Annotated in this window: 111 protein-coding genes and 2 tRNA genes (2 of these 113 cut by a window edge); 69 read left to right on the top strand and 44 right to left on the bottom strand. The window is 69.9% G+C overall.

Annotated elements, in window-relative coordinates:
- The 6 genes from murJ to trxA form a co-directional block, all read left to right on the top strand.
- On the top strand, positions 1-1,187 hold the 3' portion of the coding sequence (murJ, locus tag NYZ98_RS02605; RefSeq protein WP_262840805.1) for a murein biosynthesis integral membrane protein MurJ. 436 nt of this gene lie to the left of the window's left edge; the window shows 1,187 of its 1,623 coding nt (coding positions 437-1,623); its start codon lies off the left edge, out of view; the stop codon is at positions 1,185-1,187.
- A 181-nt stretch (positions 1,188-1,368) separates the two neighbouring features.
- The gene (locus NYZ98_RS02600) at positions 1,369-2,880 is read left to right on the top strand and encodes a protein kinase family protein (protein WP_262840804.1); all 1,512 of its coding nucleotides are present in this window, start codon (positions 1,369-1,371) and stop codon (positions 2,878-2,880) included.
- A gap of 23 nt (positions 2,881-2,903) precedes the next feature.
- Positions 2,904-3,548 carry an RNA polymerase sigma factor SigM gene (gene sigM, locus NYZ98_RS02595; RefSeq protein WP_262840803.1) on the top strand — a complete coding sequence of 215 codons (645 nt, stop codon included), beginning with the start codon at positions 2,904-2,906 and terminating at the stop codon, positions 3,546-3,548.
- Positions 3,538-4,551, top strand: a complete 1,014-nt coding sequence (locus NYZ98_RS02590; protein ID WP_262840802.1) for a zf-HC2 domain-containing protein — start codon at positions 3,538-3,540, stop codon at positions 4,549-4,551. The genes sigM and NYZ98_RS02590 overlap by 11 nt, the downstream gene beginning before the upstream one ends.
- Positions 4,552-4,774: 223 nt before the next feature.
- On the top strand, positions 4,775-5,716 hold the full coding sequence (gene trxB, locus NYZ98_RS02585) for a thioredoxin-disulfide reductase (RefSeq protein ID WP_262840801.1): 942 nt from the start codon (positions 4,775-4,777) through the stop codon (positions 5,714-5,716).
- 12 nt (positions 5,717-5,728) lie between these two features.
- A complete protein-coding gene (gene trxA / locus NYZ98_RS02580; protein WP_316249523.1) occupies positions 5,729-6,052 on the top strand; it encodes a thioredoxin in 324 nt (107 codons plus the stop codon).
- 143 nt (positions 6,053-6,195) lie between these two features.
- On the opposite strand, the gene NYZ98_RS02575 is transcribed toward trxA, so the two are convergent.
- The gene (locus NYZ98_RS02575; RefSeq protein ID WP_262840800.1) at positions 6,196-6,798 is read right to left on the bottom strand and encodes a GNAT family N-acetyltransferase; all 603 of its coding nucleotides are present in this window, start codon (positions 6,796-6,798) and stop codon (positions 6,196-6,198) included.
- A 419-nt stretch (positions 6,799-7,217) separates the two neighbouring features.
- Here NYZ98_RS02575 and NYZ98_RS02570 point away from each other — a divergent pair, with 419 nt between their 5' ends.
- The 3 genes from NYZ98_RS02570 (at position 7,218) to NYZ98_RS02560 (ending at position 10,654) form a co-directional block, all read left to right on the top strand.
- A complete protein-coding gene (locus NYZ98_RS02570; RefSeq protein ID WP_262840883.1) occupies positions 7,218-8,450 on the top strand; it encodes an aminotransferase-like domain-containing protein in 1,233 nt (410 codons plus the stop codon).
- A 74-nt stretch (positions 8,451-8,524) separates the two neighbouring features.
- A complete protein-coding gene (locus NYZ98_RS02565; RefSeq protein ID WP_262840799.1) occupies positions 8,525-9,475 on the top strand; it encodes a D-alanine--D-alanine ligase family protein in 951 nt (316 codons plus the stop codon).
- 132 nt (positions 9,476-9,607) lie between these two features.
- Complete coding sequence (locus NYZ98_RS02560) at positions 9,608-10,654, top strand: threonine aldolase family protein (RefSeq protein ID WP_262840798.1); 1,047 nt, start codon at positions 9,608-9,610, stop codon at positions 10,652-10,654.
- Between the two features lie 119 nt (positions 10,655-10,773).
- On the opposite strand, the gene NYZ98_RS02555 is transcribed toward NYZ98_RS02560, so the two are convergent.
- The 8 genes from NYZ98_RS02555 to rpmH all read right to left on the bottom strand — a co-directional run bounded on the left by NYZ98_RS02555 (position 10,774) and on the right by rpmH (position 16,503).
- Positions 10,774-11,733 carry a ParB/RepB/Spo0J family partition protein gene (locus NYZ98_RS02555; RefSeq protein WP_262840797.1) on the bottom strand — a complete coding sequence of 320 codons (960 nt, stop codon included), beginning with the start codon at positions 11,731-11,733 and terminating at the stop codon, positions 10,774-10,776.
- A gap of 147 nt (positions 11,734-11,880) precedes the next feature.
- A complete protein-coding gene (locus tag NYZ98_RS02550; RefSeq protein WP_380706975.1) occupies positions 11,881-12,762 on the bottom strand; it encodes a ParA family protein in 882 nt (293 codons plus the stop codon).
- A gap of 191 nt (positions 12,763-12,953) precedes the next feature.
- Positions 12,954-13,643 (bottom strand): 16S rRNA (guanine(527)-N(7))-methyltransferase RsmG, encoded by a 690-nt coding sequence (gene rsmG, locus NYZ98_RS02545; RefSeq protein WP_262840796.1) that lies wholly within the window; start codon positions 13,641-13,643, stop codon positions 12,954-12,956.
- A 376-nt stretch (positions 13,644-14,019) separates the two neighbouring features.
- A complete protein-coding gene (locus NYZ98_RS02540) occupies positions 14,020-14,520 on the bottom strand; it encodes a Jag family protein (RefSeq protein WP_262840795.1) in 501 nt (166 codons plus the stop codon).
- 26 nt (positions 14,521-14,546) lie between these two features.
- Positions 14,547-15,515 (bottom strand): membrane protein insertase YidC, encoded by a 969-nt coding sequence (gene yidC / locus NYZ98_RS02535; protein WP_262840794.1) that lies wholly within the window; start codon positions 15,513-15,515, stop codon positions 14,547-14,549.
- A 4-nt stretch (positions 15,516-15,519) separates the two neighbouring features.
- On the bottom strand, positions 15,520-15,753 hold the full coding sequence (gene yidD, locus NYZ98_RS02530; RefSeq protein ID WP_262840881.1) for a membrane protein insertion efficiency factor YidD: 234 nt from the start codon (positions 15,751-15,753) through the stop codon (positions 15,520-15,522).
- Between the two features lie 119 nt (positions 15,754-15,872).
- Positions 15,873-16,265 carry a ribonuclease P protein component gene (gene rnpA / locus NYZ98_RS02525; protein ID WP_262840793.1) on the bottom strand — a complete coding sequence of 131 codons (393 nt, stop codon included), beginning with the start codon at positions 16,263-16,265 and terminating at the stop codon, positions 15,873-15,875.
- A 100-nt stretch (positions 16,266-16,365) separates the two neighbouring features.
- Complete coding sequence (rpmH, locus tag NYZ98_RS02520) at positions 16,366-16,503, bottom strand: 50S ribosomal protein L34 (RefSeq protein WP_012895733.1); 138 nt, start codon at positions 16,501-16,503, stop codon at positions 16,366-16,368.
- A gap of 545 nt (positions 16,504-17,048) precedes the next feature.
- Here rpmH and dnaA point away from each other — a divergent pair.
- The 7 genes from dnaA to gyrA all read left to right on the top strand — a co-directional run bounded on the left by dnaA (position 17,049) and on the right by gyrA (position 28,552).
- Positions 17,049-19,001, top strand: a complete 1,953-nt coding sequence (dnaA, locus tag NYZ98_RS02515) for a chromosomal replication initiator protein DnaA (RefSeq protein WP_262840792.1) — start codon at positions 17,049-17,051, stop codon at positions 18,999-19,001.
- A gap of 589 nt (positions 19,002-19,590) precedes the next feature.
- A complete protein-coding gene (dnaN, locus tag NYZ98_RS02510) occupies positions 19,591-20,727 on the top strand; it encodes a DNA polymerase III subunit beta (protein ID WP_262840791.1) in 1,137 nt (378 codons plus the stop codon).
- A gap of 86 nt (positions 20,728-20,813) precedes the next feature.
- The gene (gene gnd, locus NYZ98_RS02505; protein ID WP_262840790.1) at positions 20,814-21,767 is read left to right on the top strand and encodes a phosphogluconate dehydrogenase (NAD(+)-dependent, decarboxylating); all 954 of its coding nucleotides are present in this window, start codon (positions 20,814-20,816) and stop codon (positions 21,765-21,767) included.
- Positions 21,768-22,004: 237 nt separating this feature from the next.
- Positions 22,005-23,204 (top strand): DNA replication/repair protein RecF, encoded by a 1,200-nt coding sequence (gene recF, locus NYZ98_RS02500; protein ID WP_262840789.1) that lies wholly within the window; start codon positions 22,005-22,007, stop codon positions 23,202-23,204.
- Complete coding sequence (locus NYZ98_RS02495) at positions 23,194-23,712, top strand: DUF721 domain-containing protein (protein ID WP_262840788.1); 519 nt, start codon at positions 23,194-23,196, stop codon at positions 23,710-23,712. Before recF ends, NYZ98_RS02495 begins: the two co-directional genes overlap by 11 nt.
- A 349-nt stretch (positions 23,713-24,061) precedes the next feature.
- Complete coding sequence (gyrB, locus tag NYZ98_RS02490) at positions 24,062-26,005, top strand: DNA topoisomerase (ATP-hydrolyzing) subunit B (RefSeq protein ID WP_262840787.1); 1,944 nt, start codon at positions 24,062-24,064, stop codon at positions 26,003-26,005.
- Positions 26,006-26,047: 42 nt separating this feature from the next.
- Positions 26,048-28,552 carry a DNA gyrase subunit A gene (gyrA, locus tag NYZ98_RS02485; protein ID WP_262840786.1) on the top strand — a complete coding sequence of 835 codons (2,505 nt, stop codon included), beginning with the start codon at positions 26,048-26,050 and terminating at the stop codon, positions 28,550-28,552.
- 4 nt (positions 28,553-28,556) lie between these two features.
- Here gyrA and NYZ98_RS02480 read toward each other — a convergent pair whose 3' ends face one another.
- The gene (locus tag NYZ98_RS02480; protein ID WP_262840785.1) at positions 28,557-28,829 is read right to left on the bottom strand and encodes a hypothetical protein; all 273 of its coding nucleotides are present in this window, start codon (positions 28,827-28,829) and stop codon (positions 28,557-28,559) included.
- Between the two features lie 457 nt (positions 28,830-29,286).
- Between NYZ98_RS02480 and NYZ98_RS02475 the strand changes: the two genes are divergently transcribed.
- From NYZ98_RS02475 to NYZ98_RS02450, 6 genes are all read left to right on the top strand, one after another.
- Positions 29,287-29,889 (top strand): DUF3566 domain-containing protein, encoded by a 603-nt coding sequence (locus tag NYZ98_RS02475; RefSeq protein WP_262840784.1) that lies wholly within the window; start codon positions 29,287-29,289, stop codon positions 29,887-29,889.
- Between the two features lie 195 nt (positions 29,890-30,084).
- Positions 30,085-30,158 (top strand) — tRNA-Ile (locus NYZ98_RS02470).
- 473 nt (positions 30,159-30,631) lie between these two features.
- The gene (locus NYZ98_RS02465) at positions 30,632-31,006 is read left to right on the top strand and encodes a hypothetical protein (protein ID WP_262840783.1); all 375 of its coding nucleotides are present in this window, start codon (positions 30,632-30,634) and stop codon (positions 31,004-31,006) included.
- A gap of 379 nt (positions 31,007-31,385) precedes the next feature.
- A complete protein-coding gene (locus tag NYZ98_RS02460) occupies positions 31,386-32,219 on the top strand; it encodes a CPBP family intramembrane glutamic endopeptidase (RefSeq protein WP_262840782.1) in 834 nt (277 codons plus the stop codon).
- A 148-nt stretch (positions 32,220-32,367) separates the two neighbouring features.
- Entirely contained in the window at positions 32,368-33,210 is an 843-nt protein-coding gene (locus NYZ98_RS02455; protein ID WP_262840781.1) for a helix-turn-helix domain-containing protein, read from the top strand.
- Between the two features lie 75 nt (positions 33,211-33,285).
- Entirely contained in the window at positions 33,286-33,897 is a 612-nt protein-coding gene (locus tag NYZ98_RS02450) for a dihydrofolate reductase family protein (protein ID WP_262840780.1), read from the top strand.
- Positions 33,898-34,030: 133 nt separating this feature from the next.
- On the opposite strand, the gene NYZ98_RS02445 is transcribed toward NYZ98_RS02450, so the two are convergent.
- Together NYZ98_RS02445 and NYZ98_RS02440 are read right to left on the bottom strand one after the other, a co-directional pair.
- Entirely contained in the window at positions 34,031-34,531 is a 501-nt protein-coding gene (locus NYZ98_RS02445) for a hypothetical protein (protein ID WP_262840779.1), read from the bottom strand.
- Positions 34,532-34,673: 142 nt separating this feature from the next.
- Positions 34,674-35,249 (bottom strand): helix-turn-helix domain-containing protein, encoded by a 576-nt coding sequence (locus NYZ98_RS02440; RefSeq protein WP_262840778.1) that lies wholly within the window; start codon positions 35,247-35,249, stop codon positions 34,674-34,676.
- Between the two features lie 96 nt (positions 35,250-35,345).
- Here NYZ98_RS02440 and NYZ98_RS02435 point away from each other — a divergent pair, with 96 nt between their 5' ends.
- The 3 genes from NYZ98_RS02435 (at position 35,346) to NYZ98_RS02425 (ending at position 37,689) form a co-directional block, all read left to right on the top strand.
- Positions 35,346-36,314 carry an alpha/beta hydrolase gene (locus tag NYZ98_RS02435; RefSeq protein WP_262840777.1) on the top strand — a complete coding sequence of 323 codons (969 nt, stop codon included), beginning with the start codon at positions 35,346-35,348 and terminating at the stop codon, positions 36,312-36,314.
- A gap of 151 nt (positions 36,315-36,465) precedes the next feature.
- On the top strand, positions 36,466-37,341 hold the full coding sequence (locus NYZ98_RS02430) for a CPBP family intramembrane glutamic endopeptidase (protein WP_262840776.1): 876 nt from the start codon (positions 36,466-36,468) through the stop codon (positions 37,339-37,341).
- A 78-nt stretch (positions 37,342-37,419) separates the two neighbouring features.
- Entirely contained in the window at positions 37,420-37,689 is a 270-nt protein-coding gene (locus NYZ98_RS02425; RefSeq protein ID WP_262840775.1) for a hypothetical protein, read from the top strand.
- A gap of 144 nt (positions 37,690-37,833) precedes the next feature.
- Here the strand turns inward: NYZ98_RS02425 and NYZ98_RS02420 are convergent, their stop codons facing one another.
- The 6 genes from NYZ98_RS02420 to NYZ98_RS02395 form a co-directional block, all read right to left on the bottom strand.
- Positions 37,834-39,477 carry a GMC oxidoreductase gene (locus NYZ98_RS02420; protein ID WP_262840774.1) on the bottom strand — a complete coding sequence of 548 codons (1,644 nt, stop codon included), beginning with the start codon at positions 39,475-39,477 and terminating at the stop codon, positions 37,834-37,836.
- A 102-nt stretch (positions 39,478-39,579) separates the two neighbouring features.
- Positions 39,580-40,092, bottom strand: a complete 513-nt coding sequence (locus tag NYZ98_RS02415) for a carboxymuconolactone decarboxylase family protein (RefSeq protein ID WP_262840773.1) — start codon at positions 40,090-40,092, stop codon at positions 39,580-39,582.
- A 2-nt stretch (positions 40,093-40,094) separates the two neighbouring features.
- On the bottom strand, positions 40,095-41,168 hold the full coding sequence (locus NYZ98_RS02410; protein WP_262840772.1) for an NAD(P)H-dependent amine dehydrogenase family protein: 1,074 nt from the start codon (positions 41,166-41,168) through the stop codon (positions 40,095-40,097).
- 122 nt (positions 41,169-41,290) lie between these two features.
- Positions 41,291-42,904: a pectate lyase family protein gene (locus NYZ98_RS02405; RefSeq protein ID WP_262840771.1), complete on the bottom strand. Its 1,614-nt coding sequence runs from the start codon at positions 42,902-42,904 to the stop codon at positions 41,291-41,293.
- A 461-nt stretch (positions 42,905-43,365) separates the two neighbouring features.
- Positions 43,366-44,709, bottom strand: coding sequence for a PQQ-like beta-propeller repeat protein (locus tag NYZ98_RS02400; protein WP_262840770.1), 1,344 nt, complete (start codon positions 44,707-44,709; stop codon positions 43,366-43,368).
- A gap of 211 nt (positions 44,710-44,920) precedes the next feature.
- Positions 44,921-45,208 (bottom strand): antibiotic biosynthesis monooxygenase family protein, encoded by a 288-nt coding sequence (locus NYZ98_RS02395; protein ID WP_262840769.1) that lies wholly within the window; start codon positions 45,206-45,208, stop codon positions 44,921-44,923.
- Positions 45,209-45,316: 108 nt separating this feature from the next.
- Between NYZ98_RS02395 and rfbB the strand changes: the two genes are divergently transcribed.
- Positions 45,317-46,291 (top strand): dTDP-glucose 4,6-dehydratase, encoded by a 975-nt coding sequence (gene rfbB / locus NYZ98_RS02390; RefSeq protein WP_262840768.1) that lies wholly within the window; start codon positions 45,317-45,319, stop codon positions 46,289-46,291.
- Between the two features lie 119 nt (positions 46,292-46,410).
- Here the strand turns inward: rfbB and NYZ98_RS02385 are convergent, their stop codons facing one another.
- Positions 46,411-46,731: a PadR family transcriptional regulator gene (locus tag NYZ98_RS02385; RefSeq protein WP_262840767.1), complete on the bottom strand. Its 321-nt coding sequence runs from the start codon at positions 46,729-46,731 to the stop codon at positions 46,411-46,413.
- Positions 46,732-46,846: 115 nt separating this feature from the next.
- On the opposite strand from NYZ98_RS02385, the gene NYZ98_RS02380 reads away from it, so the two are divergent.
- Positions 46,847-47,020 (top strand): hypothetical protein, encoded by a 174-nt coding sequence (locus NYZ98_RS02380; protein ID WP_262840766.1) that lies wholly within the window; start codon positions 46,847-46,849, stop codon positions 47,018-47,020.
- On the opposite strand, the gene accB is transcribed toward NYZ98_RS02380, so the two are convergent.
- Both accB and NYZ98_RS02370 read right to left on the bottom strand, forming a co-directional pair.
- The gene (accB, locus tag NYZ98_RS02375; RefSeq protein ID WP_262840765.1) at positions 46,995-47,486 is read right to left on the bottom strand and encodes an acetyl-CoA carboxylase biotin carboxyl carrier protein; all 492 of its coding nucleotides are present in this window, start codon (positions 47,484-47,486) and stop codon (positions 46,995-46,997) included. The two genes, NYZ98_RS02380 and accB, sit on opposite strands and share 26 nt — an antisense overlap.
- A 41-nt stretch (positions 47,487-47,527) precedes the next feature.
- On the bottom strand, positions 47,528-49,399 hold the full coding sequence (locus tag NYZ98_RS02370) for a TIM-barrel domain-containing protein (protein WP_262840764.1): 1,872 nt from the start codon (positions 49,397-49,399) through the stop codon (positions 47,528-47,530).
- Positions 49,400-49,576: 177 nt separating this feature from the next.
- Between NYZ98_RS02370 and NYZ98_RS02365 the strand changes: the two genes are divergently transcribed.
- Positions 49,577-50,776 carry a cytochrome P450 gene (locus NYZ98_RS02365; protein WP_262840763.1) on the top strand — a complete coding sequence of 400 codons (1,200 nt, stop codon included), beginning with the start codon at positions 49,577-49,579 and terminating at the stop codon, positions 50,774-50,776.
- A gap of 21 nt (positions 50,777-50,797) precedes the next feature.
- On the opposite strand, the gene NYZ98_RS02360 is transcribed toward NYZ98_RS02365, so the two are convergent.
- Complete coding sequence (locus NYZ98_RS02360) at positions 50,798-51,943, bottom strand: nucleotide disphospho-sugar-binding domain-containing protein (protein WP_262840762.1); 1,146 nt, start codon at positions 51,941-51,943, stop codon at positions 50,798-50,800.
- A gap of 22 nt (positions 51,944-51,965) precedes the next feature.
- Entirely contained in the window at positions 51,966-52,787 is an 822-nt protein-coding gene (locus tag NYZ98_RS02355) for a class I SAM-dependent methyltransferase (RefSeq protein ID WP_262840761.1), read from the bottom strand.
- 166 nt (positions 52,788-52,953) lie between these two features.
- Here NYZ98_RS02355 and NYZ98_RS02350 point away from each other — a divergent pair, with 166 nt between their 5' ends.
- Positions 52,954-54,444, top strand: a complete 1,491-nt coding sequence (locus tag NYZ98_RS02350; protein ID WP_262840760.1) for a multicopper oxidase family protein — start codon at positions 52,954-52,956, stop codon at positions 54,442-54,444.
- Between the two features lie 83 nt (positions 54,445-54,527).
- Here the strand turns inward: NYZ98_RS02350 and NYZ98_RS02345 are convergent, their stop codons facing one another.
- On the bottom strand, positions 54,528-54,791 hold the full coding sequence (locus tag NYZ98_RS02345; protein WP_262840759.1) for a PadR family transcriptional regulator: 264 nt from the start codon (positions 54,789-54,791) through the stop codon (positions 54,528-54,530).
- Between the two features lie 128 nt (positions 54,792-54,919).
- Between NYZ98_RS02345 and NYZ98_RS02340 the strand changes: the two genes are divergently transcribed.
- Positions 54,920-55,276: a hypothetical protein gene (locus tag NYZ98_RS02340; protein WP_262840758.1), complete on the top strand. Its 357-nt coding sequence runs from the start codon at positions 54,920-54,922 to the stop codon at positions 55,274-55,276.
- Between the two features lie 211 nt (positions 55,277-55,487).
- Here the strand turns inward: NYZ98_RS02340 and NYZ98_RS02335 are convergent, their stop codons facing one another.
- The gene (locus NYZ98_RS02335; RefSeq protein WP_262840880.1) at positions 55,488-56,183 is read right to left on the bottom strand and encodes a permease prefix domain 1-containing protein; all 696 of its coding nucleotides are present in this window, start codon (positions 56,181-56,183) and stop codon (positions 55,488-55,490) included.
- A gap of 192 nt (positions 56,184-56,375) precedes the next feature.
- Between NYZ98_RS02335 and NYZ98_RS02330 the strand changes: the two genes are divergently transcribed.
- The 7 genes from NYZ98_RS02330 to NYZ98_RS02300 all read left to right on the top strand — a co-directional run bounded on the left by NYZ98_RS02330 (position 56,376) and on the right by NYZ98_RS02300 (position 63,912).
- Positions 56,376-57,926, top strand: a complete 1,551-nt coding sequence (locus NYZ98_RS02330) for a multicopper oxidase family protein (protein ID WP_262840757.1) — start codon at positions 56,376-56,378, stop codon at positions 57,924-57,926.
- Between the two features lie 103 nt (positions 57,927-58,029).
- Positions 58,030-58,725 (top strand): PEP/pyruvate-binding domain-containing protein, encoded by a 696-nt coding sequence (locus NYZ98_RS02325; RefSeq protein WP_262840756.1) that lies wholly within the window; start codon positions 58,030-58,032, stop codon positions 58,723-58,725.
- Between the two features lie 66 nt (positions 58,726-58,791).
- Complete coding sequence (locus NYZ98_RS02320; RefSeq protein WP_262840755.1) at positions 58,792-60,273, top strand: sialidase family protein; 1,482 nt, start codon at positions 58,792-58,794, stop codon at positions 60,271-60,273.
- Positions 60,274-60,299: 26 nt separating this feature from the next.
- Positions 60,300-61,037 (top strand): class I SAM-dependent methyltransferase, encoded by a 738-nt coding sequence (locus tag NYZ98_RS02315; protein ID WP_262840754.1) that lies wholly within the window; start codon positions 60,300-60,302, stop codon positions 61,035-61,037.
- 27 nt (positions 61,038-61,064) lie between these two features.
- On the top strand, positions 61,065-62,144 hold the full coding sequence (locus NYZ98_RS02310) for an NAD-dependent epimerase/dehydratase family protein (RefSeq protein ID WP_262840753.1): 1,080 nt from the start codon (positions 61,065-61,067) through the stop codon (positions 62,142-62,144).
- Entirely contained in the window at positions 62,141-63,094 is a 954-nt protein-coding gene (locus tag NYZ98_RS02305; RefSeq protein ID WP_262840752.1) for an ATP-binding cassette domain-containing protein, read from the top strand. The genes NYZ98_RS02310 and NYZ98_RS02305 overlap by 4 nt, the downstream gene beginning before the upstream one ends.
- Positions 63,091-63,912 (top strand): ABC transporter permease, encoded by an 822-nt coding sequence (locus NYZ98_RS02300; RefSeq protein ID WP_262840751.1) that lies wholly within the window; start codon positions 63,091-63,093, stop codon positions 63,910-63,912. Before NYZ98_RS02305 ends, NYZ98_RS02300 begins: the two co-directional genes overlap by 4 nt.
- Here NYZ98_RS02300 and NYZ98_RS02295 read toward each other — a convergent pair.
- The gene (locus NYZ98_RS02295) at positions 63,854-65,077 is read right to left on the bottom strand and encodes a DegT/DnrJ/EryC1/StrS family aminotransferase (protein WP_262840750.1); all 1,224 of its coding nucleotides are present in this window, start codon (positions 65,075-65,077) and stop codon (positions 63,854-63,856) included. The genes NYZ98_RS02300 and NYZ98_RS02295 overlap by 59 nt on opposite strands.
- Before the next feature lie 169 nt (positions 65,078-65,246).
- On the opposite strand from NYZ98_RS02295, the gene NYZ98_RS02290 reads away from it, so the two are divergent.
- Complete coding sequence (locus NYZ98_RS02290) at positions 65,247-67,067, top strand: AMP-binding protein (RefSeq protein ID WP_262840749.1); 1,821 nt, start codon at positions 65,247-65,249, stop codon at positions 67,065-67,067.
- A gap of 59 nt (positions 67,068-67,126) precedes the next feature.
- Here the strand turns inward: NYZ98_RS02290 and NYZ98_RS02285 are convergent, their stop codons facing one another.
- Positions 67,127-68,311, bottom strand: a complete 1,185-nt coding sequence (locus NYZ98_RS02285; protein WP_262840748.1) for an FAD-dependent oxidoreductase — start codon at positions 68,309-68,311, stop codon at positions 67,127-67,129.
- A gap of 120 nt (positions 68,312-68,431) precedes the next feature.
- Here NYZ98_RS02285 and NYZ98_RS02280 point away from each other — a divergent pair, with 120 nt between their 5' ends.
- The 16 genes from NYZ98_RS02280 (at position 68,432) to NYZ98_RS02205 (ending at position 83,979) form a co-directional block, all read left to right on the top strand.
- On the top strand, positions 68,432-69,484 hold the full coding sequence (locus tag NYZ98_RS02280) for a ketoacyl-ACP synthase III family protein (protein ID WP_262840747.1): 1,053 nt from the start codon (positions 68,432-68,434) through the stop codon (positions 69,482-69,484).
- A gap of 82 nt (positions 69,485-69,566) precedes the next feature.
- Positions 69,567-70,733, top strand: a complete 1,167-nt coding sequence (locus tag NYZ98_RS02275; RefSeq protein WP_262840746.1) for a nucleotide disphospho-sugar-binding domain-containing protein — start codon at positions 69,567-69,569, stop codon at positions 70,731-70,733.
- Complete coding sequence (locus NYZ98_RS02270) at positions 70,730-71,062, top strand: TcmI family type II polyketide cyclase (protein ID WP_262840745.1); 333 nt, start codon at positions 70,730-70,732, stop codon at positions 71,060-71,062. Before NYZ98_RS02275 ends, NYZ98_RS02270 begins: the two co-directional genes overlap by 4 nt.
- A 29-nt stretch (positions 71,063-71,091) precedes the next feature.
- On the top strand, positions 71,092-71,538 hold the full coding sequence (locus NYZ98_RS02265; protein ID WP_262840744.1) for a cupin domain-containing protein: 447 nt from the start codon (positions 71,092-71,094) through the stop codon (positions 71,536-71,538).
- Positions 71,538-72,809: a beta-ketoacyl-[acyl-carrier-protein] synthase family protein gene (locus NYZ98_RS02260; protein WP_262840743.1), complete on the top strand. Its 1,272-nt coding sequence runs from the start codon at positions 71,538-71,540 to the stop codon at positions 72,807-72,809. Before NYZ98_RS02265 ends, NYZ98_RS02260 begins: the two co-directional genes overlap by 1 nt.
- Complete coding sequence (locus tag NYZ98_RS02255) at positions 72,806-74,023, top strand: ketosynthase chain-length factor (RefSeq protein ID WP_262840742.1); 1,218 nt, start codon at positions 72,806-72,808, stop codon at positions 74,021-74,023. Before NYZ98_RS02260 ends, NYZ98_RS02255 begins: the two co-directional genes overlap by 4 nt.
- Before the next feature lie 30 nt (positions 74,024-74,053).
- A complete protein-coding gene (locus NYZ98_RS02250; protein ID WP_262840741.1) occupies positions 74,054-74,308 on the top strand; it encodes an acyl carrier protein in 255 nt (84 codons plus the stop codon).
- Between the two features lie 2 nt (positions 74,309-74,310).
- Complete coding sequence (locus NYZ98_RS02245; protein ID WP_262840740.1) at positions 74,311-74,778, top strand: SRPBCC family protein; 468 nt, start codon at positions 74,311-74,313, stop codon at positions 74,776-74,778.
- Positions 74,775-75,533, top strand: a complete 759-nt coding sequence (locus NYZ98_RS02240) for an SDR family NAD(P)-dependent oxidoreductase (protein ID WP_262840739.1) — start codon at positions 74,775-74,777, stop codon at positions 75,531-75,533. Before NYZ98_RS02245 ends, NYZ98_RS02240 begins: the two co-directional genes overlap by 4 nt.
- 1 nt (position 75,534) lies before the next feature.
- Positions 75,535-75,867 carry an antibiotic biosynthesis monooxygenase family protein gene (locus NYZ98_RS02235; protein WP_262840738.1) on the top strand — a complete coding sequence of 111 codons (333 nt, stop codon included), beginning with the start codon at positions 75,535-75,537 and terminating at the stop codon, positions 75,865-75,867.
- The gene (locus NYZ98_RS02230) at positions 75,864-76,235 is read left to right on the top strand and encodes an antibiotic biosynthesis monooxygenase family protein (RefSeq protein WP_262840737.1); all 372 of its coding nucleotides are present in this window, start codon (positions 75,864-75,866) and stop codon (positions 76,233-76,235) included. Before NYZ98_RS02235 ends, NYZ98_RS02230 begins: the two co-directional genes overlap by 4 nt.
- A gap of 32 nt (positions 76,236-76,267) precedes the next feature.
- Complete coding sequence (accA, locus tag NYZ98_RS02225) at positions 76,268-77,938, top strand: acetyl-CoA carboxylase carboxyl transferase subunit alpha (protein ID WP_262840736.1); 1,671 nt, start codon at positions 76,268-76,270, stop codon at positions 77,936-77,938.
- A 13-nt stretch (positions 77,939-77,951) separates the two neighbouring features.
- Positions 77,952-79,337, top strand: a complete 1,386-nt coding sequence (locus NYZ98_RS02220) for an acetyl-CoA carboxylase biotin carboxylase subunit (RefSeq protein ID WP_262840735.1) — start codon at positions 77,952-77,954, stop codon at positions 79,335-79,337.
- Between the two features lie 9 nt (positions 79,338-79,346).
- Positions 79,347-80,270, top strand: coding sequence for a hypothetical protein (locus NYZ98_RS02215; protein ID WP_262840734.1), 924 nt, complete (start codon positions 79,347-79,349; stop codon positions 80,268-80,270).
- Positions 80,271-80,450: 180 nt separating this feature from the next.
- Positions 80,451-82,292: an AfsR/SARP family transcriptional regulator gene (locus NYZ98_RS02210; protein WP_316249520.1), complete on the top strand. Its 1,842-nt coding sequence runs from the start codon at positions 80,451-80,453 to the stop codon at positions 82,290-82,292.
- Between the two features lie 91 nt (positions 82,293-82,383).
- The gene (locus NYZ98_RS02205; protein ID WP_262840732.1) at positions 82,384-83,979 is read left to right on the top strand and encodes an FAD-dependent monooxygenase; all 1,596 of its coding nucleotides are present in this window, start codon (positions 82,384-82,386) and stop codon (positions 83,977-83,979) included.
- A gap of 110 nt (positions 83,980-84,089) precedes the next feature.
- On the opposite strand, the gene NYZ98_RS02200 is transcribed toward NYZ98_RS02205, so the two are convergent.
- Entirely contained in the window at positions 84,090-85,265 is a 1,176-nt protein-coding gene (locus NYZ98_RS02200) for a cytochrome P450 (RefSeq protein ID WP_262840731.1), read from the bottom strand.
- Between the two features lie 191 nt (positions 85,266-85,456).
- Here NYZ98_RS02200 and NYZ98_RS02195 point away from each other — a divergent pair, with 191 nt between their 5' ends.
- On the top strand, positions 85,457-87,094 hold the full coding sequence (locus tag NYZ98_RS02195; protein ID WP_262840730.1) for an FAD-dependent monooxygenase: 1,638 nt from the start codon (positions 85,457-85,459) through the stop codon (positions 87,092-87,094).
- Positions 87,095-87,121: 27 nt separating this feature from the next.
- Entirely contained in the window at positions 87,122-87,934 is an 813-nt protein-coding gene (locus NYZ98_RS02190) for an SDR family NAD(P)-dependent oxidoreductase (protein ID WP_262840729.1), read from the top strand.
- Positions 87,935-87,958: 24 nt separating this feature from the next.
- Here NYZ98_RS02190 and NYZ98_RS02185 read toward each other — a convergent pair whose 3' ends face one another.
- Together NYZ98_RS02185 and NYZ98_RS02180 are read right to left on the bottom strand one after the other, a co-directional pair.
- Positions 87,959-89,020 (bottom strand): glucose-1-phosphate thymidylyltransferase, encoded by a 1,062-nt coding sequence (locus tag NYZ98_RS02185; protein ID WP_262840728.1) that lies wholly within the window; start codon positions 89,018-89,020, stop codon positions 87,959-87,961.
- Positions 89,017-90,528 carry a peptide MFS transporter gene (locus NYZ98_RS02180; RefSeq protein ID WP_262840727.1) on the bottom strand — a complete coding sequence of 504 codons (1,512 nt, stop codon included), beginning with the start codon at positions 90,526-90,528 and terminating at the stop codon, positions 89,017-89,019. The genes NYZ98_RS02185 and NYZ98_RS02180 overlap by 4 nt, the downstream gene beginning before the upstream one ends.
- Positions 90,529-90,691: 163 nt before the next feature.
- Here NYZ98_RS02180 and NYZ98_RS02175 point away from each other — a divergent pair, with 163 nt between their 5' ends.
- Entirely contained in the window at positions 90,692-91,957 is a 1,266-nt protein-coding gene (locus NYZ98_RS02175) for a cytochrome ubiquinol oxidase subunit I (RefSeq protein ID WP_262840726.1), read from the top strand.
- A gap of 96 nt (positions 91,958-92,053) precedes the next feature.
- Complete coding sequence (gene cydB / locus NYZ98_RS02170; protein ID WP_262840725.1) at positions 92,054-93,016, top strand: cytochrome d ubiquinol oxidase subunit II; 963 nt, start codon at positions 92,054-92,056, stop codon at positions 93,014-93,016.
- A gap of 185 nt (positions 93,017-93,201) precedes the next feature.
- On the opposite strand, the gene NYZ98_RS02165 is transcribed toward cydB, so the two are convergent.
- Entirely contained in the window at positions 93,202-93,960 is a 759-nt protein-coding gene (locus NYZ98_RS02165) for a SchA/CurD-like domain-containing protein (RefSeq protein WP_262840724.1), read from the bottom strand.
- A 69-nt stretch (positions 93,961-94,029) separates the two neighbouring features.
- Entirely contained in the window at positions 94,030-94,485 is a 456-nt protein-coding gene (locus tag NYZ98_RS02160) for a DUF1772 domain-containing protein (protein WP_262840723.1), read from the bottom strand.
- A gap of 168 nt (positions 94,486-94,653) precedes the next feature.
- Here NYZ98_RS02160 and NYZ98_RS02155 point away from each other — a divergent pair, with 168 nt between their 5' ends.
- Genes NYZ98_RS02155 through NYZ98_RS02145 form a run of 3 tightly spaced genes read left to right on the top strand, consistent with a single transcriptional unit; the run spans position 94,654 to position 96,923 of the window.
- Complete coding sequence (locus NYZ98_RS02155) at positions 94,654-95,118, top strand: DUF1772 domain-containing protein (protein ID WP_262840722.1); 465 nt, start codon at positions 94,654-94,656, stop codon at positions 95,116-95,118.
- A 42-nt stretch (positions 95,119-95,160) separates the two neighbouring features.
- Entirely contained in the window at positions 95,161-96,192 is a 1,032-nt protein-coding gene (locus tag NYZ98_RS02150; RefSeq protein WP_262840721.1) for an acetylserotonin O-methyltransferase, read from the top strand.
- Entirely contained in the window at positions 96,189-96,923 is a 735-nt protein-coding gene (locus NYZ98_RS02145; RefSeq protein WP_262840720.1) for an SDR family NAD(P)-dependent oxidoreductase, read from the top strand. The genes NYZ98_RS02150 and NYZ98_RS02145 overlap by 4 nt, the downstream gene beginning before the upstream one ends.
- A gap of 52 nt (positions 96,924-96,975) precedes the next feature.
- Here the strand turns inward: NYZ98_RS02145 and NYZ98_RS02140 are convergent, their stop codons facing one another.
- Both NYZ98_RS02140 and NYZ98_RS02135 read right to left on the bottom strand, forming a co-directional pair.
- Entirely contained in the window at positions 96,976-98,148 is a 1,173-nt protein-coding gene (locus NYZ98_RS02140; RefSeq protein WP_262840719.1) for a 4-hydroxybenzoate 3-monooxygenase, read from the bottom strand.
- An 85-nt stretch (positions 98,149-98,233) separates the two neighbouring features.
- The gene (locus NYZ98_RS02135; protein WP_262840718.1) at positions 98,234-99,211 is read right to left on the bottom strand and encodes an acetylxylan esterase; all 978 of its coding nucleotides are present in this window, start codon (positions 99,209-99,211) and stop codon (positions 98,234-98,236) included.
- A 237-nt stretch (positions 99,212-99,448) separates the two neighbouring features.
- Here NYZ98_RS02135 and NYZ98_RS02130 point away from each other — a divergent pair, with 237 nt between their 5' ends.
- Complete coding sequence (locus tag NYZ98_RS02130) at positions 99,449-99,841, top strand: DUF3224 domain-containing protein (protein WP_262840717.1); 393 nt, start codon at positions 99,449-99,451, stop codon at positions 99,839-99,841.
- 200 nt (positions 99,842-100,041) lie between these two features.
- On the opposite strand, the gene NYZ98_RS02125 is transcribed toward NYZ98_RS02130, so the two are convergent.
- Positions 100,042-100,467, bottom strand: a complete 426-nt coding sequence (locus NYZ98_RS02125) for a hypothetical protein (RefSeq protein WP_262840716.1) — start codon at positions 100,465-100,467, stop codon at positions 100,042-100,044.
- A gap of 234 nt (positions 100,468-100,701) precedes the next feature.
- Complete coding sequence (locus NYZ98_RS02120) at positions 100,702-101,676, bottom strand: helix-turn-helix transcriptional regulator (protein WP_262840715.1); 975 nt, start codon at positions 101,674-101,676, stop codon at positions 100,702-100,704.
- A gap of 44 nt (positions 101,677-101,720) precedes the next feature.
- Here NYZ98_RS02120 and NYZ98_RS02115 point away from each other — a divergent pair, with 44 nt between their 5' ends.
- The 4 genes from NYZ98_RS02115 (at position 101,721) to NYZ98_RS02100 (ending at position 103,696) form a co-directional block, all read left to right on the top strand.
- Complete coding sequence (locus tag NYZ98_RS02115; protein ID WP_262840714.1) at positions 101,721-102,194, top strand: hypothetical protein; 474 nt, start codon at positions 101,721-101,723, stop codon at positions 102,192-102,194.
- Positions 102,195-102,490: 296 nt separating this feature from the next.
- Complete coding sequence (locus NYZ98_RS02110; protein WP_211264163.1) at positions 102,491-102,610, top strand: DLW-39 family protein; 120 nt, start codon at positions 102,491-102,493, stop codon at positions 102,608-102,610.
- Between the two features lie 224 nt (positions 102,611-102,834).
- Positions 102,835-103,605: an HAD family hydrolase gene (locus tag NYZ98_RS02105; RefSeq protein ID WP_262840713.1), complete on the top strand. Its 771-nt coding sequence runs from the start codon at positions 102,835-102,837 to the stop codon at positions 103,603-103,605.
- A gap of 15 nt (positions 103,606-103,620) precedes the next feature.
- Positions 103,621-103,696: transfer RNA gene (locus NYZ98_RS02100), tRNA-Ala, on the top strand.
- 400 nt (positions 103,697-104,096) lie between these two features.
- Here the strand turns inward: NYZ98_RS02100 and NYZ98_RS02095 are convergent.
- The 7 genes from NYZ98_RS02095 to NYZ98_RS02065 all read right to left on the bottom strand — a co-directional run bounded on the left by NYZ98_RS02095 (position 104,097) and on the right by NYZ98_RS02065 (position 108,308).
- Positions 104,097-104,327, bottom strand: coding sequence for a hypothetical protein (locus tag NYZ98_RS02095; RefSeq protein ID WP_262840712.1), 231 nt, complete (start codon positions 104,325-104,327; stop codon positions 104,097-104,099).
- A 94-nt stretch (positions 104,328-104,421) separates the two neighbouring features.
- Positions 104,422-104,886: a nucleotidyl transferase AbiEii/AbiGii toxin family protein gene (locus tag NYZ98_RS02090; protein ID WP_262840711.1), complete on the bottom strand. Its 465-nt coding sequence runs from the start codon at positions 104,884-104,886 to the stop codon at positions 104,422-104,424.
- Positions 104,807-105,133 (bottom strand): nucleotidyl transferase AbiEii/AbiGii toxin family protein, encoded by a 327-nt coding sequence (locus tag NYZ98_RS02085; RefSeq protein ID WP_262840710.1) that lies wholly within the window; start codon positions 105,131-105,133, stop codon positions 104,807-104,809. Before NYZ98_RS02085 ends, NYZ98_RS02090 begins: the two co-directional genes overlap by 80 nt.
- Positions 105,133-105,747: a type IV toxin-antitoxin system AbiEi family antitoxin domain-containing protein gene (locus tag NYZ98_RS02080; protein WP_262840709.1), complete on the bottom strand. Its 615-nt coding sequence runs from the start codon at positions 105,745-105,747 to the stop codon at positions 105,133-105,135. Before NYZ98_RS02080 ends, NYZ98_RS02085 begins: the two co-directional genes overlap by 1 nt.
- Positions 105,748-106,007: 260 nt before the next feature.
- On the bottom strand, positions 106,008-106,823 hold the full coding sequence (locus NYZ98_RS02075) for an alpha/beta fold hydrolase (RefSeq protein WP_262840708.1): 816 nt from the start codon (positions 106,821-106,823) through the stop codon (positions 106,008-106,010).
- A 4-nt stretch (positions 106,824-106,827) separates the two neighbouring features.
- Positions 106,828-107,220 (bottom strand): VOC family protein, encoded by a 393-nt coding sequence (locus tag NYZ98_RS02070; protein WP_262840707.1) that lies wholly within the window; start codon positions 107,218-107,220, stop codon positions 106,828-106,830.
- A gap of 119 nt (positions 107,221-107,339) precedes the next feature.
- On the bottom strand, positions 107,340-108,308 hold the full coding sequence (locus NYZ98_RS02065) for an AraC-like ligand-binding domain-containing protein (protein WP_262840706.1): 969 nt from the start codon (positions 108,306-108,308) through the stop codon (positions 107,340-107,342).
- 243 nt (positions 108,309-108,551) lie between these two features.
- On the opposite strand from NYZ98_RS02065, the gene NYZ98_RS02060 reads away from it, so the two are divergent.
- The 3 genes from NYZ98_RS02060 (at position 108,552) to NYZ98_RS02050 (ending at position 111,266) form a co-directional block, all read left to right on the top strand.
- Complete coding sequence (locus NYZ98_RS02060; RefSeq protein ID WP_262840705.1) at positions 108,552-108,893, top strand: hypothetical protein; 342 nt, start codon at positions 108,552-108,554, stop codon at positions 108,891-108,893.
- Between the two features lie 151 nt (positions 108,894-109,044).
- On the top strand, positions 109,045-109,977 hold the full coding sequence (gene sigJ / locus NYZ98_RS02055) for an RNA polymerase sigma factor SigJ (RefSeq protein ID WP_262840704.1): 933 nt from the start codon (positions 109,045-109,047) through the stop codon (positions 109,975-109,977).
- Between the two features lie 92 nt (positions 109,978-110,069).
- Positions 110,070-111,266 (top strand): NAD(P)/FAD-dependent oxidoreductase, encoded by a 1,197-nt coding sequence (locus NYZ98_RS02050; RefSeq protein WP_262840703.1) that lies wholly within the window; start codon positions 110,070-110,072, stop codon positions 111,264-111,266.
- A 66-nt stretch (positions 111,267-111,332) separates the two neighbouring features.
- Here the strand turns inward: NYZ98_RS02050 and NYZ98_RS02045 are convergent, their stop codons facing one another.
- Positions 111,333-111,609, bottom strand: partial view of an NADPH-dependent F420 reductase gene (locus NYZ98_RS02045; RefSeq protein WP_262840702.1) — the 3' end only. The gene runs 494 nt beyond the window's last position; only the last 277 of its 771 coding nucleotides appear in the window; the start codon falls outside the window, past its right edge; it ends in the stop codon at positions 111,333-111,335.

The following is a 111,609-nucleotide window of genomic DNA, read 5'->3' as shown; positions in this document are numbered from 1 at the left end:
GCGCCATCCTGAACACCCGCGACCGCTTCGCGGCGCCGATGTGGGCACCGGTGCTCAACAACGTCATCGTCATCGCCGTCGGCCTCACCTATCACTTCATCAGCCGCACCGGCGGCGACGTCAAGGCCGCGACCTCCTCCGACCTGGCGTTACTCGGTCTCGGCACCACGGCCGGCATCGTCGTCCAGTCAATCGTCCTCATCATCGCGGTCCATCGCGTGGGGTTCCGGTTCGTGCCGCGCTTCGACCTGCGCAACGCGCGCCTCGGCGAGATGGGCCGGGCGGGCGTGTGGACGCTCGCGTTCGTCGTGTTCAACCAGATCGGCTTCATCGTCACCACCAACCTGGCGACCGGCGCCACCGGCAAGGCGATCGAGCAGAAGCTCGGCCACGTCGCCGGCATCGCGTCCTACAGCTACGCGTTCCAGCTCTTCCAGCTCCCCTACGGCATCATCGCCGTCTCGGTGATCACGGCCATGCTGCCGAGGATGAGCAGGTACGTGCACGACGGTGACCTCGGCGCGATCCGTGAGGAGTTCGCCTCGGGCGTGCGGCTGGTCGCGGCGGTCATCGTGCCGGCCGGGCTGCTGCTCATGGTGCTCGGCCCCGCGGTGACCGTGCTGATCTTCGCGCACGGCAGCACGTCGGTGACCGACGCGCTGAACATGGGCAACGTGCTGCAGGTCTTCGGGCTCGCGCTCGTGCCCTTCTCGATCTACCAGCTCCTGCTGCGCGTCTTCTACAGCTTCGGCGACACCCGCACGCCCGCGCTGATCGTCGCCGGGAACGTCGTGGTGAACTCGGGGCTCAGCTTCGTCCTCTACCTCACCCTGCCCCCGCACCTGATCGTGATGGGGCTGGCCATGGCCTTCACCGCCAGCTACGTCGTCGGTGGCGTGGCCGCCTGGACGCTGGCCAGCAAGAAGGTGGGCGGCGGCCTCGGCGGCAGGATCGTCGCCTCCGGGCTGTCGCGGATGTACGTGGCCGCGATCCCGGCCGCCGTCATCGCCCTCATCGCCCTGTGGGCGACCCAGGAACTGGCGGGCGTCACCCCCCTGAGCTCGGCCATCATGCTGGTCGCGGGCGGCGGCCTCGGCGTCGTCGGCTACCTGGTCATCTCCCAGAGAATGCGCATCGCGGAAATCAGCTCGATCATTGGACTTGTGGCGGGACGGGTAGGCCGCTAGTCATAGGTAACCCGGAAGTCCGGTTCGCCCGTGTTCCAAGGGCATCACAGGCGGCACCCGCTCCGGACTACCATGGTGCCCGGCACTCGGTGGAGACCGGGCACCGTCAGCCGACAGGGAGCAGGAGGGGCGTGGGGGTATTCGCACGGACATCGCCCACGACCAGGGAGAGGATCGCCACATGAGCGCCCCGGCCGTGGAACCCGGCGGTCGCCTGGCCGACCGGTTCCGCCTGGAAGACCGCGTCAGCGAGTCAGGTGGCGCCACCTTGTGGAAAGCCATCGACGAAGTGCTCGCGCGGCCCGTCTGTGTCCTCACGCTGTCCCCCGACTTCGAACGGACCGCCGAGGTGGTGACCGCCGCACGTGGCGCCAGCCGCCTGACCGACCCCCGGCTGACCCAGGTCTTCGACGCCGCCGAGGAGGACGGCCAGGCGTACGTCGTGAGCGAATGGGTCACCGGCGAGAGCCTGACCGACATGGTCTCCTCGGGGCCGCTGGCGCCCGAGCGCGCGGCGGCGCTGGTCGCCGAGGCCGCCGAGGCCGTCGCGCACGCCCACGAGTCCGGGCTCGCCCACCTCTGCCTCACCCCCGACCGCCTGATCTGGACCGCCGGCAGCACCGTCAAGCTCCTCGGCCTGGCCGTGGACGCCGCCCTGTGCGACTTCGAGAGCGACAACGCGGCCCGTGACGACGCCCAGGGCCTCGGGCGGCTGCTGTACACGGCGCTGACCGGCCACTGGCCGGGCGACGGCGAGGCCGAGGTCGACCTGCCGCCGGCCCCGCTCGACGACGGCAAGGTCTGTACGCCCCGGCAGGTCACGGCCGGCGTTCCGGGGTTCCTCGACGCCATCACCTGCCGGGCCCTGATGCAGGAGCCCCGGCGCGGCCTGCCCGCGCTGACGACCCCCGCCGCGGTGGCCGAGGCGCTGGCCGAGGTGCCGAGGCCCGCTCCGGTACCGGTCTCGGTGTCGGCGACGCCGCCCGCGCTCAGCCTCCGCTCCGAGCCTCCCGAGGAGATGGAGCGCACCAGGCCGCCCCGGCAGCAGGCGCCCCAACGCTCCTCAGGCCCCTCTCCCGCGCGCCGTTCTGGCGCCGCGAGCCGTGCGATGATCACCATCATCGTCCTGCTCGTCATCGCCGCGGTGGGCATCGGCGCCTGGACGCTCGGCCAGAGCCTCGGCAAGCGGCCGGAGACGCCCACCGCGTCCTCGCCCGCCTCGCCCTCGGCCCAGCCGAAGATCGTCACGGTGAAGCCGGCCAGGGCCGACGGATTCGACCCGCTGGGCTCCGACCGGTCAGAGCACCCCGAGTGGGCGCGCCTGGCCATCGACGGCAAGCCGTCCACCGAGTGGCACACCGACAAATACGAGACCGCCCAGTTCGGCCGGCTCAAGGACGGTGTGGGGCTGATCCTGGAGCTCGGGAAGCAGGTCCCGATTTCCGATGTCGTGGTCTCGCTCGGCGACATGCCCGGCTCGTCGATCGAGCTCAAGGTGGGCGCCAGCGCCGATCTCGGCTCGCTGAAAACAGCCGCCAAGCAGGACAATGTCTCTGGAACAGTGACCCTCACCCCCGAGAAGGCGATAAGCGGTCAGTACGTTTTGATCTGGTTTACGCGCCTTCCGGCCTTTGAGGGGAAGTTTCGTGGCACCATCTATGACGTAGTGGTGCACTCTCCCGGATCGGCCTAATAGGACCTAACAGGACACGCGTTGTGAACCTTCCTCCCGATAGTCCACCGGCGGCCCAGCCCGCCGTGCGGTCCGCGTTGTCCGACGCCGACCTGCTGACAAACCATATCGGCGGTGATCCACACGCTTTCAGCGAGATCGTCCGCCGACATCGCGATCGCATGTGGGCCGTGGCGCTGCGCACGCTCGGTGACCCCGACGAGGCGGCCGACGCCGTACAGGACGCCTTCGTCTCCGCCTACCGCAAAGCCGAGAGCTTTCGCGGCGAAGCGGCGGTGACGACCTGGCTCCACCGCATCGTCGTGAACGCCTGCCTCGACCGCATGCGCCGCAAGTCGATCCGACCGGTGGCCGACGACGAACTGGTCGAGGCGGCCGAGCGGGACGCTCCGATGCCCGACCAGACGGGCGAGCGCGACGTCTCCATGGAGGTCTCGGCCGCGCTCAAGCTCCTCCCCAACGACCAGCGCGCCGCCCTGGTGCTGGTCGACATGATGGGTTACTCCGTAGAGGACGCCGCGCGGGTGCTCGAGGTGCCGGCGGGCACGATCAAGAGCCGATGCGCGCGCGGCCGGGCGAAACTCGCCCCGATTCTTTCCCATCTACGGAACCGATCAGACCTCACTCGCGTCTCATCCGCGAAGGGAGCAGAACTTCGTGACGGGTGATACGCACTACGACTTGGAGATCCTCGCCGAGCTGGCAGAGGGACTTCTCGACGACGCCACAGCCGTGCGGGTCCGCGAGCACCTCGCGGTATGCGATCCCTGCGGGGAGAGCCTCGCCGACCTGGCGGCGGTACGCGAGATGCTCGCGGCCGTGCCGGTGCCGGCGATGCCGATGGGCGTCGCGCTCCGCATCGACAAGGCCTTGGGCGCCGAGGCGGAGAACAGGCAGACCGGCGGCGGGCTCAGGCTCGACGAGGCGCCGGACTGGGATCGCATCATGGGCGACTCCCCCTGGGAGACCGCGTCCCCGATGCCCCTCACGGCGGTGACGCCGCCGGCTCCAGCACTGCCGGCACAGCGTTCTGCGCCGGTGGAGCCGCGACCTGAGGAGGTCGTCCGGCTGGGCGTCGTGGCCGATGACGGGTCGATCGTCAGGACCAGACGCGGGAAGTCCTCCCGGCGTCGTTCCTGGGCGATGCCCGCGGCGGCGAGCGTCGCGGCGGCCGTGGTCATCGGCGCTGCGGGCTTCTCGGCGACCTTGCTCTCGGCTTCGGGCGGCGGGCAGCCCAGCGGCAACGTTGCACTGCCCCAGCTGGTCCCGGCCGAGACGAGCCAGGCCCCCGGCAGGGCCACGGCGGACGAGGGGACGACCAAGCCCGGTCTCAGCTACGCGATCGGCAAGAGCGACTTCAACTACTCCAGCACCGTGCTCAACGGTCCCCTGGCGACCTACGTCGGTGCCACCGGCCCGGGTTCGGGAGGCGACGCCTCCGTGGATCCCGCGGTCGTGCGGTGCGTGACGAAGATCTCCGAGCGGGTCGGCCGTAAGAACGGCTCCGCCAAGGCTCCGCAGCCCATCGGCGTCGACCAGGCCCTTTACCAGGGCAACGAGGCCACCGTGATGGCCTTCTGGAAGGACCGCATGCGCAACGCGGTCTGGGTCTACGTCATGGACTCCAACTGCGCGAGCATGCGGCAGCCCGCTGTGGGCCGCTGGCAGTAGATCCAATGGCGGGGCACGCAGCCCTGCCGCCCATATCGCCGAAGTCCTCCACGGGTGACCGCGGAGGACTTCGTCATGTCGGGGATCGCGCTTGGCCGGTGCGGGAATCTCGGACGCCTAGGATCTGTTGACGCCACTGCATCGAAGGAACAGCGAGAAGCCGGAAAGCGGTGTGGCGCCGCGAACGGCGACCACGACCACCATGGCAGGAAAGGCGAGATGCGTGAGCGACGTCCGTAATGTGATCATCATCGGGTCGGGGCCGGCGGGTTACACGGCCGCGGTGTACGCGGCGCGCGCGGACCTCAGCCCCCTCGTGTTCGAGGGCTCGGTGACCGCCGGTGGCGCGCTCATGAACACCACCGACGTGGAGAACTTCCCGGGCTTCCCCGACGGCATCATGGGGCCGGACCTCATGGACAACTTCCGCAAGCAGGCGGAGCGCTTCGGCGCCGAGCTGGTGGCCGACGACGTGGTCGAGGTCGACCTCAAGCAGAATCCCAAGGTGGTCAAGACCGCCACCGAGACCTACCTCGCCAAGACGGTCATCGTGGCGACGGGCTCGCGCTACCGCGAGCTCGGCCTGCCCAACGAGAAGCGGCTCTCGGGCCACGGCGTCTCGTGGTGTGCGACCTGCGACGGCTTCTTCTTCCGCGACAAGGACATCGTGGTCGTCGGCGGCGGTGACACGGCCATGGAGGAAGCGACCTTCCTGAGCCGTTTCGCTAGGTCTGTCACGATCGTCCACCGCCGGGACGAGCTGCGGGCCAGCAAGATCATGCAGGACCGCGCCTTCGCCAACGAGAAGATCCGCTTCGTCTGGGACAGCGAGGTCACCGACATCCTCGGCGACACCAAGGTCAGCGGTGTGAAGATCCGCAACCTCAAGACCGGTGAGGAGACCGAGCTGCCGGTCAACGGCGTCTTCGTGGCGATCGGGCACGACCCGCGCACCGAGCTCTTCAAGGGGCAGCTCGACGTCGACGACGAGGGCTACCTGCTGGTGGACGCGCCGACCACCAGGACCAACGTCGACGGCGTCTTCGGCGCCGGCGACGTCGTGGACCACACCTACCGCCAGGCGATCACCGCCGCGGGCACCGGCTGTTCCGCGTCCCTGGACGCCGAGCGCTGGCTCGCCGACCACGCCACCGCCACCAGCTAAGGGGAGAACACCTTGAGCGAGATCAAGTCAGTCACCGACGCCACCTTCGAGGCAGAGGTCCTCAAGAGCGACAAGCCGGTACTTGTCGACTTCTGGGCAGAATGGTGCGGTCCGTGCCGCCAGGTCGCGCCGATCCTCAAGGAGATCGCGGCCGAGCACGCCGACAAGCTGACCATCGTGAAGATCAACATCGACGAGAATCCGGAGACTCCGCGCGACTACGGTGTGCTCCAGATCCCGACGCTGAACGTCTACAAGGGTGGAGAGGTCGTGAAGCAGATCATCGGCGCCAAGCCGAAGGCCATGCTGCTCCGCGAGCTCGACGGCGTCATCTAGGCGCCTCCGCGGTGTGAGCCGCACGCCGCCTTGTCCCGGCGGCACCCCGGCGGGACCCCCCGTGCCACTGGCACGGGGGGTCCCGTGTCGTATGGGGATCCGTGGATCGCGGTCGCGAAGCCCACCAAGGGGCTGAGACCGTCTCAGACGGGGCGGAGCGCCCGTTCGGGTGACATGGAACCCAGGAGCCGCTCCAGGGCCACCTCGACGTCCTCACGCCACGACGCCGCCGTCTTCAGCTCCAGCCGGAGCCTTGGGAACCGCAGGTGCGGGCGGACGGTCTTGAAGCCCACTGCCAGGAGGTACTCGGCGGGCAGGACGCAGCCGGGCTGCTCCCACTTCAGGTCGCCGAACGCCTCGATCGCCCGGACGCCGCGCCGCGTCAGGTCCTTGGCGACGCCCTGGATCAGCATGCGTCCCAGCCCGCCGCCGGAGAACTCCGAGATGATGTGGGCGGTCATCAGCAGGACGGCGTCCGCGCTGACCGGGGAGGTCGGGAACGCCACCGAGCGGGGCACGTAGAGCGGCGGCGCGTACAGGACGAACCCGGCAGGAGCCCCGTCGACGTAGCAGATCTTCCCGCAGCTACCCCATTCGAGCAGGGTCGCCGAGATCCAGGCCTCCTTCTCGAGGCCGGGGTCGCCGGCGAGCTGGGCGCGCTCCCCGCTGACCGGGTCGAGCTCCCAGAAGACACACCGCCTGCAGCGGCGCGGTAGATCGTCAAGGTTGTCCAGCGTGACATTCACCAGCCGACGCGACACCCCGGGGCCCCCCATCCTTGCGAGACGAACGCGAGTCATGGCGGAAAAGCGCACGAATTACGGCGTCTCCAGACTGGAATGGTAGCCGAGTGACAGCGGAGTCAGGCGCTCCTGGCCGCCGAACCCCTTGGCCAGTCGCGGTTCAGGGGTCGTACGGGCCGGTCCGATAAAGCGGGCCGTCCTTAGTTGACCCATCAGTACGCCGGAAAAAGCCCCATTAGGGGATGAAATTGGGGAGCGTCCCCTGGGCCCCTGCCATACGCTGGTCTCTCCGCACTGACATAGCCCGGCTATGACCTAGGAGGTGCACCGTGGCGGAAGAGCAGGATCACGGTCGGAGGACGACGGCCCACGGGTCGTACATCGACGCCTACGTTGACCGGTACGCCGCACGCGCGGCCGGGATGGTCGCCTCCGAGATCCGAGCTCTCTTCGCCGTCGCGTCGAGGCCCGAGGTGGTCTCGCTGGCCGGCGGCATGCCGTACGTCACGGCCCTCCCCCTGGACACCGTCGGCGAGCTCGTCGCCGACATCGTGGCACGCCGCGGCACCGTGGCCCTCCAGTACGGCTCCGGCCAGGGCGACCCCCACCTGCGCGAGCAGATCTGCGAGGTCATGCGCCTGGAGGGCATCGACGCCGGCCCCGACGACGTCGTCGTCACCGTCGGCTCCCAGCAGGCCCTCGACCTGATCACCCGGATCTTCATCGACCCGGGCGACGTCGTGCTCGCCGAAGGCCCGTCCTACGTCGGCGCGATCGGCACGTTCGCCGCCTACCAGGCCTCGGTGGTGCACGTCGCCATGGACGACCTGGGGCTGATCCCCGAGGCCCTCGCCGAGACCATCGAGTCGGCCGCCCGCGCCGGGCACCGCGTCAAGTTCCTCTACACCGTGCCGACCTTCCAGAACCCGGCCGGCGTCACCCTCAGCGCGGCCCGCCGCCGCCAGGTCCTGGAGATCTGCCAGCGGGCGGGCGTCCTGGTCGTGGAGGACAACCCGTACGGGCTGCTCGGCTTCGACGGCGAGCCCCGGCGGGCGCTGCGGGCGGACGACCCCGACGGAGTGGTCTATCTCGGGTCGTTCTCCAAGACGCTGGCCCCGGGATTCCGGGTCGGCTGGGCGCTCGCGCCGCACGCGATCCGCGACAAACTGGTCCTGGCCATGGAGTCGGCCGTCCTGTCGCATTCCAGCTTCACGCAGCTCACCGTCGGGCAGTACCTCGCCACGCAGCCGTGGCGGGAGCAGATCAAGACGTTCCGCGAGCTCTACCGCGAGCGCCGCGACGCCCTGCTCGGCTCCCTGGACTCGCTCATGCCGCCCGGCTTCACCTGGACCAGGCCCGCCGGCGGGTTCTTCGTCTGGATGACGCTGCCCGAAGGGCTCGACTCCAAGGCGATCCTGCCCCGCGCCGTGGCCGAGCGTGTCGCGTTCGTGCCCGGCACCGGCTTCTACGCCGACGGTTCGGGGGCGCGGCACCTGCGCCTGTCCTACTGCTACCCCGAGCCCGACCGCATCCGCGAGGGCGTGCGACGGCTCGCGGGGGTGGTCCAGCAGGAACTGCTGCTGCGCGACACGTTCGGCACGGCCTCGATGCCCGCCCATGGTGGCGTGGACACCCCGGGTCCCGACCTAGCCTGAGAGATGACGCGCCGCGGGCGTCCTGCCGACCTGGCGGGGCGCCCGCTGCTCCCATGACGGAAGAAAGGTCCTTGATGAGCGATCTCGGCCATGTGCTGGTGCTGGCTGGCGGGCTGTCCTACGAGCGGGAGGTCTCCCTCCGCTCCGGCCGCCGCGTGACCGAGGTGCTCCGTAGCGCGGGGATCGACGTGGAGACCCGCGACACCGACTCCACCCTGGTCCCCACGGTGCTCGCCGACCCGCCGGACGTGGTGTTCGTGACGCTGCACGGCGGCAGCGGCGAGGACGGCGCGATCCGCTCGGTGCTCGAACTGCTCTCCGTCCCCTACGTCGGCGCCGGGCCCGACGCCTGCCGCGTCGCCTACGACAAGCCCACCGCCAAGACCGTCGTCCGCTCCGTCGGCGTCCGCACGCCCGACGCGGTCGTGCTGCCCAAGGAGACCTTCCACGACCTCGGCGCATCCGCCGTGCTCGGCCGCATCATCGACCGGCTCGGCCTGCCCCTGTTCGTCAAGCCGTCGCGGGGCGGGTCGGCGCTGGGCGGGTCCATCGTCCGCAAGGCCGCCGAGCTGCCGGCCGCCATGGTCGGCTGCTTCGCCTACGGCGACACCGCGCTGATCGAGCGGTACGTCGAGGGAGTGGAGGTCGCGGTGTCGGTGATCGACCTCGGTGACGGGCCCGTCGCGCTTCCGCCCGTGGAGATCGTCGCCGCCGAGGGCGTCTACGACTACTCCGCCCGCTACACCGCCGGGCACACCGAGTTCTTCGCCCCGGCGCGGCTGCGGCCCGAGGTGGCGGAGGCGTGCGCGGCCATGGCGGTCACCGCGCACACCGCGCTCGGCCTGCGGGACCTCTCCCGTACCGACCTCATCGTCGACGCGGACGGCGTGCCGCACTTCCTGGAGGTGAACGTGGCCCCGGGGATGACGGAGACCTCCTTGCTTCCCATGGCCGTGGCCGCCGCGGGCCAGGACCTCGGCGCCATCTGCCGCGGCCTGCTGGAAGTCGCCGTCAAGCGCCCCTGACCAGCCAGGCCCCGCTGCTCCGCCCGCACCTCCCTACCGGCCGGCGTGGCCGGTAGGTGTGGCCCGGGACGGCTGACCGGGGGTCGCCGCCCGGAATGCGGAGGTTCTTCCGGGCGGCGTAACCTGGCGGCTGTGATCGAATCGCTTTACGCCAAGAGCTTCGCCAGCGACAACCACGCCGGAGCGCACCCGTCCATCGTCGAGGCCGTCGCCGCAGCCAACGCCGGAGACGCGCCCGCCTACGGAGACGACTCCTGGACCGCCGTCCTGGCCGGCCAGATCCGCGCCGAGTTCGGGGACGACGCCACCAGCTTGGTCGTCCTCAACGGCACCGGCGCCAACATGGTCGCGCTGGGCATGATGCTGGGCCGCCGCTTCGACGCGGTCATCTGCCCGGAGACCGCCCACATCGCCACGCACGAGGCGGGGGCCAGCGAACGGATCCTGGGCGTCAAGCTCGTGACGGTTCCGACGCCGGAGGGAAAGCTGACCCCGCAGGACGTGACCTCACGGCTCGGCGGCCGGGGCAACATCAGCGAGGTGCAGCCCAGGGTGGTCTCCATCTCCGAGGTCACCGAGCTCGGCACCTGCTACACGCCCGGCGAGATCGCCGCGCTGGCCGAGGCGGCGCACGCCAACGACATGCTCCTCCACATGGACGGCGCCCGTCTGGCCAACGCCGCCGCCTTCCTCGGCTGCTCGTTGCGCGAGCTGACGACGGACGTGGGCGTGGACGTGCTCAGCTTCGGTGCCAGCAAGAACGGGGCGCTCGTCGGCGAGGCGGTGGTCGTGCTCCGTCCCGAGCTGGCGGACGCCGGGCCGTATCTGCGGCGGCAGACGCTCCAGCTCGCCTCGAAGATGCGTTTCGTGTCGGTCCAGCTCTCGACGCTGCTGACCGACGAGCTGTGGCGGCGGAACGCCGCGCACGCGAACGCGATGGCGCGCAGGCTGGCCGACGGGGTGGCCGACCTTCCGGGACTGAGCATCACCTGGCCGGTCGAGGCGAACGCGGTCTTCGCCGCGCTTCCTGCCGAGGCGATCGAGGAGCTGCGGTCGCGGTATCTCTTCCACGTGTGGGACGCGCCCAGCGGCGTCGTCCGGTGGATGACGGCGTTCGACACCTCCCCCGAGGACGTCGACACCTTCGTGGCCGACATCCGCCAGACCCTCAAGGGCTGAGCCGGCCCGCGCGCCCGGCCGGGGGTCTCAGCCCGAGCCGGCCCGCGCGCTCGGCCGGATCCGACCGAGCGTCTTGGCGGTGTTTCACGTGAAACGGCGAGACGGCCGGCCGCGCGGGGTCAGTCGTCCAGGGCGCGGAGGGAGTTCGCCGCTCCCGGGGCCATCGCCCCGATGATGCGGTCGAGGTCGTCCATGGTGGCGAACTCCACGACGATGCGGCCCTTGTGCCGGCCGAGGTCGACCTTCACCCGGGTCTCGAAGTGGTCGGAGAGACGGTGGGCGAGGTGTGCCAGGGCCGGTTCCGGCGCCTCCTTGGCCCGCCGGTTCCGGGGCGCTGGGGCGGCGGTCGCTTCCCCCATCGACACGATCTCCTCCACCGAACGGACGGAGAGCCCTTCGGCGAAGATCCGGGCCGCCAGGCGTTCCTGGGCCGCGGGGTCGGTGAGGGTGAGCAGCGCACGGGCGTGGCCCGCGCTGATCGTGCCGGCGGCGACCCGGCGCTGGACGTTGCTCGGGAGGTTGAGCAGCCGGAGCGTGTTGCTGATGTGCGAGCGGGAGCGCCCGACCCGCTGGGCGAGCTGCTCGTGGGTGGCGCCGAAGTCGTCCAGGAGCTGCCGGTAGGCCGCGGCCTCCTCCAGCGCGTTGAGCTGCTCGCGCTGGAGGTTCTCGATGAGGGCGTCGCGGAGCAGCGCGTCGTCCTGCGTGCTCCTGACGATCGCGGGGATCTCGCTCAGGCCGAGAAGCTGGGACGCCCGCCAGCGCCGCTCCCCCATGATGAGCTCGTAGCGTCCCCCGCCCACCGAACGCACCACGATCGGCTGGAGAAGCCCCACCTCGCGGATGGAGTCGGCCAGTTCGCCCAGGGCGTCCTCGTCGAACACCTCGCGGGGCTGCCGGGGGTTGCGGGTGATCGACTCAATGGGGATCTCCAGGAAGTACGCACCCGCGACCGGCCTCGGCCCCTCGTCCGGCGAGTGCTCCGGGACCGATCCCGGGGCGCTCGGGACATCGATGATCGGCCCGGTGGGGATCAGGGCTCCGAGTCCCTTGCCCAGTCCACCACGCCTTTGCTGGCCCACGACTCCTCCTCGCCAAACGGCCGCCCGCGCGGAGACGGCCATCATGGTCGCCGCCGTCCGTGCCCGCCGCGTCTTCGAATGGATCCTGACGTTCCGATCGGCCCGGCGCGGGGACGCTCCAGAGGAGAGTACCGCTGCCGGGAGGGATCAGCTTCCCGCCACCGCCGCACCGCGGAAGGCGATCTCCCTCGCGGCGTCCATGTAGGCCATCGCCCCGCTGGAGCCCGCGTCGTAGGTGAGCACGGACTGCCCGTAGCTCGGCGCCTCGGAGACCCGGACGCTTCGCGGGATGACCGTGCTCAGCACCGTCTCGCCGAAATGTGACCGCACCTCGTCGGCGACCTGGGACGCCAGCCGGGTGCGGCCGTCGTACATCGTGAGCAGGATCGTGGAGACCCGGAGCACCTGGTTGAGGTGGACGCGGACCAGCTCGACGTTCTGCAGGAGCTGGCTGACGCCCTCCAGCGCGTAGTACTCGCACTGGATCGGGATCAGCACCTCCTCGGCCGCGACCATGGCGTTCACCGTGAGCAGGCCGAGCGAGGGCGGGCAGTCGATCAGGATGTAGTCGAGCTCGATCGCGTCGAACGCCTCGAGCGCCCGCTTGAGGCGGGCCTCCCTGGCCACCAGCGACACCAGCTCGATCTCGGCGCCGGCCAGGCCGATCGTCGCCGGCGCGCAGTACAGGTTCGGCATGTCGGGGACCGGGCTGATGATCTCCTTGAGCGGGAGATCCTCCACCAGGACCTGGTACACCGACGGGATGTCGCCGCGATGCTCGACCGACAGCGCCGTCGAGGCGTTGCCCTGCGGGTCCAGGTCGACGACGAGCACGCGAAGGCCGTGCATCGACAGGCCGGCCGCCAGGTTCACGGCCGTCGTGGTCTTGCCGACGCCGCCCTTCTGGTTGGCGATGGTGATGACGCGTTGTTTGGAAGGGCGAGGCCAGTCGCCCTCCTGCCTTGGGGCGGAGTAGCCGATCGACGCGGCGGCCGCGGGAGCGGATGGAGCTGTTTCACGTGAAACCACTGAGCTGAGCGCCTCTCGGACCAGCGGCGAATCGCCGGGTTTAAGGGGGGGCTGTGACACGGTCGTCGTCCTTTCAACCGGCGTGGCAGCAGCGGGGGACGGGGGCCAGCCGAGACCTGTAGGTCTCCCGCCAGTAGCGGAGACATGACTTCCCGGCCAACCCAGGCCGCCTGCCGTAACCGGCATAACCGTCACCTCTTCCGTCGGCGCCGCGTACCCTGCGCATGTGGAGCTGGCGAGCGTCCGGCGACCACCCGGACAAGAGTCGCGGGCGGATCGACCTTACCGCGCCCGACCGTGACAAGTTCGGCGGTCTCAATGCCATAGGCCCGCAATTGCCCCTCGGCGGCGTCCAGTTCCTCGGCCGCCCGCTCCCCCTTCATCGCGAGTAGCTGACCGCCCTCCCGCAGCAGGGGCATCGACCACGTCAGCAGCCGGTCGAGCGGCGCGACGGCGCGGGCGGACGCGACGTCGAAGACCCGCTTCCCCACCAGCTCCTCGGCGCGGCCGCGCAGCACCTCCACGTTGGTCAGCTTGAGCCCCTCCACGCACTCCTCCAGGAACCTCGTCCTGCGGAGCAGCGGTTCCAGGAGCGTCACCCGCACGTCGGAGCGCACGATCGCCAGGACGATGCCGGGCAGCCCGGCGCCCGAGCCGATGTCGACGAGCCGTGATCCCTCGGGGACCGCCTCCGCCATCACGGCGCAGTTCAGCAGGTGCCGGTCCCAGACGCGGGGAACCTCCCTCGGTCCGAGGAGGCCGCGGACCACGCCGGGGCCCGCCAGCATCTCGGCGAACGCCTGGGCCCGAGGCCACGCCTCGCCGGTGAAAACCTCGCGCGCCACGGCGGGCGCGTCGGGCAGCTCATCGCTTTCCGCCATCACTCACTCAACTAGAACGGTCACAACATCTCCGCGTAAGGGTAGCCGTCCCGGCACGCGTTCTCGGTCCAGACGCGTCCGAGCGGCACGACGGGAAGCCCTGGGCAACAGGCGTTCCACGATCGGGGAAAGGCTCGGTCAAGCGGCGGCGGCCCGTGGGGGAGCGGGCCCTGCGGCTGGGCTACAACGGGACGGACGCATCGGGTCGTCCGGCCCCGGTCTCACCAGGGCGGGCCCGTACGACAAGAAAGGGCCGCCGATCCGATAGATCGGCGGCCCGCGAACCCGCAGGTCCGGCGAAGTCCGTGGTGTCCTCGCCCGGGGTGGCTCCCTCGCGCGGAGCCGGCGTTCCCGTGCGCCCGGAGTGTGGGAGGTCCTACACGGGCAGGACCACGACGTAACGCTCGGGCTCCTCGCCCTCGGACTCGCTCCTGAGCCCCGCCGCCGCCACCGCGTCGTGCACGATCTTGCGCTCGAACGGCGTCATCGGCTGCAGGGACTTGGGCTCACCGGAACGCTTGACGTCCTCGGCGGCCTTGGTGCCCAGCCTGCTCAGCTCCACGCGCCGGCCCTGCCGGTAGCCGGCGACGTCGAGCATCAGACGCGAGCGCTCGCCCGTGCGGCGGTGCACGGCGAGACGCGTGAGCTCTTGGAGCGCCTCCAGCACCTCGCCGCCGGTGCCCACGAGGTCGCTGCCCTTGATGTCGACGACGGAGACCAGGGCCCGGTCGCCCTCGACGTCCATGTCGATGTCGCCATCGAGGTCGGCGATGTCCAGCAGCCCTTCGAGGTAGTCGGCCGCTATCTCGCCCTCCTGCTCCAGGGCTGCGACGTCGGGCGCGGCCTGGGGGGCCTGTTCCTCGTTGACTTCGGTCACGTCCGGACTCTCCTTAAGACAACCGGCTACGGCTTCTTGCTGCTACCTGTGCGCTTGCTGCGCGGCTGCCGGGTGGGCTGCTGGCGGACGACCTTCTGCTCGGGCTCGGGTTCGGGCACAGGAGCGTCTTGGGGCTCCTTGACCGCCCTGCTCGGCAGGATCTTGCTCAGCAACCCGGGCTTGGGTTCGGGCTCCACCACGTTGCCCTTGGCGTCGAAGGTCGGCATCGGATGCCGGCTGTAGAACCAGTGTTGCTGGCCGAGCGTCCACAGGTTGGTGGTGACCCAGTAAAGGATAAGCCCGAGGGCGAAGTTCAAGCTGAAGACCGCGAACAGCGGAGAGATGTACATGAGGATCTTCTGCTGCTGCGCCATGGGGTTGTCGGGCATCTGCGCCATGGACCGGGTGACGCTCTGGCGGACCGTCAGGAAGGTCGTGGTGGAGCTGACCGCCACGAAGATGCCCAGGACGATCTTCGTCAGGATGGGGTCGGCGCCCAGGGCCTGGATCTCGGCGGAGCTGGTGAAGAACGTCGCCGGGATCGGCGCGCCGAAGATGTGCCCCGCGCGCGCGCTGTCCACCAGTTGCTGGGTCATGCCGTGGGCGGCCTTGTCCTCGGCGATGGCCCGTAGCACGGTGAACACGGAGATGAAGATCGGGAACTGCGCCACCACCGGGAGGCAGCCGCCGAGAGGGTTGGCGCCGCCCTCCTGGTAGACCTTCATGACCTCCTGGTTCATGCGCTGTTTGTCGTTCTTGTACTTCTTGCGCAGTTCCTGAACCTTGGGGGCGAGTTCCTGCATCTTCTTCGACGAGCGCATCTGCTTGAGGAAGAGGGGGAAGATCAGAAGACGCATCGCCACGGTCAGCGTGATGATGGTCAGCGCCCAGTTCAGCCCGTTGTCGGGGGGGATGATGACGCTGTAAGCCGCGTGGATCCACGCGATCACCGTAGCGACCGCCGTGTACAACGGCTCCAGGAATGACAGCTCCACCGAGCTAGCTCCCTTGCGTTTCGTCGTGGGACCGGACCGGGCGCGGAGGCACCGGGTCGTAACCTCCCGGGTGGAAGGGGTGGCAACGCCCGATTCGCCTGGCGGTCAGCCACAGCCCCCGCAACGCGCCGTGAACGGCGATCGCTTCGAGGCCATAGGCACTGCAGGAGGGTTCGAAGCGGCACCGCGGACCGAGGATGGGGCTGATGAAGGCTCGGTAGAAACGGATCGGGGCCATGAGCGCCCGAGCCGCCGGAGAGGTCTCCGGGCCCTGCCGCCGATCGTTCACCGCCACGTTCGGCGAGGAGAGGCCAGCTCCGCTCGCGTCACGCTCTCTCGCCTCTGGGTCACCGCTGTTCATGCCTGTCCATCCGTCGCGGCCGGACGACCGGACCGTCGCCCAGGCGTCCGCCGCCCGATCAATCGGTCCAGCGCGACGTCGAGCTCGGCGGCGAGGTGCTCGCTTCGCGCGGACGCCGCCTGTGGATTGGCGCGTACAACAAGCAGGCTACCTCGCGGTAGGGAGTGCAGGCGGTGGCGCATCAGGTGCCTCAGCCTGCGCTTGACGCGGTTCCTGACGACGGCGCCACCGACGGCCTTGCTGACCACGAAGCCGACCAGGGGCGGCTCGTCCGGATCGCCCCGGGTGCTGAGGTGGGCGACCAGCGTGGGGCGTCCCGCGCGCTTCCCTCCCCGGATCGCGCTCGCGAACTCCTCACCACGGCGCATGCGGGAAGCGGACGGCAACACGGGTGGACCTGCTTTCGAACGGACATGGGCCCGGGTACGGCTGTCGCCCGCCGGTCAGTTCCGACGGGCGAGCGAACCACGCACCGGGCGACCCGCGCTGTCAGGCGGACAGCTCCACGCGGCCCTTGCGACGACGGGCGGCGAGGATCGCACGGCCGGCCCGCGTGCGCATGCGCAGCCGGAAGCCGTGGGTCTTCGCGCGACGACGGTTGTTCGGCTGGAAAGTACGCTTGCTCACGAGTGGGCTCCAGGCTTGAGTTCGCCCGCAGGTGCTGCGAGCGATTGACACGGGGCTAGACCTGCCGAATGCGTGGGCACGCCAAAGTGCCGTCGCGCGACAAGCCGACCGTCGTACGTTACGGGGCGAGCAGGGCACAGGTCAAACCGGACCGCGGTTCCGCGCGTCCCCGGACACGGTCGTCCACATTTCCACAGGCCATCTTTCCACAGCCGCCACGCCATCCACAGCATGTGCACCATGCGGCCCCCACCCTGCCACTAGGCTGTGGACAACGCCTTGAACAGGGGTGTGCACAACGCTACTGTCGGCCCTCCAGACCTTCCCTCCAGCCCGTCGACGTGCTAAAAGGCGCGCAGCCTGGCTGTGGACACCATGTGGACATGATGTGGAAACGATGTGGACCACGGAGAGGAGTCTGAGGATAACTCTGTGGATACAGCCGCGAGGCCCGGCGCCTGAGGAGCTTGCTCCCGCGGGCGTGCTTGTGGAAAACGAATCGCGGTGAGCGTGCGGGGGCCGCGTAAGGGAGGAGGGGCCGACCAATGGATGGCGTCGACCTCGGTCCGCTGTGGGCCCGGGCGCTGGAGAGCTTCGCCGAAGGAAGCGTCCCGCCCCAGCAGCGCGCTTGGCTGAACATGACCCGGCCCTTCGGCCTCGTGAACGACACGATCATCCTCGCGGCGCCGAACGACTTCGCCAAGGACGTCCTCGAGACCAAGCTCCGCCCGCTGATCGCCCAGGCGCTCTCCCAGGAGTTTGGCCGGCCGATGCGGGTGGCGGTCATGGTCGACCCGCTCGCCGGCGCCGACGCGCAGGCACCGCGGCAGGACGGTTATCCCCAGGCCCCCCCGGCCGGTTATCCCCAGGGTGGACAACCCCCGCAGGGGTACGGACAGCCTGGCAGGCAGGGCCCCATGGGCCAGCAGGGCTTTCCCGACCAGGGTTCGTCCACCGACTATGCACAGAACCGCCCACAGGCCCAGCCCTACTCCTACGGCTACGGCGGCGCCCCCGAGGAGGGGTACGGAGGCGGTCCCGCGGGCCCTTCCCAGGCCTATCCGCAGGACGGTTACCAGGGCCAGGACGGGTTCGCCGGCCAGCAGGGGCAGAGCGGCCAGGACCAGCAGGCCCCCTCACAGGAGCCGCCCTCCGCCCAGCAGTACCCGCGCGGTGAGCAGCCCTTTCCGCCAGGAACCTCCCAGCCTTTCCCGCGCGGCGACGGCCAGCAGCCGTACGCCCGGGACGAGTCCCCCCAGCCATACCCGCGTGGCGAGTCCTCCCAGCAGTATCCGCGCGGCGACGCGCCGCAGGCGTACCCCCAGCAGGCCGGTGGTTATGGGGTGCAACCGCCGTATTCCGGCAGGCCGGAGAGCCAGGCGCCGCGTCCCCGGCAGGAGCCGGACAGCTACGACCGCCCTGTGCAGAACCGCTGGGACAGCAGGGGGGGCAAGCCGAGCGAGCCCGCCAGGCTGAACCCCAAGTACACCTTCGAGACCTTCGTCATCGGCGCCTCCAACCGGTTCGCGCACGCCGCGGCCGTCGCGGTCGCCGAGGCGCCGGCCAAGGCGTACAACCCGCTGTTCATCTACGGCGACTCGGGGCTGGGCAAAACCCACCTTCTCCACGCGATCGGGCACTACGCGCAGCGGCTCTACGACGGGGCGCGGGTCAGGTACGTCAGCTCCGAGGAGTTCACGAACGACTTCATCAACTCGATCCGCGACCACAAGGCCGACGGGTTCCGGGCCAGGTACCGCGCGGTCGACATCCTGCTCGTGGACGACATCCAGTTCCTGGAGGGCAAGGAACAGACGCAGGAGGAGTTCTTCCACACGTTCAACACCCTCCACAACGCCAACAAACAGATCGTGATCTCCAGCGACCGGGCGCCCAAGCAGCTGGTGACCCTGGAGGACCGGCTGCGCAACCGCTTCGAGTGGGGCCTGATCACCGACGTGCAGCCGCCCGAGCTGGAGACGCGCATCGCGATCCTGCGGAAGAAGGCCATACAGGAAGGCCTCGCGGCGCCCGGTGACGTGCTCGAATACATCGCGAGCAAGATATCCACCAACATCCGCGAGCTGGAGGGCGCGCTCATCCGCGTCACGGCCTTCGCGAGCCTGAACCGGCAGTCGGTGGACCTGCAGCTCGCCGAGGTCGTGCTCAAGGACCTGATCACCGAGGACTCCAGCACCGAGATCACCATCGCCACGATCATGGCCCAGACGGCGGCGTACTTCGGGCTGTCGATCGAGGACCTGTGCGGGAGTTCGCGCTCGCGGGTCCTGGTGACGGCCCGGCAGATCGCCATGTACCTCGCCCGGGAGCTCACCGACCTGTCGCTTCCCAAGATCGGCCAGCAGTTCGGCGGGCGGGACCACACGACGGTGATGCACGCGGAACGCAAGATCCGCTCGCTGATGGCGGAGCGGCGGTCGATGTACAACCAGGTCACCGAACTGACGAACCGGATCAAACAGAACTCGCGCAACTGATGATGATCCACAGCCTGTGGATATCTCTGTGGATCAGGGCGAAATAACGGTCAAAGGCGACAAACCCCCGCCTGAGGCGCGACCAAGCAAGCAGATGGTCGGTTCGCGCGGCTTCCCGGCCTGGGGATAAAGGTGGGGACAACCTGGGGAAGACCTGGGGACTACCGGTGGATGACCTGGGGACGGCCTGTGGGTAGTGTCTGAGAGCCGTCCGAAGACGCCTCTTACCCCGTGGATAACCGGTGGAAACCTCGTGGATGACTTGGGGATGACGACCCCCCAAACTGGGGATGGCCTGGGGACAACGTTCGGTTGTCCCCAGGCCGGGCTCGGTCATCCACCGGCCATACCCAGGGCCGGTGGATAAAAAAGTGTCCTTGACCTGCGCAGACACTGGATTTCCACAGTATCCACAGCCCCTAATGTGATGACCTCTATCTCTCTCTACTAAGAACTCAAGAGCCATAGAAGGGTTCTCGCGGTCCTCCCGTGCGGGAGAGTGAACACTTGAATCAACGGCACGGAGCAGTCGAGCCGGGATGAAGACCGTGATCAAGACACAGACCGAACCAACAGGAGGCGGATCCACGTGATGTTCCGTGTCGACCGAGACGTGCTCGCAGAGGCGGTCGCGTGGACCGCACGCAGCCTGCCGGCGAGACCGTCCGTGCCGGTGCTCGCCGGCATGCGGCTGGAGGTCACCGACCAGCAGCAGCTCAAACTCTCGGGCTTCGACTACGAGGTCTCCGCCGAGGTGACCCTGGAACTGCAGACCGGCGAGCCGGGCCTGGTGCTCGTCTCGGGCCGCCTGCTCGCCGAGATCACCCGCGCGCTCCCCGCACAGCCTGTGGAATTCGTGGTGGAGGGCGCCAAGGCCGTCGTCACGTGCGGCAGCGCCAGGTTCACCCTGTTGACGATGCCCGCCGAGGACTATCCCTCGCTGCCGGCGATGCCCCCCGCCGCCGGACGGGTCGGCAGCGACATCTTCTCCTCGGCCGTCGCCCAGGTCGCCGTCGCGGCCGGCAAGGACGACACGCTGCCCATGCTCACGGGCGTCCGCATGGAGATCGAGGGCGACACCGTCACCCTCGCCGCGACCGACCGCTACCGCCTCGCCGTGCGCGAGCTCAAGTGGCAGCCCGACCAGCCCGATTTCGCGTCCATCGCGATGATCCCGGGCCGCACGCTCGCCGACACCGCCAAGTCGCTGACCACCGGCGCCGAGGTCGAGATCGCGCTCAGCTCCACCGGCGGCACCGGCGAAGGCATGATCGGGTTCTCCAGCGCGGGCCGGCGCACCACCACCCGGCTCCTGGACCCGGAGTTCCCCAAGTACCGCTCGCTGCTGCCCACGGAGTTCTCCGCGCACGCCGACCTCGTGACCTCGGCCTTCGTCGAGGCCGTCAAGCGCGTGGCGCTGGTGGCCGAGCGCAACACGCCGGTGCGGCTGGCCTTCCACGGCAACGAGGTCGTGCTGGAGGCCGGTAGCGGCGACGAGGCGCAGGCGGTCGAGGTGCTCCCCGTGGAGTTCGACGGCGACGACATCAACATCGCCTTCAACCACCAGTTCCTGCTGGAGGGGCTCGGCGCGATCGACTCCGACGTGGCCCGCCTGCAGTTCACCACCTCCACCAAGCCGGCCATCCTCACCGGGGGCAAGCCTGTGGACGACGGCGTCACCCCCGACTACCGCTACCTGATCATGCCGATCCGGCTGTCCAGCTAGGATCCGGGGCGCCCGCGAGATTCGAGGCGGTGGCCCGGGGTACTGCCGGGTCGGGGCGTCGTGGATGATGGAGACCTTCACGAGGGGTGGCTGAGATGCAGATCGGCATGGTCGGGCTGGGCAAGATGGGCGGGAACATGGCGGAGCGGCTCCGCCGTGCCGGCCATGACGTGGTCGGGTACGACCGCGACCCCAAGACCACCGACGTGGCCAGCCTGGAGGAGCTCGGGCAGCGGCTCCAGGCACCCCGCGTCGTCTGGGTGATGGTCCCCTCCGGTGACCCCACGCGGGCCACGATCGAGGAGCTCGGCGAGATCCTCGAACCGGGCGACATCCTCATCGACGGGGGCAACTCCCACTACCTCGACGACCAGAAGCACGCCGAGCAGCTCAAGGCCAAGAACATCGGGTTCATCGACGTCGGCGTCAGTGGCGGCGTCTGGGGGCTCAAGAACGGCTACGCCCTCATGGTCGGCGGCGAGCCCGCCGACGTGGAGAGGCTCATGCCGATCTTCGAGGCGCTCAAGCCCGAGGGCGAGGACGGCTTCGTCCACGCCGGCAAGGTCGGCGCGGGCCACTTCGCCAAGATGGTCCACAACGGCATCGAGTACGGGATCATGCAGTCCTTCGCCGAGGGCTGGGAACTGCTGGACGCCGCCGACATCGTCGACGACGTGCCGGGCACGTTCAAGAGCTGGCGCACCGGCACGGTCATCCGCTCCTGGCTGCTCGACCTGGCGGTCCGCGCGCTCGACGAGGACCCCGACCTGTCCGACCTCAAGGGGTACGCGCAGGACTCGGGCGAGGGCCGCTGGACCATCCAGGCCGCCATCGACCACGCGGTCCCCCTGCCGGCGATCACCGCCGCGCTGTACGCCCGGTTCGCCTCCCGCCAGCCGGACTCCCCGGCGATGAAGATGGTCGCGGCGCTGCGCAACCAGTTCGGCGGCCACGCCGTCACCTCGTCCGAGGGCCAGCACGCCAAGGGCGCCGACTCGCCCGGCGCCGACGTGGTCCCCCCGGTGGAGGCGCAGCACTGACGTCCGGGCGCCGCCGGCGTCCGCACGGGCGCCGCACGCCCGTTTCCGATGCCCCGCCCAACGGTGGGGCACTTCGGGGCCCTCAGGGGCCCTTCCGCCTCTCCTGGGCCCCCTCAGGCCGTGCCGAGAGGCTCCGAGGCGCGTCCCGGTGGTGCTCCTGTGGACCGGTGATAACAAGACTGGCGTCAGATGTCCGTTGTGCTGTTGTTGTCGTAGGGGCGCACTACCCTTCGTGAGGTGCATGTCGCCCATCTGTCGCTGACCGACTTCCGGTCCTATCCCGCCGTGGAGCTGGACCTGGAGCCGGGGGTGACGGCGCTCGTCGGACCCAACGGGCAGGGCAAGACCAACCTCGTCGAAGCCCTGGGCTACGTCGCGATGCTCGGCAGCTTCCGGGTGGCCACCGACGCGCCGCTCGTGCGCCATGGGGCGGCCCGGGCCGTCGTCCGGGCCGTGGTGGTCCGCGACGACCGCCGGGCGCTGGTCGAGCTGGAGATCAACCCCGGCAGGGCCAACCGCGCCAGGCTGAACCGCTCGCCGACGCCCCGGCCGCGCGACATCCTCGGCCTGCTGCGCACGGTGCTGTTCGCCCCCGAGGACCTCGCGCTGGCCAAGGGCGACCCGGCCGAGCGGCGCCGGTTCCTCGACGACCTGCTGGTCGCGCGGGCTCCGCGTTTCGCCGGGGTGCGGGCCGACTACGAGCGGGTGCTCAAGCAGCGCGGCGCCCTGCTGCGCAGCGCCGTGCACGCCAGGCCGGGACGGCGGCAGAGTCCCCGCCGCCAGGAGGCCGAGGCGGGCTTCTCCGCCGCGGGCGCCGGCGACACGCTCGGCACGCTGGAGGTCTGGGACGCCCATCTGGCCCGCCACGGCGCCGAGCTGCTCGCCGCCCGCCTGGAGCTCGTACGGGCGCTGCGCCCGCTGGTCGCCGGCGCCTACGCCAAGCTGGCCCCCTCCTCGGCGCCCGCCGACGTGGAGTACCGCGGCACTCTGTCCACGACCCCGGGCCTCGCGCCGTCCGCGGAGGACGTGATCGACCGGGGCGCGCTGGAGGAGGCGCTGCGGGCGAGCCTGCTGGAGGTGCGGCAGGCCGAGCTGGAGCGCGGGGTGACGCTCGTCGGGCCCCACCGCGACGACCTGCTGCTCACCCTCGGCGAGCTCCCCGCCCGCGGCTACGCCAGCCACGGCGAGTCCTGGTCGTTCGCTCTGGCGCTGCGTCTCGCCGCGTACGACCTGCTCAAGGCCGAGGGCGGTGACCCGGTGCTGATCCTCGACGACGTGTTCGCCGAGCTCGACACTCGCAGGCGCCGCAGCCTGGCCGAGATCGTCGCGCCCGCCGAGCAGGTCCTGATCACCGCCGCGGTGCCCGAGGACGTGCCCGCGCAGCTCGCGGGCGCCCGGTTCGACGTGGCCGAAGGGAATGTCACCCGTGTCAGGTGAGACGTCCGGAGTCCAGTCGCCCGACGGCGTGGCGGCGCGGGGGGCCGCGCTGGCGCGGGAGAAGCTCGCCGAGGCGAAGGCCGACGCGGCCAAGCGCGGGCAGCTTCCCCGGCGCGAGCCCCGCCGCCGGTCCGCCTCCCGCCGCGACGCCGGCGATCCCCAGCTTTTCGGACGTGCCATTCGCGACCTTCTCGCCGACCGGGGATGGGAGCAGCCGCTCGCCGTCGGCGGGGTGTTCGGGCGCTGGAGTGAGATCGTCGGGGCCGATGTGGCGGCCCACACCAAACCGGAGACCTTCTCCGACGGGGAGGTCCTGGTCGTCGCCGACTCCACGGCGTGGGCCACCCAGGTGCGGCTGCTGGCGTCTTCCCTGGTCAGAAGGCTCAACGAGGAGCTCGGGGACGGCACGGTGGTGCGGGTGAAGGTCCGCGGCCCGCAGAACGGCCCGCGTCCGACGGGCGGGCTGCGCGTGACCGGCAGCCGGGGGCCCGGCGACACCTACGGCTGAGGAGGCCCTTTCAGCGTCGCCCGACCAGCGAAAGTGAGGTCGTGACCCCAGGGAAACCGATCAGAATCACGGTGGCGGTAACGACCCCCGTCCCCCGTGGGGGGATGCTCGCGGGGGCATCCAACGCCCGACAGGCCATCACAGCGGCCGTCAATGCCACCTGATGCGCTTCTGACCGGTAGAATGAAATCGGATTCCGGACACGTCCGCATGCGAGTCACCCCCGGCCGCGCGCCGATCTCCCTGGGTGGTCGCATCGAGGCACTCACGACGGTGACGGGCACGGCAGGGGACAGCCGCTTGGTGGTGGTCCCTCCTGCCGCGTGTCCGCGGCAGGAGGATTTCGCACTTGTCCTACGACGCTAGCTCAATCACCGTTCTCGAAGGACTTGAGGCGGTTCGTAAGCGCCCTGGCATGTACATCGGCTCGACCGGCGAGCGTGGCCTGCACCACCTCGTGCAGGAAGTGGTCGACAACTCGGTTGACGAGGCGCTCGCCGGGCACGCAAACCACATCGAGGTCACGCTCCTCGCCGACAACGGCGTCCGGGTCGTGGACAACGGGCGTGGCATCCCTGTCGGCATGGTCCCAGGCGAGGACCGGCCCGCCGTCGAGGTGGTCCTCACCGTCCTGCACGCGGGCGGCAAGTTCGACAGCAAGTCCTACGCCGTCTCCGGAGGCCTGCACGGCGTCGGCGTCTCGGTCGTCAACGCCCTGTCCTCGCGGCTGGAGGTGGAGATCAGGACCGAGGGCCACTACTGGCGGCAGTCCTACTCCGAGAGCAGGCCCACCGGTCCCCTGGTCAAGGGCGAGACCACCGGCGAGACCGGCACCTCGATCACCTTCTGGGCCGACGAGACCATCTTCGAGACCACGACGTGGAACTTCGAGACGCTGTCCCGCAGATTCCAGGAGATGGCCTTCCTCAACAGGGGCCTCACGATCGTCCTGCGCGACGAGCGGCCCGACCACGTCAACGGCGACACCCATGACGTGACCTATCACTACGAGGGCGGCATCTCCGACTTCGTCAAGCACATCAACGCGAAGAAGGAGGCCGTCCACGGCTCGGTCATCGACTTCGAGGCCGAGGGCGACGGCATCTCCGTCGAGATCGCGATGCAGTGGAACGCCTCGTACAGCGAGTCGGTCTACACCTTCGCCAACACGATCAACACGGCCGAGGGCGGCACCCACGAGGAGGGCTTCCGCGCGGCGCTGACGACGATCGTCAACCGCTACGCGCGCGAGCAGAAGTTCCTCAAGGAGGGCAAGGACGACAACCTCACCGGCGACGACGTCCGCGAGGGGCTCACCGCGATCATCTCGGTGAAGCTCACCGACCCGCAGTTCGAGGGCCAGACCAAGACCAAGCTGGGCAACACCGAGGCGAAGTCCTTCGTCCAGAAGGCCTGCAACGACTCGCTGCGCGACTGGTTCGAGCGCAACCCCGGCGAGGCCAAGGAGATCCTCAACAAGTCCCTGCAGGCCTCCCGCGCCCGCATCGCCGCGCGCCAGGCCCGTGACCTGACGCGCCGCAAGTCGCTGCTGGAGGCGGGCTCGGGGCTGCCGGGCAAGCTGGCCGACTGCCAGTGGACCGAGCCGGAGAAGTGCGAGCTGTACATCGTCGAGGGCGACTCGGCGGGCGGCTCGGCCAAGGGCGGCCGCGATCCGAAGTTCCAGGCGATCCTCCCGATCCGCGGCAAGATCCTCAACGTGGAGAAGGCCCGCATCGACCGGGTGCTGAAGAACAACGAGGTGCAGGCGCTGATCACCGCCCTCGGCACCGGCGTGCACGCCGAGTTCGACATCGCCAAGCTGCGCTACCACAAGCTCATCCTGATGGCGGACGCCGACGTCGACGGCCAGCACATCACCACCCTGCTGCTGACGCTGCTGTTCCGCTTCATGCGGCCGCTGATCGAGGCGGGCCACGTCTACCTCTCCCAGCCCCCGCTGTACAAGATCAAGTGGGACAGGAAGGGCGAGGACGCCAGCTACGCCTACTCCGACCGCGAGCGGGACGCCGTCATCCAGGCGGGCCTCGACGCGGGCCGGCGCGACCCCCGGATGCACGACGGCGTCCAGCGATTCAAGGGACTGGGCGAGATGAACGCCGCCCAGCTCTGGGACACCACGATGAACCCGGCGACCAGGGTCCTGCTGCAGGTCACCCTGGACGACGCCGCCCAGGCCGATGAGATGTTCACCGTGCTGATGGGCGAGGACGTAGAGGCACGGAGATCGTTCATCATCAGGAACGCACGGGACGTGCGATTCCTCGACGTGTAGCGGCAGCCGTACAGACTCATCTCCTAAAAGGACATATCACTCGTGACCGAAGTGAACATCCCGCCCGGGCCGCCCGCTGACCGCATCGAGCCCGTCGACATCCAGTCCGAGATGCAGCGCAGCTACATGGACTACGCGATGTCGGTCATCGTGTCCCGCGCGCTTCCCGACGTTCGTGACGGACTGAAGCCCGTGCACCGGCGTGTGCTCTACGCCATGTACGACGGCGGATACCGGCCCGACCGCGGATATTTCAAGTGCTCACGCGTCGTCGGCGACGTCATGGGCTCGTACCACCCGCACGGCGACGCGTCGATCTACGACACCGTCGTCCGGCTGGCCCAGCCGTGGGCGCTGCGCTACACGCTGGTCGACGGCCAGGGCAACTTCGGCTCGCCGGGCAACGACCCCGCGGCCGCCATGCGGTACACCGAGTGCCGGCTCGCGCCGATCGCCATGGAGATGCTCCGTGACATCGACAAGGACACGGTCAACTTCCAGCCCAACTACGACGGGCGTTCCCAGGAGCCGATCGTCCTGCCGTCGAGGTTCCCGAACCTCCTGGTCAACGGTGCCGCCGGCATCGCGGTCGGCATGGCCACCAACATCCCGCCGCACAACCTGCGCGAGGTCGCCGAGGCCGTCAAGTGGGCCCTTGAGCACCCCGAGGCCACCGACGAGGAGCTCCTCGAAGCGGCGATCCTCCGCGTCAAGGGCCCCGACTTCCCCACCGGCGCGCTGATCGTCGGCCGCCGGGGCATCGACGACGCGTACCGCACCGGCCGCGGCTCGGTCACCATGCGGGCCATCGTCGAGGTCGAAGAGGACGCCAAGGGCCGGCAGAACCTCGTCGTCACCGCCCTGCCGTACCAGGTCAACCCCGACAACCTCGCGCTGACCATCGCCGAGCTGGTGAAGGACGGCAAGGTCACCGGCATCGCCGACGTGCGCGACGAGACGTCCTCGCGCACCGGCCAGCGCCTGGTGATCGTCCTGAAGCGCGACGCCGTCGCCAAGGTCGTGCTGAACAACCTCTACAAGCACACCCAGCTGCAGACCACCTTCGGCGCCAACATGCTGGCGCTGGTCGACGGGGTCCCGAGGACGCTGCGCCTCGACCAGTTCGTCAAGTACTACGTCGCCCACCAGATCGAGGTCGTGGTCCGCAGGACCACCTACCTGCTGCGCAAGGCCCAGGAACGCGCCCACATCCTGAGCGGCCTGCTCAGGGCCATGGACCGCATGGACGAGGTCATCGCGCTGATCCGCAGGGCGCCGTCGGCGTCGGCCTCGGTCGGCGGCCTGATCGAGCTCCTGGAGATCGACGAGATCCAGGCGCAGGCCATCCTCGACATGCAGCTGCGCAAGCTCGCCGCCCTGGAGCGCCAGCAGATCATCGACGAGTACGAGTCGTTGATGGCGCAGATCGCCGAATACCAGGCGATCCTGGCCTCCGAGCCCCGGCAGCGCCAGATCGTCTCCGACGAGCTGAGCGACATCGTCGGCAAGTTCGGCGACGAGCGCAAGACCGAGATCATCGCCTACGACGGTGACATGTCCATCGAGGACCTCATCGCCGAAGAGGACATGGTCGTCACGATCACCCGCGGCGGGTACGCCAAGCGCACCAAGACCGACCTCTACCGCGCCCAGAAGCGCGGCGGCAAGGGCGTGCGCGGGGCCCAGCTCCGCCAGGACGACATCGTCGAGCACTTCTTCGTCACGACCACCCACCACTGGCTGCTGTTCTTCACCAACAAGGGCCGCGTCTACCGGATCAAGGCCTACGAGCTGCCCGACGCCGGCCGCGACGCGCGCGGCCAGCACCTGGCGAACCTCCTGGCCATGCAGCCCGACGAGCACGTCATGGAGGTCCTCGACCTTCGCGACTACCAGGTCTCGCCGTTCCTGGTGCTGGCGACCCGCAGCGGCCTGGTGAAGAAGACCCGGCTGTCGGAGTACGACTCCCCCAGGTCCGGCGGCCTGATCGCCATCAACCTCCGCGAGGACGACGAGGTGATCGCCGCCCGGCTGGTGTCCGAGGAGGACGACCTCCTGCTGATCTCCCGCGGCGCCAAGTCCATCCGCTTCACCGCCTCCGACGAGGCCCTGCGCGCGATGGGCCGCGCCACGAGCGGCGTCATCGGCATGAGATTCCTCGACGGGGACGAACTGCTGGCGATGAACGTGGTCAGCGATGGCGCCGACGTGCTTATCGCGACCGAAGGCGGGTATGCGAAGCGGACACCGTCGGACCAATATCCCGTCCAAGGTAGAGGCGGGCAGGGTGTGCTGACTGCGAAGATTGTTAGTGCCCGTGGCAAGCTGGTCGGAGCAGTCATGGTGAGTCCCGAAGACGAGGTGTTCGCCATCACCTCCGCCGGAGGGGTCATCCGGACCAGTGCGGGCGAGATCAAGCAGTCCGGCCGCCAGACCATGGGAGTGCGCCTGATGAACCTCTCGGAGGGAGACAGCGTGGTTGCCCTCGCCCGCAATGCCGAAGCGCTGGTGGACACCGAGGACACCGGGGGAGATGAAGAGGAATGAGCCCTCAGGCCAATTCCGGCGGGACCGGGAACACCGGCAAACCGCCAGGTTCGTCCGCGAACCGTAAACGCAGCACGTCCAAGGCGACCAGGCCGGCCTCCTCGGTGAACTCTTCGACGCGCAACCAGGTGACGGAGAGCGTGAACTCCTCGGAAAGCACCGGCAAGGGCAACTCCCCCGCGGACCAGAGTGATGACAGGGTTGTCGTCGTGTCCAGCGACGATGGTTCGGCGACCCCTGCCGGAGGCGGCGAGGAGGGAGACGCGACCCTGCGCATCCGCTCCTCCTCCGTCCCCGACAAATCCTGGTCGCCCACTTCCGACGGTTCGGGCGGCGGCCCGACCAGGCCCGCCCAGAAGCCGGCATCGGGCCCGCAGTCAGGAGCCCCGGCGGGCCCCCGGTCCGACGGTGCCTCCCGGCCGGGGTACGACGGGCCTTCGGGTCCTTCCGGCCCTGACGGTCCCGCGCGGTTCAGCCCCGGCGGGGCGCCGCGTCCGGGATCCGACGGCCCTCAGCGACCCACTCCCGGCGGAGCGCCCCGGCCCCCGGACGGCCCTTCCCGTCCAGGACCCGGCGCCCCCCCGCGCCCCGGCCCTGACGCCCCTTCCCGTCCGGGACCCGGTGGTACGCCGCGTCCCGGCCCTGACGCCCCCCCGCGCCCCGGCGCGCCTCGGCCGGGCCCTGGAACCGGTCCCGGTTCCGGCGGCCCCTCGGGACCTGGGGGCGGCCCTGGGATGGGCGGCAACTCCGGCGCTCCGGGCATGGGCGGCAACTCCGGCCCTGGCGGCGCACCGGGCATGGGCGGCACCGGCGGCCCGGGTCCCGGTGGCCGCGGGGCCACCGGCACCAAGGCGCCCGGCACCGGGGCCAAGCAGGGCTTCGGGGCCGTGTCGGCCCTGTCCACCCCGGAGCCGGTGACCGCCGGCCGCCCGGATCGCGACAAGCCGGCGCCGGTCAAGGCGCCGCGCAAGGCCCACCTGGTGCTCCGCAGGATCGAGCCGTGGTCGGCGATGAAGTTCAGCTTCGTCGTCTCGCTCGTCTGCTTCGTGGTGCTGTTCGTGGCCGTCGCCGTCCTGTACGGCGTGCTCTCGGCCCTGGGCGTCTTCGACTCCATCGTGAACACCGTGACCCAGCTCACCGTTCCCGACGGCAAGACGACCAGCGGCATCGACATCAAGGCCTGGTTCGAGCCCGTCCGGATCCTCGGCTACACCGCCCTGCTCGGCGCGGTGAACGTCGTACTGATCACCGCGCTCTCCACGCTCGGATCCGTCATCTACAACGTCGCCTCCGACCTGGTCGGCGGGGTCGAGGTGACCTTCAGCGAGGCCGAATAACCCCGGGGATGCCGTTGAGGCCCCGTCCAGGCGACCTCAACGGCATCCCTCAGGTCCACCCGCCGCCCGGCATCCGACGATAACGAGTACATCCCGCTGGCGCGGACGGCCCCAGAGCACGGTAAGCTTTTCCCTGTCAGAGAGACACCTCGCTTCCGCCCCGCGGAAGCGATAGTCTTCTCCGCGCCGCACAGCGGGGCTATAGCTCAGACGGTTAGAGCGCTTCCCTGATAAGGAAGAGGTCCCAGGTTCAAGTCCTGGTAGCCCCACCCAGCCCAGAAGGCCAGCTCCCTCCAGGGATCTGGCCTTTTTCGCGTCCGTACTGCTACGAGTACTGCGATACCGCACGGCTCGGCACTGAAGACCCCTCGCACATACCAGAGATGATCTTCTCTGGCTGGCTCCGACCTCTCGCTGCTGACCCCCTCAGGAACGCTGGCCGACGTAGAAAACGGCGCTTCGCACGCTTTTTTGCCGCTTCGCGGGGATCAACCCCCGGTGACGGTTAGGTGAAGGGGCGTCACGCGGGAGGCTGGGATGGAGAACTCGGCGCTCGTAGGATTTCCGCCGGACAGCTGGTCCGGTGTGAAGCGGGGGAGCAGTTATGAGGGCAAGGGAAGTCTTTGTTGTTTTGTTCGTCTTAGCCGTCGGGGTGGGTGCTGTTGCCGGGTGGGTGGGGGTGTACGGCCGGGACGAGGCGTTGGGGGGACGCCGCTCTGTGGCCGCTGTCACCAGGCCCGGCGTGCCGGAGCCGACGAAGTTGTGGTTTCCGCACTCCCCACGTGGAGAGGGCGGGAAATTCACGCGGCACGCGGATGGCGGGACCTTCGCGTCGCCCCGGGACCTTCTGATCGCGGTCAACGACCTGAGAATCAACTGCGAGGAAATGGTCCACACGACCGCCAACGAGTTTCGTACCGCAGGATGCGATACCGGTACCGCGCGCGTGATGTTCTACACCGTCGATCCGGGGCACAAGTTGCCGCGCTCTCTTACGCAGGATCGCTCTGGTGGTTACCGGGTCCTCGGGCGTAACTGGCTTCTGGTCGCCGACGCCGACCCGCGGTTCGGTCAGGCCGTGGCGAAACACATCGGCGGAAGGGTCATGAGCGGCTAGCAGACGGCCGACTGGGACGGTACGTGCAGGTGGGAAAGGGCACCGTCCATGATCCCGGCTTCACTCTGGCCGGCTGATAGGGAAGCCTCTGGGGCTCGTCGGCCTTTGTTGGATCCTGCCCGCCCCGAGGAGTTCGAGCATGGCCAGGCCTATTAGCCGTATTCGCCAGGCTTCTCAGGTACCCCTGGCTATACCTCGAATGGGGCGTACGCGGGAGCGACTCCCATGGTCGGCAGCTGATGTGATGATCACCGCTCATCAACCACTCCCCTCAGGAGATACCGTGGTCATCCATCGTCAAACAGGTACCGAACTCGCTCCCGGCGGTGGCGGGCTCCGTGGCCTGATCCGGCGCCGTCCGCTGCTCAGCTTCTTCGTGATGGCCAATCTGTTGAGCTGGGTCGCGTGGACGCCGTACATCCTCTCGGCGACCGGCCTGGGGGTCCTGGACTTCAGCTTCCCCGCGGTTCTCGGCACCACGCAGCTCTTGGGCATGCTCCCGGGCGCCTACCTCGGCCCGATCCTGTCGTCGTACATCGTGACCCGTGTCACGGACGGCAAGGCAGGGATCCGTGAGTGGGCCGGGCGGCTGTGGAGATGGCGGGTCAGCTGGCGCTGGTACCTGGCGGTCGCCATCGGTGTTCCTTTCGCTCTCATCTCCACGGCCATGGCGGTGAGCGACGGTGCCATCCACGCGCCGCCCGTCATGGTGCTGGTGGCCTACCTGCCGTTCCTGCTCATCCAGATGGTCACGACCGGTGTCGCCGAAGAGCCCGGCTGGCGGGACTTCGCCCTGCCCCGCCTCCAGCGGAAGTACGGGCCGCTCGGCGGTACCCTCATCCTCGGACCCCTGTGGGGCGTGTGGCACCTTCCGCTGTTCCTCAGCGAATGGGGTGGCTGGCCGAACGTGACCTGGCTGACGGTCGGCGAGTTCATCGCCTCCGCCGTCACCTTCAGCGTGGTCATCACGTGGGTGTTCAACAAGACCCGCCAGAGCCTGCCGCTGGTCATGCTGCTGCACGTCAGCGTCAACACCTTCTTCTCGCTGGTCTTCGGAGACATGTTCCCGTCGATCGCCGACACCGCGCACATGGCACACGTCCAACTGCTCACCGCCACCATGGCGGCGACCGTGCTGATCGTCGTGACCCGCGGACGTCTCGGCTACCGCCCGGAGACCGAACACCCTGCGCAGGTAGGCGGCCAGAACTGAGCGACGGCAGGGCGAAGGGTCTCGTCCTGGTGGGCCTGTGTCGCTCTGAACAGGCATCACGCCGTCAGGAGCCTTCTCGGTTTCATGGGACCTGATCTGTTCGCGCCCGTCCGGAGCACATTCGAACCGCCTGGACCATGCTGGGTTCATGGAATACGTCGTTCGGGTGCCTGGGGCGCCGCTCGATCGGTTCGTTGATGACATCTACTGCCTGACCGGGGTGCCACGGCATCGGCGGATGAACGTGCCGCCGATGCCGTCGGCGCATCTGTTCGTCAATCTGGGCGGGCCCGCGCGTCTGTGGGATTCCGATCTTTCGGTGCCGTCGGCGGTGTTCGCCGACGGGTGGTTCATGGGGGTGTGGACCAGGCGTTTCCTCTTCGAGTACCCGGCGTGGGTGCGGCTCGTCGGGGTGCACTTCAAGCCGTGGGGGATTTCGCCGTTCGTCGACATGCCGGCGACCGAGCTGCGGGACCGATGGGTGCCGGTCGACGCCGTCTGGCGACGGTCTCTGGACCGGATCCGCAATCAGGTCGGCGACAGCACGTCGGCCATCGAGACGCTGCGGATACTGGAGGAGGAGCTGCGGTCGCGGCTCGCCGAGGCGCCGTCGCGCGGTCTCGAACTGGTCCAGCACACAGGCGGGCGTCTGGAGACCTCCCACGGCGCGGTCCCGGTCGGTGCGCTGACCGATGCCGCCGGGGTGAGTGTCAACCACCTGGCCACGCAGTTCAAGTCCCATGTCGGGGTCACCCCGAAGCGGGTGGCGCGGATCTACCGCTTCGCGCGGCTGATCGTGTCCGTGGACCCCTCGCGGCCGGTCGACTGGTCGGAGGTCGCCCACACGGCGGGTTACTTCGACCAGGCCCACTTCAGCAGGGAGTTCAAGGACTTCACCGGACACACCCCGACGGAGTACCTGGCCCTGCGGCGCCGGTTCCCCGCCGAGCGGGGGTTTCCGCCGGACAGTGGCCCGATGCCCGCTGAGTGATTTTTTACAAGCCCGCTCGCCTCCCGGGGCGACACGATCGGGGGTGAACGCGCAAGGAGACTCAAGGAGAACCCTGTGGGCATTGTGATCATGCAAAGCGTGGTGTCGGTGGACGGCTTCATCGCCGACGAGAAGGACGGCGTCGGGCCGCTGCACGATTGGTACTTCAACGGGGACACCCCGATCATCGACGGCGGCGAGAAGGGGTTCGACCATTCCGGAGCCGGAAGCGGCTTCAAGGTCTCACGCGCGTCGGCGGCGTACGTCCGGCCCATTTGGGAGGGGGTCGGCACGATCGTGATGGGCCGCACCCTGTTCGACCTGGTGAACGGCTGGGAGGGTAGGCCGCCCGCGGGCGACCACGTGGTCGTGGTGTCCCACCGGCCCAAGCCCGACGGCTGGCACCCCGAGGCCTCGTACCATTTCGTCGACGACGTGACGGCCGCGATCGAGAAGGCCCAGGAGCTGGCCGGGGAGCGAATCGTCAGCGTGAACGGCGGCGTCGTGGGTGGCCAGATCTTCGCGGCCGGCCTGGTGGACGAGGTGGCGATGGACGTGGTGCCGGTGGTGTTCGGGTCGGGCAAACGCTTCTTCGGCGGCATCGACGCGCAACATCTGCTGGAGGACCCCCACGTGGTCGTCCAGGGCGACCGGGTGCTGCACCTGGGGTTCAAGGTACGCCGCTAGATCCCGTTCGTTGACGGTGAGACCCCTCGTCCCCGGGCGATGGAGACGGGGGGTCTGAAGGACGGGGAGTGGTCTCGGACGGTCGGCGTCAGCGGGTCCGTGGGGCATCGGCGCTGGGGGTGGGCGGGGAGGGTCAGCTCGTGGTGGCCTCCACGGTGAAGCAGCGGTGGAGGAGGAAGCCGGTCTTGCCGGCGGGGCCGTTGATCCTGACCAGGGGCTTGATGGTGGACCGTCCGGGGCCCACGGTGATCAGGGCGAAGGTCGATCGGGTCTCCGCGAACTCCTGGTGGTTGGCGAAGTTGGCGGGGCCGAAGGTGCCTTCGGGCGGGAAGGTGTCGTTCAGGGTGTAGGCGAGGCGGAACTCCGCGCCGGCCTGGACGGAGACGTCCGCGGTGACCTCCACCTTCAGCGTCGTCGTGGCCGGGACCTCGACGGTGATCGGGTCGGCGATGCCGACGTACACGGCCGAACTCGCGACGAACGACAGGACGCGAGCATCGCATTTCGCCTGGGGGGCGGGAAGGGCGGAGGCCGGCTCGCCGAGCGCGAACGTCGTGATCGCCGCGGCCGCGCCGCAGGCGGCCAGTGCGGCGACGGTCCTGCGACGGCGTGACGACCTGATGGTGGGGGTCATGAATTCTCCTCGTTTCTGTGGATTTGGAACGTTCCCTTACGGTTGTGAGGGCTGGGTGTCGACACGACCTTGGGCGTGCCGCCTTCACTCTCAGGGCGTTCCATTCAGTTCCACAGCGGGGACACGACCCGTTCCACTGGTTTCAATCGGCCGCCTGCTTGGTGCCGGCGTCCGGGGCGGGTTTCTTCGAGGCGGCTTTGTCCGGTAGCACGATCAGGCTGACGATGCGGCGGACGCGGCCGTCCTCCTCGGCGTTGCTGATCCGGCTGACGACCGCGTTCTCGATCTCCTCGACCATCGCGGCGAACTCGTCGTCGGTGAGCCAGACCGCCGCCTGCCGGTAGACGACGCCGTCCGAGACTGGTTCGGCGTCCTCGCCCGCGAGGTAGCGGTCGAAATCGTGCAGCAACGAGGCCGCGAACGTGGTGAACGACCGTTGGTGGTCCTCCCGCGTCATCGCCGCCCGCGCCGCGGGGTCGACCACCGCCTGCTCCGGGCGCACCCGGTAACTGCGCTCCACCGTGCCGCGCACCCGTTTCTCGCTCACCACCTCCAGCACTCCCGCCTCGGCCAGTACGGCGATGTGCCGGTACATCGTGGCCGGGGTGATGTCGGGGAGGCGGTCACGCAACTGGGCGGTGGTCATCGGATCGGCGTCGAACAGGGTCTGCAGGATGCGCATCCGGACGGGATGCAGGAGGACGTCCGCGGTAGCCATGGACCAATGTTCTCACATGCGCTAATGTTCTCACATCTGGTAATGTTCTCGTATGTAGTAAATTTAGCATGCATGATAGCGATGGGAGATGAAGACGTGCGGGATGTCGAGATGACGGCCATCGCGGACGACGGGCTGTCCCTGGCCGGCACGCTGACCCTGCCCGCGGGCCCCGGCCCGCACCCGGCCGTCCTGCTGCTGAACGGATCCGGCCGGCTGGACCGCGACGCCAACACCGGGCGGCTCCGCATGGAGCTCGGACCGCCGCTGGCCGCCGCGCTCGCGAAGGAAGGCATCGCCACACTGCGCTACGACCGGCGCGGGGTCGGCGCCACTTCCGGTGACTGGCGTGCGACCGGATTCGCCGACAACCGGAACGACGCCGCCGCCGCGCTCCGCGCCCTGGCCGGACGCCCCGAGATCCGGGCGGACGCCATCGGAGTGGTCGGGCACAGCGAGGGCGCCGTCCACGCCATGACCCTCGGCGCGCACCCGCAGGTCGCGGCGGTCGTGCTGCTGGCCGGGTTCGCCCGCCTGGGTGAGGACGCCATGCGCTGGCAGGCCGGGATGCTCGCCCGCGATCTCCCCGCGCCGGTGCGGCCGTTGCTGCCGGTGCTGCGAGCCCTGGCCGCGCGGCAACTCGCCCGGATCAAGGCGACCAGCACGGACGTGGCGCGCGTCGCCGGAGCGCCGGTGAACGCACGGTGGCTGCGGGAGCTGTTCGTCCACGACCCGCGGCCGGCCCTGGCGAACATCCAGGTGCCCGTCCTGGCGATCACCGGCGGCAAGGACGTCCAGGTCGACGCCGCGGACCTGGACGAGATCCGCAAGCTGGTGCCCGGTGAGGTCGAGGTCCACCGGATCCCCGACCTCACCCACGTGTTGCGCCGCGACCCTGGTCGCCCGTCGGTGCGCTCCTATCGCCGGCTGCTGCGCGCGCCGGTCGACGCCGACCTGCTCACGCAGGTGGCCGGCTGGCTCGCCCGCCGACTCAGGCCGCAGGGCGGGCCGATGCCCCTGAACAGCGAGAACACTGTTTCCGCTCGTCTCCTGCCGAAGGAATGAACTCCTTCGTACGACGCCCCTGAAATGCCGAAGGAATGAACTCCTTCGTGCGACGCCCCTGAAATGCCGAAGGAATGAACTCCTTCGTGCGACGCCCCTGGATGCCGAAGGAATGACTCCTTCGTGCGACGCCCCTGAAAGGGAACAAGACGTGACCATCGCACCCCCCGTTCGTCAGAGAAGCGGCCTGGCCCTCTTCTTCGCCGTCACGTTCACGTGGACCTGGGCCTTCTGGCTGGTCGCGATCTCACTCGGTGGACCGGCGATGACCTCCCCCACCGTCATCCCGTACCTGCTCGGCGGCTTCGGCCCGGTGATCGGCGCGATCGTGGTCCGGGTACGCCGCGCCCGCCGCCGTCAGCCCGCCCCCGCTCATACAGTCGGAATCCGGCCGAGCATGCGGCTGTTCTGGGTGCCGCCCCTGCTGGTGCTGGCGTCGGCGACCGTGCTGGCGGCCGCGCTGCTCGCCCAGCTCGTGGGTGGCCCCATGGTCAGCCTGGCACCGGGACGCGATCTGATCGCGACCGTCGGCGGGCCCGTGCCGTTCCTGGTCAGCATGCTGATCGCCGGCCCGCTGGCCGAGGAGCCCGGCTGGCGCGGCACGGCGTACCCCCGCCTGCGCGCGTCGATGAGCCGCCTTCAGGCCGGCCTGCTGCTGGGTGTCGTCTGGGCGGTGTGGCATCTGCCGCTGTTCTTCGTCAACGGCACCGTCCAAGCGGATCTCGGCCTGTTCAGCTGGAGCGGGCTGCTGTTCTCGCTCAGCGTCATCCCGATGGCCCTGCTGACCGGTTACGCCTACGAGAGCGCCGGGGTCGTCGCGGCCATCGCGGTCCACTTCGGCGTCAACGCGACGATGGCGCTCCTCGGCGTCGGCTCACCCGTGACGCAGGCGTTCATCGTGGCGGTCCAGATGCTCGTAGTGCTCACACTCCTCGCCCTGCGCCGCACCCCCCGAACGGACCAGCCGGCTCGAACGGACCAGGTCGTCACCGGCCCTTCGCACCAGATCAGCCGAAGCCGCGGGTGAAACCAGGCGGACCGCCCAGGATCACATGAGCGGTTCTGGCATGGTCACCGTTCCCGGCATGCCCTAGGGTCACTGATCATGAATGGGCGGAACGGATTCTTGCTCCTCGGTTCGACGATTCTCTTCTTCGCCTTTTTGGTGTCGCTCGCCAGGAACAGCAACAACGCGGGTATCGGGTGGGGGCTGGTCGGTGTCGGCTTCATGATCGGGGCGGTGGCCTGTGCCATCTCCGATCTGAAAGCACCTCAGCCTGCCACGTTGACGAGATCAGCCGACGATGCCGAAGAGGCGCGATCGTCCGATGGTGCCGAGAAAGCGCGATCGTCCGACGATGCCGGAGACAGGTGACCTGAGGTCGTCAGGATCCACCGGGGAATGCTCGCCAGGAAGCCTCAGAGCCTCGGAACCGACGAGCCGTGATGTCGCGGGTGTCGCGTTACCGCGAGTGATGGTCGGCCACACGCGCCCGTGGCCGACTTTCGCTTGGGCGGGTCAGAGGTCGGTGGTGATGATTTTTTCGATGTTGCGTTCGGCGAGGGCCGTGATGGTGACGAACGGGTTGACGCTGGTGTTGCCGGGGATCAGGGAGCCGTCGATGACGTACAGGCCGGGGTAGGCCGTGAGGCGGCCGTAGTTGTCGGTGGCCTTGTTGAGCACCGCGCCGCCGAGCGGGTGGTACGTCAGGTGGTCGCCCCAGATCTTGTACACGCCGAAGAGGTCGGTCCGGTAGATCGTCCCCTCCTTTGAGTTGATCTTGTCGAAGATCGTCTTGGCCATATCGATGGACGGTTGCTTCCAGGCGGTCTGCCAGTTCAGGTCGACCGTGGAGGTGGCCGCGTTCCAGGAGAACTGGGCGCGGTTGGGGTTCTTGGTGATCGACAGGTAGAACGAGGCGAAGGTCTCGATCCCGGTGGGCAGCGGTGCGACCTCGGCGAACGCGCCCCCGGCGGCCCAGTTGTCGATGCCGGCGCAGGGGATGGTCGACTGGAGGCTGCCGGTCGGGTCCCACAGGTGGTTGGCGCGGCCGCACATGACGTTGCCGTTGTCGCCCCAGCCCTTGCCGATCTCGCCGTTCAGGTTGGGCAGCGCGCCGGTGGCCTTCAGCTTGACCAGCAGCTTGCTGGTGCCGACGCTGCCGGCGGCGAAGAACACCCTGTCGGAGGTAACGGTCTTGGTGGCCGTGACGTCGCCGGTGGTGTTGAGCTGCTCGATGACGACCGTGTAGCCGCCGCCGGCCGCGGGGGCGACCCTGGTGACCCGGTGCAGCGGCGAGATGGTGACCCTGCCGGTGGCCTTGGCCTGGGCGATGTAGGTCTTCTGCAGGGACTTCTTGCCGTAGTTGTTGCCGTAGAGGATCTCCCCGGCCAGCGCCGACTTGGTGGCGGTCCCGGCCGCCTCCTGCTTCATGTAGTTCCAGTCGTACACGTCGGGGACGAAGACGAACGGGAAGCCGGAGCGCTGGGCGTGCTTGCGGCCGACGCGGGCGAACTGGTAGCAGTCGGTGGTGTCGAACCAGGCCGGGTCGATGGTGCCGACCCCGAGCCCGGCGTTGGCGCGCGGGTAGTAGGTGGTGTACATCTCGTCGGGGTTCACCGACGGCAGGACGGTGCCGAAGTTCTCGCGCTTGGGCGTGACGGCCATGCCGCCGTTGACCAGCGAGCCGCCGCCGACGCCGCGTCCCTGGTAGACCGTGATGCCGCTGAACTCCTCGGCGTCCAGGATGCCGGTGTAGCGGGAGATGTTCCTGTCGATCGGGAAGCCGAGGAAGTAGTTGAGCGGCGCCTTGGTCTTGGTGCGCAGCCAGTACGACCGCTGGTCGGGGGCGGTGGTGGTGCAGAAGATCTTTCCGTCGCTGCCGGGGGTGTCCCAGGCCATGCCCATCTCGATCATGTTCACGTCGACGCCCGCCTGGGCGAGACGCAGGGCGGCGACGGAGCCGCCGTACCCGGTTCCGATGATCAGGACGGGGACGTGGGCCCCGTTGGCGATCGGGCCGGCGGCGAGGGCGGTTTTCGCCTGGGCGCCGATGGGGCGACCCGCGAGGGCCGCGGCTCCTAAGATAGAACCAGTTCCAGTGATGAAGCGGCGGCGTGAGATGCTCCATCGGCCTGTTCCACCCGGGGGTTTGTCAGTCATGACGTTCCTCACTCTTGATGGTTAGAACAAGTTCTATATGTTTCTCGCTTGTTAAACCATCGGGTACCAGTGAGTAACTTTGACTGATTTGTCTGATCTAGGTCACGGTGCCGCCGCGCGCCTTCCCGAGGGTGATCGGCCGCTCGGGAGCGTGCAGACGGTGTCCAGGCCGAGCACGTGGTTGAGCCGTCCGAACGCCAGCCAGGACCCGATGCTCATGCTCAGCTCCACGATCTCGGCCTGGCTGTAGTGCGCGGTCATCCGCGTCCAGAACTCCTCGTCCAGGCCGTGGTGGTCCAGGGCGTACCGCTCGGCGTACTCGGCGGCCAGCCGGGTGCGCTCGTCGAAGGCGCCGGTGGTGCGCCACTCGGCCGTCGCGTCGGCGAACCCCTCCTCGACCCGCTGCCCGTCCCGCTCGGTCCGCCAGTCCAGGCAGAAGGCGCAGCCGTTGATCTGCGCGATCCGCAGCCGCGCGGCCTCGAACTCGCGCAGGCCGAGGGTCGTGTGGGCGTACACCGACAAGGAGAAGTTCGCGGCGGCGGCCCCGATGCCGGGGATCATCTCCCCCCACACGTACTCGATCGCGTCTTTGCCCTCGGGGATGTCGATGTGCATGGTCAGCTCCTTCCGAGCCTGCCGGTCGCGGGGCGCAGGGGGACGTCGAGCGCGTCGTAGAGCCCGGGTTCCGCCGCGACGAGCCAGTCGATGGCGTTCACCAGCCGTCCGGCCGCGGTGGCGTTCCCGCCCGCGGCCCGGTTGCCGCCCTCGTCGGTGGCCTCGACCGTGACCTCGATGCGCGGCCGGCCCTCGATGACCACCCGGTGGGCGCCGTCGCCGTCGGGAGGGACCGGCCAGTCCGGCGCGCAGGAGGGATGGATGCGGGTGACGTGCTCGATGACGATGCGGGCCACGCCGCCGACGATGCCCTGCACCTCGAACCGCACCGCCCCCTGCGTGCCGGCCTCGAACTCGCCCATCGTCTTGGTGCTCACCGTGGTCTCGAGCGGGCGCCGGTCGACGGTCTCGCGGATCTCGTCGAGCTCGACGCCGAGGGCCCGCGCCATCAGCCGGATCTGCCCGCCCCACACCATGGACGGCACGGTCGGCGCGATCATCGGCGGCTCGTAGTCCATCGGCTGGCCCATGCCGACCAGGTACCGGACCGAGTCGTGCTGGTCGTAGGTGGAGTAGTCGAAGATCTCCTGGCAGCGGACCACGTCCACGGTCGTGCCGAGCCCGCTGATCAGCAGGGGCAGCACGTCGTTGCCCCAGCCGGGGTCGACGCCGGAGACGAACAGCGAGCCGCCGCCCTCGGCGACGGCGGCCAGCACCGCCTCCCGCATCTCCGGTGGGGCGTTGCGCTGGTCGTAGAGCGCGTACGTCGCCGGGGTGACGACCACCGCTCCCGCGCGGATCGCCCTGACGATGTCGGCGAGGGCCTCGTCGGGGCGGATGTCGCCGGACGCCGCGTACACCACGGCGCGCGGACCGGTGGCGAGCACGGCGTCGATGTCGCTCGTGGCCGCGATTCCCAGATCGTGGCCGAGCCCGCCGAGGTCGCCCGCGTCGCGGCCGACCTTGGCGGGGTCGTGGACGAGCACGGCGGTGAGCTTCAGTGCCGGATGGGCCTCGACGGCACGGATGGCGGCGCGGCCGACGTTGCCGGTGCCCCAGACGGTCGTGGGAATCATACGCGGAATGTAGCAAGCGCTTGGTCAATCGTACAGACCTGGAAGCCTGGTGGGCGAGATCGTGAAAGACCTGGGGGCCTGGCGGGCGAGGGAGAGCGCCCGCCAGGCCCCGGACGGCCGGGTCAGCCGATCTTGCCGACCCCGGCTCCCGCGGTGACCGTGGCCTTCACCGAGTTGGGATCGTCCAGGGTGTAGCCGTAGTACGTGCTGGGTTCCTGGACGGTGCCGCTGCAGTCGGGCTGGCCCGACTCGTTGACGAAGACGTTGTTGCGCGCGACGCACCGGCCGGCCGGGCCGGCGTAGGAGTTGCTCACCGGCTCCTCGACGCGGTCGAAGTAGTTGCCCTCGACCATGCAGCCGGCGTTCGCCTGGCAGGCCACTCCGACGTCGGTGTTGTAGTAGTAGTAGTTGTTGAACACGTGCACCGGCTCGCCGAACCGCACCCGCGGGTTGCGCTGCGGGGTCTGGTCGAACCAGTTGTGGTGGTAGCTGACCTTCAGCCGGCCGATGTCCTGCGCGCCCGCGCCGTCGTCGTGGCCGAGCAGCATGTTCTTGGTGTGGTTGTGCACGTGGTTCCACGACACGGTGACGTAGGACGAGCCGCGCTTGATGTCGACCAGCCCGTCGTACCCGCAGCACATGTCGTTGTGGTCGATCCACACGTGGTGGGAGAACATCTGCACGTTGATCGAGTCGTCGTTGGCGTTCCTGAAGGTCAGGTTGCGGATGATGACGTTGTTCACCGCGTTCGCCGGCGGCGAGGTGATCGCGTCGTCCACCGCCAGGCCCACGTTGAGCCCGCCGCCGGTGATGCCCGCGTCGGAGCCCACGCCCACGATGGACTTGTTCGAGGCGACGTTGTACATCCCGGCCGGCACCGTGATCATGCCGCGCACGCAGATGTTCAGCGGCGCGGTCTGCGCGATGGCGGAGATGAGTTCGCCCGCCGTGTCGACCTCGACGGTCGAGCCGCCGGCGCCGCCGGTGGTGCCGCTCCGGCCCCAGGCGTTGACCGAGGCGAAGCCGACGGGCGTCCCCGAGGTGGGGCAGACGCCGGGCGGCAGCGGGGTGATCGTCGGCGTGGACGGCGGCTGGCTCGGGCCGCCGACGTCGGTCACCAGCACGTCGTCGAACGAGGCGCTGGCGTAGTAGCCGGCGAGTCCGGCCCGGCCGGAGGAGTAACCGGTGTCGGTCGCCGTCACGACCTGCACGTTGTCCACGAAGCCGCGCAGCGTTGTGCCGAACGCCTCCAGCCGCAGCGTGTACCACGTGCCGGCGGTCACCGTCGCGGGGGCCGAGGCGAGGGTGACCGGGGCGCCACCGGTGCGCTTGCCGAGGACGACCGAGCCGGAGTTGCTCAGCCCGAGGTAGTAGTAGGCGCTGGTGCTCTGTGCCCGGGCCAGGATCGCGACGTTCCGCCCGCTGCCGTTGAACGAGATCGGCTTCACCCGTGCCTGCACCGCCTGGTCCGACCATCCGGCGCCGGCCAGCGTACGGGCGTCGGCGCTGGTGCCGGACTGCCGGAGCGCCCGGGAGCCGTCGGTGACCACCGACCAGCTTCCGCCGGACCCGGACCAGCCCGTCGAGTTGCCGTCCTCGAAGTCGTCGCCGAACAGCGTCGCGGCCGAGGCGCTGGGGACGGTCACCAGCGCCAGCGCACCGATCACGATGGCGGTGAGGGTCATCGCGAGCGCGGCCAGCATGGCGCCGGTGCCGCGGTCCTTCCTTCTTCGCATGGAAACTCCCGTTCCGTCGGACCGGCAGGGCCCGGTCCAGGGCAGGCCGGGCCGTGGCCCGCGTACCGGGCCGGATCCGCGAAAAGCGATCCGGTGGGACGCGCGGCCACGTCCTGGCATGACGTGGCGCCGACCGGCGGGCGGCCGGAGGGGCCGTCCGCGATCCCTTGGCCAAGGGCTCTGGACATGGCCGGGCCTTCGCGGGTGCGCGAGGACAGGGCCGTCCGCGGTGACGCTCTAGTGCGAAGTGCAGGAAGCGCTGCCGAACTTCTCCGCACTTTTACGTCCGGGAAATCAGGGGGTCAAGTTCGGAGTCCACCGCCGCGACCGCTGAATGTTTCGTGCATACAGTGGAACGCCGTCCTGCCACATGAAACGCGTCCTGGCCTAATGCGGCCAGAATGAAACTTTCACGCGTACGAAGGCCATTCCCGAATGGCCGGGATCACCGCGACGGGCGCTCAGCCCACCCTGTGGACGGAGTACCCCGGCATCTCGGAGTACCGCCCCTGGAAGATCGCGTAACCCTCGGAGAGCGCGACGGGCTCGCCGGGAAGGTCGTCGGCGAGGACGTTCGCCGAGCGGTCCACCTCGTAGCCGCGATCGTGCCGGTCGTCCAGGAAGACGTGACCCCGCCACACGGCCGCGAGGGTGGCGTCGGGGAGCTCACGCCTGGCGACCCTGACCTCGCGGCCGTCCAGCCGGATCGTGACCAGCCGGCGCTGCCGCAGGTCGGAGTACTCGCAGGCGATCAGGCTCACGCCGTCGGTCTGGCAGCCGGTGACGAACTCGGGCAGGCGGGCGATCTCGCGGCCGGTCCCGGGGTCGAGGACGAGGGGCGGTCCAAGACGCCCGTCCTTGACCTCTCTGACCATGGGCAGATTCCCGGCGGCCAGCGCCGGGAGCGAGGCGGGCATGCGGGGGGACGGCTCCCAGCGGGTACGGCCCGTCGCCGCGTCCAGGGCGACGACGGACCCGCCGCCCAGGTCGAGCCTCGACCCGCCCGTGCCACCGGCGACGCGGCCGAGCACCAGGTCGCCGGAGACCATCACCGGCTGCACGCCGGACCGCGTCCACAGCCGCCGCCCGGTGGCCACGTCGACGGCGACCAGGCGGACGTCGCCGAAGCCTCCGGTGGGCGAGGGGGCCACGGTGGCCAGGGCGATCTTTCCGCCGGACGTCTCCAGCACCCCCCGCAGCCGGTTCGCCGCCCTGGCGGCCCTGCCCGTCCTGGCCGGCACGAGCGGGAGCCGCCAGCGGACGCTGCCGTCCCTGCCCGACAGCAGGGCCACCCCGGTCTCGTCGGAGGGACCCGACCCGAGCGGGCACAGCCCTGTGGGGTGCCGGCATCCGGTCAGATAGTAGTTGGCGAGGATCCCCCAATCGGCGCCCTTGCCCACGATCTGGGGCGTCCGCGAGCGGCCGTAGGCCATGTCGAGCCAGACCGCGCCGCCTCCGCCGCGCAGGGGACCGAATTCCCCGACCGACCAGCGCACCTTTCCCGTCGCCGCGTCCGCGACCACCAGCCGGGTCTCCTTCTTCCTGAGACCGCCCACGATGACCGCCGCGTCGCCGTGCAGCGCGGCGGCGCTGATGTACTTCACGGCGCCCTTGGTGTCCTGGGTCCAGAGCGGCTCGCGGCCCAGCGGGAGGGGCCGCAGCGAGGGCGCCTCGTCGACCACCACCCCGAGGTTCTGCGGCGTCGGGGACGGCGGGCCCGTGGGCTTCGCGGGTGCGGTCCCGCCGGCGCAGGCGGCGGCCGTCAGCGCCGCGGCGGCCAGCACGGCGGCACGTCGAACCGTCATCCACGTCTTCCGCTCATGCGGTCCGGTATATCGCACTGAAGACGTGCGGGACGCAGTGATCGTTCCATCCGCCGCGCGGTTCCCGGGCACGCGCCGTGCGAAACGGGCGCGGTTTCGGAAACTCATTCACCGGATATCAGTCAGGCCGCTGAGAAAAGGTCACGCGACCACGGGTATTAATCGCGTTCCCATAAGCGCGTGAATGGGCCCGTCAGTTCTCCGTGAAGATCTCGTAGTGGCCGCCGGGCCGTGAGCGGTCCTGGAACGGGCGCAGCGGGGAGGGGTGGCCGAGGCGGCGCAGTTCCCCCTCCCAGGACTGGTAGGCGTCCATTCCGGACCACCGCATGAGCAGCACCCAGCGGTCCTCGCCGCCGACGCCGCGCAGGAGCTCGACGCCGAGCAGGCCGGGGGTGGCGGCGAGCTGCCCCGCGGTCTGCGCGTAACCGCTCCTGAGCGGCCTCTCGGGACCCCGGTAGTGGACGAACACGAGCACACTCATGTCCCGAGCATGGACGTGCGCGCTCGAAGCGCGCTCGAAGGGGCCTTTCACCAGGTGCTTCCACCGGCATTCGATCGTTGCCCGAGGTGGACAGGCCAGCCTTGGCGCATGAGGATCCTCGTAACTGGAGGCGCGGGCTTCATCGGAAGCCACTACGTCCGCTGTCTGCTCGACGACCAGTACGCCGGGTGTGAAGACGCCGAGGTGACGGTTCTCGACAAGCTGACCTACGCCGGCACCACGTCGAACCTACCCATGGACAACCCTCGGCTGTCCTTCGTGCGCGGCGACATCTGCGACCGCGACCTGCTCATGGACCTGCTGCCCGGCCATGACGCCGTCGTCCACTTCGCGGCCGAGTCGCATGTGGACCGCTCGATCACCGACCCGGGCGTCTTCGTCCGGACCAACGTGCTGGGGACGCAGACCCTGGCCGACTCCTGCCTGCGACGGAACATCGAACGCGTCGTGCACGTGTCGACCGACGAGGTCTACGGCTCGATCGCCGAGGGCTCGTGGTCGGAGGACGCGCCGCTGTGCCCGAGCTCGCCGTACTCGGCGTCCAAGGCCGGCAGCGACCTGATCATGCAGGCCTACCATCACACGCACGGACTGCCGGTGTGCATCACCCGCTGTTCCAACAACTACGGTCCGCACCAGTTCCCGGAGAAGCTCATCCCGCTCTTCGTGACGAACCTGCTGTCGGGGCGGGACGTGCCGCTGTACGGCGACGGCCAGGTGGTGCGCCAGTGGGTGCATGTGGACGACCACTGCCGGGGGATCGACCTGGTCCTCGGCAAGGGACGTCCCGGTGAGGTCTACCACCTCGGCTGGGGTGTGGAGCTGACCAATCGCTCGCTGACCGAACGGCTGCTGGAGATGTGCGGCGCGGGGCCGGAGCGGGTGCGCAGGGTGGCCGACCGGCTGGGGCACGACCAGCGGTACTCGCTGAACGTGGACAAGGCCCGGCGGGAGGTCGGCTACGAGGCCCGCATCTCCTTCGACGACGGGCTGGCCGAGACGGTGCGGTGGTACCAGGAGAACCGGGAGTGGTGGGAGCCGCTCCGGCCGGACCTTGGTTAGTCCGGCCGCCGGCCTGCCCCGATCCTGGCTGCTCAGCCTGTCCTGAGAACCGCCCGGCCCGACCCGAGGATCGCTCGGTCTGGTCCGGGAACCGCTCAGACGGTGCTGAGAGCTACTGCTCAGTCTGTTCCGAGAACCCCTGCGACGATGTTGCTGAACGCCTTCCAGGTGTCGCGCTCACTTGCCAGAGCGCGGCGGCCCGCGGCGGTCAGCTCATAGGTGCGCCTCTTGCGGCCTCCGACGATGCTCCAGTCACTGGAGACGTACTCGGCATGCTCCAGGCGTCGCAGGGCTGGGTAGATGGTGCCGGTGGGAAGGTCGAGGGTGTCTCCGCTGCGGGTCCGCAGGGTGCTGATGATGGCGTAGCCGTGAAGAGGACCGGGCTCGAGCACTGCCAGCACCAACGCGTCCAGATGCCCCCGGAGTGTGTCGAGCTTCATATCGGCATTCTACATGTATCGATTCTGAAGCCCATGAGTACCTCCAGACGATCTGTCAATTTTTTTGTTCGGTGGCCTGTTTACCTACGGCCCCTAGATAAGTGGTGGAGGAATCGTGGAAACGTCGAACGCGGGCCGGTCCCTGCTGCGCACGATCCTGGCGGGGCTGGCGTCCAGCCTCACCTGGATCGGCTACCTGCATTGGACCGACCCGCACGGGCCGGGCAGTCCGGCCGACGACGAGTCTTGGGCGGACGACTTCGTCATTCATCCATTGGATCGATGGTGATCAGCGGCTGGCCGTACTCCACCGACGTGGCGTCCTCGACCAGGATGGCGGTGACCAGGCCGTCGCGGTCGGCCTCGACCCCGTTCATCAGCTTCATCGCCTCGACGATGGCCACCCGCTGCCCGGCCACCACCGTGTCCCCGACTTCGACGAACGGCTTGGCGCCCGGGGACGGGGCGCGGTAGAAGGTCCCGACCAGCGGGGCGCACACCTGGTGCGCCGCCGGGTCGGGCTGGAGGTCGGCGACGCCGTGTACGGCCGCCGGCAGGCTCGCCGGGACGGTGGCCACCGCGGCGAGCGGCACATAGGCCGCGGCGCCGACGTGCTCGGGCCACTCGATCTCGACGCTCGTCTCCCCGGCGGACAGCTTGATCCGCCGCACCGGGCCCGCTCCGGCGTCGATGACCCCGGTGGCGTGGCGCCACAGTTCCTCCAACGTGGGCGTGTGCCCAGCGCGCTCGCTCATGGCTCAGCTCCTTTCCCTGCAGATCCAGGCCTGTCGTTGGTTCACAGGTCCGCCCAGGCCGACCTGATGAGGGCGAACTCCGCCTCGGTGAGTGCTTCGCCCGTGGTGTCGAGATGGGTGGCGTAGTACAGGCTCGGCACGCCGAGCCCCGGTTGCGCCTCCACGTACTCGCGGAACGCCGACAGGGACGGCAGCGGCCATCCGTCGGTGTCGATCAGCCAGTTCTCGTCGGCGATGCGGGCCATCCGGGCGCGGAACGCCATGTCGGCCACGACCGAGTCGCGGTCGCGCGTGTAGATGTCGCCCAGACGCACCATGTCGAGGACGTCGGCGAAATAGGGGTTGGGGGACTGCCCCATGATGAGGGCGTCCGGTTTGATCTCCTTGGCGGTCTGGTAGATCAGCCGGTGCATCTCCTTGGCCGCCTCGATGCCGAACAGCCGGCGTGACCCCGCGTTGAAGGCCATGCCGTCGACGGCGGGCGTCGCCGAGACGTGGTCGATCTTCAGGCCGTCGATGTCGAAGCACCCGGGTCCCGACCCGAGCACCTGGCGGAGCTGCCGCCGGATGCGCTCGCGGGCCTGCGGCAGCGTGACGTCGATCGCGACCTTCGAGCCCGGGCGCAGCCGGTCCCACTTGCCGCGTTTGAGCGGGCGGGCCGGCCGGTCGGCCGGGCGGTACAGCACGCACTCGTCGTCCGGCAGCCCTTCGGGGTCCCACGGCCCCCACCACAGCAGGACGCGCCTGCCCGTGGAGTGGACGTGGTCCACGAAGCCCCGCATGTCGGGCCAGCGCCCCGGGTCCAGGTTCTTCAGCCCGGCCGCGAGGAACCACCGGGCGTCGATGACCAGCGTGCCCCAGGGGACCTCACGGTCGTCCAGGCGCCGGACGATGTCGCGGTAGTTCGGCTCGGTGCACAGGGTGTAGACGGCGTTGTCCTTCTGCCGCTCCCTCGGGCTGCGGATCCGGAACAGGTCGCCCTGGTAGGACTGGTGCCCCCACCCGGAGACGATCGGCCGGCTCCACCACGACGGGCGCTCCCCTGCGGAGGCGCTCGGCACGGTCGCGCCGCTCACCGCCGCGTCGGTGAACGCGCCGCGCGCCACCGGGGCGCGCAACGCCGTCACGTACGACCGCAGCGCCAGCTCGGGGTCGCGGTCGAGCACCATCACCACGCGCGGCGTCTCGGCGCGCCCCTCGACCCACACCTCTCCCGGGCAGGACAGGTGCAGACCGAACCCCTCTCCCCCCACGTACTCGTAGTCGGAGAAGTGGTACTCCCCCGGCTGCACGCGCAGGCCGAAGGTCAGCCACTCGTGCTCGGGCCGCGCGGCGACCGCGAAGCAGAGCAGGCCGGGGTTGGCGACGAGGTTGCCGCCCTGGTAGTCCAGGTCGGCGTTCACGCTGATCTGGACGTTCTCGTAGGGCTGGAACTCCTGACGCCCGTAGGTGTTCGGCTCCGGGCTGAAGACCCGGCGGAACGCCGTGGGGGACGGCCGCGAGTAGGCGCGGACCGGTGTGTGTCGTTTGTCGTTGAAGTGCTTGGTGAGCGCGAAGTGCTCCCGGAACGTCGCGTCCTCCACGGTCTCGAAGTACCGCACGGCGGAGATCGGGCCGTTCCCGATCACCTCGGCGTGGAACTCGAGCCGGTCGCGGTAGACGTCGAGATGGTAGAACTTGTCCCAGCGGGTGCTCTTCGCGGTCCAGGTGATGCGCTCGTACTCTCCCCTGTCTGCGATGGTCCTGTCGACCAGATCGATCTCGCGGTCAAGCGCTTCCGGAGCGTCCACACCCACGCCTATCAGCAGCGGCTGCGTGAACGTCTCGAAATCCAGATGGACGAACGGTGCGGTCGGACCGCCGAGCCGTAACCGGAAGGCCGGTCGCTCGAGTACGGTCTGGGATTCCCGCATGTACCACTCCTCCTCGAGCAGACTGTGTGCGGCAATGCTCACCGCCGGCACTCGAAGGTCGCTGGAGTACGTGTCGGTCCGGGGTCGGGCCGACGGGGGGCGCCACCTGGATCTCGGCTAAAGCCGCCTTCGAGAGCGGCCTGTCACCCTGTCTCGCGTCTGAAGAGGGAGACTGACATGGCGGAGATCGACTTCGATCCCTTCGATCCGGCGCACCGCGCGGACCCCTACCCCTACTACAGCCGGCTGAGAGAGACCGCCCCGGTCTGGCGCTCGCCGCGCGGAGCCTGGGTCCTGACCCGCTTCCGGGACTGCACGGAGGTCCTGCGCGACGCGCGGTTCGGGCACGGGTCGCGGCAACGGCTGCTGGACAAGAGCAACTGGCGGCGCCCGGCGCCCAGCCAGGCCATGCCGTTCATCCTGCTCGACCCCCCCGAGCACACCCGGCAGCGTTCGCTGGTGAACCGGGCATTCACCCCGCGCAGGGTGCAGCGGCTCAGCCCCTGGATCAAGCGGCTCGTCGACTCGATGGTGGACGAGGCCATCGAGAAGGGCGAGGCCGACCTGGTCGAGTCGTGCTTCCATCCCCTGCCGGCGACGGTGATCAGCGAGCTGCTCGGGGTGCCGTCGCAGGACCGCGAGCTGGTCAGAGGATGGTCCCGGGTGATCGCCCGCGGCGTCGACCCCGACTACCAGCGGACCTCGGACGAGAAGCGCGAGCGTGACGAGGCGCTGGCCGCGTTCGACGGCTACTTCAGGGAGCTGGTCGCCGAGCGGCGCCGCGAGGGCGGGGACGACCTGCTCACCGAGCTCATCGCGGCGCGCGACAACGGGTCGGCGCTGAGCGAGGGCGAGCTGCTGGCGACCTGCACCATGATCTACGTGGCCGGGCACGAGACCACCACGGACCTGCTGAGCAACGGGACGCTGGCCCTGATGCGCAACCCCGGCGAGCTGAAGCGCCTTCGCGACGACCCGCGCCTGCTGGACAGCGGGGTCGAGGAGTTCCTGCGGTACGACCCGCCGACCCAGCTCACCCGGCGCACCGTCCTGGCCGACCTCGAACTGGCCGGGCACGACATCGCGCGCGGCGACCAGGTGGTGCTCGTACGGGGGGCGGCCAACCGCGACCCCGAGGTGTTCGACGACCCCGACCGGCTGGACGTCGGCCGCCCGGCCAACCGGCACATCGCCTTCGACGGAGGCGTGCACTTCTGCCTGGGCGCGGGGCTGGCCCGGCTGGAGGCCCGGCTGGCGTTCGAGTCGCTGGTCACCAAGGTCGGGGACATCGAGCTGGCCACCGACGCGGTGCCCTACAAGGACAACCTCACCATCCGCGGACCCAAGGAACTGACGGTGCGGCTCACCGCCCGCTGAGGGTGGTGAGCCGCACGGTGCTCAGCCTGCCAGCGACTCCAGCACGCCGACCACGTCGGCGGGCGTGACCTGGCCCTCGATCTCCTCCTTGAGCTTGAGGGCCGCGTCACGGTGGGAGTCCTGGTCGAGCAGGGCCGCCACTTCGGCGCGGATCACGTCGTGGTCCGCGTCGGCGAGGTGGACGTGGCGGCCCGCGCCCTGCTCCTGCAGGCGCCGGGCGTTCAGCGGCTCGTCCGCGATCGACGGCAGGACCATCTGCGGCACGCCGCAGGCCGCCGACGTGAGCATGGTGCCGGCCCCGCCCTGGTGCACCACTGCTGACACCGTCGGCAGCAGAAGGTGCAGGGGCATCGACTCGACCAGCGTCACGCTCTCCGGCAGGGCGCCGAGCATCGCCCGCTGCTCGGCGAACGCGGCGACGACGACGTCCACGTCGAGGCCGCTCACCGCCTCGGTCGCCAGCCGCACGGGCTGCAGGTTGCCCGCGTGCTTGGCGAAGGTGACGCCGAAGGTCACCAGGACGCGCGGACGCGTCCGGGGTTCCCTCAGCCACGCGGGGACGGCACCGCCGCCGTTGAAGGGGACATAGCGCATGAAATGCCGGGGGAGCGGGCCGTCCACCTGGAGCGACGGCGGGCAGGGGTCCAGGGTCAGCGCGCCGTGCGGATCCCCCAGGCCGAAGCGTTCCCACAGCGGCGCGAGGGTCGGCCGCTCGATCTCCTCCCGGACGTAGGTGTAGTCGGTGCCGCCCGAGAGCGAGCGCACGGCCGGCACGCCCAGCACCTGGGCGGCCTTCATCGCCGCGTAGCCCCGGGGCTCGTACACCACGAGGTCCGGCCGCCAGCTCCTGGCGAAGGCGACCAGGTCGTCCGCCATCGCCTCGGAGCCGGCCATGAACATCCGGACGGCCGTGTCGGAGCGGGCGTGTTCCCGCTCCTGCCGGCTCGCGTCCTCGGACGGACGGACCCGGATGCGCTCGATGATCGCCCCGAGGTCGAGCGAGGGCCCGGCGGGCACGAAGGGCAGGCCGGACCCCGTCACCATGTCACCCGCGTCGGGCTGGCCGGCGATCCGCACCTCGTGGCCGGCCGCCCGCAACGCCCAGGCCAGCGGCACCAGAGGGTAGTAGTGCGACCTGGTGGCCCAGGTCGCGAACAGTACTCGCATCGGCGTGCGCCCCTTCGTCAGATCAGGCCGGCTTCCTCAGCGCGACCGCCTGCGACAGTGCGGAGAAGTACCCCATGAGCAGGTCGGGGATCAGGCCGACGACCCGGTCCAGGTCGAACTCGGGGAAGCCGAGCAGCTCGCGCGGGTCCCCCGCGACGATCTCGAACCCGTGCCCGGTGACCAGCTCGTGGACGTCGATGTTGGAGCCCCACACGTTGTGGTCCAGCACGCCGAACGGCTTGCAGTCCAGGAACAGGTCGATGGTCAGCAGGCACACGCCGCCGGGGGCGAGCAGCGAGTAGATCGCCTTGAGCATCTCCTGGGCCTCCTGCTGATCGACGTGCTCGATCACCGAGAGGCAGTACGCGCGGTCGAAGGTGCCCTTGGCCAGGTCGACGTCCTGGATCTTGTCGGTGACGAGCTGGACCGAGGTGCCGAACGCGTCGTTCAGCCGCTTGTGGTTCAGCTCGGTGAGCGGCACGCCGACCGAGGGGAAGCCGGTCCAGCCGCGCTTGTCGGCCCAGTCCTCCACCTCGCGGGCCTCGGGGTCGACGTTCACGACCTCGCATCCCTCCGAGGCCAGTACATACTGCAGACCGCCCAGGCCGCCGCCGACGTCGATGACGCGCATCCCCGGCTCGGTCTTCGCGGTGAAGTACGCCCAGGGGTACTCGAACAGCCTGGTGTGATTGTTGCGCTGATAGGCGAACGGGCCGAAGCGCGACGGATCGGGATCCTCGATCCGCTGCGCGATCGACAGATCCTTGCAGTCGTGCCCGTAGGGCACGCCCCAGCGCTCGTTCCATTCGAGTTGCTCTTGCGGCAACACCCGGCGACCGATCATGAGCTCTCTCCTTGCCGATGTCTCACGGACTCGGTCAGACGCTGACAGCGACGGCTCGACAGGTGGTCGAGGGCCGATGGAGGGCCACTCCCACGAGCCGTTCTGGACCGGAACTCCAGGCGGCGAGGCCAGCATGCGGGCCGGTGATCGGGAAGGTGGAGGCGTCATGCTCAGCAGAAGAAACATGATCAAACTCGGCACGCTCGGCGGTCTCGCCGCGGTGGTGCCCATCCGGGCGGCCATGTCGCCCTCGGAGCGCGTGCTGGAGCTGACCAGGGGGGCGCACGGCGCGCACGCCCACGGGGCGACCCTGGTGTCGGCGGGGGTGGCGCCCACGGTCACGCCGTTCACACGGGCCCTGCTCATCCCGCCGGTGCTGTCGCCGCTGTTGTCGACCCTGACCACGGACTACTACCGGATGACGATCAGGCCGGCCCAGGTGGAGATCTTCCCCGGGTTCCGTACGGACGTCCTGTCCTACGGCGGGCAGTTCACCGGGCCGACCATCCGCGCCCGCGCGGGCCGCAAGATCGTGATCACGCAGACGAACGGGATGTCCGACCCGACGGCCGTGCACCTGCACGGCGGGCACGTGCCGCCGGAGAGCGACGGCCACCCGATGGACACCTTCGACCCGGGTTCGTCGCGCGTCTACACCTACCCGAACCGCCAGGCGGGCGCCACGCTGTGGTATCACGACCACGCCCACCACCTGGAGGCCGAGCACGTCTACCGGGGCCTCGCGGGCTTCTACACGATCAAGGACGACGTCGAGGACCGCCTGCGGCTGCCCAGCGGCGCGCACGACGTGCCGCTGATGTTCCGCGACGCGCAGTTCGACGAGCTGGGCCAGCTCGTCTACGCCATGGGCGGCTTCCGCGACCGCAAGACCGTGCTGGTCAACGGGCGGGCGCAGCCGTTCTTCCGGGTCAAGCGGCGCAAGTACCGCTTCCGGCTGCTCAACACCTGCCTGGATCGGGACCTGAACCTCACCCTCGGGGCCGATGGTGAACTGGTCCAGATCGCCTCGGACGGCGGCCTGCTCCCGGCCCCGGTGCCGGCGACCTCGGTGGCCGTGTGGCCGGGCGAGCGGGTCGAGGTCGTGGTGGACTTCACGCGGTACGCGACCGGCACGCAGGTCGTGCTGGTGAACGACCGGGGGAGCGAGGACAGCACCCGCAACGTGCTGCGGTTCGACGTGGTGGGCGACGCCGACGACGACGAGAGCGTGATCCCCGCGACGCTGCGCCCGCTGCCCGACCTCGGGGAGCCCACGGTCACCCGGGACGTCTCGTTCAGCATGGACCTGGCCACGGGCACGTTCCTGCTGGACGGCAAGACCTTCGACCCCACGCGGGTGGACCAGAACGTCAAGCTGGGCACCACGGAACTGTGGCGGATCCACAACCCCGCCGGCGGGCCGCCCATCCCGCACAACATGCACCTGCACCTGGCGCAGTTCCAGGTGGTGGAGCGCGATGGCCTGCCGGTGATCGGGCACGAGGCCGGGCTGAAGGACACCGTGACCGTGCGGTCGGGGTCCAACGTGTCGTTCAAGGTGCGGTTCGACGGCTACACCGGCCGGTACGTCTACCACTGCCACCTGCTGGAGCACTCGTCCATGGCGATGATGGCCCAGATGGAGATCACCCGATAGGCGTGGCACGGTCACCGAGGACGCGCCCGGCGTACGGCCGGGCGCCGTGTCCGGGACCACGAACGGGATCGGGCCGGGCGCGGTCACAGGGACCGCGCCTGGTGACCCACCTCGGTCAGCTCGTAGGTGCGCCGCTCGCGGTTCTCCACGGTCACCCAGGCACTCCTTATGTACCCGAGCCGCTCCAGGCGGCGCAGGACGGGGAAGAGGCCTCCGGTGGGGAGATGGAACTCGACCCCCAGCCGGAGGCGGAGCGCCTCCATGATCAGGTACCCGTACAGGGGCCCACGTTCCAGCACCGCGAGGACTTCGCGGTCGATGTCATCGAGGAAGTAGGACCCTGTCATGTAGACAGCCTACAGGTAGAGTAAATACCCTTGAAGGAGGGATCCCGAAGAAGAGTCGAGGAAGAGGTGTGAAGATGATGGCCCAGTCTTACCAGAGAGTGCCACAAGCGCCACCCGCGACGGTGAACATGGCCACGTCGGCCCTGTTCGGGCTCACCGGGCTCTTCGTGGTCGACCGGCTCCTGGCCTTCGGCCTCGGGGACGCGCCGTTCACGACCTGGGAGGCGGTGACCTCGGTCGTGCTGGCGGCGCTGTTCGTCGCGCTCACGCTGTCAGTCCGTCAAGGTAACAACCTCATGCGCGTCATCACGACGCTGCTGCTGGTGGTCGGAGTCTTCCGTGCGCTGGACCCGATCACCCAGTCACATCCGCTTCTCATCCGTGCCGTCGCGCTGGTCGAGCTGGTGCTCGAAGTGGGCATCGTGGTCCTGCTCTGGATCGGGCCGGCCAATCGGTACTTCCTCCCGCCGCGCAGCGGTCGCTGAGGACACAAGAGCGCACGATCGAAGAAGTCCCCGCCTGCCGGGACTCAGGGGTGCGGCCACCGGCCCCATGGGTCCCGGTTCCGCGCTTCCTGGGCCGGAAACCCGACCGCTTCGGCGGCCGGGGACACGAGCGCTTGAGGGGCCGGGGACACGACCACAGGGGCCGGGAACCCGACCGGATGGGCCGGGGTCACGACCGCGGGGGCCGGGGTCACAGGGCGGAGCGGCGGCGCGACAGGTCGGTGGTGCCGAGCCTGCGGGCCGTGGAGATCGCTATGCAGCGGACGGCGGAGATCGCGACGTACCAGTTGGGCAGCACCCAGATCGCGAGCCCCACAAGGGTCAGCAGCGAGCCGGGGCGGGTCAGGGAGATGGAGGAGACCATCCCGGAGGCGAGATGGGGGGTCGCCATCAGGAAGACGGCCGAGGCGAGCGCCTTGAGGCCGAGTACCGACAATGTCACCATTCCGGTGACCCGTGCGAACCGCCACGGAGCACTGACGTAGCGGACGCCGAGACCGAACGTGAACAGGGCACCCACCGCGACGATGACGAAGATCAGTTGGCTGTAGTCCCAGAATCGGGTGAACACCAGGTACAGGGGGGCGGGGTCGCGATCGGACCACGCGCCCGTCGACTGCCAGCTCTCGTCGGCGAGGAACATCTGCGCGGCCATGAGCACGACGAACCAGCGCGCGGTACGGCGTGCCTGCGCGAGGGCGAGCTCGCGCTGATAGGCGGGAGCGACCTCGGGGACCGTGCCGAAGTCGGCCAGGGCCATCGAGTCTGCCTCGGTGTGGTGATAACCAGCCTCGCGGTATGCCTCCGCCGCGTCGTCAAGGCTGTCACGTGCTTCAAGGAGAAGGTCCGCCTTGAGCCGACGAGGGCCACTCAAGCTCCGATTCATCTCCATGACGTAAGAGTCGATCGGACTCTGACTCATGTGCCGCCTCCCGGCAGGGCCGTCCTATACACGGGATCCGATCCTAACTTTAACCCCTACTCGAAGTTTACTCGACCCTAAGATGCATAAGTAGAGTGTCTACATGTAGAGTTTTTTAGTAGCAGGTGACGGAATGGATACGAAGGGTGGTCTTTCATGTCCCAGACCCGAAGAGATTTTCTGAGAATGTCGGGGGGAGCAGGCTTACTGGTCGGTGCCGCGGCGTGGGGGGCGGTCGGCTGCCAGCCGAACGCCGATCCAGAGAACGGCAGCGTGTTCGGCAGTGACGCGAAATCTCCCAAGATGTTCGCCGTCCCCTTGCCGATCCCGCCGGTCCTGAAGCCGTCGAGGTCCGATGGGTCCACCGATTACTACGACATCGTGCAGAAGGTGGCGAAGGCCGAGATCCTTCCCGGCCTGGCCACCACGGTGTGGGCGTACAACGGGATCTTCCCAGGTCCCACGATCGACAGCCGCAGTGGGCGGCGCATCGTGGTGCGGCACCGCAACGAGCTGCCGGTGCCCACCACGACGCACCTGCACGGCGGCCACACCCCGTCCGACAGCGACGGCTACCCGCTCGACCTGGTGACGCCCGTGGGCGGCGGCCAGAACGGCACCAGCCACGGCACGCACCGCGGCATGACGCCCGTCCGCGTCAGCGACGGCGCCAAGGACTACACCTACCCCCAGGACCAGCGGGCGGCCACGCTCTGGTACCACGACCACCGGATGGACTTCACCGGCCCCTCGGTCTACCGGGGCCTGGCCGGCTTTCACATCCTGCGCGACGACGAGGAGGACTCGCTCCCGCTGCCCAAGGGGGAGTACGAGGTCCCGCTCATGATCGCCGACCGGTCGTTCTCGGAGAACGGCGAGTTCCTCTACCCGGCCGCCGACCCCACCGGCGCCAAGCCCGGCCTCAAGGAGGGGTACGACGTCGGGGTGCTCGGCGACGTCATCCTGGTCAACGGCGCCCCGTGGCCGATCCTGGAGGTGGCGGCGGTGCGCTACCGCTTCCGCCTGCTCAACGCCTCCAACGCGCGGCGCTACCGCCTGACCTTCGACCAGAAGGGCGCCATCCCGTTCGTCCAGATCGGCAGCGATGGAGGACTGCTCAAGGCGCCGCTGAGGCGCACGTCGGTGACGGTGGCGCCGGCCGAGAGGTATGACGTGGTGGTGGACTTCTCGAAGTACCGTCCAGGCACCGAGATCACCATGCTCAACGGGCTGGGTGACGACTCAACCGCACAGGTCATGAAATTTCGGGTTACGCGAAAAGCCACCGACGACAGCACCATTCCGGCTCGTTTGTCCCAATACGAGACCCTCGACCCGGGCAAGGCCGTCAAGACCCGCGACTTCGCCTTCGAACGCGGCGACGAGCACAGCTGGACAATTAACGGCGAAACGTACGAACCCGGTAAGAACTTCGCGACACCTCGCATAGGTGACGTGGAGATCTGGAATCTCGACATCGACGGTGCGAACCATCCGGTGCACCTGCACCTCGACCAATTCCAGGTCCTGGGCGACGACGAGCGCAAGGCCGATGCCGGTCTGAAAGACACGGTCGGACTGACGGCCGGCCAGAAGACCCGGATAATCGTCAAGTTCACCGGTTACGAAGGCCGCTACATGCTCCACTGTCACAACCTGGAGCACGAGGACATGGGGATGATGGCGGACTATGAGGTCTCGAGCTAGGAGGCCCGGATCAATGGGAGCGCTCCACGGTGGTGTCCGGCTCCTGTGGCTGGACGGGCCGCCCGCGTCCTTGGACACCCCACTCGGAGTGGCTGCCACCCGAATGCGGAGTCTCGTCGAGGAGTGGAACGGACCGGCGGGCTTCTGTGTCGTCGTGCCGCCGGAGAGGATGCCGCCCGGAGGTGAGCTGGGCCCGCTCGGCCTCATCGCCTACGGCGCCTATGACGAGTTCGGCCAGAACGAGGCCGATCCCTCGGTGGACGTGCGCCTGTGCGTCGCCGGTGTCGACTCCGTGCCCCCTCCTCTCACCTTTCGCAACATCCGCGGCGCAGAAGCCGTCGAGAGCGCGGCCCTGGAGATCCTCGCCAGGGCGGCGAGACAGGATGTCGGGCACGGCGTCCTGCTCGTCGCCCAGAGTTTCGTCCCGGCGCGGGTGTCGGCCGTCGTGACCACCCCCGATCCCTGCACGGTCCAGGTGAGGGCCTGCTGGGGTCTCGGCGAGGACTTGCTCGCCGGGGGTGTGAGCGCTGACAACTTCGTTCTGCGGCGTTCTGACCTGGCCCTTCAGATTGTGGAACGTGCCGTAAAACCCTGGCGGGACGTCCCCGCCGAGGTGGGGGTGTCGCGGGTGTCCACGGCATTCCATCTGCGCAACGTGCTCTGTCTCAGTGGTGATCAGGTGCGGGACCTCGCCACGCGCGGCCTGCGCGTGATGGAACAGATGAACAGGGAGGTCCCCGTCGAGTTCTCGCTGACGTTGCTGGGGCCCAGGCTGACCGGCACGGGCGGCTACGCCTGACCCGGTCCTCCTCCCTTCGAGCGGTCTTCGAGCAGAGGTAAAGCCCTACCGGCACATACTCCTGCCATGACCGGCAACACGATCAACCGGCGGCCCGCACGCATGGGTGCGGCGCTGGCCGCCATGAGCATCGGCACCCTCATGCTCGCCGGTGCCCCGTACCGAGCCGACGCCGCCACCCAACCGGACCCGGCGTCGGTCGTCGTCTCCGGGGCGACCCCGTTCGCCGCCTGTGCGGACGCATCGCGGGTGCCCAACACCGAGTTCGAGCCCTGGCTCGCGACCCGGCCCCACGACCCCCGGCGCCTGGCCGTCGGCTGGCAGCAGGACCGCTCGACCACGGGAGCCGCCCGTGGCGGGATCGTGGTGGCGACCAGCCGCGACGCGGGGCGGACCTGGGCGGGCTCCCCGCTCCCCGGGCTCACCAAGTGCTCCGGCGGGACCTTCACCAGCACGAGCAACCCCGCGGTGGCCTACGCCACGGACGGGCGCCTGTTCGCCGTGGCCATGGCCATGTCGTTCGGCAACGTGACCGCCGTCCTCGCCTACCGTTCGGATGACGACGGGAGCACCTGGACCGGACCGGCCGCGCTCACCCAGGACCCCAGTCCCGCCTACTTCAACGACCGCCCGTCGGTGACCACCGACCCGCGCTCCCCCTCCCGCGCCTACGTGGTGTGGAACAGGGCGCGGGCGGAGGACAACCAGCACCAGCTCATGTTCAGCCGCACGCTCGACGGCGGTGTCACCTGGGAGCCGGCCCGACCGATCTACGAGCCCGCCGACGCGGGCGCGGGGACGGTCGGCAACCAGATCGTGGTCGAGCCCAACGGGGACCTCGTCGAGCTGTTCTACGAGGGCGACTTCCCGGTCGCCGGTCCGCCGACCCCGGCCCTGGCCTCGCGGATCAGGTCCGTCCGCTCCACCGACGGCGGTACCACCTGGTCGGCGCCGGTCACCGTCACCACGACCGTGGTGAACGACCCCCTGCTCCCCGACGTGACCAGCCCGGTCAGCGCGCGTGGCCTGATCCCCGACATCGCGGTGGATCGGCGCACCGGAGCGCTGTACGCGGTCTGGGGCGACGGGAGCCTGGCGACCAGCCGCAGCTCCATCGGGCTGTCGGCCTCCTTCGACGGCGGCCGGCACTGGACGCGGCCCATCCGGGTGGACAAGTCCCCGCAAAGCCCTCCAGGCGGCGCGGGCCAGGCCTTCCTCCCCCAGGTCGACGTGGACGATGATGGCAACGTCGCCGTCACCTACCACGACTTCCGCAACAACACCCCCGACCCGGGCGCGCCCACCGACGTGTGGATGGTGACCTGCAGGAGCCTGCTCTGCGCCGGACTGCCCGGCCTGTGGCGGGAACGCCACCTGGCGGGGCCGTTCGACATCGAGAAGGCGGCCACCTGGTCGGGAGCCCCCTTCCTCGGCACCTCCGTCGGGCTCGGGCACACCAGGGCGGGCTTCTACGCGGCCCTCGTCCTGACCAACGACACACCTGACAACCCACAGGACATCCATGTCGTACGGGCACCGTCGCCCTGACGGCCACATCAACGAGAGGAACGAACATGTTCGCGGAAATGATGGCGGGTGCCGGGGCACGAATCGTGCGGCGTTACCCCCCCGATGGGGCTTCCTACTGGTCGCAGCGCTTCTGGGACCGCGACACGCTGGAGCGCGTGCCGGTCTTCGGTGACCAGCTCCAGCTCGTCAAGAAGGACATCGCGGCGCTGATGACCTCGCACGCCCAGAACGTCGGCACGGTCCTCGAGTTCGGCTGTGGCACCGGTGAGTTCACCGCGATGGCCGCCGAGCTGACCCCGGCCACCGAGATCACCGCCCTCGACATCTCGCCCCAGGCGATCGAGATCGCCGGCAAGCGGGTGAAGCACCCCGCGCTCAAGCTGAAGTGCGGCGACTTCTGGGCCGACCACGGGCTCGGCGAGGCCGACATGGTGATGTGCGTCGACGCCATCCACCACCTCGGCAACGTCCGCCAGGTGCTGCGGCGGCTGAAGTCCTTCATGGCGCCCGGCGCGATCCTGGTCGGGAACCTGTGGACGATCGACCACTTCCACGAGGAGCAGCGCCACAAGCACGGCAGTATCCGGCACTTCATCAACTGCGCCCGGTTCTTCGGCGGCGCGCTGATGCTGCGCGCCACCGGCGGCCGCGTGCGTCCCGCCTCCTACCGCAGCCACCTGCTGGGGACCAAGGAGGTCGAGCCGCTGCTGCTCCAGGAGTTCGGTGAGGTCATCGAGGTCACCAAGGCCCGCTATTTCGTGAGTTTCGTCGTCAAGGCCTGACGGCCGCCGAAGGGCAGGAGGATCCAAGTGCGCATCCTGGTCACCGGCGGTGCCGGTTTCATCGGAAGACAGGTCGTGGCGGCCTTTCTCGCCCAGGGTCACGAGGTCCGTGTGATCGACGCCGCGCTGGAGGACGCGCACGGCCCGACCCGGCCGGAGGCTCCGGAGGGCGCGGAGACCATCTGGGCGGACCTGCGTGACGAGGGGGCGGCGGAGCGCGCCGTCACGGGCGTGGACCTGGTGTGCCACCAGGCCGCGCTCCCCGGCCGCGGACGGGAGATCTTCGACGCGGCCAAGTACGTCGGGTGCAACGACCTCGGCACGGCGGCGCTGCTGGCCGCCATGGCGCGGAAGGGCCCCAAGCGCCTGGTCCTCGCGAGCTCGGTGGTGGTGTACGGCGAGGGCCGGTACTCCTGCGCCGAGCACGGCGAGGTCACCCCGGTGCCGCGCCGCGAGGAGGACCTCCGGGAGGGGCGGTTCGACCCGCCGTGCCCGGACTGCGGCCGGCCGCTCACCGCGGTGCCCGTGTACGAGGACGCCGAGGCGGAGCCGCGGAACATCTACGCGGTCACCAAGCTCGCCCAGGAGTACCTGTGCAGGATCTGGGCGCACGAGGTGGGCGGCAGGTGCGCCGCGCTGCGCTACCACAGCGTGTACGGGCCCGACATCTCCTACGGGAGCGCCTATTCGGGGACGGTGGCGGCCTTCCGCTCCGCCCTCGACCGGGGTGAGGCGCCCAACGTGTACGAGGACGGCACCCAGTTGCGCGACTACGTCCACGTCAGCGACGTGGCGGCGGCGAACGTCGCCGCCGCGGCGTGGGAGGGGGACGGGTTCCGCGCTTTCAACGTGGCGAGCGGGGACCCCCGGCCCCTGATCGACATGGCGCGCGTGCTGTCCTCGGCCGCGGGCGGCGGCGAGCCGTACATCAGCGGCGTCTTCAGGCTGGGGGACATCCGGCACATCGCCGCGTCCCCCGACCGCCTGATGGGCGAGCTGGGCTGGCGCCCGACGATGAGCTTCGAGGCCGGCTTCAAGGAGTTCGCCACGGCGCGCCTGCGCGATGTGACGCCCCGGGGCGGGGCCGGTGCCGAGGTGATCGAATGACCGGCGCCATCGTCGCCGACGGTCTGGTCAAGACGTACGGGAAGGTCCGGGCGCTGGACGGGTTCGACCTGGACGTGCCGGAGGGCAGCGTGCTCGCGCTGCTCGGCCCGAACGGCGCGGGGAAGAGCACCGCGGTGCGCGTGCTCACCACGCTGCTGCGCCCCGACGCCGGGCGGGCGACGATCATGGGCGTCGACGTGACGCGCGACGCCCCCGCCGTCCGGCGGATGATCGGGGTCACCGGGCAGCAGACCTCGGTCGACGACCAGCTCACCGGCCGGGAGAACCTCCAGATGTTCGGCCGGCTGTCCCGGCTGCCGCGGAAGGCTGCCAAGGTGAGGGCCGAGGAGCTCATCGAGCGCTTCGCCCTCACCGACGTGGCCTCCCGCCGCACCAGGACCTACTCCGGCGGCCTGCGCAGGCGGCTCGACCTCGCCGCCTGCCTGCTGTCCCGGCCGCCGGTCGTCTTCCTGGACGAGCCGACCACGGGCCTGGACCCGCGGAGCCGGCTCGGGCTGTGGGAGACCGTCTCCGAGCTGGCCAGGGAGGGCCGCACGATCCTGCTCACGACCCAGTACCTGGAGGAGGCCGACAACCTGGCCGACACCGTCGTCCTGGTCGACCAGGGCAGGGTCGTCGCCAAGGGGACGCCCGGCGAGCTGAAGTCCCTGGCCGGCGGCGGATCGCTGGAGATCGTGGTGGCCTCCGCCGACATGCTGGAGAAGACCGAGCGGATCGTCGAGGCCGTGGTCAAGGGCGCGCCCGTCGTCAACGTGCGCGCCCTGCGGGTGACCGCCCCGGTCACCGACGACACCGAGCTGCTCGGCGAGGTGCTGCAGTCGCTGGGCGCGGCCGGCGTCCGGCTGGAGGACTTCACGTTGCGAAGGCCGACGCTCGACGAGGTGTTCCTCGCGCTCACCGGAGAGCCGGAGAAGGACGGTGTGCGATGACCGAGGCAGTCGCGAGCGTGGGATGGGCCGTCAGTGACGTGCTCGTCCTCACCCGCAGGCACCTGCTGCAGGTGCTGCGCGAGCCGCAGGCCCTGTTCTGGACGATGGTCCAGCCCATCACCAACGTGCTGCTGTTCGTGTACGTGATCGGCGGTATCGTGGCGCTCCCCGACGGGGGCAGCTACCGGGACTACCTGATGGCGGGGGTGTTCACCCAGACCGTCGTCTTCAGCGCGGCGTCCACCGCGATCGGCCTGGCCGAGGACCTCCAGCGGGGCATCATCGACCGGTTCCGGGTGCTTCCCCTGGCCCGGGCGGCGGTGCTGCTGGGCCGTACGGTGTCGGACCTGGTGCGCAACACGGCACTGCTGGGCGTCATGATGGGCGTCGCGCTGGTCGTCGGGTGGCGTGCGCCGAACGGGGTCGGCGGCGTGCTCGCCGGCGCCCTGCTCATCGAGGTCTTCGCCTACGCGGTGGGGTGGCTCGGCGTGATGATCGGGCTGTCGGTGCCCAACGCGCAGACGGCCACCGCGGCGGGCCTGACCTGGGTCTTCCCGCTCATGTTCGTGTCCAGTTCCTATGTTCCGCTGCCGAGCCTCCCCGACTGGCTGCGGCCGGTCGCGGAGTGGAACCCCCTGACCGCCGTGGTGAGCGGCGCACGGGAGCTGTTCGGCACCTCTGCGGGAGTCGGCGCGTGGAAGTCGGCCTCCCTACCGCTGGCCCACCCCACCGTGACGGCGGTGGTGTGGGCCATCGTGATCATCGCGGTGTCGGTGCCAGTGGCCGGGCGGAAGTTCGCGCGGCTGAGCCGCTCCTGAGGCGCGCCGCGATCTCGTGGCCGTGGGCGACGGTGAACCGGATGATCTCGCAGACCCGGATCACTTCAAGGTCGCTCACGGCCGTTCCCGTGGGCAGGCCGAGCACGCGCCGCGAGACGGCCTCGGTGTGCGGCAGCCGGGGGGAGCCGGGGTAGGTGTCCATCATGTGGCAGCCGGGCGCGAAGTAGGACCGGCAGTTGACGTTCTCGGTGGTGAGGATCGCGCGCAGGGTGTCGCGGCTCACTCCGGTGATCCGCTCGTCGATCTCCATGACGACGTACTGGTGGTTGTTGCCCCGCTCGAACGGCAGGACCCGGACCCCGGGGACGCCGGCCAGCTCGCTCAGGTAACGCCCGTGGTTGGCGAGGTTCCTGGCGACGACCTCCGGCATGGCGTCCAGCGAGGTCAGCCCCATCGCGGCCGAGGCCTCCGACATCTTGGCGTTGGTGCCCAGGTGTGACACCTGGTCCTCGCCGGTCTGCCCGAAGCTGCGCATGGCGCGCGCGGTGGCCGCCAGCCCGTCGTCGTCGGTGAGCAGCGCGCCGCCCTCGAAGGCGTTGACGAACTTGGTGGCGTGGAAGCTGAAGACCGTGGCGTCCCCCAGCGTGGCGAGCGGCCTGCCGTTCCACCGGGTGGCGACCGCGTGCGCGGCGTCGTACAGCAGCGGCAGCCCGTACCGGGCGGCGATCTGGGGCAGCGAGGTCGGCGCGCAGGGCTGGCCCCACAGGTGGACGCCCAGGATCCCGGTGGTGGCCGGGGTGATGAGGGACTCCACGTGCGTGGGGTCCATCAGGTGGGTGCGCGGGTCGATGTCGCAGAAGACCGGCTTGATGCCGATCCACGACAGCGCGTGCGGGGTCGCGACGAAGGTGAAGGACGGCATGATCACCTCGCCGGTCATGCCCATGGCGCGTGCCCCGATCTGCAGGGCGAGCGTGGCGTTGCACATGGCGACGCAGTGCCGGGTGCCCGACAGGCCGGCGACCCGCTCCTCGAACTCCCGCACGAGCGGGCCCTGGTTGGTCAGCCACCGCCGGTCGAGCGCCTGCTCGAGCCGGTCGAAGAGCAGCTTGCGGTCGCCGATGTTGGGCCTTCCGACGTACAGGGACTCGGTGAAGGCCGGCGGTCCTCCGTAGATGGCCAGGTCAGCAAGAGTCTGTTTCATGCCGTCAGGGTGACAACGTCGCCTCGAAGGCGGCTCGAAGAACGTCCGGCCGCCGGTGTCGAGCGGTGGACGAGCGCTGCTCTAGCCGCCGGTGCGATGGTGGCGGCTCCGAGAACGACCGATGGGCAGGGCCCCGCCCGGGGCTCCCGGCCCGGATGAGGTGGTGGAGATGCCGGACGCGAGGGCACTGTCGGTCCTGCTCGGCCCGGAGCTGGACTTCGAGGGCGGGGACCGTATCGAGCGGCTCGTGGAGGGGTGGGCGCGGGCACGGCCGGACGCCCCCGCCGTGCGGTCGAAGGGCCGGGACCTCAGCTACGCCGGCCTGGTGGCCCAGGCGGACCGCGCCGCCGCGACGCTCACGGCGCTGGGGATCGAGGGGTCGCAGGTCGTGGCCGTGCGCACGACGCGCAGCCCCGAGATGATCGCCGGGCTGCTCGGCGTGCTGAAGCTGCGGGGGATCTACACCGCCATCCCCATGGACTGGCCGCACGCGCGGGTCGAGGACGTGCTGGCCCGCACGGGCGCGCGCGTCCTGGTGGCCGACGAGGCGGGGCCGCCGGTCGCGGGCGTCCCGGTGGTCGGGCTCGGCGAGCTGCTGGACGGCTCGGCGACGGCCAGGCGCGGCGAGGTGACGCTGGGCCCGCCAGGAGCGCCCGTCTCCGACGACGCGTGCTGCGTGTTCTTCACCTCCGGCAGCACTGGGACGCCCAAGTGCGTGCTGTCCCCCCACCGCGGCACGATCCGGGTCGCCAAGGAGCGGCTGATCGGCTTCGGGGACCACACCGTCATGCTCCAGTCCGCGTCGGTGGCCTGGGACGGGTTCGGCTTCGAGGTGTGGTGCCCGCTGGTCAACGGCGGCACCACCGTCCTGCGCGAGAGCGAGCACTTCGGGTACGACGACGTCCGCTCGGCCGTCGCCCAGGGCGTCAACACCGTGTTCCTCACCCCGACGCTGTTCAACGCGACCGTGGACGACGACCTCGGCGCGCTGTCGGGGATCGGCGCGGTGCTGCTCGGCGGGGAGAAGGCGTCCGCCAAGCACATCGCCACGGCCATCAGGAAGCTGCCCGGCCTGCGGGTGCTCAACCTGTACGGGCCGGTCGAGGCCACGATGTGCCCGACGGGGTACGCGGCCACCGGCGAGGAGGAGGACGAGGTCCCGATCGGCGCGCCGGTCGCGGCCACCGGCGTCTACCTGCTCGACGACGACGGGCGGGTCGTCCCTTGGGGCGAGACCGGTGAGATCGCCGTCTCGGGCGCGGGCCTAGCCCTGTGCTACCTGAACGACGAGCGGGAGACCGCGCGCCGCTTCCCGGTGCTGCCGCTCGGCGAGGACGGCGGCGACGTCCGGGTCTACCTCACCGGCGACCTCGGCGTGATCGCCGCGGACGGCATGATCCGGTACCGGGGGCGCAAGGACCGCCAGCTCAAGGTGCGCGGCGTGCGCGTCGACCCCGGCGAGGTCGAGCAGGCCGTCTGCGCGATCGAGGGGGTGGGGAGCGCCGTCGTGGTGCCGCTGCCCGTCGGCGGGCCGGCGGTGGAGTCCCTGGCGGCCTTCTACACCGCCGCCGAGGGACGCCCCGAGGAGTCGGCGGTGCACGCTGAGGTGGCGGCGCGGTTCCCCGCGGCGTTCGTCCCCAACGTCATCCGCCGCGTCGCCGCGCTGCCCGTGACGGCCATCGGGAAGATCGACCACGAGGCGCTGGCCCGCCTGCTCGACGGGCCGGCGGCCGAGCCCGCCGAGACCTACGAGGGCACCTTGGGCGTCGTGATCGGGCACGTGCGCGAGCTGCTCGGCCGGCCGGTGGGGCCCGAGGACGACATCTTCCAGCAGGGCGCCACCTCGATCGTCGCGATCCAGCTCGCCAACCGGGTCGGCAAGGAGCGCGGCGTGGAGCTGCCGGTCGCGGTGTTCCTGCGCGGCCGTACCCCCGCCAGGATGGCCGAGGCCCTGGACGCCCCGGCCTTCCTGGCGGCCACCTCCTCCTGAGATGACAGGACGTACGAAAGGCCCGGCCGCGCGGCCGGGCCTTTCGTCGCGTCCCTCGCTCAGAGCCGGGCGAGCAGGTCCGGGGTGTACAGGTCGCGGATGGAGCAGGCGCCGGCGACCGTCGAGAAGTACCGTTCGACGTCGGCCGGGTCCGCGGAGATGGCCCGCATCATCGCCAGCTTCTCCTCGGTCACCTTGAGCCTGGCCACGATCAGGGTGCTCTCGTAGATCTCCGCGAGCCGCTGGTCGCGGTCGTCGCCGTACCCCCGCAGCGCGCGCGACAGCGCCGCGTCGTCGGCGGGGTCGACCCCCTCCAGGTGGGCGGCGAGCAGCTCCGCCTGCAGGAACGCGTCGCTGATCCCGCGCGCGGTGATCGAGTCCTTGTGGTGGCCGGCGTCGCCCACCAGCGCCCAGCCGGGGCCGTGCGCGCGGCGGAAGAAGTTCTGCTGGTCGCCCGTGCCGTAGATGCGCTCGACCCGGCGTCCCGCGCGCAGCCGCTCGTACATGCTGGGCGCGGTCTCCCGGATGTTCGCCAGGTACGCGCCCTCCACGTCGGCGCGGACCGTCTCGAACTCGTCCTGCGGGAAGTAGGCGGCCACGCACGTCGCGCCGTCGTTGGTGGGGGCGGCGCCCACCCACCGGCCCGGCGCCTCGTAGAGCTCGAAGACCGACGGGACGTCGGACCAGTAGGTGTAGTAGACGCAGGTGAGCCGGGGGTCCTCGATCACGATCTCCGCGCCCGCCAGGCGCGCCACCGTGGAGCGCATGCCGTCCGCCCCGACGACCAGCGAGGCCCGCTCCTCGTACTGGGTGCCGTCGGAGGTCCGCCAGCGCACCCCGCACACGCGGTCGCCGTCGTACAGCAGCCCGGTGACGGTGCAGCCCTCGCGCAGCTCGGCGCCCGAGGCCGCCGCGCCCTCGGCGAGGATGGCGTCCAGGACGTGGCGCCGGGGGGCGTACCCCTCGGCGTACCCGTCGACGGGGGCCGAGGTGCCCACCAGGCGGACGTCGCCGACCTGGTACACCGTCTCGTGGAGCGGCGGGCAGCCGGACGCGGCCACCGCGTCCAGCAGTCCCCACCGGGCCAGGCGGGACACGCCCGGCTGGTGGAGGTAGTGGGTGGACAGGGTGTCACGCGGAAATCTCGCCCGCTCCAGGAGAAGCACCCGGTAGCCGGCGCGGGCGAGGAGCATTGCGGTGGGGGAGCCCGCGCAGCGTGCCCCCACCACGATCACGTCGTACATGTTCGTCCTCCTGAGCGTCGTGCGCCGACGGTCGCAGCACCGGCTCGAAGGTCGCTTGACATCCGCTACGTACCAGCGCGATTCGAGCGGAGTTCAAGGCCCGCCACCGAGTCTCGGCACATGAGACTCCAGGACGTCCACATCGCAGGCGCGGGGATGTACCTCCCGCCGCCGCTCACGGTCGAGGAGGCGATCAGGTCCGGGCAGTGCGACGAGGCGGTGCGCACCGAGACCAGCGTGACCGCCGTCCGCGTGGCGGGCTCGGTGTCCGCCCCCGAACTGGCCGCCCGCGCGTCGGCCGAGGCGCTGCGGCGTTCCGGGCACGCCGCCGAAGAGATCGACGCGTTCTTCTACTCCAACGCCTGGCACCAGGGGCCCGACGGCTGGTCCCCCCAGTACTTCGTGCTGCGCGAGGCGCTCGGCACCGACGTCCCGGCGTTCGAGGTCAGGCAGGGCTGCAACGGCGTGTTCGCCGCCATGGACCTCGCGGCCTGCTACCTCAACGCCTCGCCTGAGCGCGGCGCGGCGCTCATCGCCGCCGCCGACAACTGGGGCACTCCCCTGGTCGACCGCTGGCGCTCGGCCCCGGGCAGCGCGCTCGGGGACGGGGCGACCGCCCTGGTGGTGTCAAAGCGGCCCGGGTTCGCCGAGGTGCTGTCGCTCAACCTGGGGTCGGTGACCGAGCTGGAGGAGGTCGACCGCTTCGGCGAGGACCTGTTCCCGCCGGCGTGCACGGTCGGCAAGGTCATGGACCACCGCACGCGGTCCCGCCGGTACCTGGAGAGCTTCGAGACCCGGATGCCCCCCATCGTCACCCTCACGCCCGCGGCCACCGTCAAGGCGGTCGAGCGGACGCTGGAGGAGGCCGGGGTGGGCGCCGCCGACGTCACCAGGGTCTGCCACGTCAACGTCTCCGAGGCCTACCTCAGGCGGTTCGTGTTCGCGCCCCTCGGCCTGTCGGCCGACATCGGCACCTTCGCGTTCGGCCAGGGCAACGGGCACATGGCGGCCAACGACGTCTTCTCCTCCTTCGTCCACGTGGTCGAGACCGGCCAGGTGCGCGCGGGGGACAACGTGCTGCTGTTCGGCACCGCCCCCGGGCAGTCGATCGCCGCCGCGCTGGTCCGGATCACCGGCGAGCCCGGCTGGGAGATCCCGGCCGAGGGCCGCTGACCGTCCGAACCGACCCCCCTGGGAAGTGAGCCCTGTGCGCGTCCTGTTCGTATCATCCTGGCCGACCCACTACTTTCCGATGGTGCCGCTGGCCTGGGCGCTGCGCTCCCACGGCCACGAGGTCCGGGTCGCGGTGCCTCCCGCGCACGTCCAGACCGTCGCCCGCTCCGGCCAGCTTCCTGTGCCGGTCGGGCACGACGTCGACATCACCGAGCTGTTCAAGCGCGACGTGCAACCGCTGATCGGGAACCCCGACCCGCAGGTGCGCAAGCGGCGCACCCTGGCCGCCATCGGCATCTTCGCCGAGGTCGCCGAGGCCATGTCGGGGGAGGCGGTGGCGTTCGCGCGCTCCTGGTCGCCCGACATGGTGGTCTACGAGCCCACCGCGTTCACCGGGCCGCTCATCGCCGGCGTCCTCGGCGTCCCCGCGGTCCGCCACCTGTGGGGACCGGACGGCACGAACGCCGGCCCGGCGCGCGGCGGCAGGATCGAGGTGCCCGCGCTGCGCCGCCTGGCCGAGCGGTACGGCCTTTCCGACATCGACTCGACCGGCGACTACAGCGTCGACCCGTGCCCGCCGAGCATGCAGGCCCCGGTGGAGCTGGAGCGGATCCCGATGCGGTACGTCCCCTACAACGGGGCCGCGTCGGTTCCGCGCGACCTGCTGGAGCCCACCGGCCGTACGCGCGTCTGCGTCACGTGGGGGGTGTCCACCGCCGCGCTCGCGGGCCCGGAGGCGTTCCTCGCCCCCCGGGTGGTCGGCGCGCTCGCCGAGCTGGACGCCGAGATCGTGGTGGCGGTCAACGCCGCGACGCGCGAGCTGATCGGCGAGCCGGGCGGCAACGTGCGGGTGGTCGAGTCGGTGCCCCTGCACCTGCTGCTGCCGACCTGCTCGGCCCTGGTCCACCAGGGCGGCGGCGGGTCCATGCTCACCGCGGTGGCGAGCGGCGTGCCGCAGCTCGTCATCCCCCAGCTTCCCGACCAGCGGTTCAGCGCCGCACAGCTGGCGGGCACCGGAGCGGGACGCCGGCTCGCCGGCGAGGACGCCGAGCCGGACACCATACGGGCCGAGATGCGGGCGCTGCTCGACGACCCGGCCCACCGCGAGGCGGCCGCCCGGCTGGAGCGGGAGAACCGCGACCGGCCGAGCCCGCTTCAGGTCGCCAGGCGGCTGGAGGAGATCTCAAGCCGGGCTGTAGCCGGGCATCGCAGCATGGCGGTGCCCACCGACGAAGGAGGAACTCGATGAGCAGGACATTGATCGTGGCCCGGCTGGACCCGGGACCCGCCGAGGCGATCGCGGAGATCTTCGCGGAGTCCGACGCGACCGAACTGCCCCACATGGTGGGGGTCTCCCGCCGCACCCTGTTCCGCTTCCACGACCTGTACTTCCACCTGGTCGAGGCGGACGACGAGATCACGCCCAACCTGTACCGCGCCCGCAGCCACCCGCTCTACAAGGACATCAACGAGCGGCTGGCCAAGCACGTGCGGCCCTACGACCCGAACTGGAAAGAGCCGAAGGACGCCATGGCGACGCCCTTCTACACCTGGGCCAAGGACGCGGCCCGCCTGTGAGCGGCCGAGCGGACCAAAAGGAGACGAACATGCCTGACAAGGTGGTCCGCGACCCGGTCGCGGCCGAAGACGTTGCCCCGAACCGGCGCAGGGGCGGGGACATCCGCATCCTGCTCAGCCCGAAGACGGCCGACTCGACGTCCGGCTTCATGGGCGTGCTGACGCTGAAGGCCGGCGAGTACGTCAGCGAGCACTACCACCCGTACTCGGAGGAGTTCCTGTACGTGCAGAGCGGCACCCTGGCCATGACGGTCGAGGGCGCCGTGATCGACCTGGTCGCCGGGCAGGCGTTCATGGTGCCGAAGAACGCGCGGCACCGGCTGGTCAACACCGGGACGGAGACGGCGTTCGTCGTCTTCCAGCTCGGCCCGCTGGCACCCCGTCCCGAGCTCGGCCACGTCGACACCGAGCCGCTGCCCGCGGCCGACGAGCCGATCGCGGCGGTCGGGGCGCCCGCCGGGAAGGGCGACGGTTGATGGACACGCGCAGGGTCGTCATCACCGGCGTCGGGGTCGTGGCGCCGGGCGGCATCGGCACCAAGGCATTCTGGGAGCTGCTGACCAGCGGGAAGACCGCCACCCGGAGCATCTCCCTGTTCGACGCGACGGGGTTCCGGTCCAGGGTGGCGGCCGAGTGCGACTTCGACCCGGCCCGCGAGGGGCTTTCGCCCCAGGAGATCCGCAGGATGGACCGGGCCGCGCAGTTCGCCGTGGTCTGCACCAGGGACGCCCTGGCCGACAGTGGCCTGACCAGGGATGACCTGCCGGCCAACCGCACCGGGGTCAGCCTCGGCAGCGCGGTGGGCTGCACGATGGGCCTGGAGGAGGAGTACGTCGTCCTGAGCGACGGCGGGCGCAACTGGCTCGTCGACTCCACCTACGGGGTGCCCCACCTCTACGGCTACATGGTGCCGAGCACCCTGGCCGTGGAGACGGCCTGGGCCTGCGGCGCGGAGGGGCCGGTGGCGCTCATCTCCACCGGCTGCACCTCCGGCCTGGACTCGGTGGGGTACGGCGCACAGCTCATCCACGAGGGATCGGCCGACGTGATGATCGCGGGCGCGACCGACGCGCCCATCTCGCCCATCACCTCGGCCTGTTTCGACGCCATCCGCGCGACCACCCCGCAGAACGACGACCCCGAGCACGCGTCGCGGCCGTTCGACCGTGACCGCAAGGGGTTCGTGCTCGGCGAGGGGTCGGCGGTGTTCGTCCTGGAGGAGCTGGGACGGGCGCGTGCCCGGGGCGCCCACATCTACGCGGAGGTCACCGGGTTCGCCACGCGGAGCAACGCCTTCCACATGACGGGCCTCAAGCCCGACGGCCGCGAGATGGCCGAGGCCATCAGGGTCGCCATGGAGAGGGCGCGCATCCGGCCCGAGGACATCGACTACATCAACGCGCACGGTTCCGGGACCAAGCAGAACGACCGGCACGAGACCGCGGCGTTCAAGGCGAGCCTCGGGCACCGCGCCTACGAGGTGCCGGTGAGCTCCATCAAGTCGATGGTCGGGCACTCGCTCGGCGCGATCGGCTCGATCGAGATCGCCGCCTCGATCCTGGCGATCGAGCGGGGCGTCGTCCCTCCGACGGCCAACCTCGACACCCCCGACCCCGAGTGCGACCTGGACTACGTGCCGCACACCGCCCGCGAGCAGCGGGTCCGTACGGTGCTGACGGTCGGGAGCGGGTTCGGCGGATTCCAGACGGCGATGCTGCTGTCGAGTCTCGACAGGCTAGCGGCATGACCGCGGTGATCACCGGTCTCGGCGTCGTGGCCCCGACCGGCATCGGGATCGAGGAGCACTGGTCGTCGGTGCTGGCGGGCGACACCGCCATCAAGCCGATCAGCAGGTTCGACGCGTCGTCCTACCCGGTGCGGCTGGCCGGCGAGGTCCGGGAGTTCGACGCGGCCGAGCGGGTGCCCAGCCTGCTGGTCCCGCAGACCGACCACTGGACCCACATGGGTTTCCTGACCGCCGAGATGGCCCTCGCTGACGCGAGGATCGACCCCGCGGAGGTGCCCGAGTACGACATGGCGGTGGTGACCGCCGCGTCGTCGGGCGGCACCGAGTTCGGCCAGCGGGAGATCCAGAAGCTCTGGTCCAAGGGGTCGAGGACGGTCGGCGCGTACCAGTCGATCGCCTGGTTCTACGCGGCCAGCACCGGCCAGATCTCCATCAGGCACGGCATGCGCGGGCCGTGCGGCGTCATCGCCAACGAGCAGGCGGGCGGGCTGGACGCCGTCGCGCAGGCGCGCCGGATGCTGCGCAACGGCGCCAAGGTCGTGGTCAGCGGGGGCACCGACGCCTCCCTGTGCCCCTACGGCCTGACGGCGCAGCTCAGCACCGGCCTGCTCAGCCGCGACTCCGACCCCGCCCGGGCGTTCCGTCCGTTCAGCGAGGACGCGTGCGGCTACCTGCCGGGCGAGGGCGGTTCCAAGCTGATCGTGGAGGACGCCGAGCACGCCGCCTCCCGAGGGGCGGGCACGCCGTACGGCGAGGTGGCGGGTTACGCCGCGACCTTCGACCCGCCTCCCGGTTCAGGGCGCCCCCCGACGTTGCGGGGCGCCATCGAGAACGCGCTCGCGGACGCGGGGATCACCCCCGCCGACGTGGACGTGGTGTTCGCCGACGCCATGGGAGAGGCCGGTGCCGACCGCGACGAGGCGGAGGCGATCAGCGCGGTGTTCGGGCCCGAGGGCGTGCCCGTCGCGGCGCCCAAGGTGCTGACCGGCCGGATGTACGCCGGCGGCGCGCCGCTGGACATCGTCACGGCCCTGCTGACCATCCGCGACGGAGTGGTCCCGGCCCTGCCAGAGGACTGGGAGATCCACCCCGGCTACCGCATCGACCTGGTGCGAGGCGCGCCCCGGCGGATGCCGGTGCGTACCGCCCTCGTCCTGGCCCGCGGTTACGGCGGATTCAACGCGGCGCTCGTCCTGCGCGCCTGCGGCACATGACCGGAGCACGAAGATCCTCCAGGAGGAACGATGGCCGACCTCGGCCTTGAAGAACTGAAGAAGATCATGCGCACGTGCGGCGTCGCCGAGTCGGTCGACCTCGACGGCGACATCATCGACACCCCGTTCGAGCTGCTCGGCTACGACTCGCTCGCCGTCCTGGAGATCCAGGGCCAGCTCGAGCAGAGCCACGCCGTCCTGATGTCCGACGACGCCCTGGAGCAGACGAAGACGCCGCGCCAGATGCTCGACTTCGTCAACAACCTGATCATGGCGGGAGCCTAGGCATGGCCGCACACACCGAGAACGAGATCACCATCTCGGCGCCGCTGACCGTGGTGTGGGAGCTGACCAACGACGTCGCCTCCTGGCCCAACCTGTTCAGCGAGTACGCCTCCGCCGAGATCCTCAGCCGGGAGGGGAACACGGTCCGCTTCCGGCTGACCCTGCACCCCGACGCCGACGGCAACGCGTGGGACTGGGTGTCGGAGCGCACCGTCGACCCGGTGACGCGCACTGTGCGCGCCCACCGCGTCGAGACCGGCTGGTTCGAGTACATGAACATCGCCTGGAGCTACAAGGAGACCGCGGACGGCGTGCTGATGCGCTGGGTGCAGGACTTCCACATGAAGCCGGAGTCGCCGCTCGACGACGACGCCATGGCGAAGCGGATCAACGGCAACAGCAAGGTCCAGCTCGAACTCATCAAGGAGCGGGTCGAAAAGGCCGCGGCCGACCTTCAGGAGACACGATGACCCTCACATTCGCCGGCAAGAACGCTCTGGTCACCGGGGGCACCCGGGGCATCGGGCGCTCGATCGTCCTCGCGCTCGCGCGGGCCGGCGCCAACGTCGTCACCAACTACCGCAGCCAGGACGACGCGGCCGAGAGCCTCGCCGTCGAGCTGAAGGAGACCGCCGGCACCCACCACATCCTCAAGGCCGACATCGGCACCGCCGCGGCGGTCACCGAGCTGGTCGGCGAGGTCAAGGACCGCCTGGGTTCCCTGGACATCGTCGTGCACAACGCGGGCGTCATCACGCACGTCCCGTTCGAGCGGCTGTCGGACGAGGGCTGGGGCGAGGTGGTCGACTCCAACCTCACCGCCGCCTACCGGATCACCCAGCAGGCGCTCCCCCTGCTCGGGGCCGACGCCTCGATCATCTACATCGGCTCCAAGGTGGCCAACGTCGGCGTGCCGATGCGCGCCCACTACACCGCCGCCAAGGCCGGCCTGGTCGGGCTCGCCCGGTCGCTGTCCAAGGAGCTCGGCCCCAAGGGGATCCGGGTCAACGTCGTGGCCCCCGGCATCATCGACACCAGCGACCCCGACCGGCTGTCGCCTGAGGACTACGCCGCCATGCAGGGACGCCTGGCGGACTACCGCAAGCGCATCCCCGTCGGCCGGCTCGGCCGAGGCGACGACATCGCGCGCGCCGTGCTGTTCCTGGCGGGCGACGGCGCCTCCTTCATCACCGGGGAGACCCTCAACGTGGACGGGGGTATGTGACATGTCCGAAGGAGCGTTCCGGGTGATGCTGCGCATGCAGATCAACCCGGGCATGGAGCAGGGCTTCGAGAAGACCTGGCTCGGCATCGGCGACGTCATCACCGGCCACCCCGCCAACATCGGGCAGTGGCTGATGAAAAGCGCCGAGGAGGAGGGTATCTACTACATCGTCAGCGACTGGGTCGACGAGCCGCTGTTCCGGCAGTTCGAGACCAGTGACGAGCACCTAGAGCACCGCAAGAAGCTGCACCCGTACCGCTCCGGCGGGTCGATGACCACGATGACCGTGGTCGCGCACCTCACCGGGCGGGCCGTGGAGGTGGCGGCGGGGTGAGCGTCGACACACCGGACGGCGCGGTCGCCACGCGCCGTCCCGGCCCCGGGCCCGACGACCCGGCGCACCCGGTCCGGGTCGTCGTGTGGTACCGCGCGCCCGAGGGCGACGACGCCTCGGTCACCGCCGCCTACCACCGCATCAGCGAGGCGCTGGCCGGGACCCCCGGCCTCACCGGCAACGAGCTGCTGCGCTCGGTGACCAACAAGGCCGCCTTCGCCGTCATGAGCCATTGGGAGAGTTTCGAGGTCTTCGACCGGTGGGAGCGCGGACCGTCCCACCAGGAGGCCACCGCTCCCCTGATGCCCTACCTGGACCGGGCTCCGAACCGGCATTTCGAGTTGTACGAGGTAACGGCCGCTTACTGAGCGGCCGACCGGCATCCGCTACAGGAGCGACTATGAGCCTGGGCACCGACCAACAACTAATCGACACCGACTGGCTGATCTGCTCGGGATGCCGCTCGCTCGTGTACCGCAGGCGGTTCGCGGACGAGCTGTGCGTCTGCCCGGCATGCGGCCACCACGACCGGCTCTCGGCCACCGAACGGCTCACCCTGCTCCTGGACGAGGGCTCCTGCTCCCTGCTTCCGGCCGGGACGGGCACCGTCTTCGACCCGCTGGAGTTCGTCGACTCCCGGCCCTACGTCGACCGCCTGCGTGAGGCGCGCGAGACCACGGACCTGGACGAGGCCGTGGTGTGCGCGCGGGGGACCATCAAGGGCCAGCCCGTGGTGGCCGCCGTCATGGACTTCCGCTTCCTCGGCGGGAGCCTCGGCGCGGCCACCGGCGAGCTGATCACGCGGGCGGCAGAGGAGGCCCTCGCGGAACGCGTGCCGCTGCTCCTGGTCACGGCCTCGGGCGGCGCCCGCATGCAGGAAGGCCTGTTCTCGCTGATGCAGATGGCGAAGACCAGCCAGGCGCTGGCCGAGCTGGACGAGGCGGGCATCCTCACCCTCACGCTCATCACCGACCCGACCTACGGCGGCGTCGCCGCGTCGTTCACGACGCTCACCGACATCATGATCGCCGAGCCGGGCGCGCGGATGGGCTTCGCGGGCCGCAGGGTGATCGAGCAGACGATCGGGCAGACGCTTCCCGCCGACTTCCAGACGGCAGAGTTCCTGCTCGCCCACGGGCTGATCGACGTCATCCAGGCGCGACGGCAGCAGCGGGCGACGCTCGGCCGGCTGCTGTCGCTGGGCGGGCCGCGTCCGCCCGACCTGCCGGCCGTGGAGGGCGCCGTCATCCGCGACGTCGCGGAACTGCGCTCCCGGGAGGCCTGGACGGTCGTCCAGCTCGCCCGTGAGCTGGACCGTCCCACCACGCTGGACTACGCCGGGTACATGCTGGACGGCTTCATCGAGCTGCACGGCGACCGCATGTCGGCCGACTGCCCGGCGATCGTCGGCGGCATCGGCTGGCTCGACGGGGTCCCGGTCATGCTGATCGGGCACCAGAAGGGCCACGGCACGCACGAGCTGATCGCGCGCAACTTCGGCAGGGCCACACCCGAGGGACACCGCAAGGTGGCCCGGCTGATGCGCACCGCGGCCAAGCTCGGCATGCCGATCGTGACGCTCATCGACACCCAGGGTGCCGAGCCCGGCCTCGCGGCCGAGGAGCACGGGCAGGCCATCGCCATCGCCGAGAACCTGCGGCTGATGTCGGGCCTTCCCGTGCCCGTCGTCGCCGTGGTGATCGGGGAGGGCGGCAGCGGCGGCGCCCTCGCCCTCGGCATCGCCGACCGCGTCCTCGCCTGCGAGAACGCGGTCTACTCCGTCATCAGCCCGGAGGGGTGCGCCGCGATCCTGTGGCGCAGCGCCGCCGAGGGCCCGCGCGCCGCCGCGGCGCTGCGGGTCGACGCCCGCGAACTGCTCCGCATGGGGTTCGTCGACGGGGTGGTGCCCGAGCCGGAGGGCGGGGCACACACCGAGCCCGCGCGGGCCGCCGCGCACCTGCGCGCGGCGATCACGTCGTCGCTCGCCGAGCTCCTGCCGGTGGACGGCGCTCAGCTCGTCCGCGACCGGCGGGCGCGTTTCCGCCGTCACGGCGCACAGGCATGTCCCTGAGCTGGAGGTTGCTGTGTTCTCCTCGATTCTCATCGCCAACCGGGGCGAGATCGCCCTGCGCGTGGCCCGTACGTGTCGCGAGCTGGGGATCCGGACGGTCGTGGCGCACTCGACCGCGGACCGTGACTCAGCGGCCGTCGCCTTCGCCGACGAGGCGATCCAGATCGGCCCCGCGCCGGCGAAGGCGAGCTACTTGAGCATCCCGGCGGTGATCGAGGCGGCGCTGGCCACCGGGGTGGAGGCCATCCACCCCGGTTACGGCTTCCTGTCCGAGGACCGCTACTTCGCCGAGGTCTGCGAGACCGCCGGGCTGACCTTCATCGGCCCGCCCGCCGACGTCATCGGGCGCCTCGGCGACAAGGCGCAGGCCCGTACGATCATGGCCCAGCACGGACTGCCGGTGCTCCCCGGCAGTCCCGAGACCGTGGACTCCGCCGCCGAGGCGAAGGCGCTCGCCGACGAGATCGGCTACCCCGTCATCATCAAGGCGGCGGCGGGCGGCGGCGGGCGCGGCATGGGCATCGCCCGGCACGGCGGCGACTTCCTGCGCGTGTACGGGGAGACCCGGGCGCACGCGCAGGCGACGTTCGGCGACGGGCGGGTGTACATCGAGCGTTTCTGCGAGACGGCCCGGCACGTCGAGATTCAGGTCCTGTGCGACCAGTACGGCAACGCCGTGCATCTCGGTGAGCGGGACTGCTCGGTGCAGCGCCGCCACCAGAAGCTGCTGGAGGAGTCACCCGCTCCGGGGTTGCCGCCCGAGCTCACCGCGAGGATGGGCGAGGCCGCGGTGCGCGGCGCGCTGGCGACCGGCTACGTCGGCGCCGGCACGTTCGAGTTCATCGTGGACCAGGACGGCGCGTTCCACTTCATGGAGATCAACTGCCGGCTCCAGGTCGAGCACCCGGTCACCGAGATGGTGACCGGGATCGACCTCGTCCGGGAGCAGATCGCCATCGCCGCCGGCCGGCCCATGCGGCTGCGCCAGGAGGACGTGACGCGCACCGGGGCGTCGGTGGAGTGCCGGATCAACACCGAGGACCCCACCCGCAACTTCGCGCCGACCCCGGGGACGCTGACGGAGTTCGTCGTCCCCGGCGGCCCGTTCACGCGGGTGGACACCCATGGCCGTCCCGGCTGGAAGGTCGGCCCCGACTACGACTCGCTGCTCGCGAAGGTGATCGTGTGGGCGCCCGACCGCGAGCAGGCACTGGCCCGGATGGACCGTGCCCTTTCTGAGATGCGGGTCGAGGGCGCGCGGGTGCGCACCAACGGCGCGTTCCTCCGCGAGGTCATCGCCCATCCGCTTTTCAAGGACGGCAAGCACACGACGTCCCTCGTCGACCAGATGCTGTCCGAAGCCGTACCGGTCAAGGACCGGCCGAACGACCGAACCTAGGAGTGAAGCATGATTCCATCCCTTCGCGGGAGCCTGCGGACGGCCGCCGGGCTCGCCGCGCTCCTCCTGGCGGCGGTCCCCGCGACCGCCGCCGGGGCCGACGCCGCCGCCACCACCATGGCGGCGGCGCACGTCACTCACGCGCCTCCCGTCCTGAACATCACGATCACGCCGCAGGGGTTCACCGTCCCCGGGCCGAACCCGCGCCCGAGCGGCCTGACCACGTTCCGCGTGGAGACCGCGGAGACCACGGGCATGTGGCTGGCGCTGATCCGCCCCAAGGCGGACGCGACGTGGGAGCAGGTGGTCAAGTCGTTCGACGACCTGGCTTCGCCGGACGCCCAGGTCCGCCTCCAGGGCCTGCGCGACCAGTACCGCTACACCGACTTCGCGGGCGGGGTCTCCGTCTTCGCCGGCCGGCCCGTGACGTTCACCGAGAAGCTGGACCCGGGCAGGTACTACCTCGTGGGGACCTCCATGCAGGGCGGCGCGCACCTGGAGACGCTGGACGTCACCGACGAGCGCGCTCCTGCGGTGCCGCCGAGGATCGACGGCATCATCTACGTGACCGAGGTGGCGGGCCGTCCGCGCCTGATCCTGCCGCCGCGGCTGCCCGCGACCGGCACCTTCCTGGTGCGCAACGACTCCTCGCTCCCGCAGGAGTTCATCTTCGTGCGCGTGCCGTCCGACGCGACCTACCAGACCGTGCAGGCGTACTTCGACGCCGTGCGTGGTAACACAGCGTTACCGCCCAACCCCCTCCTGGAGACGACCGCCGGCATGCTGGCCATCTCCCCGGGACGTACCGCGCTCATCCACGCCGACTTCACGCCCGGCAGGTACAGCATCCTGTCCTTCCTGATGGAACCGGAGAACGGGATCAAGCAGGCATATCTCGGCCTTCACCGCGAGTTCACGTTTTCGGCAAGCTGAATGGATGGTTTCGGTCTTCTGACCGAAACCGCCACTCCTCTCCTGCCTCGCGAAACCCGCTTCAGGCGGTGCCACGATCCGAGCGGCCAATGGGTAGACATTCTACGCGTCACTAGCTTAGTGTGGTAATGCCTACATAGGGCATATGCCGACTGCATACGCCGAACCAGGGCCGGGGCGATGGGGACCGTCATGCATTTCAAGGTTTTAGGTACTTTTGAGGTGCGAATCGGCGAGCAAGATTTAACGCCTTCCGCACCAAAACTCCGCACGGTGTTGTCCTTACTTTTGATTAACTACAACCGGATCACCCGTGCGGACTCGCTGATCGACGAACTGTGGGGTGACTCACCGCCGATCAGCGCCGCGACCACCTTGCAGACCTACATCTACCAACTCCGCCGCATGATGACAGCGGCAGGACACCCGGGCGAGGAGTTCCTCGTCACGAAGGCCGCCGGATACGAGGCACAAGTGCCTCCCGAGGCCATCGACATCCACCACTTCGAGCGGCTCGTCCAGCAGGGGAGAGAATTCCTCGCGGCGGGCGAGCTGGAGCAGACGTCGGACACGCTCGGTCACGCGCTGAGCCTGTGGAGAGGGAGCGCCCTCACCGACGTCCCTCGGGGCCGCCTGCTGGAGGCTCACGCGATCAAGCTGGAGGAGAGCCACCTCAACGCGCTGGAAATGCGGATGGACGCCGCGCTGCGGCTCGGACGCCACCGCGAGCAGATCAGCGAGCTGAAGGAGCTCACCTCCACCTACCCGATCTGCGAGGGCTTCTACTCGCGGCTCATGCTCGCGCTCTACAGGTCCGAGCGCCGCAGCGAGGCCCTCACGGTCTACCGGCGGCTGCGCTCGATGCTCAACGAGGAGCTCGGCCTCGAACCTTCACAGCCGGTGCAGCGGCTCCAGCAGGCCATCCTCCGGGGTGACCCCTCGCTGGACCTGCCGCCCCGCAAGGTGGAGGCTCCGAGGCCGGCCCCGGTGCCGAGGACGGCGCCGGCGGAACTGCCTCCCGACATCGTGGACTTCACCGACCGGAGCGAGGTGCGGGCGCGGATCGAGACCTCGCTCATCAGCCCCGCCAACAAGAAGGCACTTCCGATCGTCTCGCTCACTGGCATGGCCGGAGTGGGCAAGACCGCGCTGGCCACCCACGTCGGGCACCGCATCCGCGGCAGGTTCGCCGACGGCCAGCTCTACCTGAACCTGCGCGGCATGTCCGCCGAACCGCGCGAGCCGGGCGACGCGCTCGGCGCGATGCTGCGGGCCGGCGGGCTGCGCGACAGCCAGATCCCGGGCGGCTTCGAGGCGCGCCGCAGCCTGTTCCGCACGTGGAGCGCCGACCGCAGCCTGCTCGTCGTCCTGGACGACGCGTACTCGGGGGCACAGGTCAGGCCGCTCTGCCCGACCGGGCCGAACAGCTCGGTCATCGTCACCAGCCGGTCACCGCTCTACGGCCTGACCAGCGCCGACCAGATGGAGCTCGAGGTCTTCGACATCGACTCCGGCCTGGAGCTCCTGCGGCGCATCATCGGGGACGGGCGCGTGGCGGCCGAGGAGGACGCGGCACAGGAGATCGTCGAGATGTGCGGAGCGCTGCCCCTCGGCCTCCGCATCGCCGGCGAGCGCCTGGCGGCGGCCCCGCACTGGACGCTGGAGCGCTGCCGGGCCAAGCTGGCCGACGAGCGCTCACGCCTGGCCGAACTGCGCTGGGGCGACCTCGACGTCCGCACCCGCCTGGAGGACAGCTTCCGCCAGCTCAACCCGAAGATGCGCGAGGCCTTCAGTGTGCTCGGCGCGTCCAGGGAGCGCGACTTCTCCACCCACAGCACCGCCGGCCTGCTGAACATCAGTGTCAGCTCCGCCGAGGAGGTGCTCACGCATCTGATCGACATGAGACTCATGACGATCTCCCAGAGCAGCCCTCAGGGCGACTACTCCTGCGCCATCCCTGAGCTGACCCGCCTGTACGGCGTGCAGTGCACCGAGGAAAACCGGCCGCACGCAGCGCTGTAGGGGCACCCATCCCGATTCGAGAGCGCTTCGAGCGCACCGCGCGACCATCGAGAACGTAACGGTTCCCGACGGATCCAGAAGGGCTCTCCCAATGCATCACCACCGCACGGCCGTACTGATCGTGGGTGGCGGGCTCACCGGATTGAGCGCCGCGGTTTTCCTGGCCGCGCAGGACGTTCCCGTCCTGCTGGTCGAGCGGCACTCCGGCACGCTGATCCATCCGCGAGCACGCACCATCAACTCACGCACCCTCGAACTGTTCCGGCAAGTGGGGCTAGAGGACGCCATCCTCGCCGCCCAGAGGCCTTTCCACGGCAAGATCATCCTTCACGCGCCGACCCTGGCGGGCCCGGAGGAGCGGTGCCGGCCCATGGAGGTCCAGGAGGACAGCCGTGACGCCAGCCCCTGCCCCTGGGTGCCCATCGACCAGGACGTGCTGGAGACGATCCTGCGGGAACACGCGCGAAAGCTCGGAGTCGACCTGAGGTTCTCCACCAGGTTCGAGGACTTCGAGCTGGACAAGGGCGGCGTGACCGCGACGATCCGGGACCTGGCGAGCGGGCGTGACGAGGTCGTGCGGGCCGACTACCTCATCGCCGCGGACGGGGGGCCGAGCCCGATCAGGGAACGGCTGGGCATCGCACGCAAGGGCGCGGGCCGCCTCGGCCACACCGTGACGCTGGTGTTCGAGGGGGACCTGTCGCAGGCGCTGTGCGGGCGGTCCGTCGGCCTGGCCCACCTGCGGGAACCGGTCCTCGGCACGGTGCTGATGCCGCACGACAGGGACGACCGCTGGGTGGTCAGCTTCCCCTACGACCCGGCGCGCGGGGAGTCGCCTGAGACCTTCACCGAGGAGTACGCGATCGAGCTGATCCGCGCCGCCACCGGGCTGCCGGACCTCGACGTCGACATCGTCCCGCAGATCGCCGACGGCACCAAGGTGCTCAGCTACGACATCGACGCGCTGCTCGCGACGACCTACCGGGACGGCCGCGCCTTCCTCGCGGGGGACGCCGCCCACTCCATGCCGCCGTCGGGGGCGTACGGCTCGGGGACCGGCATCCAGGACGCGCACAACCTGGCCTGGAAGCTCGCCGCGGTGCTGTGCGGGCACGCCGGCCCGGCCCTGCTGTTCGGGTACGAGGAGGAGCGGCGCCCGGTGGCCGACCTGACGATCAGGCAGGCCGTGCTCAAGCGCGAGGTGAACATGGGCCTGGCCGGGGCCGAGGAGGCCGCGCGGCTGCGGCCCTCCGAGTCGGTGATCCTCGGCTACACCTACGGCTCGGGCGCCGTCTTCGGCGCGGGGCCGGCCGAGCTGGTCGCGCCCGCCGAGCTCGACGGCCGGCCGGGCAGCCGTGCGCCGCACCTGCCGATCCGGCTCGACGGCCGCGACCTGTCCCTGCTGGACCTGTACGGCAGGGGTTTCGTGCTGCTGTCCGGCCCGGACACCGACGCGTGGACCGACGCGGCGGCGAAGCTGACCGGCGAGTTCGGCTTCCGCCTCGACGCCTACCGGCTCGGCGTGGACCTCGAGGTGTCCGGGGGGTGCGAGGCGCACGGCATCGGCCCGACCGGGGCGCTGCTGGTGCGGCCGGACGGGTTCGTCGCCTGGCGGGTCCGGCGGTGCCCGGCGGACCCGCTCGGCGCGCTCGACGCGGCCGTGACCCGCCTGCTGTGCCGCGACTGACCGGACCGCTCAGGTACGGCCCTCCCGCGACGGGCCGTACCTGAGTCCAAGGCCCCGCGGACCCCGCCGGACGATGTCCTCAGGGCGGGGTGCGGGTTCCGTGCCGACGGCTACCAGGCGACGGGCAGCGACTGGGGACCACGGATCATCTTCGACCGGGCCCACGGGATCTCCTCGACGGGCGCGGCGAGGCGCAGGTCCGGGAAGCGTCCGAGCAGCCCCGCGAGCGCCGCGCCCAGTTCCAGGCGGGCGAGCTGGGCGCCGAGGCAGTGGTGCGGGCCGTGGCCGAAGGCCAGGTGCGGGTTCGGCCGCCGCGTCAGGTCGAGCTCGTCGGGCCGGTCGAACACCGCGGGGTCCCGGTTCGCCGAGGTCGTGGCGGGCAGCACGGCCTCGCCCGCCTTCACGACGGTGCCGCCCAGCGGGACGTCGGCCACCGCCACCCGGATCGTTCCGCCCGTGACGGCCAGCGGGGTGTACCGCAGCAGCTCCTCGACCGCGTCGGGCAGCACCGCGGGGTCGCTCCGCAGCAACGCGAGCTGCTCGGGGTGCCGCAGCAGGGCGAACACCGCGCCGGAGATCAGGTTGGCGGCCGTCTCGTAGCCCGCGACCAGCAGGGTAACGCCGAGGGTGACCAGCTCGGACGGGCTCAGCCGCTCGTCGTCCCCGGCCGCCGCCAGCGCGCTCAGCAGGTCGTCGGCGGGCTCGCGGCGCTTGGCCTCGACCAGCTCGCCGAGGAAGCCCTTCAGCAGGTCCCCGGCCTCGCGCATCGCCTCGGGGGTCGCGCCGGTGACGGCGAGGTAGGTCTCCGACCACTCCTGGAAGCCCTCCCGATCCTCCTTCGGCACGCCGAGCAGCTCGCAGATGACCGTGATGGCCAGCGGGCGGGCCAGGCCGGCCACGACGTCACCGGTGGACCCGGCGCCGGCCATGGTGTCCAGCAGGGCCGCCACGTGCTCCTCGACGCGGGGCCTGAGCCGCTCCACCCGCCGCGCGGTGAAGGCCCGCATGACCAGGCCGCGCAGCCGTGTGTGCTCGGGCGGGTCCATGGTGGTCATGGAGTCCCGCTCCAGTGGGATGGCCCGCGCCCTCGGCGCGCCGGGCGCGGCGGCGGCGGCCCGGCTGAGGCGGACGTCGGCGAGCAGCGCCCGGTTGTCGGCGTGCCCGGTGACCAGCCACGCGTGGTCGCCGGTGGGCAGCCGGACCGGCGCGACGGGACACCTTCCCCGCAGTTCCCTGAAAACCGGAGCCGGTTCGAACGGCACCGGCGTCTCCGGCGGAAACGTCAATTCGAAATCATTCTCGGCGCGCTCGGCCACGGTCTCTCCCAGAATAAGCAGGGTGGGCGAGAATATCATTCATCAATCCCCTGGAAGACGGCTCGAAGCTCCCTCGAAACCATTAACAGATAATTGTCACACATATCTTCGCGGAACTAGAGTCGGGGCAGGTAGTCGGACGGAACAGGGAGGTAGGCGGAATGAGTTCCCCTTCGGTGGTCATCGTGGGAGGCAGCCTGGTCGGCCTTTCACAGGCTCTTTTCCTCGCCTATCAGGGCATCGACTGCGTGGTCGTGGAACGCCACCACGGACTTTCCGCGCACCCGCGGGCGCGCGGCATCAATCCCCGCACCATGGAGCTGTTCCGGCAGACCGGGGTGGAAAGCCGGCTGCGGGCCGCGGAATCGGCCAAGGCGCTCGCCGGCAACTCCGGAGTGGTGATGGCCGGCACGCTCTCCGGCGGCGGTTACACCCGGATGGACCAGGCGTACTTCATGGACACCGACACCGACTTCTCCGAGCACACGCCCGTTTCGTGGTGCCTGTGCCACCAGGACGAGGCGGAGCCCGCCATCGCCGCCCGCGCCCGCGAGCTCGGTGCCGACCTCAGGTTCGGCACGGAGCTGACCGGTTTCGAGCAGGACGCCGACGGCGTGACCGTCACGGTCCGTGACCGCGAGAGCGGCGCCGAGGAGACCATCCGCGCCGGGTACCTCATCGCGGCCGATGGGGCGCACAGCGGCGTCCGCGAGAAGCTCGGCATCCCTCTCGCCGGGCCCGGCACGCTGAGCGACTTCCTGAACATCTCCTTCACCGCCGACCTGCGCGAGGTGCTGGGCGACCGCCGCTTCGTCATCTGCTACCTGCGGTCGATGCCCATGCGCGCGGCCCTGCTGCCGGTCAACAACGCCGACCGCTGGCTGCTGCACGTCGAGTGCGACCCCGAGCGCGCCGCCGCGATCAGCGACGAGGAGTGCCGCGAACTGGTGCGGGCGGCCGTCGGCATCGAGGACCTGGACGTCACCATCGACCAGGCCGCCCCGTGGGCCATGTCGGCGCACGTGGCGACCTCGTTCCGCAAGGGACGGGTCCTGCTCGTCGGCGACGCGGCGCACGTCATGCCGCCGACCGGCGCGTACGGGTCGAACACCGGCATCCAGGACGCGCACAACCTGGCCTGGAAGCTGGCCATGACGCTCAAGCACGGGGCGGCCCCCGCCCTGCTGGACAGCTACGAGGCCGAGCGGCGCCCGGTGGCGTCCGAGACGATCCAGCAGGTCGTGCTGCGGTCGCGGGACCGGTCGCGGATGACGGGCGCCGGCGACGGCGGCACCGGCCCGGCGATCCGGTCGGACGCCGAGCTGATGTTCACCTACCGCTACGAGTCCGACGCCGTCGTCCAGGACGCGGACGCGCCCCCGGCGACGGGCGGCGCGTACGGCGTCGGTGTGCGCGCCCCGCACCTCACCCTGGTCCGCCCGGGCCAGCTCGTGGACCTGCTCGACCTGTTCGGCCACGGCTTCGTCCTGCTCACCGGGGCCTTCGGCGGGGCGTGGGCCGAGGCGGCCACGACACTTGCCGACCAGTACAAGATCCCCCTGACCGCCTACCGCGTGGTGCCCGCGCTGGAGGAGTCCATCAGGCGCAGGGACGTCCTGGCCGACCCGATGGGCCGGTGGGCCGCCACCTTCGGGGTGCGGCAGACCGGCGCGGTGCTCATCCGCCCGGACGGGTTCGTCGCCTGGCGCGCCGTCGACGCGCAGGACGACCCGCACCGCCACCTGGGAGAGGCACTGTCCCGCATCCTGCACGCCGGTACAGCCCCTTCCCTGGTCTAGGGACAGCGGCCCGTGGAAGGAGACCACATGCGACAGCACCGCAGAGCGCTCGTCACCGGAGCGTCGGGCGGCCTCGGGGCCGCCTTCGCCAGAGAACTGGCCGCGCGCGGGGCCGACCTGGTCCTGGTGGCGCGCGACGAGGAGGGCCTGGAGACGCTCGCGAAGGAACTGCGCGAGCGCCACGGGTGCGTGGTGGACGTCCTGCCCGCCGACCTCGCCGAATCCGCCGACCTGGCCAGGGTCGAGCGCCGCCTCGCGGACGCGGACGAGCCGATCGACCTGCTCGTCAACAACGCCGGGGTCATCGGCCCGGTGGGCCCGTTCGCGGCGCGCGACGCCGGCACCGAGGAGCTGAACCTGCGCCTCAACGTGCTGGCCGTGATGCGCCTGACCCACGCGGCCGTCGGCGGGATGGCCCGCCGGCGGCGCGGCGGGGTGATCAACGTGTCGTCGGCGATGGGGTATCTGCACATCCCGGGCGGCGCGTCGTACGCGGCGGCGAAGTCCTTCGTGACCTCGCTCAGCCAGACGGTGCACAGCGAGGTGCGGGCGCTCGGCGTCCACGTGCTCGCGCTGTGCCCGGGGTCCACGCGCACCAACCTGCACCGTGCGGGCGGCAAGCGCGGCTGGACCCTGGGCAGGGTGCGCGAGCCGGAGTTCGTGGTGCGCGAGGCCCTCGCGGCCCTCGCGTCGGGGCGGCCGGTGCACATCCCGGGCCGCGAGTACAAGATGAAGGTGCTGCTCGCCAGGTACGCCCCCCGCCGCGTGGTCAGCCGCGTCCTGTACCCGGGGTGGGACGTGCAGACGTCCCGGCGGCTGGCCGAATCCTTCGAGGCCTGACCGCCGGGACGCTTCGAAACAGGTTCAGACCAGCGAGATCTGGCAGTTGTCACCGAGGACCAGCCGGTGCCCGCCCTTGGCGGGCCCGGCGGTGCGCACCGTGGTCGCGCGGCCGATGAGCGAGCCGTGGATGCCCCGCACGTCGCGGATCACGGCCCGGTCCATGACGATGGAGTACTCCACCGTGGCGTCCTCGATGACGCACTGCTCGCCCACCGAGGTGTACGGCCCGAGGTAGCTGCCGTCCACGATGGCCTCTGGCCCGATGACCAGGGGGCCGACCAGGCGCGAGCGGGTGACGGTGGCGCCCGCCTCGATGACCACCCTCCCGATCACCTCGGTGTCGTCGTCGACCTTGCCCGCGATCCGGGGGCCGACGAGGTCCAGGACGGCCTGGTTGCACTCCAGCAGGCTGTCGATCAGGCCGGCGTCGCGCCAGAAGCCCTGGTAGAGGCGCCCCTGGACGTCGTAGCCCTTGTCGATCAGCCAGCCGATCGCGTCGGTGATCTCCAGCTCGCCCCGCGCGCTCGGCGGGATGGACCGCACGGCCTCGTGGATGGACGGCGTGAACACGTAGATCCCCATCAGCGCGAGGTTGCTGGTGGGGTTCTTCGGCTTCTCCTCCACCGCCGTCACGCGCCCGTCGGCGTCCAGCACCGCCAGACCGCCCTCGCGGGGGTCGGCGGGGTGGACGGTGACCTGCGCGTCGGAGGGGTTCTCCCGGAAGTGGCGGACCAGCTCGTCGATGCCGTCCAGGACGACGTTGTCCCCGAGGTACATCAGGAAGTCGTCGTCGCCGAGGAAGTCCCTGGCGATGACCACCGCGTGGGCGAGCCCGAGCGGCGCCTCCTGCGGGATGTAGGTCACCTCCAGCCCGTACCTGGACCCGTCGCCGACCATCTCGCGGATGTCCTCGATCCGTTCGCCGACCACCAGGCCGACCTCGGTGATGCCGGCGTCCCTGATCGCCTCCAGGCCGTACGCCAGGACCGGCTTGTTGGCGATGGGAACGAGCTGCTTGGGCATCGTGTGACTGAGGGGACGCAGGCGGGTGCCGCTGCCTCCCGAGAGCACGAGGGCTTTCATCGTTCCTCCTGATGTGAGACTGACTGGTGGGCGATCGACGTCAGGACAAAAGGCGGGGATTCCCGAAGTTCGGTGCGCTTGGCGGCGAACTGCCGGCTGACGCCGCGGCCGAAGAGCGCCATCGCGACCGCCGAAGCCAGCAGGGCCGTGCCGACGATGAGGTAGTAGGCGGCCGGTGAGATGGTGGCGGAGAGCCGGACGACGATGCTGCCGAGCGACGCGCCGAAGGCCACGAACAGCCAGTACAGGCCCATCATCCGGACGCGGAAGGCCGGCGGCGCCGCGTCGGCCACCGCGCTCAGGCCGACGGGCCCGAGTGCGATCTCGCCGCAGGCCTGCAGGAAGAACACCGCGAGCAGCCACACGATCGGCACCCGCCCGGCCCCGGCCGAGGTCGCGGCGCCGAACATGACCACGAAGCTGGAGCCCGCGAGCAGGAGCCCGAGGACGAACTTCTGCCGCACGCCCCACCGGTCGCCGAGCCGCAGCCAGGTCCACGCGAACGCGGGCGCGACGACGAGGATGACCAGCGGGGTGGTGCTCTGCAGCCAGCCGGTCGGCACGGTGAACCCGCCCACGGACCGGTCGACGTGGTCGCGGGCGAACAGGCTGAGCAGCGAGCCCGCCTGGCTCACCACCATCCAGAACAGCGCCGAGGACAGCAGCAGCCAGGTGGCCGCCCCGAGCCGCTTGCGGTCCCCCGGCGACATCGCGGGGTGCCGCTTCAGCGCCCGCAGGCACAGCGGCGGCGCGACCAGCGAGATGAGGCCGAGCACCATGAGGACGTGCTCGATGGAGAACGCGCCGCTGACGACGTCGGCGGTCACCAGGACCGCCGCGACCGCGCCGGCGACGGCCACCCGGCGGTACAGGACCGCCAGCTCGGCGCTCGACGCCGGCCGCGCCGGGCGGTCGCCCTGCCCGGCGAAGTGCCGGGCGCCCCTGGCGAACTGGACGACCCCGAAGGCCATCCCGACGGCCGCCGCCCCGAACCCGGCGTGCCAGCTCACGTACTCGCCGAGGAAACCGGTGACGAGCGGGGCGAGCATCGCGCTGACCTGGATGCTCATGTAGAAGATGGAGAACGCCGCCTCGCGCTTCACGGCCTCGCCGTAGAAGCGGGTCAGCAGCGCGCTGAGGCTGGGCTTGAGCAGCCCGGTGCCGATGGCGATCAGCGTCAGCCCCGCGTACGCGGAGCCGGTGACGGGCAGCGCCATGCAGGCGTGCCCGGCGGTGATGAGACCGCCGCCGTACATGATGGCGCGCCGCTCGCCGAGCACGCGGTCGCCGAGCCACCCGCCGGGCTGTGCCAGCAGGAAGACGGTGGCCATGTACGCCCCGAACAGGGCGGCGGCGGTGGGGGCCGGCAGGCCGAGCCCGCCGCGGTCGGCGGGGGTGACGGCGTACAGGACCAGGATGGCCTGCATGCCATAGAAGCTGAACCGTTCCCACATGTCAGTGAGGAACAGCGTGGCGAACCATCGAGGGTAACGAGACCACGTGGACATGGGACGCTCCGGGCGAATCGTCGAATCGGTGCCGCGTGCGTCCGACCATCCAGGACAGGTCTCAAAGGGGGATCGAAGACATCTGGATCACTGTTCCAGGCCCCTGCGAGTAGGATAGGTTTTTCTCCTACATGTAGAATCCATATGCTTCTAGGGGGCGATCATGGAGGTGCTCGACCTGGCACGGCTGCAGTTCGCCGTGACGACCAGCTTCCACTTCTTGTTCGTGATCGTCACGCTGGGGCTCACGCCGTACATCGCGTTCATGCAGACGCGGTACGCCATCACCGGCAAGCCGATCCACGAGCGGATGACGAAGTTCTGGGGACAGATCTACGTCATCAACTACGCCGTCGGCATCATCACCGGCCTGCTGCTGGAGTTCCAGTTCGGCATGAACTGGACAGGGCTGACCGCCTACACCGGCAACGTCTTCGGCGCGCCGCTGGCCATGGAGACGCTGGTCGCGTTCTTCCTGGAGTCGACGTTCCTCGGCATGTGGATCTTCGGCTGGGGACGGATGAACAAGGCCGTCCACCTGCTGCTGTTCTACCTGGTGACGATCACCGCCTACGTCTCGGCGTTCTGGATCATCGTGGCGAACGGCTACATGCAGCACCCCGTCGGCGACGAGGTGCGCGACGGCGTCGCCCGCCTGGCCGACCTGTCGGCGGTGCTCACCAACCCGAGCGCCACCTCCGCGCTCAAGCACATCGTGCCGGGCGCGCTCCTGCTGGGCGGATACCTCATCGCCGGCGTCAGCGCCTGGCACCTGCGCCGGGACACCGGCGACCGTGACCTGCACGGGCGCGCGCTGCGCCTCGGCCTGCTGGTGGCGTTCTTCGCCGCGTGGTTCACCAGCATCATGGGCTTCGGCCAGACCGACCTGCTCGCCACCACCCAGCCCACCAAGCTGGCCGCGATCAACCCCGGCAAGCTCCAGGAGCTCGGCGCTTCCGTGCCGCCCGAGCTGGCCGCCGCCGGATCGCCGCCCGCCTTCGTCAAGAGCTTCTTCAGCTGGATGCTCACGGTCGGCGAGCTGTACCAGTACATCGGCCTGATCTTCGTGCTGCTGCTGATCGGCCGGTTCATCGAGCGCCGCCGCCTCGTGCTGCGCCTGCTCACCTGGATGATCCCCATCCCGTTCACCGCCGTGGTGGCGGGCTGGGTGGTCCGCGAGGTCGGCAGGCAGCCCTGGGCGGTGTACGGCCGGCTCACGACGGCCGACGCGGTGGCGTCGCTGTCCTTCGCCTCCGTCCTTGTGTCCCTGGTCGTCTTCACCCTGCTGTACGTCATCTGCGCGGTGACCGACTGGCTGCTCATCGCCAAGTACGCGAGGCTCGGCCCCGACGGCGCGGTTCTCGGCCGCACCGTCGCCGACCTGGACCGCGAGGAACGCCGTGAAGAGACCGTCTCCCCCGCCTACTGAGCCAGGGAGAGAGTCCTTCCCGCCCGCTCGGCCGGGGAGGACGTCTCCCCCGCCCACCTCGCCCGCCCACCGAGCCGCCCCCGAGGAGATGCGCACATGGACGTCGTCTGGCTCGCCGTTCTCATCCTGATGCTCGGCGGCTGGTCGCTGCTGGACGGATTCGTCATCGGCACCGGCATGCTGCTGCCCAGGCTCTCCGGCACGCCCGCCGGGCGGCGGCGCGTGCTGACCGGCATCGGGCCGTTCTTCCTGGCCAACGAGGTCTGGCTGATCGCCACGATCGGCATACTGACCGGGGCCTTCCCGGTATTCGAGACCCGGCTGCTGAGCGGCTGCCGGTCCGTCGTCGTGCTGATGCTCGCCGCGTGGATCGCCAGGGACGCCGCGATCTGGTTCCGCAGCCGCCGCCCGTCCGACCGGTGGCGCGACCTGTGGGAACGCGTCCTGGCCGTGGCCTGCGTCTGCTTCGCGCTGGCCTTCGGCCTGCTGATCGGCAACATCCTCGAAGGTCTCCCCGGCGCGGACCAGGGCAGCGGTTTCCTCGACGTGGTCAACCCGTTCACGCTGCTGTGCGGGATCGCCACGGTCCTGCTGTTCGCGTTGCACGGCGCGACCTTCGTCGCGCTCCGCGTGCCCGGCGAGCCCGCCGAGCGCGCGACCAAGCTCGCGGCCGTCCTGGTACGGCCCGCGCTGATCGCCGTCGCGCTGGCGGCGGTCGTGGGCGCGGTGTCGGGCGGCGTCCGCGACGCCGTCGGCCGGCCGGTGCCGGCCATCGCGCTGGTCCTGCTCGGCCTCGCCGTGGGGGCGTTGGCCGCGCGGACGGCCGGGAAGCGGCCGGGGCGCGCCTTCGCGCTCACCGCCGTCGCCGCGGCCACCCCCGCCCTGGTGGCGCTGGCCGGCACCGGCTCGGCCGTGCAGGAGAGCATCGGCGACGCCGACTCGCTCGCGCTGCTCAGCGGCATCGCCCTGCCCGTGCTGCCGGTCCTGCTGCTCGCGCAGGCGTGGATGTGGTGGACGTTCCGCCACCCGGTCGGCGAGCGCTCGGTGGTGTTCTTCTAGCGCCACCGGCCCCCAGCGCTGGGCGGCGTCCTTCCCGTCCAGCGCCCCAGTACGTCTCCTCCAAGCGCGTCGGCAAGTGATTGGGTGGCGTCCCCCCGCCGCCGGCGGTGTTCCCCCGACACCGCCCCGACGCCCGAAGGGCCCGGTCGACCAGGTCGACCGGGCCCTTCGGCGTGGGTGGCGGATCAGCCGGCCGGCGGGCGGTTCGCCGCCGACAGCATCGAGATGCGCCGCATCGTGTTCTTCTTGAACTGGGCCAGGAAGTCCTCACGCGTCTCCACGTGCCGGTCCTCGTCCATGTACGGCGCCAGCTTGAGCTCCATGTCGGGGCGCCCGCCCCTGGCGGCCATGTAGCGGGCCACGTCGTCCAGCTCGCCGTCGTACTGCACGACGCGGATCATCGACTCGTCCTTGACGAACAGGGCGACCGCCACGATGAGCCCGACCTCCTGGCCGGCCTGGTCGCGCAGCGCCGGACGCGCCTCGGCCTGGACCTCGCTGAAGACCTTCGCGATCTCCTGCTCGAAGCCCGGCTTGACCCGGTAGCGGAGCGCCGCGAGCTGGGCCCCCGGCACGTCCTGGATCGTCCGCTGCTGCACGCACAGCATGGTGCTCTTCCTGAAGTACGACAGGAAGCCCTCGACGCTGGAGGTGTCACGCTCCTCGGCGAGGTAGGGGGCGATGCGCTCCTCGGCCTCCCGGACGCCGCGCTGCGAGGCCATGTGGCGCGCCACGTCCTCCAGCTCGCCGTCGTACTGGATGGCCCGCACCATGATGTCGTCCTGGATGAACAGGCCGGTGCCGAGGATCCGCGCCGACTGGCCGCCCTGGTCGTTCCGCACGTTGGGGGTGTCGGCGCGCTTGAAGTTGGCCGGGTCGAAGATCTCGGCGATCTCCTTCTCGTACCCGGGCTTGACTCGGTAGGTGATGGCGGCGAAGGCCATGGCACTCCTTCTTTCCTCGGGTTGACGTTGGTCCGTCCCGGGCTCCCGTCACGCGGGGCCCGCGAACCGTTAGGGGAGCAGCACCGCCCCGGCGCCCGTGGCGACCAGCGCGGCGAGCGCGATCGCCGTACGCAGCAGGTGCCAGCCGCGCCACTCGGGGCGGGGGTCGGCCCAGTCGGCCGGGATCGCGGTCACGTCGATCTTGTGCAGCGACCGGTTGATGGGCACGTTGCACAGGTGCGACACGAACTGGCTGCCGAGCAGCAGGACCGCCGCGATGGCGAACCACGGCCCGGAGGCGCCGCCGACCAGCACTACCAGGGCGATGTCGAGCAGCATCGTGGCGTTCACCAGCAGGGGCATCAGCGGGTGATAGCCCTTGCCGAGCATCCGGTGCGTCTCGACGTACCTCTCCGCTGGCATCGCTATGAGTGTCGGCAGCACGCTCACCGCCACCGCGACGAACACACCGGCGGTGATACCGGCACCCACCAGGACGACGACGCTCACAACCTCCGCCAGCACGCTCCGTTCACCTTCCCTCCGTTCGGGACTCCCTTGTACGGGCATGCTCGCGCGCCCGGCTCGAATGCTCCTCGAAGACTCATGGGACGGCCTTCAGCGGCTTTCGAGGCGGATTCGAGAGGGGGTGTGGATCGTCTAGACCGACACGGTCGTAGGAAAGGTGGCGAGGTGACCACAGTCCTCATGCTCATCGCCCTCACAAGCAACGGGCTGGCGGCGGGCGTACTGCTGTCGACCGTCCTTGGCGGCGTACCGCTTCTGCTCACACTCCCCCCGGCGAGGTACGTCCACGCGCACGGCTTCCTCGCCCAGCGCTACGACCCCTTCATGCCGGTCACGCTGGCCCTCACGGCGGTCGTCGACGTGGTGCTCGCCTGGAGCACCCCCGGTGCCACCGGGCACGCCCTGTACGCGGCGGCGGCGGTGACCGTCGGCTGCGTGATGGTCATCTCGTTGACGAAGAACGTGCCGATCAACAAGTGGCTGATTTCTCTCGACCCCGACACGCTTCCGGCCGACTTCGACCGGCGCGACCCCCGCTACCGGTGGAGGACGTGGAACGCGGTGCGCACCGCGCTCGCGGTGCTCGGACTGGTGATCAATCTTGCGGCGAGCGCCAGTGCGCTCCTCTAGAAGGGACCGCGACCGATGGAGAACAAACCACCCGTGGGAATCGTGGGGGCACCCTTTACGGGACAGCTTCCCGCGGCGGCCCGCCTGCTGCTGCTGACCAGCGGAAAGCGCGTCTCCCAGGTCGTCCACCTGGTGGCGCAGCTCGGCATCGCCGACCATCTCTCCGGAGGGCCTCGCACGGTCGCCGAGCTGGCCGAGGCCACCGGCTCCCACGCCGAGTCGCTGGCCCGGGTCCTGCGCGCGTCGACGGCCGTCGAACTGCTGAAGGAACTGCCCGACGGCACGTACACGCTGACCCCGCTGTCGGACATGCTGCGGCGCGACAACCCCGACAGCGTCCTGGACATCGTGCTGTTCAACGGCGGCGAGCTCGTCGGGGCGCCCCTGACCCAGGCGCTGCACACCGTGCGCACCGGACGGCCGGCCTTCGAGCACATCTACGGCGTGCCGTTCTTCGACTACCTGCAGAGCCACGAGGAGAGCGGCGCGCTCTTCGACAGGGCCATGGAGCACATGAGCCGGGTCACCGCCCGTGGGCTGGCCGAGAAGATCCAGCCCGAGCGGTTCTCGCTGCTGGTCGACGTCGGCGGCGGGCGCGGCCACTTCCTGTGCGAGCTGCTGCGCAGGACGCCGCTCGCCGAGGGCCTGCTGTTCGACCTGCCGGCCGTGGCGCCCGAGGCGGAGCAGACCCTGACCGACCTCGGGGTGGCCGGCCGGGCCAAGTTCGTGGCCGGCGACTTCCTCAAGGAGGTGCCGTCCGGCGGGGACGCCTACGTGCTGAAGGCCGTGCTGCACAACTGGGACGACGAGTCGGCGCTGCAGATCCTCTCGGTCGTGCGGGCCGCCATGACGGCGGGGGAGCACTCCCGCCTGTTCATCGCCGAGCAGGTCATCGGCCCCCCCAACCAGTGGGACCACGCCAAGCTGCTCGACCTGGACATGATGCTCCGCTTCGGCGGGCGCGAGCGCGACCTGTGGGAGTGGCGGCGCCTGCTCGACGCGGCCGGGTTCGAGCTGCTCGACAGCCCGTCGGCCGGCGCCTGGAGCGTGCTCGAGTGCAGGAGGACGTCGTGAGCATCGACCTGACCGGCAAGAACGCCCTGGTCACCGGTGGCACCCGCGGCATCGGCCGTGCCGTCGCCCACACCCTGGCGCGTGCCGGGGCGAGCGTGACGGCCTGCTACCGCTCCGACGAGGAGGCCGCGGCCGTCCTCGCCAGGGAGCTGAAGGAGATCGGCGGCGACCACACCGTGGTCCGCGCCGACGTCAGCAGCCCCGAGGACGTCGCGCAGCTCATGGAGCACTGCCACGCGCGCGGCGGCCTGGACGTCGTGGTCAACAACGCCGGCGTCATCGGCGACCAGACCCTGGAGGAGCTGACGCTCGACGAGTGGCACCGGGTGGTGACCAACGACCTCACGGCCGTCTACCTGGTCGTCCGCGGTGCGCTCGGCCTGCTCACCGAGGGGGCGTCGGTGGTCACCATCGGCTCGGCCGCCGCCCTGCGCGGGCTGCCCGGCCGTTCCCACTACACCGCGGCCAAGTCCGGCCTCATCGGGTTCAGCCGGACGCTGGCCAAGGAGCTCGGGCCGAAGGGCATCCGGGTGAACGTGGTCGCCCCCGGCGTCATCGACACCGACGAGCCGCCCGGGCAGCCGTCCGAGCAGCAGCGCCGGCTCGGCTCCCTGATCGCGCTCCGACGGCTCGGCAGGCCCGACGAGGTGGCCGACGTGGTGCTGTTCCTCGCCAGCGACCTGGCGCGTTACGTGACGGGCGAGACCGTCACGGTCGACGGCGGCTTCTGAGCCGTTCGCGAAGGTACGCGTCGGGCTGCCGTACGGATCGTGGAGACGGGGTTCACTCCATCGAGCCGTACGGCAGCCCGACGTAGTTCTCCGCGAGCGTCGCCGCCGCCGCGTCCGAGGAGGTCACGTAGTCCAGGTAGGAGAGCTGCAGCCGGTGGCCGTAGGGGTCGTCGGACTCGAAGGTGTGCAGGAGCGTGGTCATCCACCAGGAGAAGTGCTGCGCCCGCCACACCCGCTTCAGGCAGGCCCGCGAGTAGTCGTCGAGCAGGTCCGCCGAACCGTCGCCGTACCAGCGGGCGAGCGCCTTGGTCAGCAGGCGCACGTCCGCCACCGCCAGGTTGAGGCCCTTGGCCCCCGTCGGCGGCACGATGTGGGCGGAGTCGCCCGCCAGGTACAGCCTGCCGTACCGCATGGGCTCGGCCACGAAGCTCCGCATGGGCGTCACGGCCTTGTCGAAGATCTCCCCCGTGGCCAGCTCGAAGCCGGGGACCGTCTCCAGCCGGGCTTTCAGCTCGGCCCAGATCCGGTCGTCCGGCCAGTTCGCGACGTCCTCGCCTGCGGCGACCTGGAGGTAGAAGCGGCTGATCTCGGGGGAGCGCATGCTGTGCAGGGCGAACCCCCGGTCGGTGCGCGCGTAGATCAGCTCCTCGGCCGACGGCTTCACCCGGGCCAGGATTCCGAGCCACGCGAACGGGTACTCCCGCTCGTACTCCGTCAGCACCCCCTCGGGGATCGTCGGCCGCGACACGCCGTGGAAGCCGTCGCAGCCCGCGACGAAGTCGCAGTCGAGCCGCTCGTCGCCGAAGGTCAGATACGGGCGGTCGGTGTCGAGCGCGTGCAGTGCCACGTCGTCCACCTCGAACCGGAGGTCCCCGCCGTCGGCCAGACGGGCGGCGATGAGGTCCTTGACGACCTCCTGCTGCCCGTAGACCGTGATGGCCCGGCCCGGGACCAGCTTCTCGAAGGCGATGCGATGCCCGGCGCCGCCGTACCGCAGCTCGATGCCCTGGTGGCGCAGGCCCTCCCGCAGCAGCCGGTCCCCCACGGCCGCCTCGACCAGGGTGTCGGTGGTCCCCTGCTCCAGCACCCCGGCCCGTACCCGGTTCTCCACGTACTCCCGGCCACGGCGCTCCAGCACCACCGACTCGATGCCCCGCAGGTGGAGCAGATGGGACAACAGCAGACCCGCCGGGCCCGCTCCGACGATTCCGACCTGAGTGCGCATAGGAGGAGCATCCTGCCACGCGCTGAGCCGGACAACGATGACCGCGTCCGCATCGGCCCGCGGCCCTGCGCGCCGGGGCCTCGCGTCAGTCGACCGAGAAGAGCTTGCGCAGGTGGCGGAGCTGGAGCTCGCGCTGGCGGCTCCCCCCGCCCTCGTGGCCGTTCCACGGGTACACCGAGATCTCCTTGGGCCCGGTCCACAGGTTGTACGCGGCGAAGACCGTCGACGGCGGGCAGACCGTGTCCATCAGCGCGGCCGAGTACATGGCGGGGACGCGTCCGCGTGCCGCGAAGTTCAGCCCGTCGAAGTAGGCGAGCGTCCGGAAGACCTGCTCCTCGGTGTCCCGCTGGGAGGACAGGAACCGCACGATCTCCTGGTACGGGTCACGGTCGGTGATCTCCACGGCCCGCCTGAAATGCGTCAGGAAGGGTACGTCGATCAGCGCGGCCTTGACCGACGGATGCAGCGCCGCCACGGCCTGGGCGATGCCGCCACCCTGGCTGATGCCCCAGACCGAGATGCGGTCGGCGTCCACGGACGGGTGCGCCGCCGCCGCGTCCACGGCGCGCACGGCGTCGGTGAAGACCCGCCGGTAGTAGTACCGCTCGGGGTCGAGGATCCCCCGCGTCATCATGCCAGGCGCCTGCGAATGGGCCCCGCCGTCCGGGTCGCCGGTGGCACCGGGGCTCGCGTGGTTGGACCCGCCCTGGCCCCGGGTGTCGACCACGAGCGTCGCGAACCCGGCCGTCGGCCAGGCGAGGTGGTCCACCGGCAGCCCGCGCCCGCCGCTGTAACCGATGAACTGCACCACGCACGGCACCTCGCCCGCGCCCTCGGGCACCAGCGCCCACGCCTTGATGGGGTGACCGCCCCACCCGGCGAACGTGGTGTCGTACACGCGCACACCGCTCAGCGGGGCGTCATGCGGGACGAATTCCGGCGCGAGCTCATGACCGGCGGCCTCCTGGAGGGTCCGCGCCCAGAAGTCGTCGAAGTCGGCGGGTTCGTCGCGCTCCGGGCGGTACTCGCGAAGGGTTTCCAGGGGGAGGTCGAACAGGCTCATTGCCACTCCATGGTCGGCTGAGGTCACCGGGGGCCGACACGCCGTCAGGTCTGCGGGCCAGGTTAGGCATGGTATCGAGAGGCGTCAGATCCGGTCGACGTGTCCCAAATAGTGATCATCTACGACGATACGGGATCGGCGATCATTCAGCCCGAGCGGGGGACCAGGGAGTACCTGACAGAGGGCGTCAGGCATCGCGAGGACGATGGGCCGTCCACCCAAAAAAGGAGGCCCGCTGTGCCACGTGCGAACGGCACTTTCGACATCACCGGCTGGGACCCCCAGCCGATCGACGAGGCCGAAGGCGCCACGGTGTCCCGCGTCCACGTGACCAAGGACTTCCACGGCGACCTGGACGGCACCAGCACCACCGACATCCTCACCGCGGTGACGCAGGTCGAGACCTCGATGGCGTACGTCGGGTTCGAGCGCTTCACCGGGAGCGTCCACGGCCACAAGGGGACCTTCGTCCTGCACCACACCGCCACGGGACACGACGGGGACCAGTCGATGAGCTGGAGCGTCCTGCCCGACTCGGGGACCGGGGAACTGGCGGGGATCCGGGGAGCGGGCCAGATCACCGTCGCCGACGGCACCCACTCCTACCACCTGGACTACGACCTGACCTGACCACCTGGGTCCACGGCCTGACCTGACCACCCGGGTCCACGGCCTGGCTCCTGAGGCGGCCGGCCCCGGTCGGAGCCGGCCGCCGGCACCCGCTCCGGCCGTCAGCGCTCCTGGCCGTGCGCACGCGCCCCTTCGCCGACGCGCACACCGGCTGCCGGCGCTGGGGCTCCGGCTCGCGGTGCGTCAGGACGACGCCGGCGTCAGCTCGCGTTGGCGCAGATCACGTACACGGAGACCCCCACCGTGGCGTTGTTGGGCTGCCGGCCGAGGCCGATCCACCCGTCGGTCTCGTCGGTGGGGAAGGAACCGACCAGGACGGCCTCGTTCCCCTGGGCCTCGGCGCCACCGCCGACCACCCGCTTGCCCGCCGGGCAGCGGATCGTCCGCCGCGCGAAATTGGCCACGTTGGCGTTGGGCAGCTTGAGCACCTGGTACCCGCTGAAGCCCGCGGCCGCACCAGAGCCCGGCGGCGCTTCCGCGGCGGCGCCCTGAACCCCCGGCGCGTCCGCGGCGGCGCCCTGGACCGCCGGCGCCGCGTCCGCGTACGACGCCGGCACGGCCACCGCCAGACTCGCGCCGCCGACCACCGTGGTCAGCACGAGAGCCGTCAGCCATTTGGCTTGCATCTCTTCTCCTTGCCTGGTCCGCCGTCCACCCGAGGCGGCCCCCCGGGCGGTTCACCCGGCGGGCGAGCCGCCGGTACGAGAAGTTCTCACTTCATCACTCACAGTAATCAGCCACGACTCTGGGTGTCCATTTCCGGCCGGACCCCCGTGTCGCGCCCCGAAGCGCTCAGAGGTCGAGCGGGGTCAAGGAGAGGTGAGGCAGAGGGTGGCGCACGGAATGTCGGGGTGGGGGCTTCAGGAGAGATACATCTCGGCAAGGTCGCGGGCCGTGGCCTGCAAGCGCTCACGCAGCTCGCACGGCTTGAGCACCTCCACCATCGAGCCGAGCCTCATGAACTCCGACTGCGCGTGGTCGAGCGACTCGATCGGGACCACGGCCGTCACCCAGCCCTCCTCGTCCGGGCAGGTGGCGGTCTGGTCCATCGAGTCGACCACGGCCGCGCTCATCAGCTCGCGCATCCGCAGCACACCGGGCGGTGAGACCCGCACGACGGCCTCGCTCCGGTACAGGCGGGTGCGGAACTCCTGCAGGAAGGACCGCCAGTACGCCCCGAGGTCGAAGTCCCGGGGCCGCTCGAACGTCGCGTCCAGGACGGTCAGGCCGACGACCTTGTGCACCCGGTAGGTGCGGATCTGGTCGTCGCCGTGGCCCACGAGGTACCACTTCCCGCCCTTGAGCACCACGGCGTACGGGTCCAGGTCCCGCGTCACCTCCACCGGCTCCTTCCACCGGTGGTACCGGATCCGGACGCGGCGCTGGTTCCACACCGCGTCGGCGAGCGCGGCGAGATGGGGTGAATGGTCGCCGTCGTGGTACCAGCCGTGCGCGTCCAGATGGAACCGCTCCTGGATGCGGGTCGCCCGCTCGCGCATCTCCGCCGGAAGCGCCGCCTGGATTTTGAGCTGCGCCGCCGCCACGACCTCGCCGAGTCCGAGCTCGGCCGCGGGCCCGGGCATCCCGGCAAGGAACAGCGCCTCGGCCTCGCCGGGGGTCATCCCGGTCAGCCGCGTGCGGTAACCGTCCACGAGCTGGTAACCGCCCGCCGGCCCCGCGTCCCCGAACAACGGGACGCCCGCCGCGTGCAGGGCCTCCACGTCGCGGTAGATGGTGCGCACGGACACTTCGAGGATGTCCGCGAGCTGGCGCGCCGTCAGCCGGCCCCGGGTCTGGAGCAGCAACAGAATGGACAGAAGACGACTTGCACGCATATCGCTGACAATACGTGTCAGTGTGCCGGTCCTATGGTCCGAAAGTGGCTTTCAAGGAGAAGTATCTGCGTGTCGCCGACCCGATCGAGATCGGTGGCCGCCAGGTCAAGCGCTACCACATCACCACCTTCGACACCGAGATCGAGGAGCCCGTCCAGAAGGCGGCCTACGCCTACCTGCCCGAGGTGCTGCCCGCCCGCGACGAGACGCCGCCCGCCGCGTTCACCGTGCTGCACCGCGGCGCGGACGCCGCCTACCTCATCGCCTACACCTGGATGTGGGACAACGTGCTGGAGTGCGGCTCGGCCGCCGCGGGAGTGCCCTTCCTCGGCTGCGACGACACCGATCCGACCAACTTCACGAAGGTCGCGCGGCCGTGGATCGGCTGCGTATGGGAGCTGGCACCTCTGGAACACGAGCGCGCGGCCTGGGTACGGCACATGCTCGTACCCGACAAGCCCCACCTTTCCGCCTATCTTGCCGACGTGCGCGCGACGGGAACGGTGGGTCTCGGGTAGGGAATCGTCCCCCGCGTCAACATGACGATGTCCGCTCTCGGACGAAACCGCCGTACATGGGGGGCCGCACTCTCTCCGTGGTCGTGCCTGATCAGGCCCCTGGTCGGGTGTTACCTCCCGGGTCGAGGGTCGTAACAGATGTCGCAAAAAGCCCTCCGTATCAGAAGATTGTGGACAGCCGGTTCTGGTGCGGCCAGGGGACGGACCCGATCCCTTGCTAGGCTGCAGGCATCTGTTAGGAACCCGGCGTCGTCTCATCCCCGGCTGGTGAGACCGTTGAGAAGTGGGGTCACACCGTGAAGAAGCTGCTCGTTCTCGCGCTCGTCGCCCTTGGGGGGCTACTCGTCTGGCGCAAGGTTCAGGCCGACCGCGCCGAGCTCGACCTATGGACTGAGGCAACCGGCAGCGAGAACTGACCACCGACCACCAACACGGTCGTGGCACCAGCCCGAAAGCAAGCCAGAGGCGACGGCACACCCACCGCCTCCACCCACGCGGCGTGTCCCGAACTAGGCGGAGGTGACGGCATGACCACCGCTTTCACCCACGCGGCACCGACTCAGGACCCAGGCGAAGGCGACGGGCACGCCCACCGCCTTCATCCGCGCAGCGTGGTCCGAAACAAGGCGGAGGTGACGGCATGACCAGCGCCTCACCCATCAGGCTTGCCTGCCTCGATCTGGCCGGCACCACGATCGGTGACATCGCCATGGTGGAACGGGCGTTCGCCGAGGCGATCGCCACCCAGGGCATAGTCCCCGGGACCGGGGCATATGCACGCGCCATGGTGCACGTGCATCGGTCCCGGGGATGCCCCAAGATCGAGGTATTCCGCGGCATCTTCCCGACCAACGAGGCACAGGCGCAGGCCGCCAACCTCGCCTTCGAACGCTCCTACGAGGGCGCCATCGGCCGGGCCGGCCTGGTCCCGGTGCCCGGCACCATGGAGGCCCTGGAGAAACTGCGGGCCGCCGACGTCAAGATATGCCTGATCACCGGCTTCAGCCGCGCGACTCTCGGCCGCGTGCTGAGCGCCGTCGGCTGGATGGACAAGGTCGACCTCGCCATCTGCCCCGAGGACGCCGGACGCGGACGCCCCTGGCCCGACATGGTCCTCACCGCGATCCTCCGCCTCGGCATCGAAGACGTCCGCCACGTCGCCGTCGCCGGCGACTCCGAAAGCGACATGCTCTGCGGCAGCCGCGCGGGCGCCTCGGTCGTGGCCGGCGTCCTGACCGGCGTCCACAGCCGCGAACGCCTCCTCAAGGGCGGCGCCACCACCATCATCGACTCCATAGCCGACTTCCCCACCCTGATCCTCAACACCCCCGCCCCCACCCCAACCACCCCGGCGACTTCCCTCCCGGCCAACGACCCCACCACCACCCCAGTGGCCACGTCCTCCCGGTAGGATGTCCTCCAGCAAGGGGCCTTAGCTCAGTTGGCAGAGCGCCTGCTTTGCAAGCAGGAAGTCAGGGGTTCGAATCCCCTAGGCTCCACCAGCATAAGCACACCCCCACTAATGATCGCTTAGTGGGGTGGGTGTCTAACTGGGTGCCTACGTATCCCCGCTCATGGGGGAAGATGTCGTCCATGGCTTCCGCCCCTTGCAGCAGGACAGATGAGAGCTGGAAGCGGTAGGCCGTCTGGTGTTCGCGTAACCGACCAGGCGTGAGATGTACTCCAGTGACACTTCGCGGTCGGGGTGACGTGAAAACGCCCACCACGTGATCATCGGTGTTTGTGAATTTCAGCTCACCGGTGAGAGGAGCGAGGGGCAGACGGTCGGGAGGCTGGATCTGACCAACGCCTGACGCGGCCACCATCCCCAGCGCCGTCGCGTTGCTTCCTGGACTCCCCGGTGGCGCCTACGACCCCGTAGCACATACTCGGGCGCGGCGCTCAGGATTCGCCGGCGCCATTCCTTCGCGCGATGAAGACGGAGCCGACGGCCAAACCCAGGGCCAAACCCAGGGCCAAACCCAGGGCGGCACCGAGAGCGATGTTGTCCAAAAAAATCCCGACCGTGGTGCCGAAGACGGCGCCGAAGAGAGAGCCAAATGCGAGCCAGACCCCGAGATTTCCCGAGATCCCGAGACGTTCGGTGCCCGAGGGCATGTTGTTGCTCGTCATCGCATCTCCAGGACGTGGGTGGAAAGGCTGACAAACTGGCGGGCCCACCACGGCGGATGCGCAACCACCTGCCCCCACAACGTAACACCTGACATCAAAGTTCCCGCCGCCATCGCATGATCTTTGGTTGTCTCCACCAACTCCAAATGATCTCGCGGTGGCCGTCGAGCGCGTGCAGGGTGGCGAGGCGGTACAAGTCGGCGTAGTCACGCTCTCTGGTGTTGAGGTCGCCGAGCGAGATAGCGGTGGAAAGCTTCTCAGCGATGGCCGTGGCGAGAGGATAACCGAAGATCTGGAACCTTTCTGTGGAGAGCTGCTGGGGATAGTCGATGATCTGCGGCTCCGGAGTGACAGGATCGCCGAAGCTGACGTCGAGCTGCAGTTTGAGGCGTGCGCGGGCGATTGTTGCGGTCATGGTCAAGCGCAGCCCGTTGTACTCCTGGTCCGCTCGGATCGGGACGGTTCTGAGGGTGCCAGGATCAAACTCGACGCCGTCGTCGGCCTTGGTACTTGGTAGTGGCGATGATCGCGACTCTCCGGATGATTTCGGCCTCGTCATTGGGAAATGCACGGCCCAAGATGTCGATGTCACGTGTCATCCGGCGGGCGCCGAACTGGGCAAGGAGGAGGCCACCCTTGAGGATGAAGTGCGGTCCACCTGACGGGGAAAGGCCCACGCGGTAGAGGAAGCGTTCGAGCACATACTCGATCATGATCTCGTCGGTGGACCGTCCGGTACAACGGCCCAGATTGCGCAAGTCGTTGTAGACGCGGCCGGCGATGGTGTCGCGTGTCGGGTTGGGCATCAGGCGAGCACCGCCTCGACAGCGGGACGGACGGCGGACATTGCGCCCAGATCGCTAGCGATTTCCTGGAGGTCACGGACCCCGCTGCGGCCTTTGCTGCGGAGGTAGCGGCCGAGTGCCGCCAGTGCGAGTGTTTCGCCGAAGCGCCGGCGATGGCGCATCGCATCGACGACGCTGCGTGCGGCGCTGTAAATGGGGACCCTTTCGCCGGGTGCCGCTTCGAACTGCTCGATAGCCAGGGCGAAGGTCTCGGCCGCGTACTGGGTCACGGTGGTCGGCGGGTAGGTGATCGATGGGCGGTGCGTGCCTCGGGGGATCGCGATGTGGACGCTCGTCGGGATGTCGTCGATCAATTCGTGGATCGCGAGTGCGGACTCGCCGCACACGACGGCGCGTGGGGTGCGTAGGCAGACGGCGAGCAGGTCGAGGTGCGCGGTCGCAGGCGCATTCGCGCGACGGTAGACGCCTCGTGAGATCTCGTCGACATCTCCGGCTGACGACAGGAGGGCCAGATCACGCGATGAGATAGCCGCCCTTCTTGCCTGTGCTGTCGTGAACGTCGGGGAGAGCGCGGCCAAGCGCGCTTCGAGCCGAGAGTTCGTCTGAAGACCCATGTACCGAATGCTACCCAAATGACTGCGAGAGGGGACTGATTTGATACATAGGAGCTGCTGGCTGACTGGATCGATCGCCTGCGGAAAGCCGAAGGGTTGCGGCGCGGGTCGGGCCGGTGATGGGGGGTGGTGGGTGGCCGTCGACTTCTGTGAGGCGGTTTCAACACAGGAGCCTGCCGTCCTCGGGGAGGTCACCGTAGGAGGGCTTTCGGGATACGCGATGGTGACGTCGTGAGAGTCGGGATCGCATCCGAGCTGGCTCAGGTGGCGATGAAGAATTCCAGTAGTTCTGGGGCGAGGGATTGAGGGGTTACGTTGTGCGTTTGGTCCTCCAGGGTTCTGCGTACTGCTCGGGGGACGGTTGCGGCGACCGCTTTTCCCGCGTTGGTCATCCACATGGGGCTGTTCTCGCCGATCAGGACGAGGGTGGGTTGTGTGATCGAGGTGAGGAGTTCGGTGGGTAGGGGGTTGCCTGGGCCCATGAGGGCGGCCTCGTAAGCAAGGGTGTGGGCGATCGCTTCCACTGCTGACCAGGAGGAGTGGGCGCGCATCGCGGTCACCGTCGCTTGGGGGACCTCGGCGGCTTCGATCATGAAGAGCTCGGCCGCTTCCGTGCGCCGGCCCTGTTCGACCAGGATTTGCAGTTGCGATGCGAAGTCGTGCGAGAGAGTGGGTGCGCTGGCGTCGACGTGGTACGGGGGCTCCCACACAGCGAGTCTTGAGATGGCCGGATTCCGGGCGGTGGCCTCCAGCGCCAGGGCGGCGCCGGAGGAGCCACCGAAGACCATGGCCGACCCGCCCGCCGCCTCGATGAGGGCGGACAGGTCCTCGATCTCACGCTCAACGGCATAGGGCTGGGTGTCGCCGCTTTCGCCGCGGCCGCGACGGTCGTAGTTGAAAACCGTGAACCATGGGGCGAGGGCGGAGGCTACGCCGCACAGCGTGGGATGGGTCTTGTCGGTGAACGCGCCGTGCACCAGGACGACCGCCGGCCCGGCGCCGGATTGGTCGTACGCGATGGAGGTCCCGTCGGCCGAGGTGACCCTTCCGGTCGTCATCTCGTTCATGGCGCGCATTTCTTCAGCCTGCCGGTGTCACCAGGCACAGGGCCTCCCAGTGGTGGCCGTCGAGGTCGGTGAAACCGCGCTGGTACCGGTAGCCGTCATTCCGCAGATCACCGACGGGGGCGCCACCCGCAGCAAGGGCCTTGTCGAACAACTCGTCGACCTCGGTGGGGTTCTCGACGCCCACGACCAGGATCATCTGGCTGCTCTTGGTCGCGTCGGCGACATCCGTTGCCGCATACGTGGCGTACGTCGGCTCGGTCAGCAGCATGACCTGCGCTTGCTCATTGATCACCACGGAGGCCATGTCGTCGGCCATGCCGAAGAGCGTGAAGCCAAGGTCGGTGAAGAACGTCTTCGACCTGTCCAGGTCTCGGACCGGCAGATTGACGAACAGTACGGGGGACATCGCTGGAGCCTTTCCTTAAAGGTGTTCGCACCCGTTGGTGCGAACACCTTTATCCTGCGGATTCGGGCCCGCCGGGGCTTGGCTCTCGGTGCCAGGCGATTGACTTTCCGTGCCAGGCCTCAGCCCGGTGGCATGAGGCAGGTGCGGCGGTACTCGACGGGAGGCAATCCGTACGTGCGCCGGAACAGCCGGCTGAAGTGAGCCGAGTCCGGAAGGGCGTACTTGGACGCGATGACCCCCACGGGTACGTCGTGGAAGGCCGGGTCGGCCAGGTCTTTGCGGCAGCGTTCGAGACGCCGGTGCCGTATCCACGCGGCCACCGTGGTGTCCTGCGTCTCGAACAGTCGGTGCAGGTAACGCAAGGAGACATGGTGCGCGGCCGCGACGGTACCGGGGGCCAGATCGGATTCGCCCAGATGCTGCTCGATGAAGGTGTGGATGCGCAGCAGCAGCGTTCGTGACCGTGACTCCTCCGAGAGCGTCTCGGTCAGCTCGACGCGCTCGGCGATGGCCATGGTGACCAGGTCCATCACAACCGTGGACAGCCGGGCCGCGTTCGCGGGCTGGTAGGACTCGAGATCCAGGGCCACCCTGCGAAGCAGGGGCGCCGCGAGGGCGCCAGCCCCGCCATCTGGTGTGATCGGGACCGCGGTGAGCTTCGCGATGGAATCGAAGGGCAGGGCCAGCATCATACGGGGAAAGCCGAAAATCGCCAGATGCACGGCCGAGTCATAGGCCAGCTCGTACGGCCGGCCGAAGTCGTAGATGGCGAACTCTCCGCGTTTGAGCTGCGTGGACCTGCCGTCCTGCATCAGGGCGGGGCGTCCCGAGATCGCCAGTACCACCCGGTACAGGTCGGGGTTGTCGCGGCGGATCAGACCAGATGTCCGGTGGACGCTGTGCGGCGTGGAGGTCTGCACCCTGCCGACACCCAATGGGCCGAGTTGCCCCGCGCTGATCTCACCCCGTAACGGTGTGTCCCCCTCGATCCGGAAGTCGAGCGGACCGAGCGTGTCACAGACGATGCTTCGCCATTCGTCATACCGGCGCGCGGCGGGGATGTCACGGGTGCGGATCAGGATGCCCATCCTCATCGCCCTCCGTTGCGGTTCATGGATCGGGTCTCTGGCCGATTGTCCCGTGCCGAGATCTCAAACGGCGACGAGCACGCCTTGGGCCGTGAGGCGGTCGACCGGCTGACCCCTCTCGACCCTGGCGCCAGGCAAGCTGGCACTGAACGACAAGGACTTGGCGCTGTGGGTCAAAATGGCGCTCGTCTCGCGTGCCACGATGCAACAGGAATGAACCGGCGACGCTGCTGGTGAGAATTCATGAACCCCCATCTGGAGGTATTCGTGCGGAAAGTCATTACCCATACGCTGGTCGGCCTGTTTCTCGCCTCGACAGGGATCGCTGTGACGGCCGAGGCCGCGCAGGCGGCCGGGCCGTGCACTCGGGCCAGCTATACGAACTGGTCAGCGAGGTGGACGTGCGGATCGTCCGGTGGTGGCGAGTTCCGGGCGACCATTCGCTGCCTGGACAACAACGGTTATCCGTACACCTACTACGACCGTTACGGCGCATGGAGACCTGCGGGTGACGCGTACGGCTCGGTTGCCCGCTGCGATTTCAGCAATGACCAGAGAATGTCCGACGGAGCCCAGACGAGGTGATCTCAGCGCTACGCCACGCGGAATTCTGATCACCGGTTCCGGTGCCTTGCTGTCGTGGAGGTTGGCCGCGCTGATGGCGACCGAGGTGGGCAGGCCGGGGTGATGATGGTGTCGGCGCCATGCGGGTTAGGCTCGGGCGGTGGCCTTGAGTGTGGATGACGTTGACCGGTTCGAGGCTGCCAGGCCGCGTCTGGAGGCCATCGCCTACCGCCTCCTCGGTTCCGCGGGGGAGGCAGAGGACGTTGTGCAGGAGACGTTCCTGCGCTGGCAGGCCGCCGATATCGACCGCATCGAGGTTCCCGAGGCCTGGCTGACGAAGGTCCTCACCAATCTGAGCCTCAACCAGCTCGCCTCCGCGCGGGCGCGCCGCGAGACCTATGTGGGCAGGTGGCTTCCTGAGCCGCTGCTCGCCGGAGACCCGATGCTCGGTCCGGCCGACATCGCCGAGCAGCGCGAATCGGTCTCGTACGCGGTCCTCACCCTCATGGAGCGCCTCTCCCCCAACGAGCGGGCGGTGTACGTGCTGCGGGAGGCGTTCGCGTACCCCCACCGGGAGGTCGCCGAGATCCTCGACATCTCCGAGGCCGCCAGCCAGCAGATCTTCTTTCGCGCGAAGAAGCACGTCGCGGACGGGAAGGCCCGTATCGAGATCGACGAGGCCGCCGCCCGGCGCATCGTCGAGGAGTTCCTGGCGGCCGCCGCCAGCGGCCAGACCGAGCGGCTCGTGCGCCTGCTCACCGAGGACGCCATTTCGGTCGGCGACGGCGGCGGGAAGATCCCGGCCCGCGTCAAAGCGGTCGAGGGCGCCGTCGCGGTCGCGAAGTTCCTGCGGGGCCTGTTCAAACCCGGCGAGGCCAAGCGCGCCCTCGCCGGGGGCGCGCCCGGGCTCTACGCCTGGACGGCCAACGGCGACCCCGCCGTCGTGGCCGTCGTGGATGGCCGGGTCGTCGGCGTCATGTGCCTGGAGGTCACCGCCGAAGGCATCGCCGCGGTCCGCAACCAGGTCAACCCCGACAAGCTCGAACGCGCGACCGCACGCTGGGCGGCCGCGGACCAGAGGCAGCCTCTGTTCCACGCCTTCTGATCGCCATGTGAGGTGGTTCACATCGCGTTCCTGTCAGGAAATGGCGGGCCATCCGGTTCAGGTGGCAAACCCGTGAAGACAGGAGCAGGGACATGCGGCACCGCATCATCGTCCTCGGAGCCGGATACACCGGAGCCATCGCCGCCGGCCGTCTCGCGAAGCGGCTCCGCCGCGAGGACGTCGCCATCACCCTCGTCAACGCCGAGCCCGACTTCGTCGAACGCGTCCGCATGCACCAGCTGGCGGCCGGCCAGGACCTCGAACCCCGGCCGTTCAACGAGATGTTCGCGGGCAGCGGCGTCCACATGAGGCTCGCGAAGGTCACCGGTGTCGACGTCGACCGCAGGACCGTCGCCGTCGTCGACGCGGACGGCGCCGAAGAACTCGCCTACGACACGCTCGTCTACGCCCTCGGCAGCGGCTGGAACAGCCAAGGCGTGCCGGGGACCGCCGAGCACGCCTATGAGATCGCCGGCCGGCCCGGAGCAGGCCGGCTGCGCGAGCGCCTGGCCGGCCTCGACGCCGGGCGGACCGTGGTCGTCGTCGGCGCCGGCCTCACCGGTCTGGAGGCCACGGCCGAGATCGCCGAGACCCGCCCGGACCTCGACGTCGCCCTCGTCGCCCGCGGCGGCCTCGGCGACTGGCTCTCGCCCAAGGGGCGCGACCACCTGCGGAAGGTCTTCGGCAGGCTTGGGATCACCGTGCACGAGCACGCCGCCGTCGTCGGTGTCGAAGCCGACCGCGTCTCCATCGCCGACGGCGAGCCCGTCCCGGCCGAGGTCACCGTGTGGACCGCCGGTTTCGCGGTCCACCCGATCGCGAAGGCGACCACCCTGGAGGTCACCGGCGCCGGCCAGATCGTGGTCGACGGGACCATGCGCTCGGTTTCGCACCCGGAGGTGTACGTCGTCGGCGACGCGGCCATGGTGATCGGTCCCGGGGACAAGCCGTTGCGGATGTCGTGCGCCTCGGGAATTCCGGTCGCGTGGCAGGCCGCCGACGCGATCGCGGCACGCTTGACCGGTCACAAGCTGCCGAACGCTCCGATTCGCTACTTCAACCAGTGCATCTCACTGGGCCGCAAGGAAGGGTTGATCCAGTACGTCACCGCCGACGACCGCGCCGTGCGGGCGGTACTGACCGGACGGCTCGCCGCCGTGTACAAGGAGCTGGTCTGCAAGGGCGCCGTCTGGAGCGTCGCCAACCCGACGCTCGGGCTGCCGGCCCGGCGCCGCCGCGTCATGCGGGAGCGGGTCGGTGAGGGCGCGGCCGTCAAGGAGCCGGCGTAGAGCAGCAACCATGAAGCCCCCGCCCGGCGACCTGATCGCGTACGAACGCCGCCGCTCAGTCACTGGTCATGGGAGTCGTGGAGCGATCGTCCGCGGTACGGCCAAGGATGGGCGGCCGGGCCTGTCCCGCGGCGGAGCCTTCGGTCCCGGCGGCTCGGCACGGGCGCGGGCGATGGCCAGCCCACGTTCCGTTTCCGTGAACCGGTCGAGCCTGGTCCGGACCTCGCCGGCGTCCACGTCGGCGCCGAAGAGCTCGGTGCCCGGTTCGAAGCGGATACCTTCGGCCAGCGGGCCGGCGATGATCGGGTCGAAGCCGAGGGCGTCGACGAGAGAGGCGGCTTCG

The sequence above is a fragment of the Sphaerisporangium corydalis genome (genome assembly GCF_025506355.1).
GTDB classification, from domain to species: Bacteria; Actinomycetota; Actinomycetes; order Streptosporangiales; family Streptosporangiaceae; genus Sphaerisporangium; species Sphaerisporangium corydalis.
Note: the sequence above shows the minus strand (reverse complement) of the source record. Positions and strands in the feature narration are given on the sequence as shown.

What these genes read in the sequence shown, in the direction of transcription:
- NYZ98_RS02600 (WP_262840804.1), top strand. Translation starts at nt 1,369, where the DNA reads ATGAGCGCCCCGGCCGTGGAACCCGGCGGTCGCCTGGCCGACCGGTTC.
- NYZ98_RS02570 (WP_262840883.1), top strand. Translation starts at nt 7,218, where the DNA reads ATGGTCGCCTCCGAGATCCGAGCTCTCTTCGCCGTCGCGTCGAGGCCC.
- NYZ98_RS02565 (WP_262840799.1), top strand. Translation starts at nt 8,525, where the DNA reads ATGAGCGATCTCGGCCATGTGCTGGTGCTGGCTGGCGGGCTGTCCTAC.
- rsmG (WP_262840796.1), bottom strand. Translation starts at nt 13,643, where the DNA reads ATGGCGGAAAGCGATGAGCTGCCCGACGCGCCCGCCGTGGCGCGCGAG.
- yidD (WP_262840881.1), bottom strand. Translation starts at nt 15,753, where the DNA reads ATGGCCCCGATCCGTTTCTACCGAGCCTTCATCAGCCCCATCCTCGGT.
- dnaA (WP_262840792.1), top strand. Translation starts at nt 17,049, where the DNA reads ATGGATGGCGTCGACCTCGGTCCGCTGTGGGCCCGGGCGCTGGAGAGC.
- NYZ98_RS02480 (WP_262840785.1), bottom strand. Translation starts at nt 28,829, where the DNA reads ATGCGCAGGGTCGCGTCTCCCTCCTCGCCGCCTCCGGCAGGGGTCGCC.
- NYZ98_RS02475 (WP_262840784.1), top strand. Translation starts at nt 29,287, where the DNA reads ATGGGCGGCAACTCCGGCGCTCCGGGCATGGGCGGCAACTCCGGCCCT.
- NYZ98_RS02460 (WP_262840782.1), top strand. Translation starts at nt 31,386, where the DNA reads ATGGCCAATCTGTTGAGCTGGGTCGCGTGGACGCCGTACATCCTCTCG.
- NYZ98_RS02455 (WP_262840781.1), top strand. Translation starts at nt 32,368, where the DNA reads ATGGAATACGTCGTTCGGGTGCCTGGGGCGCCGCTCGATCGGTTCGTT.
- NYZ98_RS02445 (WP_262840779.1), bottom strand. Translation starts at nt 34,531, where the DNA reads ATGACCCCCACCATCAGGTCGTCACGCCGTCGCAGGACCGTCGCCGCA.
- NYZ98_RS02440 (WP_262840778.1), bottom strand. Translation starts at nt 35,249, where the DNA reads ATGGCTACCGCGGACGTCCTCCTGCATCCCGTCCGGATGCGCATCCTG.
- NYZ98_RS02425 (WP_262840775.1), top strand. Translation starts at nt 37,420, where the DNA reads ATGAATGGGCGGAACGGATTCTTGCTCCTCGGTTCGACGATTCTCTTC.
- NYZ98_RS02420 (WP_262840774.1), bottom strand. Translation starts at nt 39,477, where the DNA reads ATGACTGACAAACCCCCGGGTGGAACAGGCCGATGGAGCATCTCACGC.
- NYZ98_RS02415 (WP_262840773.1), bottom strand. Translation starts at nt 40,092, where the DNA reads ATGCACATCGACATCCCCGAGGGCAAAGACGCGATCGAGTACGTGTGG.
- NYZ98_RS02410 (WP_262840772.1), bottom strand. Translation starts at nt 41,168, where the DNA reads ATGATTCCCACGACCGTCTGGGGCACCGGCAACGTCGGCCGCGCCGCC.
- NYZ98_RS02405 (WP_262840771.1), bottom strand. Translation starts at nt 42,904, where the DNA reads ATGCGAAGAAGGAAGGACCGCGGCACCGGCGCCATGCTGGCCGCGCTC.
- NYZ98_RS02400 (WP_262840770.1), bottom strand. Translation starts at nt 44,709, where the DNA reads ATGACGGTTCGACGTGCCGCCGTGCTGGCCGCCGCGGCGCTGACGGCC.
- NYZ98_RS02395 (WP_262840769.1), bottom strand. Translation starts at nt 45,208, where the DNA reads ATGAGTGTGCTCGTGTTCGTCCACTACCGGGGTCCCGAGAGGCCGCTC.
- rfbB (WP_262840768.1), top strand. Translation starts at nt 45,317, where the DNA reads ATGAGGATCCTCGTAACTGGAGGCGCGGGCTTCATCGGAAGCCACTAC.
- NYZ98_RS02385 (WP_262840767.1), bottom strand. Translation starts at nt 46,731, where the DNA reads ATGAAGCTCGACACACTCCGGGGGCATCTGGACGCGTTGGTGCTGGCA.
- accB (WP_262840765.1), bottom strand. Translation starts at nt 47,486, where the DNA reads ATGAGCGAGCGCGCTGGGCACACGCCCACGTTGGAGGAACTGTGGCGC.
- NYZ98_RS02370 (WP_262840764.1), bottom strand. Translation starts at nt 49,399, where the DNA reads ATGCGGGAATCCCAGACCGTACTCGAGCGACCGGCCTTCCGGTTACGG.
- NYZ98_RS02365 (WP_262840763.1), top strand. Translation starts at nt 49,577, where the DNA reads ATGGCGGAGATCGACTTCGATCCCTTCGATCCGGCGCACCGCGCGGAC.
- NYZ98_RS02360 (WP_262840762.1), bottom strand. Translation starts at nt 51,943, where the DNA reads ATGCGAGTACTGTTCGCGACCTGGGCCACCAGGTCGCACTACTACCCT.
- NYZ98_RS02355 (WP_262840761.1), bottom strand. Translation starts at nt 52,787, where the DNA reads ATGATCGGTCGCCGGGTGTTGCCGCAAGAGCAACTCGAATGGAACGAG.
- NYZ98_RS02350 (WP_262840760.1), top strand. Translation starts at nt 52,954, where the DNA reads ATGCTCAGCAGAAGAAACATGATCAAACTCGGCACGCTCGGCGGTCTC.
- NYZ98_RS02345 (WP_262840759.1), bottom strand. Translation starts at nt 54,791, where the DNA reads ATGACAGGGTCCTACTTCCTCGATGACATCGACCGCGAAGTCCTCGCG.
- NYZ98_RS02340 (WP_262840758.1), top strand. Translation starts at nt 54,920, where the DNA reads ATGGCCACGTCGGCCCTGTTCGGGCTCACCGGGCTCTTCGTGGTCGAC.
- NYZ98_RS02335 (WP_262840880.1), bottom strand. Translation starts at nt 56,183, where the DNA reads ATGAATCGGAGCTTGAGTGGCCCTCGTCGGCTCAAGGCGGACCTTCTC.
- NYZ98_RS02330 (WP_262840757.1), top strand. Translation starts at nt 56,376, where the DNA reads ATGTCCCAGACCCGAAGAGATTTTCTGAGAATGTCGGGGGGAGCAGGC.
- NYZ98_RS02325 (WP_262840756.1), top strand. Translation starts at nt 58,030, where the DNA reads ATGCGGAGTCTCGTCGAGGAGTGGAACGGACCGGCGGGCTTCTGTGTC.
- NYZ98_RS02320 (WP_262840755.1), top strand. Translation starts at nt 58,792, where the DNA reads ATGACCGGCAACACGATCAACCGGCGGCCCGCACGCATGGGTGCGGCG.
- NYZ98_RS02315 (WP_262840754.1), top strand. Translation starts at nt 60,300, where the DNA reads ATGTTCGCGGAAATGATGGCGGGTGCCGGGGCACGAATCGTGCGGCGT.
- NYZ98_RS02305 (WP_262840752.1), top strand. Translation starts at nt 62,141, where the DNA reads ATGACCGGCGCCATCGTCGCCGACGGTCTGGTCAAGACGTACGGGAAG.
- NYZ98_RS02300 (WP_262840751.1), top strand. Translation starts at nt 63,091, where the DNA reads ATGACCGAGGCAGTCGCGAGCGTGGGATGGGCCGTCAGTGACGTGCTC.
- NYZ98_RS02295 (WP_262840750.1), bottom strand. Translation starts at nt 65,077, where the DNA reads ATGAAACAGACTCTTGCTGACCTGGCCATCTACGGAGGACCGCCGGCC.
- NYZ98_RS02290 (WP_262840749.1), top strand. Translation starts at nt 65,247, where the DNA reads ATGCCGGACGCGAGGGCACTGTCGGTCCTGCTCGGCCCGGAGCTGGAC.
- NYZ98_RS02285 (WP_262840748.1), bottom strand. Translation starts at nt 68,311, where the DNA reads ATGTACGACGTGATCGTGGTGGGGGCACGCTGCGCGGGCTCCCCCACC.
- NYZ98_RS02280 (WP_262840747.1), top strand. Translation starts at nt 68,432, where the DNA reads ATGAGACTCCAGGACGTCCACATCGCAGGCGCGGGGATGTACCTCCCG.
- NYZ98_RS02270 (WP_262840745.1), top strand. Translation starts at nt 70,730, where the DNA reads ATGAGCAGGACATTGATCGTGGCCCGGCTGGACCCGGGACCCGCCGAG.
- NYZ98_RS02265 (WP_262840744.1), top strand. Translation starts at nt 71,092, where the DNA reads ATGCCTGACAAGGTGGTCCGCGACCCGGTCGCGGCCGAAGACGTTGCC.
- NYZ98_RS02260 (WP_262840743.1), top strand. Translation starts at nt 71,538, where the DNA reads ATGGACACGCGCAGGGTCGTCATCACCGGCGTCGGGGTCGTGGCGCCG.
- NYZ98_RS02255 (WP_262840742.1), top strand. Translation starts at nt 72,806, where the DNA reads ATGACCGCGGTGATCACCGGTCTCGGCGTCGTGGCCCCGACCGGCATC.
- NYZ98_RS02250 (WP_262840741.1), top strand. Translation starts at nt 74,054, where the DNA reads ATGGCCGACCTCGGCCTTGAAGAACTGAAGAAGATCATGCGCACGTGC.
- NYZ98_RS02245 (WP_262840740.1), top strand. Translation starts at nt 74,311, where the DNA reads ATGGCCGCACACACCGAGAACGAGATCACCATCTCGGCGCCGCTGACC.
- NYZ98_RS02240 (WP_262840739.1), top strand. Translation starts at nt 74,775, where the DNA reads ATGACCCTCACATTCGCCGGCAAGAACGCTCTGGTCACCGGGGGCACC.
- NYZ98_RS02235 (WP_262840738.1), top strand. Translation starts at nt 75,535, where the DNA reads ATGTCCGAAGGAGCGTTCCGGGTGATGCTGCGCATGCAGATCAACCCG.
- accA (WP_262840736.1), top strand. Translation starts at nt 76,268, where the DNA reads ATGAGCCTGGGCACCGACCAACAACTAATCGACACCGACTGGCTGATC.
- NYZ98_RS02215 (WP_262840734.1), top strand. Translation starts at nt 79,347, where the DNA reads ATGATTCCATCCCTTCGCGGGAGCCTGCGGACGGCCGCCGGGCTCGCC.
- NYZ98_RS02210 (WP_316249520.1), top strand. Translation starts at nt 80,451, where the DNA reads ATGGGGACCGTCATGCATTTCAAGGTTTTAGGTACTTTTGAGGTGCGA.
- NYZ98_RS02205 (WP_262840732.1), top strand. Translation starts at nt 82,384, where the DNA reads ATGCATCACCACCGCACGGCCGTACTGATCGTGGGTGGCGGGCTCACC.
- NYZ98_RS02195 (WP_262840730.1), top strand. Translation starts at nt 85,457, where the DNA reads ATGAGTTCCCCTTCGGTGGTCATCGTGGGAGGCAGCCTGGTCGGCCTT.
- NYZ98_RS02190 (WP_262840729.1), top strand. Translation starts at nt 87,122, where the DNA reads ATGCGACAGCACCGCAGAGCGCTCGTCACCGGAGCGTCGGGCGGCCTC.
- NYZ98_RS02185 (WP_262840728.1), bottom strand. Translation starts at nt 89,020, where the DNA reads ATGAAAGCCCTCGTGCTCTCGGGAGGCAGCGGCACCCGCCTGCGTCCC.
- NYZ98_RS02180 (WP_262840727.1), bottom strand. Translation starts at nt 90,528, where the DNA reads ATGTCCACGTGGTCTCGTTACCCTCGATGGTTCGCCACGCTGTTCCTC.
- NYZ98_RS02175 (WP_262840726.1), top strand. Translation starts at nt 90,692, where the DNA reads ATGGAGGTGCTCGACCTGGCACGGCTGCAGTTCGCCGTGACGACCAGC.
- cydB (WP_262840725.1), top strand. Translation starts at nt 92,054, where the DNA reads ATGGACGTCGTCTGGCTCGCCGTTCTCATCCTGATGCTCGGCGGCTGG.
- NYZ98_RS02165 (WP_262840724.1), bottom strand. Translation starts at nt 93,960, where the DNA reads ATGGCCTTCGCCGCCATCACCTACCGAGTCAAGCCCGGGTACGAGAAG.
- NYZ98_RS02140 (WP_262840719.1), bottom strand. Translation starts at nt 98,148, where the DNA reads ATGCGCACTCAGGTCGGAATCGTCGGAGCGGGCCCGGCGGGTCTGCTG.
- NYZ98_RS02135 (WP_262840718.1), bottom strand. Translation starts at nt 99,211, where the DNA reads ATGAGCCTGTTCGACCTCCCCCTGGAAACCCTTCGCGAGTACCGCCCG.
- NYZ98_RS02125 (WP_262840716.1), bottom strand. Translation starts at nt 100,467, where the DNA reads ATGCAAGCCAAATGGCTGACGGCTCTCGTGCTGACCACGGTGGTCGGC.
- NYZ98_RS02120 (WP_262840715.1), bottom strand. Translation starts at nt 101,676, where the DNA reads ATGCGTGCAAGTCGTCTTCTGTCCATTCTGTTGCTGCTCCAGACCCGG.
- NYZ98_RS02105 (WP_262840713.1), top strand. Translation starts at nt 102,835, where the DNA reads ATGACCAGCGCCTCACCCATCAGGCTTGCCTGCCTCGATCTGGCCGGC.
- NYZ98_RS02095 (WP_262840712.1), bottom strand. Translation starts at nt 104,327, where the DNA reads ATGACGAGCAACAACATGCCCTCGGGCACCGAACGTCTCGGGATCTCG.
- NYZ98_RS02090 (WP_262840711.1), bottom strand. Translation starts at nt 104,886, where the DNA reads ATGACGAGGCCGAAATCATCCGGAGAGTCGCGATCATCGCCACTACCA.
- NYZ98_RS02085 (WP_262840710.1), bottom strand. Translation starts at nt 105,133, where the DNA reads ATGCCCAACCCGACACGCGACACCATCGCCGGCCGCGTCTACAACGAC.
- NYZ98_RS02080 (WP_262840709.1), bottom strand. Translation starts at nt 105,747, where the DNA reads ATGGGTCTTCAGACGAACTCTCGGCTCGAAGCGCGCTTGGCCGCGCTC.
- NYZ98_RS02075 (WP_262840708.1), bottom strand. Translation starts at nt 106,823, where the DNA reads ATGCGCGCCATGAACGAGATGACGACCGGAAGGGTCACCTCGGCCGAC.
- NYZ98_RS02070 (WP_262840707.1), bottom strand. Translation starts at nt 107,220, where the DNA reads ATGTCCCCCGTACTGTTCGTCAATCTGCCGGTCCGAGACCTGGACAGG.
- NYZ98_RS02065 (WP_262840706.1), bottom strand. Translation starts at nt 108,308, where the DNA reads ATGGGCATCCTGATCCGCACCCGTGACATCCCCGCCGCGCGCCGGTAT.
- NYZ98_RS02060 (WP_262840705.1), top strand. Translation starts at nt 108,552, where the DNA reads ATGAACCCCCATCTGGAGGTATTCGTGCGGAAAGTCATTACCCATACG.
- NYZ98_RS02050 (WP_262840703.1), top strand. Translation starts at nt 110,070, where the DNA reads ATGCGGCACCGCATCATCGTCCTCGGAGCCGGATACACCGGAGCCATC.